Source organism: Pseudomonas pisciculturae, assembly GCF_015461805.1.
In the GTDB taxonomy this organism is placed as follows: domain Bacteria; phylum Pseudomonadota; class Gammaproteobacteria; order Pseudomonadales; family Pseudomonadaceae; genus Aquipseudomonas; species Aquipseudomonas pisciculturae.
This window is the reverse complement of the sequence record NZ_JACVZE010000004.1, coordinates 454743-570085: the sequence shown is the minus strand read 5'-3', so window position 1 is coordinate 570085 and position 115343 is coordinate 454743. Positions and strand designations below refer to the sequence as shown.

Sequence of the window (115343 nt, the reverse complement as noted above, 5' to 3'; positions counted from 1 at the left end):
GCATAACCGATGGCGGTGTACATGGCGGAACCTCGCAAAAACAATAACAAGAGAGGCGGCGCATTCTCCGCGCCGAGCCCTGATGCGGCCATGGCGATTGCTCCGAGTCTCATGCCTATTCGTCCGGCAGTGCCCTGAGTTTGGGTTTTTGTGCCGCCAGACCTGCGATGATGTTGTCATCCCTTTTTCGCGAAGTTTTTTGCCATGTTGTTGACCCGCCATCTCGACGCCAACGCCACGCTGGTGTCCTTGATCGAGGGGCTCACGCCCTGCGACGGTTTCTCGCCCACTCATCTGCCCGGGGTGAAGGTGTTGCGCGCCAGTTGCGATGTGGCGCGCGGGCCGCAGATCTACGAGCCAAGCCTGATGTTCGTGGCCCAGGGCAGCAAACTCGCCTACCTGGGCCCGCGTACGCTGGAGTACGGCGCCGGGCATTACCTGATCCAGGCGATGCCGGTGCCGTTTGAGTGCGAGACCTTTGCCATGGCGCCGGATGCGCCGCTCTACGGTGTAACGGTGGGTATCGACCGTGTGGTGCTGGGGGAATTGGTGATGGCCATGGGCATACAGGCCGGGCCGCCACCGACGGCGCAGACGTTGGAGTCGATGAGTTCGGTGGTGCTCGATGACGCGATGCGCGGTTGCGTCGAGCGGTTGTTGCAGTGCCTGCACGATCCGCTGGAAAGCCGGATCATGGGCCCGGCGCGGGTGCGTGAATTATTGTTCTGCGCGCTGCGCGGGCCGCAGGCGGATGTGTTGCGCGCCTTGGTGGAACAGCAAGGGCAGTTCTCGCGGATCGCCACGTCGTTGAGTCACCTGCATGCCCATTACGCCGAGCCGTTGAATATCGAGACGCTGGCCGGATATGCACATATGAGCGCGTCGACGTTCCATGAACATTTCAAACGCTGCACGTTGTTGTCGCCGGTGCAGTATCTGAAGCGGTTGCGGTTGTTGAAGGCCCAGCAGTTGCTGTTGGTGGAGGGCGTAGGTGTAGCGCAGGCGGCGCACAGTGTGGGGTATCAGAGTACGTCGCAGTTCAGTCGCGAGTACAAACGCTACTTTGAGCGCAGCCCCGGTGAAGAGCGGGTTGCATAATCATTCCAGGCAAAACACAGATCAAAATGTGGGAGGGGGCTTGCTCCCGATAGCGGTGGGTCAGCCAATATATTTGCAGCTGACACACCGCCATCGGGAGCAAGCCCCCTCCCACAGTTGATTGGTGGTGGCCATAAAAAAGGCTCCCATTTGGGAGCCTTTTTTTGTTCAAGCAGCTGGCTTACATATTCGGGTAAGTCGGCCCACCCGCGCCTTCCGGCGTGACCCACGTGATGTTCTGCGAAGGGTCCTTGATGTCACAGGTCTTGCAGTGCACGCAGTTCTGGGCGTTGATCTGGAAGCGCTTCTCGCCGTCTTCCTTAGTGATCACTTCATACACGCCAGCCGGGCAATAACGCTGCGCCGGTTCATCGTAGAGCGGCAGGTTGGTGCCGATCGGGATGCTTGGGTCTTTGAGCTTCAAGTGGCACGGCTGTTCTTCTTCATGGTTGGTGCTGGAGAGGAACACCGAGCTCAGCTTGTCGAAGCTCAGCTTGCCGTCGGGTTTTGGGTAATCGATCTTCTTGCTGTCCGTGGCGAGCTTCAAGCAGGCGTAGTCCGGCTTGGTGTCGTGCAAGGTGAACGGCATCTTGCCGCCCAGGATATTCTGGTCGAACCAGTTGAAGCCGGCGCCGATGATCGGGCCGAACTTGTGCATCGCCGGGCCGAAGTTGCGGGTGGCGAACAGTTCTTCGTAGAGCCAGCTCGATTTGAAGCTGTCGACGTAAGCAGTCAGTTCATCACCGCCTTCGGACTCGGCAAACAGACGGTCGGCCACGGCGTCGGCGGCGAGCATGCCGGACTTCATCGCGGTGTGGCTGCCCTTGATCTTGGCGAAGTTCAGGGTGCCGAGGTCGCAACCGATCAGCGCGCCACCGTTGAAGACCATCTTCGGCAGCGAGTTCAGGCCGCCTTTGCAGATGGCGCGGGCGCCGTAGCTGATGCGCTTGCCGCCTTCGAGGTACTGGGCCAGAACCGGGTGATGCTTGAGGCGCTGGAATTCATCGAACGGCGACAGGAAGGTGTTGCTGTAGGACAGGTCGACGATCAGGCCCACGACAACCTGGTTGTTTTCCAGGTGGTAGAGGAACGAGCCGCCAGTGTTCTCGGCGCTCATGATGTCCAGCGGCCAACCGGCGGTGTGCACCACCAGGCCTGGTTGATGCTTGGCCGGGTCGATTTCCCAGATTTCCTTGAGGCCGATGCCGTAGTGCTGGGCGTCGGCGTCGCTGTCCAGGTTGAAGCGCTGGATCAGTTGCTTGCCGATGTGGCCACGGCAACCTTCGGCGAACAGCGTGTACTTGCCGCGCAGTTCCATGCCTGGGGTGTACACGCCTTCTTTAGGGTTGCCTTCGCGGTCGACGCCGAGATCACCGGTGATAATCCCGCGCACCACGCCGTTCTCGTCGAACAGTGCTTCCTGGGCGGCGAAGCCTGGGTAGACTTCCACGCCGAGGTTCTCGGCCTGTTGGGCGAGCCAGCGGCACAGGTTGCCCAGGGAGATAATGTAGTTGCCTTCGTTGTGCATGGTCTTGGGCACAAAGAAGTCTGGAACCTTGGTGGAGGCTTCGGGGCTGCGCAGTACATAGATGTCATCGCGCACCACGGGGGTGTTGAGCGGGGCGCCGAGTTCTTTCCAGTTTGGGAACAACTCGTTCAGGGCGCGGGGTTCAAAAACCGCACCGGAGAGGATGTGCGCACCGACTTCGGAGCCTTTCTCGACCACGCAGACGCTGATTTCCTTACCGGCTTCGGCGGCCTTCTGCTTCAGTCGGCAGGCGGCAGACAGGCCCGCCGGGCCAGCGCCGACGATGACCACGTCGAATTCCATGTATTCGCGTTCCACAGGTTATCTCCTACTCAAGGCTCAACAGGCTTTTTTTCTAATGGGGTGGAGGTTTGGTGTCGTCTGGCGCCAAGGCCCGACCCACCTTTCTCTCTAGGTGGCGCATTATATATAGACCACTGTCAGCGTCCAATACAAACGTTTGTTTGAATTGCCCGCAGGCTAGGTAAATCAAAGCAACGCGGCTTATGACTGGCTATTTTGCCGTATTGACCAGAATAGGCGTTCCGGTCAATATACGGTCGGTTTTGCGCTTACCGTAGGCAGACAGCAGGTTTCAAGAGCACGTCCAAAAGCAAGACAGGTGACGCGCGCCACAACTCGGGCGCGCAGTTTACACGCTGCGATAAAGAATGACCTCTCAGTCACCACTGACGAATGGTCGTCATTTCCCGTGAGCAAGGTCGCCGCCTGCGTTTTTGGAGGTGCCCTTGTGTGCCGATGAGCATCAACCGCCAGGTTCGCCTAGGCGACTTTCTTTTCACCGGAGAGTAACGAGGAATCCATGAAGGTTCTTGTAGCTGTCAAACGCGTTGTCGATTACAACGTGAAAGTTCGCGTCAAGGCGGACAATTCCGGCGTCGATCTTGCTAACGTCAAGATGTCGATGAACCCTTTCTGTGAAATCGCTGTGGAAGAAGCCGTACGCCTGAAAGAGAAAGGCGTGGCAACTGAAATCGTCGTGGTTTCCATCGGCCCTACCACTGCCCAAGAGCAGCTGCGTACCGCCCTGGCCCTGGGCGCCGACCGCGCCATCCTGGTCGAGTCCGCCGAAGACCTGACCTCCCTGGCTGTGGCCAAGCTGCTCAAGGCTGTTGTCGACAAGGAACAGCCTCAGCTGGTGATCCTGGGCAAACAAGCCATCGACAGCGACAACAACCAGACGGGCCAGATGCTGGCTGCACTGACCGGTTACGGCCAGGGCACCTTCGCCTCCAAAGTTGAAGTGAGCGGCGACAGCGTAGCTGTCACCCGTGAAATCGACGGCGGCGCACAGACCGTTTCGTTGAAACTGCCGGCCATCGTCACCACCGACCTGCGTTTGAACGAGCCGCGCTACGCGTCCCTGCCAAACATCATGAAAGCCAAGAAGAAGCCTCTCGAAGTGCTGACCCCTGACGCTTTGGGCGTTTCCACCGCCTCCACCAACAAGACTGTAAAAGTTGAAGCACCGGCTGCACGCAGCGCGGGCATCAAGGTCAAGTCGGTGGCTGAACTGGTCGAGAAACTGAAAAACGAAGCGAAGGTGATCTGATCATGGCTATCCTCGTAATCGCCGAACACGACAACAAGGTTGTGGCCCCGGCCACCCTGAACACCGTGGCGGCTGCTGCCAAAATCGGTGGCGATATTCACGTGCTGGTAGCAGGTCAAGGCGCTGGCGCTGTAGCCGAAGCCGCTGCGAAAATCGCTGGCGTGAGCAAAGTACTGCTGGCCGATAACGCCGCGTACGCTCACCAACTGCCGGAAAACGTTGCGCCGCTGATCGCTGAGCTGGGTGCCGGCTACAGCCACATCCTGGCTGCCGCCACGTCCAACGGCAAAAACATCCTGCCACGCGTTGCCGCGCAGCTGGACGTTGACCAGATCTCCGAGATCGTTTCGGTTGAAAGCGCTGACACCTTCAAGCGCCCGATCTACGCCGGTAACGCCATTGCCACCGTGCAATCGACTGCCTCGGTAAAAGTCATCACCGTGCGTGCCACCGGTTTCGACCCGGTTGCCGCTGAAGGTGGTTCGGCTGCCGTTGAAGCTGTTGCAGCCGCTCACGACGCTGGCACGTCCAGCTTTGTTGGCGAAGAGCTGGCCAAGTCGGACCGCCCTGAGCTGACCGCTGCCAAGATCGTCGTTTCCGGCGGCCGTGGCATGCAGAACGGTGACAACTTCAAGCACCTGTACGCCCTGGCTGACAAGCTGGGCGCTGCGGTCGGCGCTTCCCGGGCGGCTGTCGACGCAGGTTTCGTACCCAACGACATGCAGGTCGGCCAGACCGGTAAAATCGTTGCGCCACAGCTGTACATCGCGGTCGGTATCTCCGGCGCGATCCAGCACTTGGCCGGTATGAAAGACTCCAAAGTGATCGTTGCGATCAACAAGGACGAAGAAGCACCGATCTTCCAGGTGGCCGATTACGGCCTGGTGGCGGACTTGTTCGAAGCCGTACCTGAGTTGGAGAAGCTGGTCTAATCCAGCCGCTTCACTTATAAAGAGCCCGGTCCTTGTGACCGGGTTTTTTTTGAGCCCTCTTTTTAAAAACCGGAGAGCTTCCCCATGGAATTGCGCCGCTGGACTGTACTGCTGGGCCTCACGTTGCTGCCAAGCCTGACGCTGGCCGCGGGCAAATGCGAGCGCCTGGTGATCACCGGCAGCCCGGACGCACCGCCTTTGCTCTGGCGCGACCCGCAAGACCCCACGCACCTGATCGGCGCCACCGCCGATGTGTTGCAACAAGTGGGCAAGGAGCTGGGCCTGAAAGTCGACTTGCTCTACGGCGGCAAGCGCTCCCTGGCCCTGGACGAAGTGCGCAGCGGGCGCATGGACATCCTCGCTGATGCACCGCTGAACCTGGGTGAGCTGGAAACCCTCGACTACATCCACCCGGCATTGGTACAGACCGATTACCTGGTGTGGACACGCAAGGACTCGGCGCTGGCCTACACCACGGCCGCCGACCTGCATGGCCATAAGGGCGCAGTCTCGGAACGTGCGCGCTTGAGTGCTGGTTTCGAGACCTTCGCCGGTCAGCAACTGAGCTTGCAACGCCTGCCGTCACTGACGCCGGCGTTCCAGAAACTGCTGCTGGGGGAAGTGGACTACGTGCTCGCCGGGCGATACTCCGGCATGGCCATGGCGCAAACCCTGGGCATGAGCAATGACCTGCTTGCACGGGAAGTGCCCATTGATCAACCGGGCCTGTACCTGGCGATTTCCCACAACTCCGCCTGCAATGACCCGTGGCTGCGCGGACAGCTGGCTAAAAAGATGACAGAATTGCCCACCTCCGGTGTGACGCAAGCCGCATTGCAGCGCAATCTGGAACGCTGGAAAGCGCAGTTGCAACAACCCGTCGGCACCCCAGCAAAGTAAGGATTTTCAGTGACTATTCGACCTCTTTTCGCGGCCCTCGCCGTTGTCGCTTTGGCGGGATGTGCCACCGATCCTGCGCCGAATGAACAAATGCGCCTCACCCAGCAAGCCTTGGAGCAAGCCAGCGCCGTGGGGGCAAATGCGGATGAATCGCCTGAGTTGAAAATGGCCGAGGCCAAATTCGCCCGCGCCAAGGGCAGCATGGCTGATGAGTCCTATAAGAACGCCCGCATGCGCGCCGAACAAGCCGAGCTCGACGCGCGCCTGGCTGAAGCCCAAGTGCTGACCCGCAAAAGCCAGGAACAACTCAACGTGCTCAACACCCGCATCACCCGCCTGCGCAAGCAACTTCAGTTGGGGGAAGCCCAATGAGCCCGTTTGTCCGTGGTCTGGGCTGTGCAATCGTGCTGGGTAGCGCGGCGTTGGGCGGTTGCGCCAGCCAGCAAACCAGTGAGCAGGCATTGCAGCAGGCCGGCAACGACTTCCAGAAGGTCAAGGAAGACGCCAATGTGCTGCGCTTTGCGCCCAAGGACGTGATTCGCGCCGGTGAATCCCTGGCCCGCGCCGACCGGCTGTCCACCTACTGGGGCAGTGGCAATGACGTGGCCCATTACGCTTACCTGAGCCAGCGCTACAGTGCGATTGCCCGTGAACACACTGAGCAAGCGCTGAATGCCGAACGCGGCACCAAGCTCGAACTGGAACGCCAACGCCTGCAACTGGCGCTGCGTGAGAGTAAGTTGAGCAGCGTTCAACAACAGGGCAAGTGGTTGGAAGAGCAGATCGCCAGCCTGACCACCACCCAGACCGATCGCGGCTTGGTGATGACCTTGGGCGATGTGTTGTTCGACACCGGTGAAGCCGAGCTGAAAAACTCGGCCAACCGCACCGTGCTGAAAATCGTACAGTTCCTGCAACTGAACCCCAAGCGCGTGGTGCGCATTGAGGGTTATGCCGACAATACTGGCGGTGAGCGCGAAAACGTCAAACTGTCCCGTGATCGTGCGCAATCGGTGGCGGATGTACTGGTGGACCTGGGGATCGATGAAAAGCGTATTCAGGTTGAAGGGTATGGCGACCAGTACCCGGTGGAAGCCAATGCTTCCGAGCGGGGCAGGGCGCAGAATCGTCGGGTAGAGATCGTCTTCTCTGACGAGAAGGGCCAACTGGGCGCCGCTCGCTAAAAGCCTGGCGCCGGTCAAAATGTGGGAGGGGGCTTGCCCCCGATATCGGTGGGTCAGCTACAGATGTGCTGACTGATACACCGCTATCGGGGGCAAGCCCCCTCCCACATTTGTAGTGTGTGTCTCTCAAATTCTGTTCATCACCCCTACAGTTTTTACTGTCACTCCCGCCCGCGCTCGACTATTGTGGCAACTGTCCCCGTACACTTCTAAACTGTGCCGGTATGTTTCACACAAAAATAAAATACCCGTGAAATCGAGTGCTGCGTCATGACCAATCTGTTGCTTTACCAACGTATCGCCCAGCAACTGGCTGAAGATATCCGGCGCGGTGTCTATCAACCGGGCGAGCGCGTGCCTTCGGTGCGCAAGATGAGCTCGCAGCTCAATGTGAGCCATGCCACGGTATTGCAGGCCTATGCCAACCTCGAAGACCAGGGGCTGATCCGGGCGCGGCCGCAGTCTGGCTACTACGTGCACCAGACGCCTGCACTCACGGCGCCGACGCCGGATATCGCGCGAGTAGAGCGCCCAGGGTTGGTCACCCGCAGCAGCATCATCCAGCAGGTATTGGTCGAATCGCGCCGCGAAGGCGTTTTCCCGTTGGGCGCCGCCGTGCCGAGTGTGGATTACTTGCCGGTGCGGGCACTGCATCAGCAGTTGGCCAAGGTCACGCGCTTCCAAAGCCCGCGGGCATTCAGCTACATGTTCAGCCCCGGTTTCGAGCCGTTGCGCCGCCAGGTGGCGATCCGCATGCGTGACGCGGGGGTGGTGGTCGACCCTTCCGAAGTGGTCATCACCCACGGTTGCGTCGACGCGTTGCAGATGTCGCTGCGGGTGCTGACCCGTCCTGGCGACCTGATTGCCGCTGAATCGCCGACCTATTATGGCTTGCTGCAACTGGCGGATTTGCTCGGCCTGAAAGTCATCGAAATCCCCAGCGACCCCGCCTCCGGCATGAGCCTGGAAGCCTTGCAACTGGCGGCTAACCAATGGTCGATCAAGGCGCTGGTACTGACCACGCGCCTGAGCAACCCTTTGGGCGGCACCATGCCCGAGGAGCGCCAGAAACAGCTGCTGCGCCTCGCGTCGGACTTCGACATCCAGATTGTCGAGGACGATATCTACGGCGAGCTGATGTTTGAAGTCGGCCGCACCAAGGCCCTCAAGGCTTATGACCGCCTGGACCGGGTCATCTATTGCTCAAGCTTCTCCAAGACCCTATCCCCGGGTGTGCGCATTGGTTGGATGATTGCCGGCAAGTACCAGCAGGAAATCCAGCGCTTGCAGATGTTCAGCACCCATTCGGCATGCAGCGTTACCCAGATGGGCGTCGCGGCCTACCTGGAAAACGGCGGCTACGACCGGCATCTGCGCTATATCCGCCAGGAATACCGCAAGAACCTCAACGCTTTTCAACTGGCGGTACAGCAGTATTTCCCCGAGGGCACCCAGATGACCCGTCCGAGTGGCGGCTTCATCCTGTGGGTCAGTTTGCCGGGGCGGGTCAATACCCAGGAACTGCACGTGCGTGCCCTTCAACAGGGCATCAGCATTGCGCCAGGGCTGATCTTCAGCAACACCGAGCAGTTCAACCACTGTATTCGCCTTAACTGCGGCACGCCCTGGAACCGTGAGGCAGAGCGGGCGCTGATGACATTGGGGATGCTGGCCAGCCAGTTGTGCCAGGAAACGGCCGCGGGCTTTTAAGCGTGGCATTTGGGATAACTCCGATAGCTGGCTAATCACCGCGCTTGTCATGCCGCGCACAACAAGCGAGCATATGGCCCTCTGCCGTTAATGCTGTAGGCGATATGATTTCTATTGTTCGCGCTGTTTTAGTGATTGGCCTGTTGAGCCTGTGTAACGTCGGCGCCGCGCTGGCGGCAACGCCTGTGACGGGCGCCAAGCCCGCCGCCAGCAGCGAGCAGACCAGCCCCGCGAACAAAACCACCCCAGCCAAGAAAGCCCCCGTCGCCAAGAAAAAATCAGCGGCCGTGAAGAAGCGCGCAACCAGCAAAGCCTCCCGTGAAGTCGCCCAGACCCAACTGCCACCCGCACAGTTGGACCTGTCTTTGCCCTCGGACATGGTCAGGCACTTGCAACCCCTGGGCACGGTGCCCAAACCCAAGAGCGTGCCCTTGTTGCCGCAGATGTTTGGCGAGAAGCCCACCGACAACAGTGCGTTTCAGATCAACGGCCGTTTGCTCAGCAATGAGATGAAGCTGCAACTGCGCAATGAAGAACGGCGGGATGTGGAAGGCGCGGCGCTGGAATTCGAGTTCAAGCAGTAAACTTTTCCCACAAACGTGACGTCGCTCTTTGACCATGTGTCGGAGACTGGTCGGTCATATTTGTTTTCTGCGAAAAACCCCTGTTAGACCATTTTAAAACGGCTGTTTAAGGGCGTACTCTAGCCCGGCCATCCCTATTGAGTCGTCGAGGACCTGCTGGTCATGAATTGCCGTGAAGGCTGTGGCGCCTGCTGCATCGCCCCCTCCATCAGTTCGCCCTTACCGGGAATGCCCCACGGCAAACCCGCGGGTGAGCGCTGCCTGCACCTGTCAGCCGAACAGTTGTGCCAGCTGTTTGGTCAACCGGAGCGCCCGGCGGTGTGCAGTGATTTCAAGGCGGATATCGACGTCTGCGGCACTGATCAGGCCGATGCGATCCGCTTGATCGGCTGGTGGGAACAGATGACGGCGGCTTGATGGGCTTTACTATTGGAACTTCAACAATAAGGAATACAACAATGGGTTCGCTGAAACGAATGGCTGTGTTGTGCGGTTTTACGGTGTTGTTTGCTGCCACTGCCCAGGCCGAGGATTGGCAGGTCGCCAAGGATGAAGACGGCATCAAGGTCTCCCTGAGCGAAGTGGCCGGCTCCAAGTACAAGGCGTATCGCGGCGTGACCATCATCAAGGCGCCGGTTGCCAGGATCCAGGCCCTTCAGGAAGACGTGGCCGGTGCATGCTCTTGGATTCACGAGTGCAAGTCCCAGAAACTCGTCGACAAAAAGGGCGACGAGGCGTGGACCTACACCCAGTTCAAGGCGCCGTTCCCGGTGACCGATCGTGACTCCTATATCCATGTCACCACTACCAAGAATGCCGATGGCAGCGTCACCCGCACATTGCAGGGTGTGCCGACCTATAAGCCTGAAGAAAAAGGCTACGTGCGGGTCGCTCAGGTTGAAGGTTTCTGGAAGCTGGTGCCCAAGGGCGACAACCTCACCGAAGTCACTTACCAGGTGCACACCGAGCCTGGCGGCAGCGTGCCGTCGTGGTTGGCCAACAAGTTTGTGGTGGACGCGCCGTTCAACACCTTGAAAGCCCTCAAGGATCACGCTGAAAAGTAAGTGCAACTGATCAGGTGCCTCAGGCCTTGAGTGGAACGTTTCGCGAACCCTCAAGGTCCAGATAGAGGTAAGCCCACACACGGGTTTTATCGAGGAGGCACCGATGCAAACGTGGCAAATTACCTTCGTTGATGATCATGGCGAAAAAGCCGTGGAACAGGTGACCTGCGATCAAAAGCCCAGCCTCGAAGACGCTGCGCATATGATCCGCAACAAACTGGTGCCTGTTGCCGCCGAACTCGACCTCAATGACCTTGAGGGCCGCAAGCCCGAGCCTACGGTCAAGATCCTCAAAGACCAAAACAGTATTCAAATCCTCGACATCTCGCCTGCCGTTTGAACATTCTCTGTCAGCCTGTAAAAGCGCCTCTGGTGGAGGTGAAAGCTTCGCGCTACTCTGCAATCGAGATCAGCGAATGAATCGCTAAGGTCTGGTCTTGTCAGCTACATGCTTGTCTCCCGGCGGTGAATTGCTCGCCGCAGTTCCCGCGCTGTTACAGCGCGGGGTCCGGGACGCACGGAAAGTCTATCCATCGGTTAGAGGAGCACTTTTCATGAGCACAGCCTATCAAGAAGACATCAGCACCAATGTACTGCGCCGCATGAAAGAAGGCGGTTTCGACTTCTCACGTTTCCACCCCATTGAGTTCTACGCCATTTTCCCGGATGAGGAGCGGGCGCGTAGGGCTGCGGGTGAGTTTCGTGGGGAATCCCTGAACGCCCAGGTCAGCGCGCGCGACGATGGCGCCTGGTACCTGGAACTGAGCAAAATCATGTTCGCCACCTACGACGGCATAGGAGACTTCGAGCAAGACTTTGGGGCGGTGGTCGAGCCGCTGGGCGGGATCATCGAAGGTTGGGGCGTCAAGCAGGAGGTGCGTGGTTTACCCATGTAGCCGTATGAGAACCACAGCGTATCGGCTGACCTTTGGGTCGGCCGATTTTGTTTGTGCTGTGGGAAAAATATTCTGAACTTGCGCGCTATTTTTTAGCACCAAAAAAAAGCCACCCGACGAGGGTGGCCTAAAGGGAAGAGCATTGCGCTGAAGGAGCAGTTCAGCCGATGAGCGCGATTATCCGCAGGCTCGGCCGGGCAGTGAAATCAACTCTGGCTATGCTGTTGATAGTCAAAGCCCGCTTTACGATGAAGCGTGCGACAGGACAGCGGGCATTCTGCGCACCAGGACGGTGCGATTGGTTTTCCGTGGTTATTTAACTCACTGATTTTTAAGTGTTTATGCCGCTGGCACGGGCCTTGCGATGGTTCTAGCGCCCGGGTGACAAGGAGTTCGGCATGATCCGCACTTATTACGACGAAATGTACGATGGGGCAGGGCAGGTCCGCCCCCATTACCGCGAGTTCGCCCGCTGGTTGGCCGAAACCCCGCCTGAACTGCTGGCTCAGCGTCGGCGTGAAGCCGATTTGCTGTTTCACCGCGCCGGAATCACGTTCACCCTGTACGGCGACGAGCAGGGCACCGAGCGGTTGATTCCCTTCGACACCATCCCGCGCAGCATTCCGGCCAGCGAGTGGCGGGTTGTCGAACGAGGCTGCATTCAACGGGTCAAGGCACTGAACATGTTTCTCGCCGACCTGTATCACGAACAGCGCATCATCAAGGCCGGGATCATTCCCGCCGAGCAGGTGCTGGCCAACGAGCAATACCAGTTGGCGATGCAGGGCCTGAATTTGCATCGCGACCTGTATTCCCACGTCTCCGGCGTCGACCTCGTACGCGATGGCGATGGCACCTACTACGTGCTGGAAGACAATCTTCGTACGCCGAGCGGCGTGAGCTACATGCTCGAAGACCGCAAGATGATGATGCGCTTGTTCCCCGAACTGTTCGCCGCCCAGCGCATCGCACCGATCGACCACTACCCCAACCTGCTGCTCGATACCCTCAAAAGCTCCAGCCCTTTGGATAACCCCAGCGTGGTGGTGCTGACCCCTGGCCGCTTCAACAGCGCGTTCTTTGAACATGCCTTCCTCGCCCGGGAAATGGGCGTGGAGTTGGTGGAAGGCGCCGACCTGTTCGTGCGCGACGACCGCGTGTTCATGCGTACCACCGACGGCCCCAAGGCTGTGGACGTGATCTACCGCCGCCTCGACGATGCGTTCCTCGACCCGCTGGCCTTCAACCCAGACTCCATGCTCGGCGTGCCCGGCCTGCTCGCCGCCTATCGCTGCGGCAACGTGGTGTTGGCCAACGCCATCGGCACGGGGGTAGCGGATGACAAGTCGGTGTACCCATTCGTCACCGAGATGATCCGTTTTTACCTGGATGAGGAGCCGATTCTGAAGAACGTTCCCACCTTCCAGTGCCGCAAGCCTGACGAACTGTCCCACGTACTGGCCAACCTGCCGGACCTGGTGGTGAAGGAGACCCAAGGCTCCGGCGGCTACGGCATGCTCGTGGGCCCGGCGTCCACGGTGGCAGAAATCGAAGCCTTCCGTGCCCGTATCAAGGCCAAGCCCCACGCGTATATCGCCCAGCCGACCCTGTGTTTGTCCACCTGCCCGACCTTTGTCGAAAACGGCATCGCACCGCGCCATATCGACCTGCGCCCGTTCGTGTTGTCCGGCAAGGAAACCCGCGTGGTGCCTGGCGGTTTGACCCGTGTGGCGCTGCGCGAGGGCTCGTTGGTGGTCAACTCGTCCCAGGGCGGCGGCACCAAAGACACCTGGGTGGTAGAGGACTGAATGCCATGTTGAGTAGAACTGCCTCGGATTTGTACTGGATGTCGCGCTACCTGGAACGCGCAGAAAACCTCGCGCGTATGCTCGATGTCAGTTATTCGCTGTCGTTGATGCCCCAGGACGGGCGTGGCGATGGCCTGCACGAACTGGCCATGCCGCTGTTGATCACCGGCACCCTGGATGATTACCTCGAACGCCATGGCGAATTGCACGCCGAACGCTTGCTGCACTTTTTTGCCCTGGACGCAGCCAACCCGGCCAGTATCTACAGCTGCCTCGGTGCGGCGCGGGCCAGTGCCCATGCGGTGCGTGGGCGGATTACCGCCGACATGTGGGAAAACATCAACGCCACCTGGCTGGATATTCGCGATATCGCCCAGCAGGGCCTTAGCCGTTACGGCATGAGCCGGTTCTGTGAGTGGGTCAAGGAGCGCTCCCATCTGTTTCGCGGCGCCACCTACGGCACCATCATGCGCAACGATGCGTTTCGGTTTATTCGCCTGGGCACCTTTATCGAGCGCGCCGATAACACCCTGCGGTTGTTGGACGCCCGCTACGAAATGGCCGGCGACCGTGCCGAAGCCGTCACCGATGGCACGGCCCACGCCTACTATCAGTGGAGCGCCTTGTTGCGTGCGCTGTCGTCGTTCGAGGCCTACACCGAGATTTATCGCGATGCGCCCGGCGCCCGGCAAGTCGCCGAGTTGCTGCTGCTGCGCGCCGATGTGCCGCGCTCGCTGCGGGCCTGCAGTGAAGAAATCGATCAGATTCTCTCTAGCCTGCCTGGCCTAAACGGCCGGCCGGCCCAGCGCCTGGCCGCCGAGATGGATGCGCGCCTGCGCTTTACCGCGATCGATGAAATTCTCGAGGAAGGCCTGCACGCCTGGCTGACCGACTTTATCCCCTTGGTGCGCCAGTTGGGCGACGCCATCTACAGTTCCTACCTGGAGGCCGCATGAGACTCTCCATCAGCCACGAAACCACCTACCACTACGACGACCAGGTGCGCGCCAGCATTCAGTACCTGCGCCTCACGCCCCACGACAGCGAGCGTCAGCATGTACTCAGTTGGCAGCTTGACCTGCCTCGCCCGGTACGCGCGCAGGTGGACCCGTTCGGCAACATCCTGCATGTGCTGACCATGGACGAACCCCACGACGCCATCATCATTGGCGCCCGCGGCCAGGTGGATATCGATGAGCTGCGCGAGGCCGAACATGAGACTCAGTCGGCCTTCCCGTTTTTGCGCAGTACGCGCCTGACCGAGCCCGACGAGGCCCTGCGTCGGTTTGCCCTGGAGCACTGCCATCAACGTCGCGACCGTACGGCCTTGATCGACCTGATGCACGCGCTTAACCAAGCGATGGTCTACACCCCCGGCGCTACCGAAGTCGATACCAGCGCCATTGAGGCCTTCGCCGGGGGGGCGGGCGTGTGCCAGGACCACACCCACGCGTTCCTGGCCTGCGCCCGCAGCCTGGGGGTTGCGGCGCGGTATGTGTCGGGTTATCTGTACAGCGAAGACAGCGAGCACCTGGCCAGCCATGCGTGGGCCGAAGCTTGGCTGGACGGCGCCTGGTACAGCTTTGATGTCACCAACCAACTGGCACGCCCGGAGCGGCATTTGAAACTGGCGGTGGGTTTGGATTATCTGGATGCCTGCCCGGTGCGGGGCATGCGCCGTGGCGGCGGGCATGAGCAGATGCATGCCAAGGTGTTTGTGGCGCCGACGCCGGTTATTTCCGTGCAGCAGCAATAAGCTAATGTGGGAGGGGGCTTGCTCCCGATAGCGGTGTGTCAGATACAGGTTTGCAAGCTGATACTCCGCTATCGGGAGCAAGCCCCCTCCCACATTAGATCTGCGCACACCTCAGGGTTGTGGTTTACGCCCGGCCATATGCTTCAAATACCCCACCAACATATCCAGCTCATTGTCCGGTAAAACGCTGGCCTCAAACGCCGGCATCTTCGCCTGTGGCCAATGCCGCAAACTCTGCGGATCGCGGATATAACGCTTGAGGAAATCCCCGCCGAAATACTCGGTGGGGTTATAAGGAATATTCAAGTCCGGCCCCACCTGTGCATCCCCCGCACCATTAAGGCGATGGCACGCCAGGCAGTTCTTCTGAAACAGCGCAAAGCCTTGGTTGATCGGGTCATTCGCCGCCAGTTTCGAGTCGGGCAACAGTGCCGGAAAACGCTCGGCCACCGTCTTTAACTGCTTGATCCCGGACATCTGGAAGGGCCACTGCTCCGGGCTGATCGGCCCGGCTTGCGGGTTGGTCCACACCAGGTAAAACGGCCCGGCACTCGCTTTGCCCTCGGCCAGCGCTGGCCACGGGTGCGCCGGGTCTTCCACCGCCAGCCAGGCGCGGGCGCCGGTTTTTTGCAGCAAGGGAGCGGCCGTGAGTTCGGCGGCGAACCCATCCAGGGCAACGGCTTGCAGGTGGCTCTCTGGGGCAAGGCCCGGTAGGAGGGTGGCCAGTGGCACTGCGCGATAGGTCATGGTGCGCTTGTAGGAGACGTCATCAACGATCTGCACGGTTTGCGCATCCGGATGCGCGAGCAACTCGGCGGTCTGCCAGGTCTTGCGGACATGGTCCAGTTCGACGGTGAGTGGCGCCGCACAAACCGGCAGGGTGATCAGTAGCGCGAGCAGGGCGGGGATCGATTTCAAGAAGACAGCCCGATGCAAAATGGCGATGGGGTCACGATACCGCAAAACTACGCGCAAAAAGCACGCGCAAAAAGACAGCCCCTGCAGGACCGCTATGCGCAATGTCCCGGCAGGTGCTGCCAAAAGCTGCAGTCCTGATGCTGTGAGAGCACGGAATGTGAGGGTTGAGGGGTCACCCAATAACCTTGGTTAAGTTGGGTAAGATCAGAATCAGTGTGGTGGCGAAGAGAATAAGTCCCGCCTGACGAACTTTCGTATGCTTGAACATGGCTGACTGCCTTTTGTTGTTATTCCTGAGCGTCAAATGCGTGCCGGTCAATTTCAGTATCGCGATGTGACGTGACACTTTTCTTACGGTTGCTCCAGCAAAACCCGGCAGCAACTTCCTACTGATTCAACCTTAGAGCCCTCGTTCTTCGTGGCTTAGATCCATTTCATATCAGCTAATCAATATTCGCGCTAAAAAAGGCATGAGGCCTAACGCCATCTTGGCGCCAGCCCCTTGGCTAGACAGCTAAAACGATTAATCCGTCAGCGCCATCGAGTGCCTACCGTTCGTCCGAGCGAGGGGGTCAAAAGCAATGAGCGTATCCGTCATTGAAACCGTGTCAATCGGGCCTAAGGTAAGGGCACACACCCACAGCGGTTCGAGGACATCATGACCCAAGCGTTGATCTTTGATGCGATACGCACGCCCCGCGGCAAAGGCAAAGCCGACGGCGCCTTGCACAGCGTCAAGCCGGTAAACCTGGTGGCCGGGCTGCTTACCGCGCTGGCCAGGCGCAGCGACCTCGACACCCAGCAAGTGGATGACATCGTGCTTGGCTGCGTCACCCCCGTGGGCGACCAGGGCGCCGATATCGCCAAGACCGCAGCGCTCGTGGCGGACTGGGACGTCAGCGTCGCCGGCGTGCAGGTCAACCGCTTCTGCGCCTCAGGCCTGGAGGCCGTCAACCTCGGCGCGATGAAAGTGCGTTCCGGTTTTGAAGACCTGGTGGTGGTGGGTGGCGTCGAGTCCATGTCCCGCGTGCCCATGGGCAGCGACGGCGGCGCCTGGGTACTCGACCCGCAAACCAACCTGCACAGCCACTTCACGCCCCAGGGCATCGGTGCAGACCTGATCGCCACGCTCGAAGGCTTCACCCGTGAGGACGTAGACAGGTTCGCCCTACAGTCCCAGCAGAAAGCAGCCAGGGCCCGTGACGACGGTTCCTTCAACAAATCGCTGATCGCGGTGCAGGACCAGAACGGTATTGTGCTGCTCGACCACGACGAATTTATTCGCGGTGATTCCACGCTGGAAGGCCTGGGTAAGCTCAAGCCCAGCTTTGAAATGATGGGGCAAATGGGCTTCGATGCGACCGCGTTGCGGGTGTATAGCTATGTGGAGCGCATCCACCATGTGCACACGCCAGGCAACAGTTCCGGGATTGTCGACGGTGCGGCGCTGATGTTGATCGGCTCAGAGGCCAAGGGCCGCGAATTGGGCCTGCAACCGCGGGCGCGCATTGTGGCCACGGCGGTGACCAGCACCGACCCCACCATCATGCTCACCGGCCCCGGGCCGGCGACGCGCAAGGCCCTGGTCAAGGCCGGCCTGCGGGTGGAGGACATCGACCTGTTTGAAGTCAACGAAGCGTTTGCTTCTGTAGTCCTTAAATTCATCAAGGACATGGGCATCGACGCCGGCCGGGTCAACGTCAACGGCGGTTCCATCGCCATGGGCCACCCGTTGGGCGCTACCGGCTGCGCCATCCTCGGCACCCTGCTCGATGAGCTGGAGGCGCGTCAGCAGCGCTACGGCCTGGCCACCCTATGTGTGGGCGGTGGGATGGGTATCGCCACGATTATTGAACGCCTCTGAGCCCAAGGAATTTGTCATGACCCAAGCCATTCGTTACGAAAAAGGCCAGGACCAGATCGTCGTGCTGACCCTCGACATGCCCGGCCAGAGCGCCAATACCATGAACGGCGTTTACCGCGAAGCCATGGCCGCCACGGTTGCGCGCCTGGAGGCGGAGAGGGACAGCATTACCGGTGTGGTGATCACCTCGGCTAAAAAGACGTTTTTCGCCGGCGGCGACCTCAATGAGCTGATCAAGGTCGACCAGGCCCATGCCAAGGCTTTCTACGACAGCGTTCTGGTATTGAAGGCGCAGTTGCGTCGCCTGGAAACCCTCGGCAAACCCGTGGTGGCCGCCATCAACGGCGCGGCCTTGGGCGGCGGCTGGGAGATTTGCCTGGCCTGTCATTATCGGGTGGCGCTGGGCGATACCGCAGTGCAGCTCGGCCTGCCGGAAGTGACCCTGGGCCTGCTGCCGGGTGGCGGCGGGGTGGTGCGCATGGTGCGTCTGCTGGGGCTGGAAAAGGCGTTGCCGTACTTGCTGGAAGGCAAAAAAATCCGCCCTCAACAGGCGTTGCAGGCCGGGCTGATCGACGCGTTGGCGACCAACCGCGATGAGCTGCTGGCTAAATCCCGTGCCTGGATTCTGGCCAATCCCGAGGCCAGGCAGCCTTGGGACAACAAGGGTTATTCGATCCCTGGCGGTACGCCTTCCAGCCCGAAAGTCGCGCAGATGCTCGCCATCGCTCCGTCGATCTTGCGTAGCAAAACCAATGGCTGTTTCCCCGCCCCGGAAAAAATCCTCTGCGCGGCCGTCGAAGGCGCCCAGGTGGATTTCGACACGGCGCACCTGATCGAGACCCGATACTTCACTGAGTTGGTGACGGGGCAGGTGGCGAAAAACATGATCGGCACCTTCTGGTTCCAGCTCAATGAAATCAACGCCGGCAGCTCGCGCCCGCAGGGCTTCGCGCCCTATTTCACCCGCAAGGTCGGCGTGCTGGGCGCCGGCATGATGGGGGCGGGGATCGCCTACGTCAGCGCCTTTGCGGGTATCGAAGTGGTGCTCAAGGACATCAATCTGGCGGCCGCCGAGAAGGGCAAGGCCCATTCGATGACGCTGCTGGAGAAAAAGGTCAGCCGGGGGCAATTGGCCGCCGAACAGCGGGAAACCATCCTGGCGCGGATTCACCCTACGGCGTCCGACGCCGACCTGGCCGGTTGCGACCTGATCATCGAAGCCGTGTTTGAAGACCGCGAGCTCAAGGCCAAGGTGTCGGCCGCAGCACATCTCGTGGTCGGCGCCGATGCGGTGATCGCGTCCAACACCTCAACCCTGCCCATCAGCGGGCTGGCCAAGGCAGTGCCGGATGCCACCAAATTTATTGGGCTGCATTTCTTCAGCCCGGTGGACAAGATGCCGCTGGTGGAGATCATCAAGGGTGCGCAGACGTCAGACGAAACCCTGGCACGAGGTTTTGACTTCGTACTGCAAATCAGGAAAACCCCGATTGTGGTCAACGACAGTCGCGGCTTCTTCACGTCGCGGGTGTTTGGCACATTCACCAACGAAGGCATCGCGATGCTCGGCGAAGGCGTGGCGGCGGCCATGATCGAGACCGAAGCGCGCAAGGCCGGCATGCCGGTGGGCCCGTTGGCGGTGTCGGACGAGGTGTCCCTCAGCCTCATGAGTCATATCCGACAGCAAACGGCGAAGGATCTACAAGCGCAAGGGAAGGCGCTGGCGAACCATCCGGCGACAGCGGTGATCGATCTGTTGGTGAACGAGTACAAGCGCACCGGCAAGGCGGCGGGCGGTGGTTTTTACGAGTATCCCGTTGGCGGTCAAAAGCACCTGTGGCCTGAACTGAAAAGCCGTTTTGAACGACCTGATCAACGTATTTCGCCACAGGATGTGCGCGATCGTCTGCTGTTTATCCAGGCCATCGAAACCGTGCGGTGCGTGGAGGAGGGCGTGCTGATGTCCACGGCCGATGCCAACGTGGGCTCGATCTTCGGCATCGGCTTTGCCGCATGGAGTGGCGGCGCGTTGCAGTTTATCAACCAGTACGGTTTGAATGACTTCATTGCCCGTGCTCGTTACCTGTCGGAGCAGTATGGCGAGCGGTTCACGCCGCCGGCGTTGTTGCTGGAAAAAGCCGCGCAAGGTGCTAGTTTCTAGCGAATAGGCGAACTGGCAGGGCTTGCCTTGGAGGGGTGTTTCAAGGCAGGCTCTGGGGTGTGCATTATTCCCTTCACCGTGTCAGGTATTTTTTATGTCGCTACGCGTCTGTATCCTGGAAACCGATATCCTGCGTCCAGGCTTGATCGATCAATACCAAGGCTACGGGCAGATGTTCAAGCGCCTGTTCTCCAAGCAGCCGATTCCCGCCGAGTTTGTGGTGTACAACGTGGTGCAGGGTGAATACCCGTCGGACGATGAAGTGTTTGACGCCTATCTGGTGACGGGCAGCAAGGCCGACTCCTTCGGCACAGATCCGTGGATCCAGACCCTCAAGACCTACCTGCTCGAACGTTATGAACGTGGCGATAAATTGCTGGGCATCTGCTTCGGCCATCAGTTGCTCGCGCTGCTGCTGGGCGGTAAGGCCGAGCGCGCCGGCCAGGGTTGGGGCATGGGCATCCACGACTACACGCTCGACGCCAAGGCACCCTGGATGAGCCCGGAAGTGGACGAGCTGACACTATTGATCAGCCACCAGGACCAGGTCACCACACTGCCGAACAACGCCACGGTCATCGCCTCCAGTGCGTTTTGCCCTTTTGCCGCGTACCACATCGGCGACCAGGTGCTGTGCTTCCAGGGCCACCCGGAATTTATCCAGGACTACTCCCGCGAATTGCTCGAGATTCTTCAGACAACCCTGGGGGAAAAGATCTACACCAACGGCGTCGCCAGCCTGGAACGCGACCACCACGGCGTCACCGTGGCGGAATGGATGATGCGTTTTGTAGCGCACAAGCCCGATGCTGCCGCCTAAAGCCAGCCCGAGCGCTTGAAGCTGGCCCACAGGCTGGTGCAACCCACCGCGATAAACCCGAGCACTGCAAAATAGCCGTAGTGCCATTGCAGCTCGGGCATATTCTGGAAGTTCATCCCATAAATCCCCGCCACCGCCGTGGGGAACGCCAGAATCGCCGCCCACGCGGCGAACTTGCGCTGCACCACGCTTTGGCGCGACGCCTCCAGCAGCACACCGATCTCGATGGTCTGGCTGGCGATATCGCGCAAGGTGGTGAGGTCTTCCATCTGCCGCGTGACGTGAATCTGCACATCGCGGAAATACGGGCGCATGTTCTTGTCGATAAACGGGAAGCTCAGCTTCTGCAACTCTTGGCTGATCTCTACCATCGGCGCCACATGACGCTTGAGTCGCAGCACATCGCGACGCAGGCCGTGGATCTTCTGGATATCACGCTCGCTCAGCGAACTGCACAGCACGTTACGCTCCAGCTCATCGATCTCGGCATGGATGGCTTCGCTCACCGGCTGGTAGTTTTCGGTGACGAAATCCAGCAGCGCATAGAGTACGAAATCTTCCCCATGCTCCAGCAACAACGGCCGCGCCTCACAGCGCTGGCGCACAAAGCCGTACGACGCCGAGTGACCATTGCGCGCTGTGATGATGTAGCCGTTACCGGCAAAGATATGGGTCTCGATAAACTCCAGCTTGCCGTTCTCGCGCACCGGTGAGTAGGTGACGATAAACAGCGCATCGCCGAAGGTTTCAAGCTTGGGGCGGCTGTGTTTTTCCAGGGCGTCTTCGATGGCCAGCTCGTGCAGGTTGAACTGGCGTTGCAGATTGGACAGCTCCTGGGCACTGGGCTCTTCGAGGCCGATCCACACAAAGTGGCCGGGTTTGGCGGCCCAGGCCGCGCCTTCATCTAGGGTAATGTCCGAGACTTTCTTACCGGCGCTGTAGACAGCTGCCGCAACAACTCTACCCATGGTGCTGATCACTTCTTATTGGGAGGACAGATGTTGGGCAGCTTAGCCTGAATGACGTTCCCTCGTAGCCACCACTTGTTGTGGCGAGCGAGCTTAATGTGGTGAGCGAGCTTGCTCGCGCTGGGGTGCGAAGCGCCCCCAATCGATATCAGCCCACCCGCAACGCCCGATCCATCTCAGCAATACAAGCCTCCATCTGCACCTGACAAGCCTGCATCAACCCCGGAACGTCATCCGCCGTCATACCAGCCGTAGGAATCGGCGCCAACGAACGTATGAGCACATCCCCACTGTTCCAACGATTGAGCCGCATATGCGTGACGTAATTACTCACACACACCTGCACGATAGGCACCCCGGCCGCAATCGCCATATGGAACGCGCCCTTCTTGAACGCCAGCAAGCCCTTGCCCAAATTGCGCGTGCCTTCTGGAAACACCCAAATCGACGTGTCCTCATGCTGCAACGTGTGGGTGGTGGTCAGCATCGCCTTACGCGCCTTGTGCGCATTACCGCGATCGATCAACACATTGCCCGCCAGCCAGAACAACTGGCCGAACAACGGCACCCATTTCAGGCTCTTCTTGGCGATACACACCGTACGGTGGGGCACCACATTGCCGAACACAAACAGGTCATAGTTGGACTGATGGTTGGCGATGACCACACAGGTGCCGGGCTTGTTGCGCAGCGAGTCGACGTCGGTTTTAACGTTGAGCCCCAGGATGCGCATGGCCGGCAAGGCGTAAAGACGGGCACACAGGCGGCTGTTGTCCGGGTTGAATGGCCGGCAGATGCCAATCAACACACCCAGCACGCCAGCGATCATAAAGTGCAGGCCCATCAACAACATACGCAACAGAAAAAGCATCGACACGGCCTATCGAGACAAAAGGTCGCGCAGTGTACGGTCGTACACTGTATTCGGCAATTACCCCGGTAGAGTTCGGAGATAGGCGATGTTTAAGCACATGTTTCAACATATGGCGACATCGCCCGGCTAGAGCGGCTAAAGAAGTATCAGATCTGTTTGTAAGAAAAAGCCCGACACTGGGTCGGGCTTTGATCGCGCATCTGTAGGGGTTAACCCAGAATATGACCCTGATCCTGAATGATCGCGTCATCCAAAGCGTCCAGCAGCGCCTGACGCACTTTCAGCTTGGTGTGCTTGTGGGCGTTCATATTGATCTTCTTCAACTGCCGCGCCGCTTCCAGCGCTGCCGCGTGCAACTCCTCCGGTGCCACGACCTTATCGAGGAACCCCGCCTGCAACGCGCCTTGCGGGTCAAACATCTCGGCATTGATCACCGAACGATGAAACGCCGACTTGCGCAGACGGTCTCGTGCCAGCTCGATCCCGGCGTGGTGCATGGTCATGCCAATCGCCACTTCGTTCAGGCCAATGCTGAACGGGCCCTCGACCCCAATCCGATAATCCGCCGACAACAGCAGAAAGGCGCCCTTGGCTACGGCATGCCCAGGGCAGGCCACAATTACCGGGAACGGGTGCGACAACAAACGACGCGCCAGCGTAGAGCCGGAAGTCACCAGGCCGATTGCTTCTTTAGGCCCGGCCGTCATCACCTTCAAATCATAACCACCCGACAAAATCCCCGGCGTGCCGGTGATCACCACCACCGCGCGGTCTTTCTCAGCCTGGTCCAGCGCTTCATTAAAGGCACTGACCACCGCCGGAGAAATGGCGTTCACCTTGCCGTTGCTCAGGGTCAGGGTCGCGATACCGTCTTCGAGGTGGTAAGCAATCAACTCACTCATGACGCGGTTCCTTGTAGGGCTTGTTATAGAAGGGCATGCACAAACGTTACCCACCACGCCCGTCCCGGTAAAGCGCCGTGACTGACTGCCCAGTCAGGCTTTTCCCTGACGGCGCACGCTGCACCGCGTAGGGCAGGGCGCAACAGCCGCTCCAGAGGTGTACTGCACATGCCTGAGAATGGCAGAAACACCGCCCCTTGCCGGGCGTATTCCGGCATATCCCGCTAACCGCATGAAAATTCTGAAAAAAACCTTTGCCATCGGAAAGGCTTTCGACTACATTAGCGCGCCTCGACAGACTGAACTTGTTTGACGAGATACGGTGAAGTGTCCGAGTGGCTTAAGGAGCACGCCTGGAAAGTGTGTATACAAGAAATTGTATCGAGAGTTCGAATCTCTCCTTCACCGCCACATTAAGTAAACACAAACCCCTGATTTTCCTAGAGAAAGTCGGGGGTTTGTGGTTTTTGGAGGTTGAAAAAAGGGTTATATGGGACTGATATGGGACTGGCGCCCTTTTTGGGGACATAAGACTCAGGACAGCTCTCCTTCGCTGAAACGCGAACTTGGATCGTAATCTGTTTGGATGAGTGGGCTAGGCTTTCCGCAGCACTAATCAGGGACGACCGCCATGCTAGATAACTCAGATGCAAAGATCGCGGCTGCAGACGCTCTGACATTGCTCCTGCACAACTCGGTGCGGCGATTGAAGAGATAACTAAGTGGCTCTCAGAAAATGGCCGGGAGAATGTTGCGATTAACGCAGCAGCAGCTATGGGAACTTTGGACACCAATGCTGAAGCTATTACAGCTGCGATTATGCGTCTACGGTCGTCCTAGCGAATCACTTCAGGCTCTGCGGGCGCCAATACCTGGCGCATAAATGAGGGATGTACTTTGAGAAAAGCTTACGCGGCAATAATTTTAGCGTGCATCGTTTACTTCGTTGGCGGCTGGATTGCCACCAGATTCGGCGTTGTGACTAAAGACGACTATTTTGCATACGCTGGTATCGTAGGGGGGCTTGCATCGGTAGCAGGACTCTTGGCCCTTACGCGTCCCGCAATTACTCAAGCGGACCTCAAAAGTGTAGAAATTGAAACACTGAAGTCGATGGCGGTAACAGCGGAGCAGCTTGATAAGCTTCAGTCAGCTCGCGCCCAAACCGTACAAGAAATCGACGACTTAGCGCTCAAAAAGAAAGCTATGGAGCTCCTCGTCAAAAAAGCTAGCCTTGCGTTGTTTTTAAAGGAGCAGTATTCGCACCACGAGCGCCAGGTACTTGAGGAAATTGCTAAAAACGATAACTTGCGCATTGCGTTACTAAATGCATCAGAAAGCGCTGAGAAGGTTCGAGCATTGGATGAGGAAATTTCTGTCGACCCAAATGTGGGCCAGTTGCGCGAAATTATCAGAACAGCTTCACGTCGCGAGCCGACTTTTGAGGAAGTACTCGAGAATCTGCCAACAGTACCAAGAGCGCTATTCATAATATTCAATTCTCTCAATCGAAGCTTTGCCGACGTATTCCGCATCTTTTGGAAAAGTCTCTAACCCCTTTGTTCAGTCCCGGGATGTCGTGCTAAGGCGTTTCCAGAATAGGCCGCCCTTATCCTGTATTTGGCCTCTTTGAATCGTCCTGGTTCAGTAGCCGTGTTTAAGTGATTGCTTGTGGGATATATCGGCCTGTTGCAAACGACCGCAATGAGTTGGCAACGTGTGATCGTGACTACAATGAGCCACAACCCACAAGGAGCATCACATATGAGTTTTGAAGGTATTGTGCAAATCGCCCAGGAAAATAACCCGGCCGCTGTCAACCGCGCATTGCAAACCGGTTGGGAGCTTCTGTCGGTCAATGCGCTGGGTGAGGGCCTGGTCTACACCATCGGCCGCCGTGCGCCGAAGGCCGCCGCGCCAGAGGGCGAGTATGTCGACGGCATATGGAAGCCAGCCGCTAGCGAGTAACGCCGCTTATGTTCAAAAGGCCCCTACACTCAATCCAGGTGTGGGGGCCTTTTTATGGGCATGTAAACCACAATCCCCGAGTCTGGCGTTCGAATCTCTCCTTCACCGCCATATTCGATGTAGACAAGACCCCTGGTTTCGAAAGAAGTCAGGGTTTTTTTCATTTATGGAATACAAAAGCTCCGCTCCTGAAATGATTCCCCAACAGATGGATGCCATCCGTACGCAGACCGCCCAATAAAAAACACCGAGCAACGCCCGGTGTTTTTCTCAACGCATAACGCCTTACTGCGCAGTTTTCAGCTTAACCACATCACCCGAAATCTTGGTGGTGTAACCGCTCAGCACCCATGCCCAAAACCATTTTTCCTGGATCTGAGTGTTGATCAGCGCATCGCCGCCTTTGGCTTTGATGGCTTCATCCTGGGCGCGTACGAAACGGCTGTTTTGGCCGATCGGGATAATGCCGAACAGCATGATGCCGGTGGCGCTGGCTTCGCTGTGACCCAGCACGGTGTATTGGCTGCTGTCGTATTGCGGGGATTTGATGGCGGTGCCGGTGCAGCCTGCGAGGGTGAAACCGAGGACGGCTGCTGCAACCACTTTACTGACGTACTTCACTGTAAAACTCCATGGGCTAAACCCCGAGATTCAATTCTCGGGGCTGCACTTTAATCGCTCTTGTAACAGATTGAAAACAATCTGCCCCTCAAGCCTGCACGTACACCCAAGCGGTCAAGCCTGACGCCAACCCCACCGCCACGCGTTTGTAGTCCGAGACTTCATACGCGTCCGCCGCCGCCAACTCGGCCTCGGTAATCTGGAACACCATCCCCTCGACCCTGGCGCGTGGCTCGGTTGTCGGGGCGACGATGGGGTGGTGGGTCTTGCCGCTGCTCGCCAGCACGTGTGGGTCGGTGATTTCTACCCAGCTTTGCGAATAGCCCAGCATGGCGTCGTGCTGGCCGGTCAGTTCTCTGCCGAAGTTGGCCAGTTGTACGGATTTGTCCTGCAATGTGCCGTAGGAAAATAGCAGCACCGTGGATTCGTTGGGGCGTGTCATTTGTGGTCCTAAAAGGTTAAGCCAGTAAGTCTTCGTAGAATGCGCCGTAGGGCTTGGTCGGGTGGGCGATCTGGATTTCGAGAATCCACAAGCCTTCATTCGGGTAATGCTCGAAGTCGCCCAGGTCGCCGCCACGATGAATGGCGTGGGGGAAGTCGCTGACGCGGTGGCCCTTGATGTCCAGGTTCAATTGCCAGCCCATGGCTTGGGCTTGTTCTTCGGCGTAGCGGTAAAGCTCCAGGCCGACGACTTGGTCGTTTTTCCAGCGAGCTTGCACAAGGTCGAAGAGTGTTTTGGCAGCGTTGGCGCAGGCGATCATTTGCGGATCGGTGCCGGTGCTGAAGGTGGCGCCGGCGTCGCCTTCGTGGCCTTGCCAGACGGCGCCCATGTCGATGAAGAAGATGTCGTTGTCGCCCAGCACTGGGTCGCCGTCGGAGCGTTGTTTGAATGTCTTGAGGGTGTTGGCACCGAAGCGCACCAGCAACGGGTGCCAGATGCGTTGCATATCGAGTTCGGCGAGGACGTGTTTGCCCAATTCGCGGGCTTCGGATTCGAGCATGCCGGGGCGGATGCGCTGGGAGAGGGCTTCGATGGCTTTCCAGGTCATGGCCTGGGCGTAACGCATGGATTCAAGGCTGTAGGCCGCACCTACGGCTTCTTTGGGTTGTGCACTCATCAACGTGTCCTCAGCTTAATTAGCGTTATACGTTTAACTATATAGCGCTGAGATGGCGCAGCAAAAGCTCAAATTGAGCGGCTACGCCGTATCAAGCGCACATACACCGCAACGTTGATCACCACCACAACAGCCCCCAGCACCAGCTGAATATTCGGCGTCAGCCCCGCCGGGTAGATCAGCGTGAGGATGTAGTGCTCGATAAACCCGCCGCCATAGCCGTCTTGCCCCGCGAGATGGCGAAACAGGTTTTCCCAGCGGGTGAGCGGGCAGGGCAGGTGCAGTAGTTCGACGGCAATGCCCCAGGCCACCGCTGGCAGATGCAGCCACATCACGCGGGGCCATTTGAGCGCGAGCAACCCGCCGAACAATACGAACAGGATGAAGCTTAAGTGAAACAGCACCAAGCTGTCGGCGGCTAGACGGTAGAGCATCGCGGGCACTTCGAAAGGGCGGGTGCACAGTCTAAAGGGTTGCCTGTGGGTGAGGGCGGCCGTTATTGTGCTGAATCCTTTTAGTCCTTCCCCCCAAGGATCTGTTTTGATGAACGCACCGCGTACCGCCGGCCCGATCAAGGCCGTGATTTTCGATATGGACGGTTTGTTGCTGGATACGGAAGGTATCTACACCGAAGTCACACAGATCATCGCAGAACGCTACGGCCGTACCTACGACTGGGGGATCAAGCAGCACATCATCGGTCGCGGTGCCCAAGACCTGGCTGACTACGTGGTGAAGGCGCTGGACCTGCCGATCACGCCCGCCGAGTTCCTGAAGATCCGCGAACCCCTTATGAGTGAGCGTTTCCCCACGGCCCTGGGCATGCCCGGCGCCGAGGCGTTGGTGCGGCACTTGAAGGCGCACAATATTCCGATTGCCGTGGGCACTAGTTCGTCGCGCAATTCGTTTGGCCACAAGACTACGTTGCACCGCGAGTGGTTCAGCCTGTTCAACACCATCGTCACGGCTGACGACCCGGAAGTCGGCGCCGCCAAGCCTGCGCCGGATATCTTCCTCACCGCTGCCCGACGTCTGGGCGTGGCGCCTGAGGATTGCCTGGTGTTCGAGGATTCACCCTTTGGTGTAACGGCTGCGAAGGCGGCCAATATGACGGCCATCGCGGTGCCCGATGAAGCCATGGCCGACAGCAAGTATCACCATGCTGATCAGATCATCCGCAAACTCGCGGAGTTTGATTTGGTGGCTTATGGCTTGCCGCCAATGCGCTGAATAAATATGGTCAAAATGTAGGAGGGGGCTTGCCCCCGATAGCGGTGTATCAGTCAGCCTATTGGTTGCTGACCTACCGCCATCGGGGGCAAGCCCCCTCCCACATTTGTTTCTAAGTGTGCCTGGAATCCTAGGCGCTGAAGCCACCGTCGATGGTCAAGCTGGCACCGGTGATGTACCCGGCCTCTGGGCCTGCCAGATAGGCAACGAAGCTGGCAATCTCCTCCACATGCCCATACCGCCCCACCGCCATCAACCCAATCAAGCTCTCCGCAAAATCACTGTTCGCCGGGTTCATATCGGTGTCCACCGGCCCAGGTTGCACGTTGTTGATGGTGATGCCTTTAGGCCCCAGGTCGCGCGCCAAACCTTTGGTCAAACCCACCAGCGCTGCCTTGCTCATCGCATATGGGCCACCGCCGCCAAAGGGCATGCGCTCGGCGTTGGTGCTGCCGATATTGATCACCCGGCCGCCATCACCCATATGCTTGGCGGCTTCCTGAGTCGCGATAAACACGCTGCGCACGTTGATGGCCAGGGTCTGGTCGAAGTCTTCCAGTTTGAAGTCTTCCAGCGGTGCGATGGCCAGTACGCCGGCGTTGTTCACCAGGATGTCCAGGCGCCCAAAGGCTTCGACGGTGGCGTTGACGGCGTTGCGAATCGCGTCTGCACTGGCGCTGTCGGCGTGGATCGCCAGGGCCTTGCCGCCTTCGCTGATCACGCTGTTCTGTAATTCTTCAGCCTTGGCGGCCGAACTCACGTAGGTAAAGGCCACTGCTGCGCCCTGTGCCGCGAGGCGCTTGACGATGGCGGCGCCGATACCGCGGGAACCGCCTTGAATCAAGGCGACTTTGCCGCTGAGGTTTTGTGTGGTCATGTCGATCTCCTAGCTGTTCAAGGCGGGATGCCTTGTTGTTGGAACCGAGTATCGACCTCACCGGCCCCTCCCGGTAGACCGTGATTGCTATAGTCTGTGTAAACCAAAAGTTTAGAGTGGGACGGTATGGAAAGCTTTGGCAGTATCGAATGCTTTGTGCGCAGCGCCGAAGGCGGCAGTTTTGCCGAGGCGGCGCGGCACCTGAGTCTCACACCGGCAGCGGTGGGTAAAAGCGTCGCCAAGCTCGAAGCGCGCCTGGGTGTACGCCTGTTCCAGCGTAGTACGCGGCGTCTCACCCTGACTGAAGCGGGCAAGCTGTTCCTCGACGAAGTCAGTGGCAGTCTCACTACCATCCAAAATGCCGTGGCCAACCTGGCCAGCGCCGAAGGCCGGCCTGTGGGCACGCTCAAGGTCAGCATGGGCACGGTGTTTGGCAATCGCTACGTGGTGCCGCTGATAGGCGAGTTTATGCGGCGTTTCCCGGACATCAGCCCGGACTGGCATTTTGATAACCGTCAGGTGGACCTGATTGGCCAAGGCTTCGATGCCGCCATCGGCGGCGGTTTCGAGTTGCCCCAAGGCGTGGTGGCGCGCAAGTTGACGCCAGCCCACCGAGTTCTGGTGGCATCAAAGGGTTACCTGGCGCAGCGCCCGCCGGTGTCTGAGCCTGAAGATTTGTCGCGCTGCCACGGCATTCTTATCCGTTCTCCGCAGACCGGGCGCGTGCGGTCCTGGCAATTGACCAGCCGCGAACGTGAACACCGCCCATTGGTACTCAAACCCAGCATGACCATGAGCGACTCCGAAGCCGCCTGCTGCGCCAGCGCCCAGGGTTTGGGGATTGCGTTGGTGAGCATGCCGATGGCTGTGCCGTTTCTGCACAGCGGTGCGGTGGTGCGGGTGTTGCCGGATTGGTATGTCGACGATGGCAATATTTCCATTTACTACGCCGAACACAAATTGCTGCCCGGCAAGACCCGGGCGTTTGTGGATTTCATCATTGAACAGTTTGCCGAACAGCAATTGGGGCGGCGGTTCAGTGCCATCTAAAACTGAACACGGCTCAAAATGTGGGAGGGGGCTTGCCCCCGATGGCGATATATCAGTCAGCCTATCTGGTACTGACACACCGCTATCGGGAGCAAGTCGAATCGTCGCACCGCCCCTCCCACATTGGATTTTCAGCGGCCGAACTGCCCTGGCCAGCCAATGACCTTCTTCGGCCTTGGTGTCGCATAAGTCCTGATCTTCGATGTCGACAACCCCAACCGCACCAACGACTCAGCAATCGTCACCGCCGCCGTCACCCCATCCACCACCGGCACGCCGGTACGCTGGCGAATCTGCTCGTCCAGCCCGGCCATGCCGCCGCAGCCCAGGCAGATCACTTCAGCCTTGTCTTCGCTGATGGCCAGTTCCGCCTGGCGCACGATGGCTTCCATGGCGGCCAACGGGTTTTCTTCCAGCTCCAACACGGCCATGCCGCTGGCTCGCACCGAGGCGCAGCGCTGGTAGAGGCCGGCGAGTTTCAGGCGGTCTTCGATCAGCGGCACGGTACGGTCCAGGGTGGTGACCACCGAATAGGCGTGGCCGAGGAACATCGCGGTGCTGGCGGCGGCTTCGGTGATGTCCACCACCGGCACGTTCAACAGTTCCTGTAGGCCTTCGCGACCGTGCTCGCCGTAGCCTGCCTGGATCACCGCGTCGAACGGCTGGTCATAGGCCATCACCCGGTCCATCACTGCGATGGCCGCCAGGTAGCTTTCAAAATTGCCCTCCACCGACTCTGCGCCGAAGTAAGGCGTGAGCCCGACAATCTCGGTGCCCGGCGCCGCCACGGCCCGCGCCTGCTGGGCGATTGTGTCGGTGATGGATTCGGTGGTGTTGACGTTGACCACGAGGATTCGCATGGAAAGTCCTTATTAATGACTGACGTTATCGACGGCAATGCTTTCGCCACTGACATCGGCGTAGAACGGCTGGCGCTTGGCGATCAGCAGGTACAGCAGCCCTGCAATACCGGCGCCAAACATCCAGGAAAACGGCGAGACGCTGGCAAAGCCGGGCAACAGTGCCAGGAGAATGGCGATCACGGCCGCAGGAATAAATGCCGCCACTGCGCGCAAATTGACCCCGCGGCTGTAGTAATAAACCCCGTTTGGGTCTTCGCTATACAGTTGCAGCACGTCCACCCGGCTTTTACGGATCAGCCAGTAATCGACCATGATCACCCCGTACAACGGCCCCAGCAGCGCGCCCAGGCCGGAGAGGAAATACACGATCACCAGCGGGCTGTTGTAGAGGTTCCAAGGCAGGATCAGCACGGCAACCGTGGCGCTGATCAACCCGGCGCGGCGAAAGTTCAGGTACTTGGGCGCCAGGTTGCTCAGCACAAAGGCGGGTGCGACGAAGTTGGCCATGATGTTCACCGCCACGGTGACGATCAGGAACGCCAGGCAACCCAGCACCAGGAAGAAGGTATTCGGGATGGCGGCGATGATTTCGGTCGGGCTTTCAATCACCCGGCCGTTGAGCTGGAACTGCCCGCCGCACAGCAGCACGGTAATGGCGGCAAACACCAGGATATTCACCGGCAGGCCCCAAAAGTTACCCACTTGGATTGTCTTACGGCACGGCGAGGAGCGGGCGAAGTCGCAGAAGTTGAGGATCAACGTGCCGTAGATCGCCAGCCACAGCGCGCCACCGGCAAAGATATTGCGCCACATCTCACCGCCACTCAGCGGTTCGCGAATCGACCACGCGATGTTGCCGCCGGTTTGGAAGTACATCCAGCCGGCCAATGAAGCCACCGTCAGCAAAATCACCGGCCCGGCGAAGCCTTCGTAGCGGCGCACCATCTCCATGCCATAGGCCAGGATCACCAGTTGCACCAGCCAGATCGCCACGAAACACGCCCAGCCCAGGGACGACAGGCCGAGGATCGAATCGTGGTCGTATTCGGCAAAGCCCGGATGAATCGCCGTCAGCAACACGCGGAAAACCACCGAGGCCAGGTAGGTCTGAATACCAAACCAGGCAATCGCAATCACCGCACGGATCAGCGCCGGAATCTGCGCACCGTGGATGCCGAAACTGATGCGGCTCATCACCGGGAATGGCACACCGGTCTTCTGCCCCATATAACCCGACAGGTTCATAAAGAAATACACCAGCGCCGCGCCAATACCCAGTGACAACAGAATCTGCCAGCCACCCAGGCCCAAGGCATATAAGCCGATGGCAAAGGAGTAGTTAGCGATGTTGTGCACGTCATTGGTCCACAGCGCGAAGATGCTGTAACGCCCCCAGCGTCGGCCTTCGACCTTGGTAGGCGCAAGATCCTTGTTGTGCAGGCGCGGGCTGAGCACCAACGGGCCTGGCCCGGTTGCGTCGGGGTTCAGGGCGGAGGGCAGTTCCAGTGCGATGTTATTCGAGAGGCTTGTACGCATTCCGGCAGGCTCCAGCACATCTGCGAGCAAGCCGCGGATGGCAAAGTGTATGTAGGTTTTGTATTTATTGTATACAAAGCGCTTTTCACCTTAAGCCACATGCGTGCCAGTTTTTGATCTATGAAAACTGTGGGTAATTTCGTTTTTATAGGTTGGTTTAGTAACTTACTGAATTTGAAGAAATATAAATTGACCAGTTGAACAGGTATTTATTTTTCAGTAGGAACTAGGCGATTCACAAAGGTGAAAATCAAAAGGGGAGAGGTGTTACGCAATGGTGCAGTCGAAGAGAAATTGCACACATAAATGGCACCGATGGTTACATGTATGTGTACATATTTAATGAGCAATGCAAAAACAAATGTGGGAGCGGGCTTGCTCGCGAAAGCGGTGTGCCAGTGATGAATACATCAACTGATACACCGCTATCGCAGGCAAGCCAGCTCCCACACAAACCGCGCCCGACATGTCTATCGCATCAGCTTCACGCCTTGCTGATGATATTCCCCGCATGCAGCCCACATTCCTTCTGCGTGGCCTCTTCCCACCACCAGCGACCCTCGCGCTCATGCTGGTTCGGCAACACCGGCCGTGTGCAAGGCTCGCAGCCGATGCTGATAAAACCACGCTCATGCAGGCTGTTGTACGGCAGCTCCAGCATGCGGATATAGCCCCAGATTTCCTCGCTGGTCATCTGTGCCAATGGGTTGAATTTGTAAAGGGTGCGTTCCGGCGTAGAGAAGGCACTATCAATCTCCAAGGCCGCCACCTGGCTGCGGGTGCCGGGGCTCTGGTCGCGGCGCTGGCCGGTGGCCCAGGCGCTCACGCCAGACAGTTTGCGGCGCAAGGGTTCGATCTTGCGCACGCCACAGCATTCGCCGTGGCCGTCCTTGTAGAAGCTGAACAGGCCCTTTTCCTTGACGAAAGGTTCCAGCTTGGTCTGGTCCGGCGAGATCAATTCGATGTCGATCTTGTAGAACTCGCGCACCTGCTCGATAAACCGATAGGTTTCCGGGTGCAGCCGGCCAGTGTCGAGGCTGAACACTTTGACGTTCTTGTTCAGCTTCCAGGCCATGTCCACCAGCACCACGTCCTCGGCGCCACTGAAGGAAATCCACAGGTCATCACCGAACTGGCTGAACGCCAGCTTGAGAATGTCCTGGGCAGACTTGTTGGCATAGGTCGCGGCGAGTTCAACGACGTCGAAAGCTTGGTTCATCAGGACGGTTCCTACAAGGTCAGTGGCGCTGAGCGCTCTATAGGGGAGCGATGGTATCAAAATCCGCTCTGCGTTGCGGCGGCGAGCTTGAATCGCTAGAGTTCGGCAGTCCTTTTGCTCGCTCAACTAACAACATCTAATGGGAGTGTCTTGTGGAAATTGCCTGTCTCGACCTGGAAGGGGTGCTGGTTCCGGAAATCTGGATCGCCTTCGCCGAAAAAACCGGTATTGAATCCCTGCGGGCCACCACGCGGGACATTCCCGACTACGACGTGCTGATGAAGCAACGCCTGCGCATCCTCGACGAACACGGGCTCAAGCTCGGCGACATCCAAGAGGTGATCGCCACCCTCAAGCCGCTGGACGGCGCCATCGAATTCGTCAACTGGCTGCGCGAGCGCTTCCAGGTGGTGATCCTGTCCGACACGTTCTACGAGTTTTCCCAGCCGCTGATGCGCCAACTGGGTTTCCCTACGCTGCTGTGCCACCGGCTTATCACCGACGACAATGACCGTGTAGTGAGTTACCAACTGCGCCAGAAAGACCCCAAGCGTCAGTCGGTACTGGCGTTCAAGAGCCTGTACTACCGCGTGATCGCCGCCGGCGATTCCTACAACGACACCACCATGCTGGGCGAAGCCGACCGTGGGATTTTGTTCCATGCGCCGGAGAATGTGATTCGCGAGTTCCCGCAGTTTCCGGCGGTGCATACGTTTGAGGCGTTGAAGCAGGAATTTATCAAGGCGTCGAATCGGGCGTTGAGCCTGTAAGCCTTTCAGCGCGGCTGGTGGCCTTATCGCAGGCAAGCCAGCTCCCACTTTTGACCGAGTACATCCTTTGGAATGCGGTCAAATGTGGGAGCGGGCTTGCTCGCGAAGAGGTCCGCCCAGTCACTACAAACCTTCCAGTGTCTGCAGCAACACCCGCACCTTCGTCAGCGACTCCTGATACTCCGCCTCCCACTGCGAGTCCGCGACAATCCCGCCGCCGCCCCAGCAGCACACCTGCCCATCCTTGACCAGCAAGCTGCGGATGGCGATGGAACTGTCCATCTCGCCGCGCACATCCAGATAGACCAATGAGCCGCAGTACAGCCCGCGCCGGGTCGGTTCCAGTTCGTCGATGATCTGCATGGCGCGGATCTTCGGGGCGCCGGTGATGGAGCCGCCGGGGAAGCTGCCGGCGATCAGGTCGAGGGCGTCTTTGTCGTCGGCCAGTTCACCGATCACGCTGCTCACCAGATGGTGCACGTTGGGGTAGCTTTCGAGGCTGAACAGCTCCGGCACACTCACCGAGCCGGTGCGGCAGGTGCGGCCGAGGTCGTTGCGCAGCAGGTCGACGATCATCAGGTTTTCAGCGCGGTCCTTGGGGCTGGCCAGCAGTTCGGCGGCGTTGGCGGCGTCTTCTGCGGGTGTTAAACCACGGGGGCGGGTGCCTTTGATCGGGCGGGTTTCGACATGGCGCTCGCTGATGCGCACGAAACGCTCTGGTGACAGGCTCAGTACCGCGCCGTCATCCGGCAGGCTCTGGAATCCGGAAAACGGCGTGGGGCACGCTTCGCGCAACGCGCAATAGGCCACCCATGGGTCACCGAGACAGGGCGCACGAAAGCGCTGGGCAAAGTTGACCTGGTAGCAGTCGCCGGCCTGGATATAGTCCTGGATGCGCACAATGGCCTGGCGATAAGCCTCGGCGGTGAGGTCCGGGGCCATAGGGCCTTGGAGTTTGAAGGTGGCAGGCGTGTCGAGCATCTGCGCGCTGAACAACCCAATCAGGCGTTGGCGCTCGCTATCGACACATGCCGGATGGAAGACAAGCTGGCTGGTCTGCGCCTGGTGATCGCTGATCAGCGCCCAGGCGTATAGCCCAAAGCGTGCATCCGGCAGGTGCAGGTCGTCGGCGGCCAAGGTGGGCATCTGCTCCAAATGCCGGCCGAAGTCGTAGCTCAGGTAGCCGATCAAGCCGCCGGCGAAGGGCAGTTCATAACCAGCCGGCAAATTCGCCTCACCCATCTGCGTGAGGTTTTGCCGCAGGCGTTGCAGGAAGTCGCTGCCGCTTTCGTCAGGCGATACCGTCAAGGTTTCCAGAGGCCAGGCACTGAGCAGGTCATAACGCCCACGCTCGGCCACCGGGCGGCCGCTGTCCAGCAGCACCGCGCCGGGTGCATGGCGAATCGCCGCGAAATACTCGGCGGGGTTGGCCCGGTAGGGCAGTGGGTGTACGGAGCAGGTTGACATGCGCGGGATGGATCAGCCGTTGGCTTGGGGGAGGGGATTGTAATCCGCTGAAGGGTTTGGTCCTAGGGGCAGCTGGAATGTGGGCACATTCTGATGGGAGGGTGTTTTTACGAATGCTATCGCAGGCAAGCCAGCTCCCACAGTTGACCGAGTACATCCTTTGGAATGCAGTCAACTGTGGGAGCTGGCTTGCCTGCGATGCAGCCGACGCGGTGTTCAGCCTTCCACAGGCGGAATATGCCCAAACATCTCCTGCACGAACTTCACCCGCTCTTCCGGGGTTTCGGTCACGCCAGCCGCTTTCAACTCTTCAAGCCGCGCTTCCACCGCATGGGTGCGCAAGGTCAGCCCGCAGTCATTGGCAATCTGGATATTCAGCCCCGGCCGCGCATTCAGCTCCAGGATCAATGGGCCTTTCTCTTGGTCGAGCACCATGTCCACACCGATATACCCCAGGCCACACAGCTCATAGCAGCCCGCCGCGAGTTTCATGAAACCGTCCCAGTTGGGCAGTTGCACGCCATCCACCGCATTGGTGGTGTCGGGGTGTTTGGTGATGATGTTGTTCAGCCAGGTGCCGCGCAGGGTCAGGCCAGTGGCCAGGTCGACCCCAACGCCAATCGCGCCCTGGTGCAGGTTGGCCTTGCCGCCGGACTGGCGCGTCGGCAGGCGCAACATGGCCATCACCGGGTAGCCCATCAACACAATGATGCGAATGTCCGGCACGCCTTCGTAGCTGATGCTCTTGAAAATTTGGTCGGGCACCACGCGGTACTCGATCAGCGCACGGTCGCGGTGGCCGCCCAGGGAATACAGGCCGGTGAGGATGCTGGAGATCTGATGCTCGATCTCTTCATGGCTGATGATCTTGCCGGACACCGTGCGATAGCGCCCCTCAAACCGGTCTGCTACTACCAGGATGCCGTCACCGCCCGCACCCTGGGCCGGTTTGATCACGAAGTCGCTGCGCCCACCGATGATCTCGTCGAGTTTGTCGATTTCCTTCTCGGTGGAGATCACCCCGTACATTTGCGGCACATGGATGCCGGCGGCGATGGCCCGCTCCTTGGTGATGATCTTGTCATCCACGATCGGGTACAGGCTGCGCTTGTTGTACTTGAGCACGTAGTCGGCATTACGCCGGTTGATGCCCATGATCCCTCGCGCTTCGAGGGCCTTCCAGGTCTTCCAGAAACCGAACATTACTTATCAGCCTTCAAGAACGCCTTGAAACGCACCAGCTCGGTCAGGCGGTAACCGCGATAACGACCCATGGCCAGCATGAAACCCACCAGAATCAGCAGGATCGCCGGGAAGGTAAACACGAAGTACACCAACTCCGGCACGCTCATGATCAGGTGCGCCAGGGAGGCGGCAAACAGCGTACCAATCGCCACTTTCAACGCATGGTTGGCGCCGCGTTCTTCCCAGGTGATCGACAGGCGTTCGATGGTCATGGTCAGGATCACCATCGGGAACAGCGCCACCGACAAGCCGCGCTCCAGGCCCAGCTTATGGCTGAACAGGCTGATGGCCGCGATCAGCACCACCACGAAGGTCAGCACCACCGACAACCTCGGCAACATCTGCAACTTCAAGTGCTCCAGGTACGACCTGAGGGACAGCCCCAACGCCGTAATAATCGTAAACAACACAATCCCGAAGCCCAATTGCGTCTCGCGGAACGCCAGCGCGATCAGCACCGGGGTGAACGTGCCCAGCGTTTGCAGGCCAATCAGGTTGCGCAGGATCAAAATCACCAGCACGCCAATCGGGATCATCACCATGATCATGAAGGTCTGCTGGGTTTGCAGCGGCAGGCCATACAGCGAGTATTCGAGGAAGTTGGCGTCGGTGTTCTCGTCCGTCAGCTTGGCCAGGCGGATCGCGTTCATTTCACTGTTGTTCAGGCTGAACGTCACCATGGCTTTCTTACCGCCATCGACGGTGATCAGGTTTTCGTCGCCGGTCCACCACAGCAGGCGGTCGCTGGGCAGGCCTTGCTCGCCGGTTTCCGGGTTGAAGTACAGCCAGTCATTACCATTGAAGCTGCGCAGCCACAGTTCCGGGGTTTGCGGCTGGTCGGCCACCAGGCGGATGGTGTGGACTTTTTCCACCGGCACATGGGCGATGGACAGCAGCAATTCGACGATCTTGGCTTTGTGCGGCGTGGACGGGTCGCCCGCCAGCAACAGCTTCACATTGTCGTCGTTGAGGTTATTCGTGCGCTTGATGGCTTCGGTGATAAAGGTTTCGACGTCAGCCGAGTGCTGGCGGATCGGCGCCAGCAGGGCTTCGGCGGCGATTTTTTCCGGGCCTTCCACGGCGATGCTGTCGCGGAAGGTAGGGCCCTTGACCTTGACCTTTTCACCGCTGTAACGCTTGGTCAGCACCAGGCGGTAATACAGGGTCTGGTTGCCCGTGGCGCGCCGCGCTGACCAGGTGACCTTGCGGTTGCCATCGATGCGGTTGACGCTCACCCCGTAGTTGTTCGAGATAAAGCTCTCGTTGAGGCTCACAAAGTCGCGGCTCAGCGGCGGCACGAACATCTGGATCTTCACCGGGTCTTTCGGGTTGGCGACGAACTCGACCTTGGCGTCGATGTTCCACAGGTCGTCGGTGGCGTCCTCGGTGACGGGGATCCCCAGCACGAAAATCTGATAGGCGGTGACCGAAATACCCAGCACCACCAGGATGGCGATCAGGATTTTCAGGTGCAGGGTAAGAGAGCGCATTCGGTTTACTCGGCGGTATGAGCGTCGGCGGCACAGGCAGGTTTGCCTGCTGCGTATTTAAGGCTAGGGTCGACCAGCGCATCAAAGCGTTTTAATGCTTCGGAGCCGATCAGCAGCGGGTATTGGAATGCGCTGCGGTCAGTCAAGTTCACTTCGATGCTGCGTAAAGCGGTGCCCATGCAGATATCCAGCGCGATGACTGGGCGGGCGGTGTAGTTCTTGTCCTCATCGGGGTCGTAGTCACCGGCGCGGCGTTTGATCTTGCTGACGCGGGCCAGGGGGCGTTCGATGGGGTGGGAATGGGCGGTGTCGATGGCGAGGTAGAAGCGCACCCAGGACTCGCCGTTGCGCTTGAAACGCTTGATATCACGGGCGCTGAGGGAGGCGGTCTTGGCGCCGGTGTCCAGTTTGGCGGCGACTTCCAGGTTGATACCGGCCAGTTGGGCGTATTCGTTGAGGCCATACACGGTCTTCTCGGCGGCAACGCCGAGGCCTGGTGTCAGCAGTAGGCAAAACAATAGAAGGAAGGGCTTAAGTCTCATAGATCCCGAGGCGGTGCAGTGCGATGTTCAATTCAAGGCGACTGGCATTGCTGCGCAAACTCCCTCGTACGCCGTTTCATCCAATGATGTCAGGCAAAAGCGGCGGGCATTCTAACATGATGCTTTTTTGGCGCCAGCGCTGGCAGGCGGCCATGCCCCTATAGAGTGCAGAAGGGGTTATTAGACGATTGTCGACAATATGTATTTATTCTTTGACTGTCAGGCGCTAATTGGCTAGTTTTTGCGGCATTGCTTTTAAAGGTGTCGACAATATGCTGGATCAATCGGAAGCCCCGGTGGCGACGTCGGACGAATCCCAGACAATGTCGGAGAACGTCTTCCGGCGTATCCAGGCCGCCATCGTCAAGGGCGAAATCGCCCCCGGCAGCAAGATCTCCGAGCCCGAACTGGCGCGCACCTATGGCATCAGCCGTGGCCCGCTGCGCGAGGCGATCCACCGCCTGGAAGGCCAGCGCCTGCTGGTGCGCATTCCCCATGTGGGCGCGCGCGTGGTGTCGTTGAGCCACGCCGAGCTGATCGAACTCTATGAAATCCGTGAATCCCTCGAAGGCATGGCTTGTCGCCTGGCCGCCGAGCGCATGACCGATGCCGAAATCGAAGAACTGCGCCAAGTACTGCACACCCACGAGCGCGACGAAGCCTTTCAGGCCGGCCTCGGTTACTACCAGCAGGAAGGCGACTTCGATTTTCATTACCGGATAATTCAAGGCGCCGGTAACCGCACCCTGACCCAAATGCTGTGCGGCGAGTTGTACCAGTTGGTGCGCATGTACCGCATCCAGTTTTCTGCCACACCCAATCGTCCACGCCAGGCCTTTGCCGAGCATCACCGTATTTTGGATGCGATTGCCGATCGCGACGGTGAACTGGCCGAACTGCTGATGCGCCGCCATATCGGCGCGTCCAAACGCAACATTGCCCGTCACTTCCCTGGCGGTGCTACTGATAGAGGTGAGTCATGAGTTCTAACAATAAAAGCACACCCGGCCAGCGCTTCCGTGACGCGGTTGCCAGCGAGCACCCTTTGCAGGTGGTCGGCGCGATCAATGCCAACCATGCGCTGCTGGCCAAGCGCGCCGGGTTCAAGGCGATCTACCTGTCGGGTGGCGGGGTAGCGGCTGGTTCGCTGGGCGTGCCGGACCTGGGCATCACCGGCCTGGATGACGTGCTCACCGACGTACGCCGCATCACCGACGTCTGCGACTTGCCGCTGCTGGTGGATGTCGACACCGGCTTCGGCTCCTCGGCCTTCAACGTGGCGCGCACCGTGCGCTCGATGATCAAGTTCGGCGCCGCCGCCATTCATATCGAAGACCAGGTCGGCGCCAAGCGCTGCGGTCATCGCCCGAACAAAGAAATCGTGTCCCAGCAGGAAATGGTCGACCGCATCAAGGCCGCCGTGGACGCGCGCACCGATGACAGCTTCGTGATCATGGCGCGCACCGACGCCCTGGCTGTGGAAGGGTTGGAGTCGGCCCTGGAACGTGCCGCGGCCTGCATCGAAGCCGGCGCTGACATGGTGTTCCCCGAAGCCATCACCGAGCTTGAGATGTACAAGCTCTTTGCATCCAAGGTGAAGGCGCCGATCCTGGCCAATATCACCGAATTCGGCGCCACGCCGCTGTACACCACCGAACAATTGAAATCGGCCGATGTTTCCATCGTGCTGTACCCGCTCTCGGCGTTCCGCGCCATGAACAAGGCCGCCGAAAACGTCTACACCGCGATCCGTCGCGATGGCACCCAGCAGAACGTGATCGACACCATGCAAACGCGCATGGAGCTTTACGATCGCATCGACTACCACACCTTCGAGCAGAAGCTCGACGCGCTGTTCGCAGCCAAGAAGTAAAGAACAGCCTCCCTAATAAATTCAAGATTGGAGAACCGACATGGCTGAAGCAAAAGTACTGAGTGGTGCCGGCCTGCGTGGCCAGGTGGCCGGGCAAACCGCACTGTCCACCGTGGGCCAGGCCGGTGCCGGCCTGACCTACCGCGGTTACGACGTGCGCGAACTGGCCGCCGATGCGCAGTTTGAAGAAGTCGCCTACCTGCTGCTGTACGGCGAGCTGCCGACCCAGGCCGAGCTGGCTGCCTACAGCAAAAAGCTGAGTCAACTGCGCGACCTGCCGCAAGCGCTGAAAGAAGTGCTCGAACGCATCCCCGCCGACGCCCACCCGATGGACGTGATGCGCACCGGCTGTTCGTTTCTCGGCAACATCGAGCCCGAGAAAGACTTCAGCGTGCAGCGCGATGTCACCGATCGTCTGCTCGCCGCGTTTCCGGCGATCATGTGCTACTGGTACCGCTTCAGCCACGACGGCAAACGCATCGACTGCGTGACCGACGAGCCCTCCATCGGTGGGCATTTCCTGCACCTGTTGCACGGTAAAAAGCCGAGCGAGCTGCATGAAAAAGTCATGAACGTGTCGCTGATCCTCTACGCGGAGCACGAGTTCAACGCGTCGACCTTTACCGCCCGTGTGTGTGCTTCGACCCTGTCCGACCTGTACTCCTGCGTCACCGCCGCCATCGGCTCCCTGCGCGGCCCGCTGCACGGTGGTGCCAACGAAGCGGCAATGGAGATGATCGAGAAGTTCTCGTCCGCCGAGGACGCCGTGGACGGCACTCTCGGCATGCTGGCGCGCAAGGACAAGATCATGGGCTTCGGTCACGCGATCTACAAAGACAACGACCCGCGCAACGAAGTGATCAAGGGCTGGGCGAAAAAACTCGCCGATGAGGTCGGTGACAAGGTGTTGTTCCCGGTCTCTGAAGCTATCGACAAGACCATGTGGGAGCAAAAGAAACTGTTCCCCAACGCCGATTTCTACCATGCCTCGGCCTACCACTTCATGGGCATCCCGACCAAGTTGTTCACCCCGATCTTCGTGTGCTCGCGCCTGACTGGCTGGGCTGCGCATGTGTTCGAGCAGCGGGCCAACAACCGCATAATCCGTCCAAGCGCCGAGTACACCGGCGTAGAGCAGCGCAAGTTCGTGCCAATCGAACGTCGCTGAGTAAGAAGGCCGACGATCCCGAAGTGGAAACCGGATCAAATGTGGGAGGGGGCTTGCTCCCGATAGCGGTGGTTCAGTGCCAGTTGCACCAACTGACAGACTGCTATCGGGAGCAAGCCCCCTCCCACATTAGTCCTCATTCCAATTCTGGATCTGCATCGGTTCTTCCTTTTGCAACTACCGTGACCGAGTCCTGACGATGAACACTGAATTTCGCAAACCGCTCCCCGGCAGCCGCCTGGATTTCTTCGACGCCCGTGCGGCTGTCGAGGCGATTACCCCCGGTGCCTACGCCACCTTGCCCTACACCTCCCGCGTGCTCGCCGAAAACCTGGTGCGTCGCTGCGACCCGGCCACGCTCAATGCGTCCTTGAGCCAATTGATCGAACGCAGGCGCGACCTCGACTTCCCTTGGTTCCCGGCCCGTGTGGTGTGCCATGACATCCTCGGCCAGACCGCCCTGGTCGACCTGGCCGGCCTGCGCGATGCCATCGCCCTGCAAGGCGGCGACCCGGCGCAGGTCAACCCGGTGGTGCCGACCCAACTGATCGTCGACCACTCCCTGGCCGTCGAAGCCGGCGGTTCCGACCCGCAGGCGTTCGAAAAAAACCGCGCCATCGAAGACCGTCGCAACGAAGACCGCTTCCACTTTATCGAGTGGACCAAAAAGGCCTTCAAGAACGTCGACGTGATCCCTCCGGGCAACGGCATCATGCACCAGATCAACCTGGAGAAAATGTCCCCGGTGATCCAGGTGCGCGAGGGCGTAGCCTTCCCGGACACCTGCGTGGGCACCGACAGCCACACGCCCCATGTGGACGCCTTGGGCGTGATCGCCATCGGCGTTGGCGGCCTCGAAGCCGAGAGCGTGATGCTCGGCCGAGCCTCGTGGATGCGCCTGCCGGAAAGCGTCGGCGTGGAGCTCACGGGCAAGCTGCAACCGGGCATCACCGCCACCGATATGGTGCTGGCGCTGACCGAGTTTTTGCGTAAGCAGAAAGTGGTCGGTGCGTGGCTGGAGTTCTTTGGCGAGGGTGCCTCAAACCTCACCCTCGGCGACCGCGCCACCATCTCCAACATGGCCCCGGAATACGGCGCCACCGCGGCGATGTTCTACATCGACCCGCAAACTATCGCCTATCTGAAACTCACCGGCCGTGACGACGAGCAAGTCACCCTGGTGGAGCAATACGCTCGCCACACCGGGCTGTGGGCCGATGATTTGAAAGGCGCGCAATACGAGCGCGGCCTCACCTTCGACCTGTCCGGCGTCGTGCGCAACATGGCCGGCCCCAGCAACCCTCACGCCCGCGTTGCAACCAGCGACCTGGCGGCCAAAGGTATCAGCGGCCAGTGGGACGAAGTGCCTGGCCAAATGCCCGATGGCGCAGTGATCATCGCCGCCATCACCAGTTGCACCAACACCAGCAACCCGCGCAACGTGATTGCTGCCGGCCTCTTGGCGCGCAATGCGAACAAGCTGGGGCTGGCGCGTAAACCGTGGGTCAAATCCTCGTTGGCACCGGGTTCGAAAACCGTGGCGATGTACCTTGATGAAGCTGGCTTGACCACTGAGTTGGAGCAATTGGGTTTCGGCGTCGTGGCCTTCGCGTGCACCACGTGCAACGGCATGTCTGGCGCGCTCGACCCGGTGATCCAGCAAGAAATCATCGACCGCGACCTGTACGCCACCGCCGTGCTCTCGGGCAACCGCAACTTCGACGGGCGCATTCACCCGTACGCCAAGCAAGCGTTCCTCGCGTCGCCGCCGCTGGTGGTGGCTTACGCGATTGCCGGCACCATCCGTTTCGACATCGAAAAAGACGTGCTGGGCCTGGACGCCAACGGTAAGGAAATCCGCCTGCAAGACATCTGGCCAAGCGATGAAGAAATCGACGCGGTGGTGAAGGCTTCGGTCAAGCCGGAGCAGTTCCGCAAGGTGTACATCCCGATGTTTGCGATCCACGAAGACACCGGCCCGAAAGTCGCGCCGCTGTATGACTGGCGCCCGCAAAGCACCTACATCCGTCGCCCGCCGTATTGGGAAGGCGCGTTGGCCGGGGCTCGTCCGCTCAAGGGCATGCGCCCGCTGGCGGTGCTGCCAGACAACATCACCACCGATCACCTGTCGCCGTCCAACGCGATCATGCTCGACAGCGCCGCCGGTGAGTACCTGGCGAAAATGGGCCTGCCGGAAGTCGACTTCAACTCCTATGCCACGCACCGGGGCGATCACCTGACTGCGCAGCGCGCGACCTTTGCCAACCCGAAACTGTTCAATGAAATGGTGCTGGAAAACGGCAAGGTCAAACAGGGTTCCCTGGCGCGTATCGAGCCTGAAGGCCAGGTCACGCGGATGTGGGAAGCCATCGAAACCTATATGGAGCGCAAGCAGCCGCTGATCATCATCGCCGGCGCCGATTACGGCCAAGGCTCCTCCCGCGACTGGGCCGCCAAGGGCGTGCGCCTGGCCGGTGTGGAAGCGATTGCCGCCGAAGGGTTCGAGCGTATCCACCGCACCAACCTGGTGGGCATGGGCGTGTTGCCGCTGGAGTTCTTGCCGGGCACCGACCGCAACACCTTGCAGATCGATGGCAGCGAAACCTATGACGTGGTCGGTGCGCGCACCCCACGTGCCACGCTGACCTTGGTGATCAACCGCAAGAATGGCGAACGTGTCGAAGTGCCGGTGACCTGCCGCCTGGACACCGCCGAAGAAGTGTCGATCTACGAGGCGGGCGGCGTGTTGCAGCGGTTTGCCCAAGACTTCCTGGAATCGGCGGCGACCGCCTGAAGAGGATCACCATGGCACATATAGCGCAAATCAAGATTCCCGCCACCTATATGCGTGGCGGCACCAGCAAGGGCGTGTTTTTCAGCCTCACGGACCTGCCCGAAGCAGCGCAGGTGCCGGGTGCTGCACGCGACGCCCTGTTGCTGCGGGTGATCGGCAGCCCCGACCCCTACGACAAGCAGATCGACGGCATGGGCGGCGCCACGTCGAGCACCAGTAAAACCGTGATCCTGGCCAAAAGCACCCGCTTTGATCACGACGTGGACTATCTATTTGGCCAGGTCTCCATCGACAAACCGTTTGTGGATTGGAGCGGCAACTGCGGCAACCTGTCGGCGGCGGTGGGTTCGTTCGCCATCAGCGCGGGCTTGGTCGACCCGGCCCGTGTACCCCGCAACGGCGTGGCCGTGGTGCGGGTGTGGCAGGCCAATATCGGCAAGACCATCATCGCCCACGTGCCGATCACCGACGGCGCGGTGCAGGAAACCGGCGACTTCGAACTGGACGGCGTGACCTTCCCGGCGGCCGAAGTGCAGTTGGAATTCATGGACCCGGCGGCGGAAGAAGAGGGCGGTGGTGGCTCGATGTTCCCCACCGGCAACCTTATCGACGATCTGGAAGTGCCCGGTGTCGGCACGTTCAAGGCCACGTTGATCAACGCCGGCATCCCGACGATCTTCATCAACGCCGAAGACCTCGGCTACACCGGCACCGAGCTGCAAGGTGCGATCAACAGCGACCCCAAAGCCCTGGCAATGTTCGAAACCGTACGGGCCTACGGCGCGCTGCGCATGGGCCTGATCAAGCACCTGGACGAAGCCGCCCAGCGCCAGCACACACCCAAGGTGGCGTTTGTGGCCAAGCCTGCGGATTACGTGGCGTCGAGCGGCAAGGTGATCAAGGCCGGTGACGTGGATTTGCTGGTGCGTGCGCTGTCGATGGGCAAGTTGCATCACGCCATGATGGGCACGGCGGCGGTGGCGATTGGCACGGCGGCGGCGATTTCCGGGACGTTGGTGAATCTTGCGGCCGGTGGTGTGGAGCGTAATGCGGTGCGGTTCGGGCACCCGTCTGGCACGTTGCGCGTGGGGGCTGAAGCTACCCAAGTGAACGGTGAGTGGGTGGTGAAGAAGGCCATTATGAGCCGCAGCGCGCGGGTGTTGATGGAGGGTTTCGTACGCGTCCCCGGCGACGCTTTCTAAAGGTCACCATCTATCCAATGTGGGAGGGGGCTTGCCCCCGATAGCGGTGTATCAGTAACAAATGCATTCACTGGCCCACTGCCATCGGGGGCAAGCCCGCTCCCACAGGGGATCTCTATTCCAAGGCAGGCATTGAAGACCTGTCACCTAAAACCGTGAGCCCGAGGATTACCCCAACCCATTTTTTGGAGCACTGCCATGAGCGCCAACGTCGACCAGAACAACCGCCCCGACTACGACCAGGTGTTGCAGGACATCGCCGACTACGTCCTCAGCTACCGCATCGAGTCCCGGGATGCGCTGGATACCGCCCGCAACTGCCTGATGGACACGTTGGGCTGCGGCCTGCTGGCCCTGCGTTTTCCCGAGTGCACCAAGCACCTGGGGCCGATTGTCGAGGGCACGGTGGTGCCGTTCGGTGCGCGGGTGCCGGGCACTTCGTACCGCCTCGACCCCGTCAAAGCCGCCTGGGACATCGGCTGCATCGTGCGCTGGCTCGACTACAACGACACCTGGCTCGCCGCCGAATGGGGCCACCCTTCGGATAACCTCGGTGGCATCCTGGCCGTGGCCGACCACCTTTCGCAAAAACGCGTGGCCAATGGCGACGCGCCGCTGACCGTGCGTGCGGTGCTCGAAGCCATGATCATGGCCCACGAAATCCAGGGCGTGATTGCCCTCGAAAATTCCTTCAATCGCGTCGGCCTCGACCATGTGTTGCTGGTGAAAGTCGCCTCCACGGCCGTCACCGCCAAGCTGATGGGCGCCAATCGTGAGCAGTTGCTCGCAGCCTTGTCCCATGCCTTTGTCGATGGCCAGGCATTGCGCACGTATCGGCATGCGCCGAATGCCGGCTCGCGCAAATCGTGGGCGGCGGGGGATGCGACGAGCCGAGGCGTGCGCCTGGCGGATATCGCCCTGCGCGGCGAGATGGGCATCCCTGGGGTCTTGAGTGCGCCGCAATGGGGTTTTTATGACGTGCTGTTTAGCCACACCAACAACGACCTGGCGCTCAAGCCCGAGGGCAAGCGCGGGTTCAGCTTGCCCCAGCCGTACGGCACTTACGTGATGGAAAACGTGCTGTTCAAGATCAGCTTCCCCGCCGAGTTCCATGCGCAAACGGCGTGCGAAGCCGCAGTGACCTTGCACCCACAGGTGAAGGATCGCCTTCACGACATCGAGCGCATCGTGATTACCACGCACGAGTCGGCGATTCGCATCATCTCCAAGGTCGGCCCATTGGCCAACGCCGCCGACCGCGACCATTGCCTGCAATACATGACCGCCGTGCCCCTGGCATTCGGCAATTTGGTGGCCGAGCAGTACGAGGATGAGTTCCACGCGGCGCACCCGATCATCGATGAGTTGCGCAACAAAATGGTGATCGTCGAAGACCCGCGTTACAGCCGCGAATACCTTGAAGCCGATAAACGCTCCATCGCCAACGCGGTGCAGGTGTTCTTCAAGGATGGCACCCGCACCGAGCCGGTGGCGGTGGAGTACCCGATCGGCCATCGCCGCCGCCGTGTAGACGGTATTCCATTGCTGGAAGACAAGTTCAAGGCCAACCTGGCCACGCGGTTTACGGCGCAGCGCAGTGGGGAGATTTTTGCGTTGTGTACAGACCAGGCGCGTCTAGAGGCCACGCCTGTCCAGCGCTTCATGGATCTGCTCGTGATCTGACAGACAACTCGGTCAATGTGGGAGCTGGCTTGCCTGCGATAGCATCACCTCGGTTTGCCTGAAACACCGAGGCGTCTGCATCGCAGGCAAGCCAGCTCCCACAGTTGACCGAGCAAGATTCGAGGGTTATTCAAACCGCAAGATTACCCGGCGGTTGTGCTTGCTCTTCTTTTCGATTTTCTCGCAAAACACCCGGCCGATTTCCTCGGTGTTGAGCACATGGGTGCCCCCGCACGGTTGGATATCGATCCCGGTTATTTCAATCACTCGTACCGAACCGTGGACTACCGGTGGCGCCACTGCCTGGGTGCGGGTGATCTGCAGCAGGGTGGCGTACTCGGTGGCGGGCATCGACAGTGTCTTGACCGGGTGTGCCTGCTCGATCAAGGCGTTGAGGTCGCGGGTAATGCTGTCCTTGTCGAGGGTCATTTCCGGCAGGTCGAAATCCAGCCGGCCTTTGTCCGCACTGATGCTGCAACCGGTCACCGGTGCATCAATGATCGAGCACAGCAGGTGCAGGCAGGTGTGCATCTTCATGTGCTGGTAGCGCCGCTCCCAATCCAGGCCCGCGTCCACTTGAACCCCGACGGTCAACTGCGCGGGGCAGTGTTCAATCTGGTGCCAGATGATCGAACGCAGCAGCGGGTCGCGTACCGTGCCGGTCACCTCTACACGTGTCCCGTCCGCCAGGGTGAAGTGCCCCGTGTCTCCCGGCTGCCCGCCGCCAGTGGGGTAGAACAACGTGTGTTCCAGGGCGACGCCGTGTTCGCTGACGGCAATCACCCGGGCGCTGAAGGCGTTCTGGTAGGGCGCGCTGTCGAACAGCGCCAGGGTTTCCATGGTGTGCACAGACATGTTCAACCTCCGACGATCAGTGGGCTGGCTTGCAACAGGGTACGCACCATTGCACTCAAGCCAGGGGGGGAAAGCAGGGTGATTTCAAACTCCGGGCCACACACCTTCAGGTTCAGCGGCAGGCGCGGCAGGTGGTTGCCAGACTCGACACGGTGCAGGCGAAATTGCAGGTGGTGACGCTCTTTCGCCGTGGGTTCGAGCATCAGCCCCGGCAAGGGGTGGAAGTCGGCGTCGAGCACTGTGACCTTGTGGCTGGCATTGATCTGGCCGACCACGTGCAAACGCTCATCCAGGGCAAAGGCGCCGAGGTAGTTGCTGTGGTCTGACTCATCGTTTTTTTGCAACTGAACCTGGTTCACCACCTTGACCTTGGTGCCGGCGGGCACGTCCTGGGTGATCACGCAGGAGGGGCTGATAAACACGTTATCGCCGATCAACACATAGCCCAGCACGCGCGCGCCGGAGCCGACCTCGACTTTATTGCCCAGGCGCGGGTGGCGCTTGCCATCGGGGTTGTTGGCAATGCCACGGGCGCCCAGGGTGACGCCGCAGAGGATGTAGCAGTCGTTGCCGATCTCGCAGGTTTCACCGATCACCGTGCCGTAGCCGTGGTCGAGCACAAAGCGCCGGCCAATGCGCGCCGCCGGGTGGATCTCGGCACCAGAGAGGATCTTGCCCTGGTTGCTCAGCTTGAGCGCCATGCGCGAAAACACGCCGTTGGTTTGGTCGGGGAAATTCCACACCAAGTGCGCGAGCCGGTAAAACAGAACGGCTTTGAATGAGGCGTAAGACTCCAAAATCAACTCGCCCCGCCCACGGGACGCCGGGTCGCGGTAGGCGTAGGCGATCAGGTCTTCGGCCACCGCCTGGGCAGCGTTCTGGATCAAGGGCGCGAGGTGCGGTTCCAACTGCTTCATCTGTGCGGGTGTAAGGGTCTTGATGAGGTGGGTGAGCAACTCATCGTGCAACTGTTGCATGTCGATAAAACCGCCCATGGAGGCACCCCCGCATTCTGGTTGGTTGGAAAACCGGTTATTCGAAACTGGGCAGGTAGCTGTCGGCATTGTCGTAGACCATGGTCAACACCACCGTTTCGGGCGGCAGTTCGGGGGCGAGCTTGGCGATGGCCACCATGTTGGCGGCAGAAGACAGGCCAAGGCTGATGGCGTCGGTGCGCATGATGCGTTTCATCATGTCGATGCAGGCCTGGCGCGAGACCTTGAGCATGCCGTCGATGATTTCCAGGTTGAGGATGCTGGGGATCAAGCCGATCGACAGGCCCTGGATATGGTGCGGCGCATGCTGGTTTTTCAGCAGGTCGCACTCCTCGGGTTCTACGCCCATGACGCGCACGGCGGGCCAGGTGGCTTTCAGGGTTTCACCGATGCCGGTGATATGCCCACCGGTGCCGATGCCGCTGACAAAATAGTCCACGCGACGATCACCAAAGGCGCGGATGATTTCCTGTGCGGTGGTGTCGCGGTGAGTCTGCGGGTTGGCGCCGTTGCGTTGCTGGTTAAGCATCACGTAGCTGGGGTTTTCCAGTTGCAGCTCCATGCACTTTTCGCCGTGGGAGTTGTTGCCGCGGCGGCTGTCGGACAGCACCACCTTGGCTCCGTACAGGCGCAGCAGTTTCTGTTTTTCAGGGCTGTAGTTGTCGGGGATCACCAGCACCACCTTGTAGCCCAGCACATTGCCGGCCATCACCAGGCCAATGCCGGTGTTACCGCCGCTGGGTTCGATGATGGTTTGGCCAGAATCGCGGATCAGCACGCCCCGGCGCTCGGCGTCGAGGATCATGCCCAGGGCGATGCGCGCCTTGTGGCTACCGCCGGGGTTGAGGGATTCCAGCTTGGCGTAGACCTCGATGCCGAGGTCTTCGGAAAACTGTGCCAGGCGCACGATCGGTGTCTCGCCGATGACGTCGAGGATAGAGTTATGCAGCATCAGTCAGCCCCCGGCTCAGTACAACGGCATGTCGGGTTCGACGTCGCGCACCCAATGCTTCATGCCGCCCTGAAGTACTTTGGTGTTGGCGAAGCCTGCCGCCAACAAGGTGCTGGCAGCCTGCTCGGCGCGGGTGCCGGCGTAGCAGATCAGGTAGTGGGTGTTGTCTCGGCTGAGGCTGTCGAGTTGCCCGTCCAGTTCGGCCAGTGGGATGTGGACCACGCCGGGTAGCTTGCACACCTCCAGTTCGCTGGCGTCGCGCACGTCCAGCAGCACGTCGGCGCTGCGCGGGTGTTCGAGCAATTGTTTGAGTACGCGAGGCTTGATGTAGCGCTCTTCAGCCAGTGACGGTTTGCCGGGCACTGCGTCGGCACACACGGTGGGGGCCAGGCTTTCGCTGCTGCGCAGTTCGGAACAGCACGGGCAGTCGGCGCGGCGCTTGAAGCGGATCTCGCTGAACTTCATCGCCAGCGCATCGAAGCGCATCAGCCTGCCGGTCAACGGCTCGCCAATGCCGATCAGCAGCTTGATTGCCTCGGTGGCCTGGATCATCCCAACCACACCGGGCAGCACGCCGATCACGCCGCCAGCGCTGCAATTGGGGGCCAGTTCGGCGGGCGGTGGCGAGGGGAACAGGCAGCGGTAGCACGGCCCACCTTTGTAGTTGAGCACGCTGATTTGCCCGTCGAAGCGGTAGATGGCGCCGTACACCAAGGGTTTGCCGAGTTGCACGCAAGCGTCGTTGACCAGGTAGCGGGTGTCGAAATTGTCGGTGCCATCGATGACCAGGTCGTAGGCACCCACCAACGCCAGGGCATTGTCGGCGTTCAGGGCGGTGTTGTGGGCGTTGATCTGGATATGAGGGTTGAGGTCTTGCAGGCGCTGCTTGGCGGATTCCACCTTGGGCATGCCCAGCGTGCTGTTGCCGTGGACGATCTGGCGTTGCAGGTTGCTGCTTTCCACCACGTCGAAGTCCACCAACCCAAGTGTGCCGATGCCGGCCGCCGCGAGGTACAGGCTGATGGGCGAGCCCAGGCCGCCGGTGCCGATGATCAGTACCTTGGCGTTCTTGAGGTTCAACTGGCCTTCGCGACCGACGCCGGGCAGGGTGATGTGGCGTACGTAGCGTTGTACTTCTTCATTGCTCAGGGCTTGGGCATCGATGCCGCCGGAAGTGGCCAGCAGCACTTCGATTTTGGCCTTTTCCGGCAACGTGTCGTCGGCGTCGATCAACGCTTCTTCGGCCGTAAACAGGAAATGTTCCTTGAGTTGGTTGTTTGTCTCGTGGAACAGATGTGGGCGCAACTGCGGATGGCTGCTGCACAGGTTTTCAATGACTTCGCGCAATGTCGATCCGGTGCCCTCAAGGGTCGATTCCGGCAGCTTGGCCACGCGAACCAGAATGTCGGGGAAAGAGACAGCGTTCATGGACAACTCCGTGTGCAGGTCGTTGAAAGGTTGAAGGGCGAAATGCTTGCCATCCCAGGCAAACAGCTTGGAACCCAGGGCCTGGCCCTGACGAACGTCGACCACCAGGTAACTCACCGGGTAGATCGGTTCGCCCATGAACAGCGCCTTGTCTGTGTCTTCGTCGCTGAAGTAGGCACCGACATCCGGGTGGGAGTGATAGATCACCACCACCGGGTTGTCGCTGCGAAACGCTTTGTTCATCAGCAGGGTGTCGGCCACCGAGAACGTGTAGCCGTTGGCCGCGCTGCGCGGGTACATCTCGGGGTTCTTGCGGTGCAGCTCATTCTGGATGTTGCTGCCCAGGTACACGCTGCCGTCAGCGAAGACAAAACCACAACATTCCTCGGGGTAGCTGCGGCTGGCGTGGGCGTAGATCTGTTCCAGGGCTTTTGGGCGGAGGACTTCCATGTTTCTCTCGCAGAGGTGAAGGGTCAATTTTTCTTCGCCAGGAGTTTTTCAACCGGCAACTTGGTAATCGCAAAGCCGGCCAGCAGGATGGCCGAATACAGCATCAGGTCGCGGGACAGCGACAGGCCTTCGTACCAGGCGCCGATGATCACCGCGAACACCGGGAAGATGATGAACACAAACGACAGGATGATTGGGCTCAAGCGCTTGAGCAGCATGAAATACACGATAAACCCGCCCACCGAGGCCACCAGCCCCAGGTAGAACAGCGCGCCCCACGAGCGCACGGTGATGTCTTCGAAGGTGGGCGTTTCAAACCACAGGCCGGCAACAAACAGCATCATCCCGGCAATGCCGATGGGCAGGGTGTTGTAGGTGATCACGCTGATGGCGCTGCCTTTTTGCTTGGTAATGACGTAGCACAGGGCATGCATGATCGCGGCGGTCAGAATGGCCAGCACGCCGAAGAACTCGGCATGGTCCAGGTGCAGCCCCTGGCTCTTGATGATCATGTAAAGGCTGCCGAAGCCGATCCCGATGCCGACCACCTGGGAAAAGTAGATGCGTTCGCGCAGGAACAGCGCAGAGAAAATAAGGATGAACACCGGCATGCAACTGAAGAGCAGGGCGGTGAGCCCGGACGAAACATGCATCTCGCCGTAATTGAGCAAGTAGTAGGGAACGCTGAAGTAGGACAAGGTCACGAAGACGAAGAACCAGCGGCTTTCACGGGGAAACAGGATAGGTTCGCGGCGCACCATGGCAAAACACAAGAACAGCGGGAAGGCGATCAAAAAGCGCAGGCCGGCGGAAGTCAGCGGCGGCACGCTCTCCACGGCGATCTTGATGCCCAGCCAGGTAGTGCCCCAACTGAGGCACACGATCAGGAACATCACACTGGTGATCAGCCCGGCCAGCCACTGCTTTTGGGTTTTGGTCTTGGCGGTGTTTTCGAGAACGGCGGACATTGGCATCGTTTATTGCTTCCCTGGGCCGAAATTGAACTCTATATTGAGCTTGTAATGAGTTGTAAAAATCGGCGATTGAACCCGTAAAAGCACACTATTAGGGCTAAAGATGGCTGTCAAAACAAATATTGACATGGTGTCAATTATGCGTGAGGGGTTGTCCAACGGGCAGGGCGTGAAGTACAAGCGCCTGTCCGATGTCATGGAACGGGGCATCCTCGAAGGCTTGATTGAACCGGGAAGAAAACTACCGCCCCATCGGGTGCTTTCTGACAACCTGGGTGTGACTATCGGCACCATCAGCCGGGCCTACGGCGAACTGGAACGCCTGGGGTTGGTGGTGGCGCGGGTAGGCGACGGGACTTTCGTACGCAAGCGTGGGATGGAGCGCCAGCGCGACGAAGGCTTTCGCAACGTCAGCGAGGAACCGCGCCAATATTTCGATATGAGCCGCAACATGCATATCCCAGGGCAGGAAACGACGTTTTTAGCCCAGAGTTTCCAAACCCTGTCGACCAATGCCAAGTTTCTGCAGGACATCAGCGCCTACACCCCGGACGCCGGGCTGCCGCGCTACCGCGAAGCGGGCGCGCAGTGGTTGGTGCAGCGCGATTTTCACCCGATCCCGGAGCAGGTCATCTGCGTGAATGGCGGCCAGCATGGCCTGCTCTGCGCAATGATGGCGTTGCTGCGGGCTGGCGATACGGTGGTGACCGAGCAACTGACCTACCCGGGTTTGATCACCGCCGCGCGGATGCTTGGCATCCGATTGATCGGCCTGGAGATGGACGAAGAAGGCGTTCTGCCGAGCGCGCTGGATGAAGTCTGTCGTAACCACCGGGTTTCAGCGTTGTATTGCACGCCGACCATCCAGAACCCGACGACTGCGGTGTTGTCGATCCCGCGCAGGGAGACGCTGGCCAAAGTCTGCCGCGAGCACAACCTGCTGATCCTCGAAGATGAGGCCCACGGCGTATTGGTCGAAGACCGGCCGCCGCCCCTCAGTTATTTCGCTCCCGAGCGTACGATTTTGATCAGCAGCTTGAGCAAGGCCGTTTCCGCCGGGCTGCGTGTGGGCTACGTACATGCGCCGCCAGCACTGGTCAGCCGCATCTCGGCGGCGTTGCGATCAACCTGTTGGATGGCGACCCCGGTGACGCTGGAACTGGCCACCCAGTGGATCGAAAACGGTACGGCGGAGTACTTGTTGCGCCAGCAAATCAATGAGATCAGCCGGCGTAAAGCCTTGGTGGGCGACCTGTTGAGCGGCCTGCAATACCGCACCCACCTCAACAGCCCGCATTTCTGGATTGAAGTGCCAGAGCCGTGGCGTGCGTCGGAAATCGAGGCAGAACTCAAGCAGAACAACTACCTGATCGCCACCGCCGAAGCGTTTGCGGTGGGGCAGACGGCGGTGCCGCAGTTTATTCGGGCGAGCATCTGTAATACGTCGGGGGATGATCAGTTGTTGCGGGCGGGGTTTGATGCGTTGGCGACGGCGTTGGGGCAGGGTGGGGGCAGGTTTCAGTTGTAGGCAGGTTTACCGCGTTATCGTTCATCGGGGGCAAGCCCCCTCCCACCCTTGACCGAGTTCCAACTCTGGAATGCAGTCAACTGTGGGAGGGGGCTTGCCCCCGATGGCGCCCGCCCGGACAACACAGTTACTTGAACCTACGCTCCACACCCTTTTCCACCAAAATCTTCGCCGAAATCTCTTCCACCGAGAAATGCGTGGAATTGATATGCGCAATATTCTCGCGACGGAACAAATTTTCTACTTCGCGCACTTCGAACTCGCACTGGGCATAGCTGGAGTAACGGCTATTGGGCTTGCGCTCATTGCGGATCGCAGTCAGCCGATCCGGGTCGATGGTCAGGCCGAACAGCTTGTGGGAATGGGCGCGCAGCGCGGCCGGAAGCGTCAGGTGCTCCATGTCATCTTCGGTCAGCGGGTAGTTGGCCGCGCGAATACCAAATTGCATGGCCATGTACAGACAGGTAGGCGTCTTGCCGCAGCGCGACACGCCCACCAGGATCAGGTCGGCCTTGTCGTAGTAGTGGGTACGGGCGCCGTCGTCATTGTCGAGGGCAAAGTTCACCGCCTCGATACGCTCCATATAGTTGGAGTTGTGGCCAATGGAATGGGACTTTCCTACCGAGTACGAGGAGTGTTCACTCAGCTCTTGTTCCAGTGGCGCCAGGAACGTGGAGAAGATGTCGATCATGAAACCATTCGAAGTTGCGAGGATCTCACGGATGTCTTGATTGACGATGGTGTCGAAAATGATCGGCCGAAAACCGTCTTTTTCAGCCGCCAGATTGATTTGTTGTACCATGGCCCGCGCTTTATCCACGCTGTCGATATAGGGCCGCGTGAATTTGGCGAAGGTAATGTTTTCGAACTGCGCGAGCAGGCTTTGGCCCAATGTTTCGGCTGTAATGCCGGTGCCGTCGGAGATAAAGAAAGCAGATCGTTTCATTTGAGCCCTGGGCCTTAAGCTGATGGCGAATCTTGGATATGATAGGCGCGATTTTGCCGTCCCGCAGTGGGCCGCATTCTCACTTATTTTCCAGGTCCAGGCCACAAGCGCCGGCGTTTGCTCCTACTGAGCAGCCGGCGTCCTGAGCTTTTCCAACACAGTTAGTGGAGAGATCACCTTGGTAGAGTACGTAGTTTCCCTCGATAAGCTCGGCGTCCATGATGTAGAGCACGTGGGGGGCAAGAACGCATCCCTCGGCGAGATGATCAGTAATCTTGCAGGCGCTGGTGTCTCGGTGCCCGGTGGTTTCGCCACCACGGCCCAGGCTTACCGCGATTTCCTCGAACTGAGCGGCCTCAACGCTCAGATCCACGCCGCGCTGGACGCACTGGACGTCGATGACGTCAACGCCCTGGCCAAGACCGGCAGCCAGATCCGCCAATGGATCATGGACGCCGAGTTCCCCGAGAAGCTCAACGAAGAAATTCGCGTGGCCTTCGCTGCCCTGTCAGCCGGTAACCCGGACATGGCCGTTGCCGTGCGCTCCTCGGCCACCGCCGAAGACTTGCCGGACGCCTCCTTCGCCGGCCAGCAAGAGACCTTCCTGAACATCCGCGGCGTTGAAAACGTGATCCGCGCCGCCAAGGAAGTCTTCGCGTCGCTGTTCAACGATCGCGCTATTTCCTACCGCGTACACCAAGGTTTCGACCACAAGCTGGTGGCCTTGTCCGCCGGTGTGCAGCGCATGGTGCGTTCGGAAACCGGCACCGCCGGCGTGATGTTCACCCTCGATACCGAATCGGGCTTCCGTGACGTGGTGTTTATCACCGGCGCCTACGGCCTGGGTGAAACCGTCGTACAAGGCGCGGTCAACCCCGACGAATTCTACGTACACAAGGGCACCCTCGAAGCTGGCCGCCCGGCCATCCTGCGCCGTAACCTGGGCAGCAAGGCCATCAAGATGATCTACGGCGACGAGGCCAAGGCCGGTCGCTCGGTTAAAACCGTTGATGTCGACAAGGCCGAGCGTGCGCGCTTCTGCCTGACCGACGCTGAAGTCAGCGAACTGGCCAAGCAAGCGATGATCATCGAAAAGCACTACAAGTGCCCGATGGACATCGAGTGGGCCAAAGACGGCGACGACGGCAAGCTGTATATCGTGCAGGCCCGTCCGGAAACCGTGAAGAGCCGCACTTCGGCCAACGTCATGGAACGCTACCTGCTGAAAGAAACAGGCACCGTGCTGGTGGAAGGTCGCGCCATTGGCCAGCGCATCGGCGCCGGCAAGGTCCGCATTATCAAAGACGTGTCCGAAATGGACAAAGTCCAGCCGGGTGACGTGCTGGTCTCCGACATGACCGACCCGGACTGGGAACCGGTGATGAAGCGTGCCAGCGCCATTGTCACCAACCGTGGCGGGCGTACCTGCCACGCGGCGATCATCGCGCGTGAGCTGGGTATTCCAGCGGTCGTGGGTTGCGGCAACGCCACCCAGCTGTTGAAAGACGGCCAGGGCGTGACTGTTTCCTGCGCCGAAGGCGATACCGGCTTCATCTTCGAAGGTGAACTGGGCTTCGACATCAAGCAAAACTCCATCGACGCGATGCCCGACCTGCCGTTCAAGATCATGATGAACGTCGGCAACCCGGACCGCGCCTTCGACTTCGCGCAACTGCCGAACGCCGGTGTGGGCCTGGCCCGCCTGGAGTTCATCATCAACCGTATGATCGGCGTGCACCCCAAGGCCCTGTTGAACTACGACGGCCTGCCGCTGGACATCAAAGAGAGCGTCGACAAGCGCATCGCCGGCTACAACGACCCGGTGGGCTTCTACGTCGAGAAGCTGGTGGAAGGCATCAGCACCCTGGCGGCGGCGTTCTACCCGAAAAAGGTCATCGTGCGCCTGTCGGACTTCAAGTCCAACGAGTACGCCAACCTGATCGGCGGCAAGCTCTACGAGCCGGAAGAAGAAAACCCGATGCTGGGCTTCCGTGGTGCTTCGCGTTACATCAGCGAAGCGTTCCGTGACTGCTTCGAGCTCGAATGCCGTGCCCTCAAGCGCGTGCGTAACGAGATGGGCCTGGATAACGTCGAGATCATGGTGCCGTTCGTGCGCACCCTGGGCGAAGCGAGCCAGGTCATCGACCTGCTGGCGGAAAACGGCCTGTCCCGTGGCGAAAACGGCCTGCGCGTTATCATGATGTGCGAGTTGCCGTCCAATGCCATCCTGGCCGAGGAATTCCTGGAATTCTTCGACGGTTTCTCCATCGGCTCCAACGACCTGACCCAGCTGACCCTGGGCCTGGACCGCGACTCCGGGATCATCGCGCACCTGTTCGACGAGCGTAACCCTGCGGTCAAGAAGCTGCTGTCCAATGCCATCCAGGCCTGTAACAAGGCTGGCAAGTACATCGGCATCTGCGGCCAAGGCCCTTCCGATCACCCTGACCTGGCCCGCTGGCTGATGGAACAGGGCATCGAAAGCGTTTCGCTGAACCCCGATTCCGTGTTGGAAACGTGGTTCTTCCTGGCGGAAGGCCAAGCGCCCGCCTAAGCTCGCTACGTCTAAAGTGCCGGTCACCTGTTGAGGGTGCCCGGCATTCTTATCTGTACAGGGCGGAACTCCCTTTGGACGCCGCCCTTTTTTGTGCAAGAGCATTATGCAAAGCAGCAGCAACCTATTTCCCGTCGCCTTGATCAGTGCTGAACGTCGAGGCGACCTGAGTGAAGACGTGTACCGCCTCAAGCCCGGTAACAGCCCCGACGGTACCGTCGAGTTGGCGGTTACCCGCTTGGGCCTGGCCGATGCCCCGGAAAATCGGGGCGTCCCGGTTATTTTGTTGCATGGCAGTTTTTCCAATCGACGCTTTTGGTATTCGCCGAAAGGCGTCGGCTTGGGTGCCTACCTGGCGCGCCAGGGCTTCGATGTGTGGATTCCTGAAATGCGCGGTCACGGTCTCTCCAAGCGCAATCATGGCTACGCCAAAAACCGTGTTTCCGATTACGCCCGCTACGATTTGCCGGCCATTGGTGCGTTTGTGCGTGAGCAAAGTACGCAGATCCCCCACTGGGTCGGCCACTCACTGGGCGGTATCAGCTTGGCGGCAGCCCTTGGCGGGCAACACCTGGGCGCACCGGCAGTGGCGTCGGTGGCACTGTTCGGTTGTCAGGTCAGCCGTACCCACTGGCCGTTGAAACTGCCGCCTGTGGAGTGGACGGGCCGTTTGCTGCTGAAACGCTTTGGCGAGGTTTCCGGCTCACGCCTCAAGCGTGGCCCGGAAGACGAACCGGCCGGCGTGCTGATCGAAGCCATGCGTTGGAATGGCCTGTTTGGCCGCTTCGGCGAGGGTAAAAACGATTGGTGGAAGGGGTTGGCTGGGGTCGACGTACCGCTGCTGGCGGTGAGTGCGGCGGGTGATCATCAAGACCCGGACTGGGCTTGTCGCAAGTTGTTTGAGCAAGTCGGCTCAGAACATCGTCAATACCTGTGCCTGGGGCGCCGACAGGGTTTCAGCGGGGATTTCGGGCATGTGGAAATGCTGGTGAGCAAACCTGCCCAGGCAGAGGTTTGGCCGCTGGTGGAGCGATGGTTGAAAGATCCGCTCTTGCCTTTGTTCGAGATCCCGGCCACAACGGTGGCTGCGGTTTGACGCAGGGCTCTGGCATGGGCGTTTCGCTCTTGGCAGGTTGCGGCTAAGATATGACGCGCTAAACGCTTCTGGTCATATTCAGTCGCGCAGTCGCTATTGCGTTACGGCTAAGCGAGTGGGATCTTCCCTACCTGCTTTTACCGGTACTTCCTTGAAAGACACTTCTTTGAACGAAAGGAATTTTTCGATGAACCATTACGTGACCCCCGACCTGTGCGACGCCTACCCGGACCTGGTTCAGGTGCTCGAACCGATGTTCAGCAACTTCGGCGGCCGAGACTCCTTTGGCGGTGAGATTGTCACCATCAAGTGCTTCGAGGATAACTCGCTGGTCAAGGCGCAAGCCGACCAGCCAGGCGCGGGCAAGGTGCTGGTGGTCGACGGTGGTGGTTCCCTGCGCCGCGCGCTGCTGGGCGACATGATCGCCGAGAAAGCTGCGAAAAACGGCTGGGAAGGGCTGGTGATCTACGGTTGCATCCGTGATGTCGACGTTATCGCCCAGACCGACCTCGGGGTACAGGCCCTGGCCAGTCACCCGATGAAGACCGACAAGCGCGGCATCGGTGACCTGAACGTGGCGGTGACCTTTGCGGGCGTGACGTTCCGCCCAGGTGAATACATCTACGCCGACAACAACGGCGTGATTGTCTCGCCCAGCCCGCTGAAAATGCCTGAATAAAACCGTAATAATCGACAGGGGTGAGGATGTTCGAGGAAGAAAACGCGCAATGGGGGCTGGTGCATGCCCTGGTGCTGGACGGTAAAGGCGGTGCGCGTTCCATTGCCCGGACTGAGCTCGACGACTTGCAATTGCAGCCCCAGGAAAGCCTGTGGCTGCACTGGGATCGCAGCCATCCGCAAACCCAGACCTGGTTGCGCAAATCCAGTGGCTTGAGCGAGTTCGCGTGTGACCTGCTGCTGGAAGAGAACACCCGCCCCCGCCTGTTGCCGTTGCCGGACTCGGAACTGCTGCTGTTTTTGCGAGGTATTAACCTCAATCCGGGCGCCGAGCCGGAAGACATGGTTTCGGTGCGCATCTTTGCCGCGGCCAGCCGCGTGATCTCTCTGCGTTTGCGCCCACTGCGTGCCACCGATGAGCTGTTGGTGCAGCTGGCGGATGGCAAAGGTCCTAAAACCGCGTCAGAACTTATCCTTTATATGGCGCAGTACCTGACCAATAAAGTGCAGGATTTGGTCACTGACCTGTCTGAAATCGTCGATACCGAAGAAGAAAAAATCGATACCGACGAACGGTATACGCCGGAGCATGGCAGCGTCCTGCAGATCCGTCGGCGAGCGGCCGGGCTCAAGCGATTCCTTGCGCCGCAACGGGATATTTTTGCCCAGCTTACGCGGATCAAATTGCCGTGGTTCTGCGACGATGATGCTGACTATTGGAATGAATTGAACAACAGCCTGACCCGCTACCTGGAAGAGCTTGAATTGACCCGGGAGCGCGTGGGGCTTGTGCTTGAGGCCGAAGACCGGCGCTTGAGCGTACGTATGAACCGCACCATGTACCGCTTCGGGATCATCACGGGGATCTTCCTGCCGATGAGCTTTCTCACCGGCTTGTTGGGTATCAATGTGGGCGGCATTCCGTTCTCCGCCAGCCCTTACGGATTTGTGATTGCCTGCCTGTTGATGGTCTCGGTTGCACTGGGGCAATGGTGGCTGTTTCGTCGATTACGTTGGGTTTGAGCTGAATATGAGCTGAACGTAAGAAGGGGCCCATGTGACCCCAGGAATTTAACCCTCGTCTTTTAAAACACTTGCGAGAGGTCTTTATGCACGATCCGTTCGAACAGTCTTTGCGTGACATGCTCAATGCTTCGCCCTCCAACCGGGATGACGATGCATGTCTTGGCCGCGTGTTGAAAACCGCCAACCGTCAGGTAGGGGCGGGCGATCTGTTCGGTCTGCTCGGGCGCTGGGTACCCGCGTTGATGATGGCCCTGAACAACGGTTCGGCCCATGTCTCCCCGGTATCCCGTCGTAAACCTCTTGCTCGTACTGCTGATAAGGCTGATTGAATATGGAACTTGATCTCTGGACCCAGAGCCTGGTCACCGCGATGACCGCATTGTGGACCAAGGTGGCGAACTTCATTCCCAACCTGTTTGGGGCCTTGGTGTTGGTGCTGCTGGGCTTTGTCGTGGCCAAGCTGCTCGACACCCTGCTGTCCAAATTGCTCGCCAAACTGGGCCTTGACCGCCTGATGGCAGGCACCGGCCTGACCAAGCTGCTGGGGCGTGCCGGCCTGCAAGTGCCGATCTCAACGTTGATCGGCAAGATCGTTTATTGGTTCGTTTTGCTGATTTTTCTGGTTTCTGCGGCTCAATCCCTTGGACTTGAGCGAGTTTCAGCTACGCTCGACATGCTGGCACTGTATTTGCCGAAAGTATTTGGTGGCGCGCTGGTACTGCTGGTAGGCGTTTTGCTGGCACAACTGGCCAATGGGCTGGTGCGCGGCGCCGCTGAAGGCGTGGGGTTGGACTATGCCGCCGGCCTTGGGCGAATTGCCCAAGGGCTGGTGATCATCATCAGTATTTCGGTCGCGATCAGCCAGTTGGAGGTCAAGACTGACCTGCTCAACCACGTGATTGTGATCGTTTTGATTACCGTTGGTCTGGCCGTTGCGCTGGCCATGGGGTTGGGAAGCCGGGAAATTGCCGGTCAGATTCTTGCGGGAATCTATGTGCGAGAGCTGTATCAGGTTGGGCAACAGGTGCGTGTAGGCGAGGTCGAAGGGCAAATCGAGGAGATCGGCACGGTCAAGACGACGGTGCTGACCGATGACGGCGACCTGGTGTCGTTGTCCAATCGGATTCTCCTGGAGCAGCAGGTCAGTAGCCGCTAACCCGGCAAACCCTGCTAATGTACGCCGCCGCAAACCCGGCTGACCGGGTTGTGGCGGACATTGACCTGACTGTCGGCACGACTTGTTTTGAATAAAGCCCAAACGCTGTCCACGCGCTATGACCCCCGTGAGCTCTCTGATGAGGAGTTGGTCGCGCGCTCGCACACGGAGCTGTTTCACGTAACACGCGCGTACGAAGAATTGATGCGCAGATATCAACGCACTCTGTTCAACGTTTGTTCAAGGTATTTAGGGAACGATAGAGATGCGGATGATGTCTGTCAGGAAGTGATGCTTAAGGTGTTGTATGGCCTGAAGAACTTCGAGGGTAAATCGAAGTTCAAGACATGGCTATATAGCATCACGTACAACGAGTGCATCACGCAGTATCGTAAGGAACGGCGAAAGCGTCGCTTGATGGACGCTTTGAGTCTGGACCCCCTTGAGGAAGCGTCTGAAGAAAAGACGCCGGCACCCGAGGAGAAGGGCGGACTCGATCGCTGGTTGGTGTATGTGAACCCGATTGACCGGGAAATTCTGGTGCTGCGATTTGTCGCAGAGCTCGAGTTCCAGGAAATCGCTGACATCATGCACATGGGTTTGAGTGCTACAAAAATGCGTTACAAACGTGCTCTAGATAAATTACGTGAGAAATTTGCGGGCGAGACTGAAACTTAGTGCGTGGCAAATATCTCTTACGTGTAGGCAAGTTCTGTTAGACTTGTCGCCGAGTTGTCCCCCGGTTTGTGGGACTGCTTTACAATCACCAGATGGGGATTTAACGGATGAAACTGAAAAACACCTTGGGCTTGGCCATTGGTTCTCTTATTGCCGCTACTTCTTTCGGCGTTCTGGCACAAGGCCAAGGCGCAGTTGAAGGCGAGCTGTTCTACAAGAAGCAGTACAACGATAGCGTCAAGCACATCGAAGACGGCTTCAACCCAGGCGCTCGCATTGGTTACTTCCTGACCGACGACCTGTCGCTGAACCTGTCCTACGACAAAACCAACCACACCCGTTCGAACGACGGTACTGGTAACCAGAAGATCAAAGGCGATACCGGCAGCCTGGTTGCCCAGTATCACTTCGGTCAAGCTGGCGTAGACAGCCTGCGTCCATACGTAGAAGGCGGTTTCGGCCACCAGAGCCGTGGCAACGTCAAAGCTGACGGCCACAGCGGTCGCGACCAGACTACCTTCGCTACCGTTGGTACTGGCGTGAAGTACTACTTCACCAACAACCTGTACGCTCGTGCCGGTGTTGAAGCTGACTACGGTCTGGACAACGGCAAGTGGGATTACTCCGCACTGGTCGGCCTGGGTGTGAACTTCGGCGGCAACGCTGGCGCAGCTGCTCCAGCTCCTACCCCAGCACCAGCTCCAGAGCCAACTCCAGAGCCAGAAGCTCCAGTTGCTCAGGTTGTTCGTGTTGAGCTGGACGTTAAGTTCGACTTCGACAAGTCCGTTGTTAAGCCTAACAGCTACGGCGACGTGAAAAACCTGGCCGACTTCATGGCTCAGTACCCAGCTACCAACGTAGAAGTTGCTGGTCACACTGACTCCGTAGGTCCAGACGCTTACAACCAGAAGCTGTCCCAGCGTCGTGCTGACGCTGTTAAGCAAGTACTGGTTAAAGACGGCGTTGCTCCTAGCCGTGTAACTGCAGTAGGTTACGGCGAATCCCGCCCAGTTGCTGACAACGCAACTGAAGCTGGTCGTGCTGTTAACCGTCGCGTAGAAGCGTCGGTTGAAGCTCAAGCTCAGTAATTACTGAGTGGTAGAAAAAAGCCCAGCTTAGGCTGGGCTTTTTTTCGCCTGCTATTTGCCTCAGGCGCTGGCGGCTGCTGCGATGAACGTGCTCTGTTCGGCGCCAGCAACACGGCCGATTATCAGGATTGCCGGGCTCTTCAGTGCAAATGCCTGCGCATCCTCATAGAGGCACGACAGCACGCTGCGACATTCCCTCTGCTGGGGCAGCGATGCGTTTTCAATCATCGCCACCGGCATATCCGCCGCCATCCCACCCGCCAGCAATTGCCGACGAATTTCGTCCAGTTTCGCCACGCCCATGTAAACCACCAAGGTCGTGCCGCCCTCAGCCAGAGCGCGCCAGTTCAGACTACTGTCATCCTGGGTGTGGGCCGTAACCAGCGTTACGCCCCGACTGACGCCGCGCAGGGTCAACGGCACCGCGCAATTGGTCGCGCCCGCCAGGCCCGCCGTGATCCCGTTGACCAACTCCACCTCGATGCCGCGCTCACGCAGCCACACCGCCTCTTCACCACCCCGGCCAAAAATGCACGGGTCACCGCCCTTAAGTCGTACTACGCATTTACCTTGGCGCGCGTATCGCAGCATCAGGCGATGGATAAAGTCCTGGGGCGTCGATCGGCAGCCCCCGCGTTTACCTACCGTAATCACGCGGGCATTGGTGCAATGTTCCAGCACCGCCGGGTTGACCAGATCATCGATCAGCACCACAGCAGCTTCGTGCAGGGCGCGTACAGCTTTCAGGGTCAACAGTTCGGGGTCACCGGGCCCTGCGCCTACCAGCCAGACTTTTGCGTTCATGGGTTTATCCTCGTCTAGGGATGACGTCAGCTGTGAAAAAGTCAGCTGTGAAAAAGGGAATACAGCAACACCAGATTGATCAGCATCGACACCAGCCCCAAAGTGCGCCAGACCTTCAAGGGTTCTCGCTCCAGCAAGGGCTTGGGGCGGATGCTCAGTTCCTGCCGGTCTGCCTGTTCCAGTACCAACAGCCATTCTTCGGCGGTTTCATAACGTTGCGCCGGTAATGCCGCGACCGCGCGTTCAAGGCTGAGGGGCAACCAATCCGGCAGGTCTGGGCGATAACGGCTGGCGCTGACAGGCTGGGTAAACCGGGGCCGTTGGAAGGCCTCGATTTCACCGTAGGGGTAATGCCCGGTCAGCAGGTAATAGAGGGTGACGCCTACGCTGTATAAATCCTGTTGGGCCGTGGGATGCTCGCCGCTGAACGCCTCGGGGGCGATAAAACTCGGGGTGCCCGGCAGTGCATGGGCGCGATCTTCCGAGAGCCCTGGGCAATAGGCCAAACCGAAATCCAGTACGCGCAGTTCACCATCGTCCCCCAGCAGCAGGTTTTCCGGCTTGATATCGCGGTGCAGGATCTGCCGTCGATGCAACAGGCCTACTGCTCGCAGCAGCCTTTCGGCAATTGACTGCCATTGCGCCAGGGGCAGCGGGCCCTGACGCTTGAACAGTTCTGCGAGGGTCTGGCCGGAATATTCGCGCATCACGTAGTACAAATGCTGACGCCCGCTGGCGGCGTGAACTTCAGGAAACGCCCGCCCTGCAACCCGCCGCAGAAACCACTCTTCCGACAGCAAGGCCTGGCCGGCGTCATTGTCATCGTCATGGGTCAACGGTAGGGTTTTCAGCAGCCAGGCTTGCTGCTGGGCATCGCGTACCCGATACAGCAATGACTGTCGGCTCTGCGCCAATACGGTTTCGACCTGCCATCCTTCAAACTGTTGGCCGGCCTTCAAGGTGGGCGGCAGTGGCCATTGTTGTAACTGCACCAGTGCATCGCCGAGGGTGGCCGCGCCAAGGGCGTCGACGCGCACCAGCAGGGCGCTGGCATTGTCCTGGCTACCCGCCAGGTGCGCCGCGTTCACCAAGGTGGTGACTGCCAGATTCAGGTCCGCTTGCTCCCGCAGGATCGCGCTGATGCTGTGATCACCCAAGGTTGCCCAGACGCCATCGCTGAGCAGCAGGAAGCACTCACCGGCACGCAACTGGCCGTCGAGAAAGTCCACGACCAAGTGTTGATCCAGCCCAAGGGCGCGTTTGAGCACATGCTGCATGCCCGGTTGCTCCCACACGTGATCTTCACTGATGCGTTGCAACTCGCCGTCCAGCCAGCGATACGCCCGGCAATCGCCGACATGGGCCAGGGTAAAGCGCTGGCCGCGCAATACCAGGGCACTGAGGGTGGTGAGCAACGGCTGGCCACCGCCATTGGCCTGCAGCCAGCGATTCTGCGCCAGCAGCAAACGCTCCAGGGCCTGGGCCACGCTCCAGGTCTGCGGCGTGGCGTAATAGTCCAGCGCCAGGGCCTGCAAGGTCGAACGCGCTGCCAGCCCACCGTCGGCGCATTGGCTGACACCATCCGCCATGGCGCACAGGTAACCTTTGCTCGCGGCCAGTTCGGCTACGGGCGTTACCACCCGCAGCGCGTCCTGGTTTTCTGCCCGCGGGCCGATGGCGCTGGCTTGGGCGATGCTCAGTTGCAGGCTCATCAGACCCGCGCAGCCGTCACGGCAGCCGAGCCCCAGGTGGTTCTCCAGCGACGCTTCACGCCGTGCAGGCCAAACCAGGCCAGTACGCCTAAGCTTGCGAACAACCACAGGGCCAACTGATAGCTGCCGGTGCTTTGCTTGATCGCACCCATGCCCGCCGCCAAGGCGAAACCACCGATGCCACCGGCCATGCCGATCAGCCCGGTCATCACGCCGATTTCACGGCGGAATCGTTGTGGCACCAGTTGGAACACTGCGCCGTTGCCTGCGCCGAGACCCAGCATGGTGCAGATGAAAAGTGCCAGTGCCGCGTAGGAGCTTGGCAGGTTGAACCCCACCGCCGCGATGCAGATCGCTGCCACGCTGTACATGCCCAGCAGGGTACGAATCCCGCCGAATCGGTCTGCCAGTGCTCCACCCAGTGGGCGCATCAGGCTGCCGCCGAACACGCACGCGGCGGTGTAGTAGCCAGCAGTGACCGGGCTCAGGCCGTACTGGTCGTTGAAGTAGCCGGGCAGGGCGCTGGCCAGGCCAATAAAGCCGCCGAAGGTCACGCTGTAGAAGAACATGAACCACCAGCTGTCGCGGTCGCCCAAAGCCTTGAAGTAGTCGGCCATGGACTTGGCTTTCGGCCGCTCAGGCGCATTACGCGCCAGCCAGGCAAACACGATCAGGGTGAGGATCAGTGGGATCAGCGCAAAGCCAAACACATTGCTCCAGCCAAATGCGGCTGCCAACACCGGTGCCAACAACGCAGCAAACACGGTGCCGGAGTTGCCGGCGCCGGCGATGCCCATCGCCTTGCCCTGGTGTTCAGCGGGGTACCACTGGGATGCGAGGGGCAGGGCAACCGCAAATGAAGCGCCGGCCATGCCCAGGAACACGCCCAGCAACAGGGCTTGTTCGTAGCTGTGGATGCCCAGCTTCCACGCGCCGAACAACGCCACGATCACAATGACCTGGCCGATCAGCCCGGCAGTCTTGGGCGACAGCTTGTCGGCCAGCATGCCCATCAGGAAACGCAGCACCGCGCCGGCCAGGATCGGCGTCGCCACCATCAGGCCACGCTGTTGGGTGGTCAGGTGCAGGTCGGCGGCGATTTGGATCGCCAGCGGGCCCAGCAGGTACCAGACCATGAAGCTCAGGTCGAAATACAGGAACGCGGCAAACAGGGTCGGGGTGTGCCCGGATTTCCAGAAGCTTGATTTCATCACGCACCTCAACGGTTGGGAGTCTTGTAAGAAGGCCTGGTGATGGAACAGCCGGTTACGGCCGCCCCACCGATCCCGTGCTATCGGGACCAAAACAAAAAAACGCCGCCACCTGGTTCGCGTGGGCAAACCGGGTGTGCGACGTCTTTGTCGTGTGTGGGGCAACCGCCGTTGGTTACCTGTAAATATTCTTTAGCAAGAGCTGAGCCACATCAGCCAAGCAGCTCGCTCATGGCGATGATCTGCTCCGCCACCTGGATCAGTTTCTGCTGGCGGCTCATGGCTTGGCGGCGCATCAGCGTGTAGGCCTCTTCTTCATTGCAGTGCTTCATTTTCATCAGCATGCCCTTGGCCAGCTCGATGCGCTTGCGTTCGGCCAGTTGCTGATCGCGTGCCTGCAGCTCGGCGCGCAAGGCCTGGTCGCTTTCGAAGCGGGCCATGGCCACATCGAGGATCGGTTGCAGGCGCTGGGCCTGGATGCCTTCGACAATGTAGGCGCTGACGCCGGACTTGATGGCCTGGCGCATCACATTCGGGTCGTGCTCATCGGTAAACATTACAATCGGCCGGGGTTGATCGCGGCTCACCAGCACCACTTGTTCCATCACATCGCGGCCGGGTGACTCGGTATCGATCAAGATCACGTCCGGGCGCACCGTTTCGACGCGTGCGGGCAGGTCGATGATCAGGCCAGACTCATCGATCACCTCGAACCCGGCCTCGATCAGCGCCGTTCTGAGGCGACCGACCTTGCGGGGTGTGTCGTTGATCAGCAGGATTCGCAACATAACGTCCTCCTGTCAGCGCAAGGCTTGGCGGCTGGCGTGGTCGGCCAGGGCATGCAGGCGGAAGCTGCGGGCGTAGGCTGCCGGGTCGGAGCCGTCCCAGATTTTTCCGTCGATCAACTGGCTGCTGCGCATGTCTTTGGCGGTGGCCGTAACGCCCATTGCTTGCGCTGCCTGGCGATAAAGCGCGAGTTGTTGTACCTGGCGGGCAACGCCGAGGTAGTCGGGGTCTTCGCGCAACAAGCCCCAGCGGCGGAATTGGGTCATGAACCACATGCCATCGCAGAGATAAGGCAGGTTCACCTCGCCATTGGCAAAAAATCGAAGGGCGTGGGGGTCTTGCCACTGGTTGCCCAGGCCATCGTCGTAGTCGCCCAACAACCGTGGTTCGATGCAGTCGAGTGGGGCGTCAAGGTACTCGCGGCCGCTGAGCAATTGTGCGGTTGACCGGCGGTTTTCGGTGCTTTCTTCTATAAAGCGGCTGGCCTCCAGGATTGCCATCACCAGTACACGGGCTGTGTTCGGGTATTGATCGACGAAGGCCTGAGTGCAGCCGAGAACCTTTTCCGGATGATTCGGCCAGATCGCCTGGGTGGTCGCCAGGGTAAAGCCCTGATTTTGTTTTACCGCGCTGGCACACCAGGGTTCGCCGACACAAAAGCCATCGATGCGTCCGGCTTGCAGGTGCGCGACCATTTGCGGAGGCGGCACCACCACGCTGTCCACATCCTGTAACGGATGAATACCCTGGCTCGCCAGCCAGTAATACAGCCACATGGCGTGGGTGCCCGTGGGAAAGGTCTGGGCGAAGGTCAGTTTTGTACGGCTTTGGTGCACGTGGCGGTCCAGTGCTTCAGGAGTGGTCACGCCTTGCTGTTGCAGGCCACGGGACAGGTTGATGCTCTGGCCGTTCTGGTTGAGCCCCATCAGCACCGCCATGTCGGTGGGCGCCACGCCGCCGATGCCCAAGTGCACGGCATAGATCAGCCCGTACAGGCTGTGGGCGGCGTCGAGTTCGCCGCTGACCAGTTTGTCCCGCAGGTTGGCCCATGAAGACTGGCGTTTGAGGTTTAACGTCAAACCATAAGGTTGGGCGAAGCCCTGGGTGGCGGCCACCACCAGTGAGGCGCAATCGGTCAAGGCCATGAAGCCAAGGTCGAGGCTGCTCTTCTCCGGGGCATCACTGCCGTTGACCCAAGCCAGTGGATCGTTTATCGGGCTGTTGCCGGCCGAATCGTTCATCAACACCTACCTTTTCCTGCAAAAAAAGCGCCGTTCCCTCAGATGGCAGTGCAAGCCATTGCGGGTAACGACGCCTTTGTCTGTAAGCGCGCTCCGTCGTTGGCGCGGGCTCTTGTAGGGAGTTCATAGCAAGGCACATGCCATGGGCCGATGAGCGCGGCGGGCCGTCAACTTTCCATCAAGATTGAAACCGGGCAGCCTTTCAGTATGGCCGCTTCTTAATGCCAGGCTGCCCAGGAATCTCTACGGTGTACGCTGTCTTTCCCTCCACGATTTTCCGCTTCCGGTGGCTGCTTATGGCGCTGCTACTGGGAGGTGCGCCCGCCTGGGGTGAGGTTTATCGGGCGCAGGATGAAAGCCTGCATACCGTCTTTACGGCGCTGTCGATTCCACTGGGGTTGCCCATCGTGGTCAGTCGAACGGTGGCGCTTACGCGTTTCAGTGGGGTATTGGATCTCGATGCCCCGCAACAGGCCTTGCAGGCCGTTGTTTCCCAGCATGACTTGATCGAGTACAGCGATGGGCAGGCGATGTACGTCTATGACGCCAACGAGGCCAAGAGCTCGGCAGTGGCGTTGCGGCATATCTCAGTCGAGCGGTTTCGTGGCCTCATGCGTCGCTCGGGGCTCGATGAGTCACGCTACCCTCTGCGCGAGGCTGGTGGGCGGACGTTTTATGTGTCTGGCCCGCCGAATTACGTCGACCAGGTGTTGCGCCTGGCCCAACTGATGGACCGCCAGCGCGCAGCACTGCGGGTGGGCACCCAGGCTTTTGGGGTGGTGCAGGTGCTCAATACCCATGTGGCGGACCGTCAGTACACCATGGGCGACGGCCCGGTCACAGTGCCGGGCATGGCTTCGATGATCGAAACCCTCTTGGCAGGTGAACAAAAAGGCCCGCTTGCTGACAAGAGCCTTGCGCTCATTGCGTACCCGGACACCAACAGCCTGCTGATCAAGGGCCGCCCGGAGCAGGTGAAGATCATTGAGCGATTGGTGGCTGAGCTGGACATGCCCAAGCGGCCGGTCGAGGTCTCGTTGTGGCTGGTAGACATTGAGCGCCGTGAGTTGAAGGCGCTTGGCCTTGAATGGGACAGCGAAACCAAGGCCACAACCACGCGAATCATGGAGCCTCTGGAAGATAATCGCATGATGGCGCAGATCGCTGTGCTGGAGCGTCGCCGGCGCGCGAGGGTTGTCACGTTGCCAGCGATCCTCACCCAGGAAAATGTGCCGGCGCTGTTCCAGGACAACCACACCTTTTATCTGCCGGGCCCTGGAGAAGCTCCCGCCGACTGGAAGCCTGTGCAATACGGCGCCCGTGTCAGCGTGCTGCCACGCTTTACCGAGGGGCACCAGATCGAGATGCTTTTGGCTATTGAGGACGGCCGCCAGGTAGCCGAAGCAGGCCGCCGCGCTAAACCAACAGCGGTGGGCCGGGTTGGCCTCAGCAGTGTGGTGCGTGTGCCACAGGGAAAGCGGTTATGGCTGGGGGCGTTCCAACGGGAAGCGCGCTTGGGGCGCAGTGCAGCAACTGGCGGGTCAGCCGAGGTCCGTTTGTTTGTCATTCAGGCTCGGGCAGTGGGTGACGAGTTGAAGACCACGGCCGGGGGGATCGGGCCACCACCGTTGACTGCGGCGCAGTACGAGCGGGTGCAACGCGCGTTTATGCGGCCGGGTCACTCTGATTCTCCGTGATTAAGGCGTTAACCCATGCATCTGGAAATTCTGCTTCAGGAACAACTGGTCAGCCGCAAGCGCCTTGCCGCCTTTGCGCCAGGCAAGGTATTGCCATTGGCGCCTGATGTTATTCATTGCGTGGAAGTGAGGGTCAATGGCCAGTTATGTGCCTTGGGCGAGTTGGTGCAGTTGGAGGACCGGTTGGGGGTTGAATTGCACGAGGTTTATCAGGCGTGGGGGCCCGGCGGGGTTGCATAGAGAAATATCTTACGGGGCAGTTCCGAAGCGCACTGGATCTATGGGCTTTTTCCTAGGGAGGGTGCCAGGTCGAGTCTCTATAGTCCCGGCGTTAGCACTGGAAAGAAGGGCTTAAATGTCAGTAGTTGGACGCAGAGGTGGTTATGGCCGTCGTGAATGATGGGGGGACGGCGACTTCTCTGATCTTCTCCCGTTGGACCCTTCACCCGGAGGGTCGTCTGATCGGTGATGACTCGGATGTTCAATTACCGCCCAAGGAGTGGCAAGTCCTGCGGCTGCTGCTGCTCTCCGGCGGAGCGTTGATGACCAAGGACCGATTGCTGGAAATGGCTTGGCCCCAGGGAGAGGTGGCCGAGGAGTCATTGACCCGTTGCATATATTCCCTGCGTAAATACCTTGGGGCTGACAAAGTGTTCATCAAGACAATCTACGGAAGGGGGTACCGTTTTACCTGTGCGGTGAGGGTCGAGTGGCAAGGGGCAGGTGCCAATGACTGCGTGGAGCAGGTGTGTTCGGCTTGTGGCCAGGCCCGCCGTGGGTAGGCGCTGGTACAAATATCTATTGTTCGGGTTACTGATGGGCGGCAACCAGGCGCATGCCTATTGTTGGGCCGAGGTCGGCAGCCAGTTCGATATTGAGCCGGAGTTGCTGCAGGCAATCGCTGCCGTGGAGTCTGGGTACCGCGCGGATGCGATGAACCTCGCCAACCGTAACGGCACCCGGGACATCGGCCTGATGCAAATTAACAGTATCCATCTGCCTCGCTTGTCACAATTGGGCATTACCGAGGAACGTCTTTTGGCTGAGCCCTGCCTGTCGGTGGAGGTGGGAGCCTCGATTCTTGCCGAATTCATCCAGCGCTTTGGCTACAACTGGACGGCCATCGGCGCCTACAATGCGGGGTCGGGTGCCGGGCCTGAGCGTGAGGCATTGCGCATGCAGTACGCGCAGAAGATATGGGCGCGTTATGAGGAGCTGGTGTCGCAGCGCTATTGATGATTGGGCGTCACGCCTCGCACGCAACCCGCTACCCCGGCTATAATCGCCGCCACCTTTCGCCGCCACCGAGTCTAGCCCGCCCATGTATACCCTGGCCCGCCAGCTGTTGTTCAAACTCTCCCCGGAAACTTCCCACGATCTGTCCCTGGACCTGATCGGTGCCGGTGGCCGCCTGGGGCTCAATGGCCTGGTCTGCAAGGCACCGGCAAAAATGCCGGTGTCTGTGATGGGGCTGGAGTTTCCCAACCCGGTCGGGTTGGCGGCGGGCCTGGACAAGAACGGTGCGGCCATCGACGGCTTCGCGCAATTGGGTTTCGGTTTTGTCGAAATCGGCACCGTGACCCCGCGCCCGCAGCCGGGTAACCCCAAGCCGCGTATTTTCCGCTTGCCTGAAGCCGAGGCAATCATCAACCGCATGGGCTTCAACAACCTGGGCGTCGATCATTTGCTGTCGCGGGTTGAGGCGGCCAAGTACAAGGGCATCCTGGGGATCAATATCGGCAAGAACTTCGATACCCCGGTCGAGCGTGCGGTGGATGACTACCTGATCTGCCTGGACAAGGTCTACGCCCACGCCAGCTACGTGACCGTCAATGTCAGCTCGCCCAACACCCCTGGCTTGCGCAGCCTGCAGTTCGGTGATTCCCTCAAGCAATTGCTCGAAGCCTTGCGCCAGCGCCAGGAAGACCTGGCCGTGCGCCATGGCAAACGTGTACCGCTGGCGATCAAGATCGCCCCAGACATGAGCGACGAAGAAACAGTACTGGTGGCTCAGGCGTTGTTGGATTCGGGCATGGACGCGGTGATTGCCACCAACACCACTCTCAGTCGTGTTGGCGTTGAAGGCCTGGCCCATGGTGACGAAGCAGGTGGCCTGTCGGGTGCCCCAGTGCGCGAGCAGAGCACTCACATCGTCAAGGTATTGGCCGCTGAGTTGGCCGGGCGTTTGCCGATCATCGCCGCAGGCGGTATCACCGAGGGCAAGCACGCGGCCGAGAAAATCGCCGCGGGCGCCAGCCTGGTGCAGCTGTACTCCGGTTTTATCTACAAGGGCCCGGCGCTGATTCGCCAGTCGGTGGATGCAATCGCAGCATTGCGCTGATGCTTTAAGGTGGGAGGGGGCTTGCCCCCGATGGCGGTGTGTCAGTCAACAGATTCATTGGCTGATCCACTGCAATCGGGGGCAAGCCCCCTCCCACATTAAAAAGGGCTCCATAAAGGAGCCCCCTGGGCCGAAGCCCGCCGCCCGGATAGGACGTGCGTGGTTAAGTCGTTAAATCTTCAACAGTGGTATGTCGGAATTAAGTGCCCTGATTAGCCGACGGCGTGAAGTTCGTTGAGTCTGTGGATTCCCGCAGTGCCAGTCATACCGTCCCAGTTGTCGCCGCGTCCTTCTCGCCAGCCGTTGATCCAGGCTTGGCGTACCGACGGTAGAGTAAATGGGCAAAGCTCACGGGATTTGCCATGAACGCCATATTGATATCCGCGTAAAAATGCTCTTTCCAACGGATCACGCTTAAGTCTTCTCATAGGGTGTTTCCCTCACTTGTTGACTGTCTTGATATCCTTCGGCCTCGTCTGAGGCCGGGCAGAGTTTTTCTGCCGTTGGTGGGCTCGCTGCCGGCGTGGCGAGCCGATGTGTCGGCGTCGTTACGGCGCCAACCTGTGTTGAGTTCTAACCAATAGGTCACATGGATTCAATGATCGTTTTGTCATAAGCACGTAACGATAACGATGCTATAGCCATAAGCTGGGATGGCTTTTCGCCCCATTTATGGGGCAAAGCCAGCTATGATGCACCCTGCGATGGAGGCGGGTTTAATCCTTTAGTGAGAATGCCCGCTCGTTGCAGTCGGTTATTATTCGACGAAGGGTCGGAATATTTCCTTTTGTTGCACCACATTATTGATCTGCCCCGTCAATCAAGGCCTGCGGGCCCGGCAGGCGGGGTGGGACGGCACATTCGTGCCACGCGAGTACTCTTCAAGAAAAGTGCTTGATTGAAAACCGAACCGGCGATGCGTTGCCCGTTCATTTATTGCTGAAAAGCCTGGAATGCCCCATGTCGGACCGTTTTGAACTCTTCCTCACTTGCCCCAAAGGCCTCGAAGGCCTGCTGATCGAGGAAGCCGTCGGGCTTGGCCTTGAGGAAGCCCGCGAGCATACCTCGGCCGTGCGCGGCATGGCCGACATGGAAACCGCCTACCGTCTGTGCCTTTGGTCACGCCTGGCCAACCGCGTGCTGCTGGTGCTCAAGCGCTTCCCGATGAAGGACGCCGAAGACCTCTACCACGGCGTGCTGGATATCGAATGGGCCGACCACATGGTCCCGGACGGCACCCTCGCCGTCGAATTCAGCGGTCATGGCTCGGGCATCGACAACACCCACTTCGGCGCGCTGAAGGTCAAGGATGCGATTGTCGACAAGCTGCGCACCCCGACTGGCGAACGCCCATCCATCGACAAGATCAACCCGGACCTGCGCATTCACCTGCGCCTGGACCGTGGCGAAGCCATCCTCTCCCTCGACCTGTCTGGCCACAGCCTGCACCAGCGCGGCTATCGCCTGCAGCAGGGCGCGGCGCCGTTGAAGGAAAACCTGGCGGCCGCGATCCTGATTCGCGCCGGCTGGCCTCGTATCGCTGCCGAAGGCGGCGCGCTGACTGACCCGATGTGCGGCGTGGGTACCTTCCTGGTGGAGGGCGCGATGATCGCCGCCGACATGGCGCCCAACCTGAATCGTGAACTGTGGGGCTTCACCACCTGGCTCGGCCATGTGCCGGCGCTGTGGAAGAAACTGCACACTGAGGCGAGCGAACGCGCCGCCATTGGCATGAACAAGCCGCCGTTGTGGGTGCGTGGCTATGAAGCCGACCCGCGTCTGATCCAACCCGCACGCAACAACATCGAGCGTGCCGGCCTGAGCCACTGGATCAAGGTCTACCAAGGCGAAGTCGGTACCTTCGAGCCACGCCCGGACCAGAACCAGAAAGGCCTGGTCATCTGCAACCCGCCATACGGCGAGCGTTTGGGTGACGAAGCCAGCCTGTTGTACCTCTACCAGAACCTCGGCGAGCGTTTGCGCCAGGCATGCATGGGCTGGGAAGCGGCGGTGTTCACCGGCGCGCCGGACCTGGGCAAGCGCATGGGCATCCGCAGCCACAAACAGTATTCGTTCTGGAACGGCGCGCTGCCGTGCAAATTGCTGCTGATCAAGGTCAACCCGGATCAGTTCGTTACCGGCGAGCGCCGCACGCCTGAGCAACGCCAGGCCGAACGTGAGCAGGCTGCTTACGATCAAGCCCCGGTCGAGCCGCAAGAGCGCCAGTACAACAAGAACGGCAACCCGATCAAGCCAGCCCCGGCGCCTGTCGTCGAGCAGGCGCGCTTGAGCGAAGGCGGGCAGATGTTCGCCAACCGCCTGCAAAAGAACCTCAAGCTGCTGGGCAAGTGGGCCAAGCGCGAAGGCGTGGATTGCTACCGTGTGTACGATGCCGATATGCCGGAGTACTCCATGGCTATCGACCTGTACCACGATTGGGTGCACGTGCAGGAATACGCCGCGCCTAAGTCCATCGACCCGGAAAAAGCCTCCGCACGCATGTTCGATGCCCTCGCTGCGATTCCCCAGGCGCTGAACATCGACAAGAGCCGCGTGGTGGTCAAGCGCCGCGAGCGTCAGAGCGGCACCAAGCAGTACGAGCGCCAGAGCGCCCAGGGCAAGTTCACTGAAGTCAGCGAAGGCGGCGTGAAGCTGCTGGTCAACCTCACCGACTACCTGGACACCGGCCTGTTCCTGGACCACCGTCCGATGCGCATGCGCATCCAGAAAGAAGCCGCCGGCAAGCGCTTCCTCAACCTGTATTGCTACACCGCCACCGCGAGTGTTCACGCAGCCAAGGGTGGCGCGCGCAGCACTACCAGCGTCGACCTGTCCAAGACTTACCTGGATTGGGCGCGTCGCAACTTCTCGCTCAACGGTTTCTCCGACAAGAACCGCCTGGAGCAGGGTGACGTGATGGCTTGGTTGGAGGCCAGCCGCGATGAATTCGACCTGATCTTCATCGACCCGCCGACCTTCTCCAACTCCAAGCGCATGGAAGGCATCTTCGACGTGCAGCGTGACCACGTGCAATTGCTGGACCTGGCCATGGCCCGCCTGGCACCGGGCGGCGTGCTGTACTTCTCGAACAACTTCCGCAAGTTTGTGCTGGAAGACAACCTCAGCGAACGTTACGCGGTCGAGGAAATCAGCGACAAGACCCTCGACCCGGATTTTGCGCGCAATGCCAAGATCCACCGGGCGTGGAAAATCACCGCGCGCTGATCGCCGTTTTTCGGTACAAGCGAGCTTGTTGTGGCGAGGGAGCTTGCTCCCGCTGGACTGCATAGCGGTCCCCAGCTATTGGGGGCGCTCCGCACCCCAGCGGGAGCAAGCTCCCTCGCCACAGATGCCTGTCCCAATTCCAGCTTTTGCTGGTCAAATACTGGGTCGGTCGCTATAACTTAAGGCCTAGCCAAAGTGACACCCCCCGCACGCTGGCGTTGTGAGTGTTGCCTATGCCGTTGCAAGCCGTTCGCCCGAAAATCCTAGGCTTTATCAGTGAGCAGGCGTCGGCTTGGCTGGTGGCATTGGTGGTGTTATTGGCAGGGTGTGCGCTCACGGCAATCATCGCCTGGGCGGCCTCCGATCTCTATTCCCAGCAGGTGCGCCAGCGCTTTCAGCTGCTGGTCAACGAACGTTATACCCGCCTGCAGGAACGCTTCGAGGACCAGGAGCAACGCCTGAATGCCCTGCGGCGGTTCTTCGTAAATTCCGATGATGTGTCTCGTGAAGAATTCGACGGTTTCGCCGAGCCTTTGCTGTTGCGCACTCGTGCTTATTCCTGGGCGCCGCGGGTGTTTCGCGAGCAGCGCATGGCGTTTGAGCAGGACGTGTCGCGCCAGCGCGGCACGCCGTATGCCATCCGTGAATTGAATGCCGCCGGCGAGCTGGCGCCCGCGTCCGAGCGCGATGAGTATGTGCCGGTGCTGTTTACCCAGACCCAGAGCCTGTTGGGCGCGCCCCTGGGTTTCGACCTGCTGGCCCAGCCACTGCGGCGCGTGACCCTTGAACGGGCGCAAAAGACCGGCAACTTGGCGGTGTCGCAGCCCATGCAACTGGTGGGTGTGGAGCCAGCCTATGCCACCGGGGTTTTGCTGATAGCGCCGGTGAGTCACCAGCCCACTGCCGGGCAATCCCAGAACGAGCCCTACGGTTACGTGATGGCGGTGATCAGCATGCGCCAACTGGTGGCCGACGGGTTGCCCAAGCCGGATCGCGACAATCTGGTGATGGAGATCGTCGACACCTCCGACCTGCAAAAGCGCGTGCTCTACGAATCTGGCAATGCCGTAGGCAGCAGCGATCTCATTGCTGCACGCCGCCTGAGCCTGGGGGATCACGTCTATGTGCTGAGCCTGCGCGCCAGCCAGGTATTTGACCAAGTTAACCATTCGGCCCTGGCCACGATTCTGATTATGGGCGGCCTGCTCAGCCTGCTGCTGAGTGCCTTGCTCTATGTGCTGGTCAGCCAACGCCAGCGCGCGTTAAAAATGGTGGAGCAACGCACCGTGCAACTGCGCTTGCGTGAACACGAGCTGCGTGGCGCCCACGGTCAGTTACGCAGTGTGCTGAACGCCGCCACGCAGGTTGCGATCATTGCCACTGACCTGCGCGGTGTCATCAACACCTTCAACGCCGGAGCCGAGCAGATGCTTGGGTTCAAGGCCGAGCAGGTCGTAGGTAAAGTGACACTCGAAAGCTTGCACACGGCGCAGGAGTTGGAGGCGCGTTCTGCCAGCCTGAGTGTGGCCCTGGGCAAACGCATCCCGGCAAGCCAGGCCATGCTAGTGGATAGCCCCGACACTCTGCACGAAGCCCATGAGTGGTGTCTCGTACGCCAGGACGGCAGCCAGTTAACGGTGAATATGCTGGCCACGGTGCTGCTGGATGATCACGGTTTGTGGGTCGGCCACCTGGCGATTTACCTGGATGTCACCGAACAAAAACGTGCCTACGAGGCACTGGCCGCACGGGACAGGCTGCTGAAAAAACTCAGCGCCCATGTGCCCGGCGGGATCTTCCAGTTCACCCTCGAACCCCAGGACAACTGGCGGTTTATCTATGCCAGCGACGGCATGCGCGACATCTATGAAATCGAGCCCGGCGTGTTGCAACAGGATGCGAGGAAGGCCTTCGAGCGCATCCATCCGTTGGACCTGGAGAGGGTGCGTGCCTCTATTCGTCTGTCGGCATTGCAGTTGAGCCATTGGCGCGAAGAGTATCGCGTACAGCTGCCGCAGCGAGGCCTGCGCTGGATTCGCGGCGAGGCCACCCCGGAAGAATTACCGGGCGGCGGTACGTTGTGGCATGGCTACGTATCGGACATTTCCGATCTCAAGCGGGTGGAGGAAGAGTTGCGGGCGCTGTCGATCACCGACTCTCTCACCGGCATTCATAACCGCCGCTATTTCCAGGACCGCCTCAAGGCCGAGATGGTGCGCCTCAACCGCACATCGGGGGCGTTGTCGCTGATCATGCTGGATATCGATCACTTCAAGCGCATCAACGATCAATATGGTCACGCCGTGGGTGACAGCGTTTTACAGGAGGTGTGCAAGCGCATCAGCCAGCGCCTGCGTCGCACCGATGTGTTCTGTCGATTGGGCGGTGAGGAGTTCATGGTGCTTTGCCCTAACACCGACGGCGAACAGTCCTACAGCCTGGCGATGGAGTTGTGGCAGTCGTTGCGCGATGCGCCGATGGCGCCCGTTGGCATCGTCACCGCCAGCTTTGGTGTGGCCAGCTGGCGGGTGGGTGAAGGGATCGATGGGCTGCTGTTGCGGGCGGATTCGGCCGTGTATGTGGCCAAGCAGGCCGGCCGGGATCGCGTAGAGGCTGAGCGGGTGCAGGCTTGATGGCTTGCACGGAACCCAATGTGGGGCTTGTGTGGGAGGGGGCTTGCTCCCGATAGCGGTGTATCAGTCGACTTATATGCAACTGAACCACCGCCATCGGGAGCAAGCCCCCTCCCACAAGGGACCGCGTTACGCCTAGAGCACCGGGGCAGCAGCCGCAATTTTCGGCTGGCGATACAGGTCCAGCAACACCTGATCCAACACCGACGATGCCCCCCACGGCTTCGGATCATTCAGAATCGCCACCACTGCCCAGGTATTACCGTTGTTATCGCGGCTGAACCCTGAGATGGCGCGCACGGTGTTCAAGGTGCCGGTCTTGACGTGGGCCTCACCGCGCATGGCCGTGGTCTTCAGGCGTTTACGCATGGTGCCGTCGGTGCCGGCAATGGGCATAGAACTGATGAATTCCGCCGCGTAGGGGCTTTTCCAGGCGGCTTGCAGCATCGCCGCCATTTCACGGGCGCTGACCCGCTCGGCACGGGACAGCCCGGAACCGTTCTCCATCACCAGATGCGGTGCGGTGATGCCTTTCTTCGCCAGCCACTGGCGCACTACGCGTTGCGCGGCCTTGGCATCATCACCGTCGGCATCGTTGCGAAACTGCGCGCCCAAGCTGAGGAACAACTGCTGGGCCATGGTGTTGTTACTGTACTTGTTGATGTCGCGGATGATTTCCGCCAGGTCCGGCGAGAACGCTCGGGCCAGCACCTTGGCATCCTTGGGTACTGGTGCCTGGATATCACGGCCCTGGATGGTACCGCCCAGTTCCTGCCAGATCGCCCGCACAGCGCCGGCGGTGTAGGTGGCGTGGTCCAGCAGCGACAGATACGTCTGCGAGCTGCAGCCCTCGGCCAGCTGGCCACTGACCGTCACGGTCACGCTGCCGTCGGCGGCGGTGACCGGGTTGTAGCGCACATCCCCCGTGCACTGCTTGGCGTTGGAGACCTTGACCTGGTTGTCGATGCGGATGCTCGCAATCGGCGGCTCCACCGACACCAGTACTCGGCCAGAATCGTTGCGGGTCACGAAGCGCAAGGCCTTGAGGTTGACCAGCAAGGCATCGGGCTTGACCAGGAACGGTTTGTTTTCGTCGTTGCCGTCATCGTTGAATTCGGGCAATTGCGGCGGGTTGAAGAAGCCACGGTCCAGCACCAGGTCGCCGGTGACTTGTTGCACGCCATTGGCGCGCAGGTCGCGCATCAACAGCCAGAGTTTTTCCATGTTCAGCTTGGGGTCGCCGCCGCCCTTGAGGTACAGGTTGCCATGCAACACGCCACCGCTGAGGGTGCCGTCGGTGTAGAACTCGGTTTTCCACTGGTGGTTGGGGCCGAGCATTTCCAGGGCCGCGTAGGTGGTGACCAGTTTCATGGTGGAGGCCGGGTTCACCGAAACATCAGCGTTGAACACGGTAGGAGTGCCCGGGCCGTTCAGGGGAATCATTACCAAAGACAATGCGGTGTTTTGCAGCTTGGCCTTGGACAGTGCCTGCTGAACATTCGGTGGCAAGGTGTTATTGACGGGGGCGGCGGTAGCGGAGAAAGCCAGTGGCAAAATAAGACCGGCGAGTAGCACTGAACGTAAAGAGTTGATCATAAGGAATAAGACCCTGCTGCTGAGGAGGGTGAAAAAGGCGAGGGGTATGTAAGAAAATCCCTCATTAGTCATGAAAGTGTCGGCATTATGCCCCAAGGTGGGGCCACTTGTAGCTGAACGATAGCGGGTATTCAGCGTTTTTTTTGCCCGCATTGTGCCGCCCGTCCCAGAGAGTCGGGCAATCGCTTCCTTAAACTGCTAAAGTGCCGCCCGTTATTACTTATGAGGATTGTTCCAATGGCGACTAACCGTTCCCAGCGTCTGCGCAAAAAACTGTGCGTTGATGAATTTCAAGAGCTGGGTTTCGAACTGAACCTGGACTTCAACGAAGGCCTGAGTGAAGAAGCTATCGACGCTTTCCTCGAAGCATTCATCAAAGAAGCCATGGAAGCCAACGGCCTTGGCTATGTTGGCGGCGATGACTTCGGTCTGGTTTGCCTGCAGAAGCGCGGCTCGGTTTCCGAAGAGCAACGTGCTGCTGTTGAAGCTTGGCTGAAAACCCGTTCCGAGCTGACCAAGGCTGAAGTCAGCCCGTTGCTGGACGTGTGGTATCCAGAAAAGCCGATCAACGCGGCTAAGTGATACTGAAAAAAACGGCGACCTGAGGGTCGCCGTTTTTTTATGCCTTGCGCCAATTCAGAATTAGCAGCGTCAACACCCCCGCCACAATTCCCCAAAACGCCGACCCGATGGAAAACAGCGTCAAGCCTGACGCCGTGACCATAAAGGTTATCAGCGCCGCTTCCCGTTCCTTCGGCTCATTCATGGCGATGCTCAAGCCATTGATGATCGAGCCAAACAACGCCAACGCCGCAATCGACAGCACCAGTTCCTTGGGCAAGGCTGCGAACAGTGCCGCCAACGTGGCGCCGAACACCCCGGCAATCCCGTAGAACACCCCGCACCACACCGCTGCCGTGTAACGCTTGTTGCGATCCTCATGGGCATGGGGCCCGGTGCAGATCGCCGCGCTGATTGCTGCCAGGTTGATGCCGTGGGAACCGAAGGGTGATAGCACCAGCGAGGCCAGGCCCGTGGCGGTAATCAAAGGCGAGGCCGGTACGTTGTAGCCATCAGCACGCAAAACCGCGACCCCCGGCATGTTCTGCGCGGTCATCGCCACCACGAACAGCGGGATGCCGATGCTGATGGTCGCCGCCAGCGAGAAGTGCGGGGTGGTCCACACCGGCGTCGCCACTTCCAGGTGAAAACCGCTGAAGTCCAGCAGCCCCATCAGCCCGGACAAGACCGTGCCGATCACCAGCGCGGCCAGCACCGCATAACGCGGCGACAGGCGCTTGATGATCAGGTAGGTGAAGAACATTCCCAGTACCAGGCCGGTGCGGTGCTGGGCGGCGACGAAGATCTCGCTGCCGATCTTGAACAAAATTCCGGCCAGCAATGCCGCCGCCAGTGACGCCGGTATGCGTTTGACCAGTTTTTCGAAGCTGCCGGTCAGCCCGCAGATCGTCACCAGCACCGCGCAGGTGATGTAGGCGCCGATGGCTTCGCCGTAACTCACGCCGCCCAGGCTGGTGATCAGCAGCGCCGCGCCGGGTGTGGACCAGGCAATGGTGATCGGCGTGCGATAGCGCAGTGACAGGCCGATGCTGCACACCGCCATGCCGATGGAGATCGCCCAGATCCACGAAGAAATCTGCGCGGTGGTCAAGCCGGCGGCCTGCCCGGCCTGGAACATCAGCACCAGGGAGCTGGTGTAGCCGGTCATCATGGCGATGAAACCGGCGACGATGGCCGATGCAGAGGTGTCGGCCAGCGGGCGCAGGGGCGCTTGGGTGGCGTCGGGCATAGAAAGGTGTTCCTTTAACCAGAGAAGTTGCGGATTCAAGCCTAAACTCAAACGTAACCACTCATTGCAATACAGCCGAAGCCGTAAACAGCCGTACAGTGTGTTGGCGCAATCGGTTGTGTACAATGTGCCCTGTTTTTAGGTGATACTTGCCAGCAACCTGTTGTTGCCGTATTACCGTTATTTCGCCGCCGTTCTCCCGACCCGAGTGCCCATGAACGAACAGTTGCAACCTCTCAAGAAAACACCGCGAGCTGGCAAGGCCGGTCGCAGCGGCACCCAGGACGATATCGTCTACGCGCATATCTTCGAGGCCATTCTCGAACAACGCCTGGCACCCGGTACCAAATTGAGTGAAGAGGCACTGGGCGAAATCTTCGGTGTGAGCCGCACCATCATCCGCCGTGCGCTCTCGCGCCTGGCCCATGAAGGCGTGGTGCTGCTGCGGCCCAATCGCGGCGCAGTGGTTGCCAGCCCAAGTGTCGAAGAAGCCCGCCAGGTGTTTATGGCGCGGCGTCTGGTGGAGCGGGCGATTACTGAATTGGCCGTGCAGCACGCCACAGCCGAGCAACTGGCCGAGTTGCGCCAGATGGTCAACGACGAGCGCGACAGCTTCTCCCGTGGCGACCGCGGTGCGGGTATCCGCCTCTCCGGCGAATTCCACCTCAAGCTGGCCGAAGCGGCCAAGAATGCGCCGCTGATCAGCTTCCAGCGCAGCCTGGTATCCCAGACCTCATTGATCATCGCCCAGTACGAAAGCGGTAACCGCTCGCACTGCTCGTACGATGAACACACCCAGTTGATCGACGCGATCGAAGCGCGAGACGCGGTGTTGGCGGTGGATTTGATGATGCATCACATGGATCACATCGACAGCAAGCTCAACCTCGATGAAGAGAGCGCGTCGGATGATTTGCATGCGGTGTTTTCGCATTTGTTGCAGACCAAGAAGCCAGGGCGTTCGTCGATCAAGCTGTAGTTTCCCTGGCTTAATGGGGACCAAAAATGTGGGAGGGGGCTTGCCCCCGATTGCAGAGTGTCAGTCACTGAATGAGTAGACTGATACACCGCTATCGGGGGCAAGCCCCCACCCACATTTGATTTTCAGTGATTTTAAGATCAGCGCTGGTGCACCAGATTGCCCGCCGCATACGTCTGCAACACCGTCCGATCATCCCCCAGCGTCATCAGCACAAACAACGTCTCGGCAATGTTATTGGCCTGCTTCAGGCGATAGCTCAACAACGGCGTAGCGTTGTAATCCAATACCAAAAAGTCTGCATCGGTGCCCGGTTGCAACGTACCGATCTTGTCTTCCAACCGCAGCGCCCGCGCACCGCCCAATGTGGCGAGATACAGCGATTTGAACGGGCTCAAACGCGCACCCTGCAATTGCATGACCTTGTAGGCTTCATTTAAAGTTTGCAGCAGCGAGAAGCTGGTGCCGCCGCCCACGTCAGTGCCCAGGCCCACATTCAATTTGTGTTTTTCCGCCATGGGCAGGTTGAACAAGCCGCTGCCGAGGAAGAAGTTCGACGTCGGGCAGAACGCCACCGCCGAGCCGGTTTCTGCCAGCCGTGCGCACTCGTCATCGCACAGGTGCACGCCGTGGGCAAACACCGAGCGTTCGCCCAGTAGTTTGTAGTGGTCGTACACGTCCAGGTAGCCTTTTCGCTCGGGGAACAGCTCCTTCACCCATTCGACTTCCTGCTTGTTCTCACTGATGTGCGTCTGCATGTACAGGTCGGGGTATTCCCCCAGCAGTTGCCCGGCCAGGGCCAATTGTTCCGGCGTGCTCGTCGGCGCAAAGCGCGGCGTGACCGCGTAGTGCAGGCGGCCCTTGCCGTGCCAGCGTTCGATCAGCGCTTTGCTCTCCTGGTAGCCGGTTTCGGCGGTGTCGGTGAGGTAGTCCGGTGCGTTGCGGTCCATCATCACTTTGCCGGCAATCATGCGCAGGTCGAGCTTCTCGGCGGCCTCGAAGAATGAATTCACCGACTGCGGGTGCACACTGCCAAACACCAGCGCAGTGGTGGTGCCGTTGCGCAGCAGCTCCTTGATGAAAATATCCGCGACTTCCTCGGCGTGGGCCTTGTCGGCGAATTGGCTTTCACACGGGAAGGTGTAGGTGTTGAGCCAATCCAGCAACTGCTCGCCATAAGCGCCGACCATGCCGGTTTGCGGGAGGTGAATGTGGGTGTCGATCAGGCCGGGGGTGATCAGTGCGTCCTGGTAGTGGGTGATGTCGATATCGGCCGGCAGGGTCGGCAGCAACTCGCCGGCATGGCCGACCGCGCTGATCAGACCGTTCTCAATCACAAGCAGGCCATCTTCGAAATATTCGTAGGACGCTTCAATGCCTACTTCGGCAGGGTCGGCGATGCTGTGCAAAATGGCGGCACGGTAAGCTTTGCGAGTCAAAGACATGGTCATCTCAATTCAAATGGCTTGGCTGCGACGTGACGCCGGCAGCAGTTTGGCAATGGGTTCGGCGCTGGCGGTGTGCTGGCCGAAGTTCGCGTTATAGGTGGCGATGATTTCGCCGGCGATGGAGATAGCGATCTCTACCGGCAATTTGCCCTTCACCTCGGTGAGGCCCATGGGGCAGCGCATACGTTGCAGTTGGGCGGCGTCGAAGCCGCGATCACGCAGGCGGTGTTCGAACTTGACGCGTTTGGTCTTCGAGCCGATCAGGCCGAAGTAGGTAAAGTCGTTGCGTTTGAGCAGGGCCGCGGTGAGCTCCAGGTCGAGCGCGTGATTGTGGGTCATGACGATGCAGTAACTGCCCACTGGCAGGTCGGCAATTTCATCTACCGGCTCTTCGCTGACGATTTTACGCACGCCTTGGGGGATATGTTCTGGAAACTCCTGTTCACGAGAATCTATCCAGCGTACCCGGCACGGCAGGCTTGCCAGGAGCGGCACCAACGCACGGCCGACATGGCCGGCGCCGAATACCGCGATCTGCGCCTGCACCTGGCCCATGGGTTCGAACAGCAACACGGTTACGCCGCCGCAGCACTGGCCCAAGCTGGCGCCCAGGCTGAAGCGTTCCAGGTGGGTGTTCTGCTGTCCACGCACGAGCATGTCACGGGCGAGCTGCATCGCTTTGTATTCCAAGTGGCCGCCGCCGATGGTGTCGAAGGTTTGGGCGGCGCTGATGACCATCTTGGAGCCGGCATTGCGCGGGGTTGAGCCGAGTTCTTCGATGATGGTGACGAGCACGCAGGGTTCGCCGCTGGTTTGCAGGTGGGCGAGGGCGCTGAGCCAGTTGTTCATAGTCACCTCTTGTGGTGTCTGTGAGGCCGCTATCGGGGGCAAGCCCCCTCCCACATTTGAATGTATTCACAGATAGAAATATGTGAACCCAATCCAGTGTGGGAGGGGGCTTGCCCCCGATGGCAGCGCCTCGGTCTAAAGCGAAGCCATCTCGGTTTCAGTTTCCACAGGCGAAGCCGCCGTCAACTGCCGCATCTGCTCACAGCCCCACAACACCCGCTCCGGCGTGGCAGGCGCATCGATCTTGGGCTGATGGCGATAGTCACCCAAACTAGCCACCGCATCCTTGATCGCACACCACGAGGCAATCCCGAGCATGAACGGCGGTTCACCCACCGCCTTGGAGTGGAACACGGTGTCTTCCGGGTTCTTGCGGTTCTCAACCAACTTCACCCGCAGGTCCAGCGGCATATCCGCAACGGCCGGGATCTTGTAGCTCGCCGGGCCGTTGGTCATCAGCTTGCCTTTGTTGTTCCACACCAGCTCTTCCATGGTCAGCCAGCCCATGCCTTGGATAAACCCGCCTTCCACCTGGCCAATGTCGATGGCCGGGTTCAGCGAGGCGCCCACGTCGTGGAGAATGTCGGTGCGCAGCATCTTGTATTCGCCGGTGAGGGTGTCGACGATCACTTCGCAGCAGGCCGCGCCGAAGGCAAAGTAGTAGAACGGTCGGCCACGGGACTGGCTGCGGTCGTAGAAGATTTTCGGAGTCTTATAAAACCCCGTACTCGACAGCGACACCTGGGCGAAATACGCCTGCTGGATCAACGCCTCAAATGTCAGGATCTGATCACGCACGCGCACATGGCCGTTGTGAAATTCCACATCCGCTTCGCTCACGTCGAACTTGCGCGCAGCGAATTCCACCAGGCGCAGCTTGATGGTTTCGGCGGCGTTCTGCGCAGCCTTGCCGTTCAGGTCGGCACCACTTGAAGCCGCAGTCGGCGAAGTGTTGGGCACCTTGTCGGTGTTGGTCGCAGTGATCTGTACGCGGTCAATATCCACCTGGAACACTTCGGCCACCACCTGCGCGACCTTGGTGTTCAAGCCCTGGCCCATCTCGGTGCCGCCGTGGTTCAGGTGGATGCTGCCGTCGGTGTAGATATGAATCAGCGCACCGGCCTGGTTGAGAAAGCTCGCCGTGAACGAAATGCCGAACTTTACCGGGGTCAGCGCCAAGCCTTTTTTCAGGATCGGACTGTGGGCGTTGTACAGGCGGATCGCTTCGCGGCGCTCGGCGTATTGGCTGCTGGCCTCAAGCTCGGCGGTCATCTCTTCGAGCATGTTGTGCTCGACGGTCTGGTAGTAGTGGGTGACGTTACGCTCGGTCTTGCCGTAGTAGTTGGCTTTGCGCACCGCCAATGGGTCCAGCGCCAGATGGCGGGCGATGGCGTCCATCACTTCCTCGATGGCGACCATGCCTTGCGGGCCACCGAAGCCGCGATAGGCGGTGTTGGAGGCGGTGTTGGTCTTGCAGCGATGGCCGTTGACCGTGGCGTCGCCCAGGTAATACGAGTTGTCGGAGTGGAACATGGCGCGGTCGACAATCGAGTTGGACAGGTCTGGCGAACAGCCGCAGTTACCCGCCAGGTCCAGGTTGATGCCGTGCAGGCGGCCGCTGTCGTCAAAGCCCACGTCGTATTCGATATAGAAGGGGTGACGCTTGCCGGTCATCAGCATGTCTTCCACTCGCGGCAGGCGCATCTTGGTCGGCTGGCCGGTGAGGCGCGCTACCACGGCGCACAGGCAGGCGGGGCTGGCGGCCTGGGTTTCCTTGCCGCCAAAACCGCCGCCCATGCGGCGCATGTCGACGACGATTTTATTCATCGACACGTCCAGCACTTCGGCCACCAGTTTCTGCACTTCGGTGGGGTTTTGCGTGGAGCAGTAGACGATCATGCCGCCGTCTTCGGTGGGCATCACCGAAGATATCTGGGTTTCGAGGTAGAAGTGTTCCTGGCCGCCGATATGCAGGGTGCCCTGGATACGGTTTTTCGCGCTCGCCAATGCGCCTGCCGAATCACCGCGTTGGTGAGTGTGGCTGTCCAGTACGAAGTGCTTCTTGCGAAACGCCTCGACCACATCCAGCACCGGTTCAAGGTCTTCGTATTCGATCACGGCGGCCATCGCCGCCTTGCGTGCGGTTTCCAGGTCGCGAGCGGCCACGGCAAGCACGACTTGCCCCACAAACTGCACGGTGTCGATCGCCAGCAACGGATCGCCGGGCATCAACGGGCCGATGTCTTTCAGGCCTGGTACGTCTTCGTGTGTGATCGCGATGCGCACCCCATCAAAGGCGTAGCAAGGCGCGGTGTCGATGCTGATAATCCGGGCGTGAGCACGGTCGGACATGCGCGCATACAGGTGCAGTTGATTAGGGAATTCCAGACGGTCATCGATGTACTGCGCCTCGCCCGACACATGCTTGGCGGCGCTGTCATGCTTGACGCTGCGGCCGACGCCCGAGGTGAGGTCCTGGGAGAACAGCTCGGCGAGTTCGGCCTGGGTTTTAACGACGGCGTGATGGTTAGACATATGCGGTCACCCGAGTCTCGATGTGCGGCGTTTGCAGCTCGATAAAGTATTTGCGCAGCAGGTTCTGGGCGCTGAGCAGGCGGTATTCCTTGCTGGCGCGGAAGTCTGATAGCGGGGTGAAATCCTCGGCCAGGGCGGCGCAGGCTTTTTCTACGGTGGCGGCGTTCCAGGTGGCGCCGACCAGCACGGCTTCGCAGCTTTTTGCGCGTTTTGGCGTTGCGGCCATGCCACCGAAGGCCACGCGGGCGTCGCTGATCACACCGTTGTCGATCTTCAAGTTGAAGGCGGCGCACACCGCAGAAATATCATCGTCCAGGCGTTTGGACACCTTATAGGCGCGGAACAGTTTATGGCCCTTGGGCACGATGATTTTTTCGATGAACTCGCTGTCCTGGCGCGCAGTGACGCGGTAGTCGATGAAGTAGTCTTCAAGCGCCAATGTGCGTCGCACGTCGCCCTTGCACAGCACGATCTGCGCACCGAGGGCGATCAACAGCGGTGGTGAGTCACCAATCGGCGAGGCGTTGCCGATATTGCCGCCGAGCGTGCCTTGGTTGCGGATCTGCAGCGAGGCGAAGCGGTGCAGCAAGTCGCCGAAGTCAGGGTATTCGTGGTGCAGCGCGGTGTAGCAGTCGGAGAGGGCGGTGGCGGCGCCGATTTCGAGGCGGTCGTTGAAGTCGTCGACGCGTTTCATTTCTTCAATGTTGCCGACGTAGATCATCACTGGCAGCGTGCGGTGGAACTGAGTCACTTCCAGCGCCAGGTCGGTGCCGCCGGCCAGCAAACGGGCTTGCGGATAGGCATCGTAAAGGTCGGCGAGGTCGGCGACGGTCAGCGGCACCAGGCAGCGTTTGTCGCCACTGTTGAGCTCGCCGGTTTGGGTGGGTGCGATGGCCTTGAGACGCGCGATGGTCTCGGCCTGGCGACTGTCGAATTGATCTGGCGGCTTGTTGCAGCAGGCCTGTTCGGCGGCGGCGAGGATCGGGCGATAACCTGTGCAGCGGCACAGGTTGCCGGCCAGGGCTTCGTGAGCTTTTTGGCTGTCAGGGGCATCGCTGTTCTTTTGCAGGGCAAACAACGACATCACAAACCCGGGTGTGCAAAAGCCGCATTGCGAGCCGTGGCACTCGACCATGGCCTGTTGCACGCTGTGCAGTTGGCCTTGATGCTTGAGGTCTTCGACGCTGATCAGCTGTTTGCCGTGTAGGGAGGAGACAAAGGTCAGGCACGAATTGAGGCTGCGGTAACGAATCTGCTCGGCGCCTTGGGCATCGGTTTGCAGTTCGCCGACGACCACGGTGCACGCACCACAATCGCCGCTGGCGCAGCCTTCTTTGGTGCCGGACTTGCCCAAATGTTCGCGCAGATAGTTGAGCACGGTGAGGTTGGGGTCCAGGGCGTGCTCGCTACGGAGTTCCTGGTTAAGTAAAAACTGGATCACGGAAGGCCTCGCAGACTCATTATTGTTGTTAACCGCTTTGCGCCGAATCTAGTCATGTCTGACTTTTCGGTCAACGATTTTCTGACCAGAAGGTCAAGAAATTGCGATCACAACCTTTTCAATTATGGTCCAGACTTCTGAAACCGTCGTTTTTGCGCGCTTGTGCGCCTCAACCGTTGCTTATTTCATGCCAAATTCGCGGCTGTGGGCGTAGCGCCATCAGCGGGCCAATGCGCTACACTGCCGCGCTTGTACCGATAGAAGATTTTGAAGGGAAAACATGACGTTCAAGGCGCCGGACAGTCTCGCCGAGCAAATCGCTCACCACCTCGCCGAACGTATCATTCGCGGCGATCTCAAGCCTGGAGAGCGGATCCAGGAGCAAAAGGTCACGCTGGCGCTCAATGTCAGCCGTGGTTCCGTGCGCGAAGCCTTGCTGATCCTTGAACGCCGCCACCTGATCGCGATCCTGCCGCGCCGTGGCGCCCATGTCACCGAGCTCACCGCGCACAAGGTGCAGAGCCTGTGCACGCTGATGGGCGAGCTGTATATCCTGCTGGGCAATGCGGTTGCCGAAGGCTGGCAGACCCAGGCCGACATGGCGCCGTTCGTGCAAATCCAGCAGCGTCTGGTCACCAACTTCGAGCGCCAGGACATCCGCGCCTTCGTCGAAGAGTGCTTCAACGTCATGCGCGCGGCGTACCCCTTCGCCAACAACCCGTATTTGCAAGAAACCGTCGAGAACCTGCAGCCGGCGATGAACCGCGCCTACTACCTGGCCCTGGATCAACGCAAGGCCTCCATGAGCGAATACCTGGCGCTGTTCGAGCAACTGCTCGCCGCCGTACTCGCCCGTGACCTGCCGCAGATCCGCCTGGTGCTGTCCAATTACGGCCAGCGCAGTTGCGAACTGGTTATCGCTGCGTTGGCGGACGCCTAAGCGTGCGGCTCAAGTGCATCAAACTGGCGGGGTTCAAATCCTTCGTCGACCCGACCACGGTGAACTTCCCCAGTAACATGGCGGCGGTGGTCGGGCCCAACGGTTGCGGCAAGTCGAACATCATCGACGCCGTACGCTGGGTGATGGGCGAGAGCTCGGCAAAAAACCTGCGTGGCGAGTCGATGACCGACGTCATCTTCAACGGCTCCACCAGCCGTAAACCCGTGAGCCAGGCCAGCATCGAACTGGTGTTCGATAACTCCGACGGCACCTTGATTGGCGAATATGCGGCCTACGCCGAAATTTCCATCCGCCGCAAAGTGACCCGCGACAGCCAGAACAGCTACTTCCTCAACGGCACCAAGTGTCGCCGTCGAGACATCACCGATATTTTCCTCGGCACAGGCCTGGGGCCGCGCAGCTACTCGATCATCGAGCAGGGCATGATCTCCAAGCTGATCGAAGCCAAGCCCGAAGACCTGCGTAACTTTATCGAAGAAGCGGCCGGCATCTCCAAGTACAAGGAGCGCCGTCGCGAGACCGAAAATCGCATCCGCCGCACCCACGAAAACCTTGCCCGCCTCACTGACCTGCGCGAAGAGCTGGAGCGCCAATTGGAGCGCCTGCACCGCCAGGCCCAGGCCGCCGAGAAGTATCAGGAATACAAGGGCGAAGAGCGCCAGCTCAAGGCACAGCTGTCGGCCCTGCGTTGGCAGGCGCTGAACGATCAGGTCGGCCAGCGTGAAGCGATTATCGGCACCCAGGAAATCAGCTTTGAAGCCCTGGTAGCCGAGCAGCGCAATGCCGACGCCAGCATCGAACGCCTGCGTGACGGGCACCATGATTTATCCGAACGCTTCAATCTGGTGCAGGGCCGCTTCTATTCGGTGGGCGGTGATATTGCCCGCGTGGAGCAGAGCATCCAGCACGGCCAGCAGCGCCTGCGCCAGTTACAGGACGACCTGAAAGAAGCCGAGCGTGCGCGCCTGGAGACTGAATCCCACCTGGGCCATGACCGCACCTTGCTGCTCACCCTTGGCGAAGAGCTGGACATGCTCACCCCCGAGCAGGAAGTCACCAGCGCCGCTGCCGAAGAAGCCGCCGCCGCCCTGGAAGAATCCGAAAGCACCATGCACGGCTGGCAGGAGCAGTGGGACACCTTCAACCTGCAATCCGCCGAGCCGCGCCGCCAGGCCGAAGTGCAGCAGTCGCGCATCCAGCAACTGGAAACCAGCATGGAGCGTTTGGCCGAGCGCCAGCGTCGTTTGCAGGAAGAGCGTGTGTTGCTTGCCGCCGACCCCGAAGACGCGGCGATCATGGAGCTGAGCGAGCAACTGGCCGAAAGCGAAATGACGCTGGAAGAGCTGGAAGCCAGCGAAGAACAACAAGTGGAGCGCCTGGAGCAACTGCGTCAGCAACTGCAACAGGCGACCCAGGCGCAACAACAGGCCCAGGGTGATTTGCAGCGTTTGAACGGGCGCTTGGCGTCCCTTGAAGCCTTGCAGCAAGCCGCGCTGGACCCCGGCACCGGCACCGCCGAATGGCTGCGCGACCAACACCTGGCCGAGCGCCCACGATTGGCCGAAGGCCTTAAAGTGGAAGCCGGATGGGAACTGGCGGTGGAAACCGTGCTGGGCGCCGACCTGCAAGCCGTGTTGGTGGATGACTTTGGCGGCTTTGACCTGGCCAGCTTTGCCCAAGGCGATCTGCGTTTGCTCAGCCCTGCGGCGGATGGCAAGCGCGTGCCGGGCAGTTTGTTGGATAAAGTCGAGGCGGCCATTGATCTGTCGCCGTGGCTGGGGCAGGTCAAACCGGTTGAATCGCTTGAGCAAGCCTTGGCCCAACGTGGCCAGCTGGGCGCCGGCGAAAGCTTGATCAGCCGCGACGGCTACTGGGTCGGCCGGCACTTTTTGCGGGTACGCCGCGCGAGCGAAGCCGAAAGCGGTGTATTGGCCCGCGGCCAGGAAATCGTCAACCTGATCGCCGAGCGCGAAGAACGCGAAGCAACGCTTGAAAGTCTTGAAACCCAACTGCAAACCCTGCGCGCCACCCAGCGCCAGCAGGAGAGCGGCCGCGAACACCTGCGCCGCCTGTTGCAGGACGAAGCGCGCCAGCAAGGCGAGCTCAAAGCCCAGCTCTCCGCAAGCAAAGCCAAGGCCGAGCAACTGACCCTGCGCCGCACGCGCCTCGACGAAGAAGTCGCCGAGATGGGTGAGCAACGCGCCCTTGAGCACGAACAGATCGGTGAGGCGCGCCTGCACTTGCAGGAAGCCCTCGACAGCATGGCCCTCGACACCGAGCAGCGCGAACTGCTGCTGGCCCAGCGCGACAGCCTGCGCGAACGCCTCGACCGCGTGCGCCAGGAAGCCCGCCAGCACAAGGATCATGCGCACCAATTGGCGGTGCGCCTTGGCTCGCTCAGGGCCCAGCATGCGTCCACCGCTCAGGCCCTTGAGCGTTTGGAGATGCAATCCGAACGCCTGACTGAAAAGCGCGAGCAACTAAGCCTCAACCTAGAAGAGGGCGAAGCGCCGCTGGAAGAATTGCGCCTCAAGCTCGAAGAGTTGCTCGACAAGCGCATGACCGTCGACGAAGAACTCAAGACCGCGCAAATCGCCCTGGAAGACGCCGACCGCGAACTGCGCGATGCCGAAAAACGTCGCACCCAGGCCGAGCAGCAATCGCAGTTGATTCGCGGCCAACTCGAACAACAGCGCATGGAATGGCAAGCCCTGACCGTGCGCCGCAAGACCCTGCAAGACCAGTTGCTCGAAGACGGCTACGACCTGCACGGCGTGCTCAATACGCTCACCGCCCAGGCCAACGAAAAAGACGCCGAAGAAGAACTTGAACGTATTGCTGCACGTATCCAACGGCTTGGTGCGATCAACCTCGCGGCCATCGATGAATACCAGCAGCAGTCCGAGCGTAAACGTTATCTGGATGCCCAGAACGCCGACTTGGTGGAAGCCCTGGACACCCTCGAAAACGTCATCCGCAAGATCGACAAGGAAACCCGCAACCGCTTCAAAGATACCTTTGATCAGATTAATAGCGGTTTACAGGCGTTATTCCCGAAAGTTTTCGGCGGTGGCAGCGCTTACTTGGAACTGACGGGCGAAGATCTACTCGATACAGGGGTAACGATCATGGCGCGGCCTCCGGGCAAGAAGAACAGCACCATCCATTTGTTGTCCGGCGGCGAAAAAGCCCTGACTGCATTGGCCCTGGTATTTGCCATCTTCAAGTTGAACCCGGCGCCGTTCTGTATGCTCGATGAAGTTGACGCCCCGCTGGATGACGCTAACGTTGGGCGCTATGCACGCTTGGTTAAAGAGATGTCCCAGACCGTGCAGTTCATCTATATCACCCACAACAAGATCGCCATGGAAATGGCTGATCAGCTGATGGGTGTGACGATGCACGAACCAGGTTGTTCGCGATTGGTGGCGGTGGATGTCGAAGAAGCGATGGCAATGGTGGAGTCTTGAGCCGTGCTATAGCAGAATTTTTTACAGCACGATGTAAGGTGATTTACCCGCTTGGCGAAAGTGGCAAATGGACATATTTGTTCAAGGCATTTTGACAGACGGTGTAAAGTTATCTTTGGTCGTGCTAGTTTAATGTCAAATTTTCGTGTGCGTGGGCAAAACGTCAGTCAGAACATAGAGTTGGCGCCACGTTTTAAAGCGGTTTGCACGGTGCTAAACCCCTTATTTTTCAGCATTTTTTAATAGAGGCACGGGATTACATGGAAATCGGTCTGCGCGAGTGGCTGATCGTCATCGGCATCATTGTCATTGCCGGTATTCTTTTTGATGGCTGGCGCCGCATGCGCGGTGGCAAGGGCAAGCTCAAATTCCGTCTGGACCGCAACCTGTCCAACTTGCCTGACGACGACGGCGGCGCCGAGCTGCTGGGGCCGCCCCGTGTGTTGGATACCCACAAAGAACCTCAACTGGACGAGCACGACCTGCCGTCGATGAGCGCGCCGCTGCGTGAAGCCCGCGAGCCGTCGTCCAAGCGTGGCAAGCGCGCCAGTTCGGCCGTCGCCGAGCCGCATCAGGGCGACCTGAACCTCGACGTTGATGAAGGCCCGAGCTTCAGCAGTCGCGACAATGACTTCCCGGATGAAAACGTCGGCAAGAACGCGCCACGCCAATCGGTGGCTGATCAGCCGGCTGCCGAAGAAGTGCTGGTGATCAGCGTGATCTGCCGCGACGCCGCCGGCTTCAAGGGCCCGGCGCTGTTGCAGAACATCCTCGAAAGCGGCCTGCGCTTTGGCGAGATGGATATCTTCCATCGCCACGAAAGCATGGCCGGCAACGGCGAAGTGCTGTTCTCCATGGCCAATGCGGTCAAGCCGGGCACCTTCGACCTGGACGATATCGACCTGTTCAGCACCCCGGCGGTGAGCTTCTTCCTCGGTTTGCCAGGCCCTCGTCACCCCAAACAAGCGTTCGACGTGATGGTGGCCGCAGCCCGCAAGCTGTCCCAAGAGCTCAATGGCGAACTGAAGGACGACCAACGCAGCGTCCTCACCGCCCAGACCATCGAACACTACCGTCAGCGCATCGTCGAGTTCGAGCGTCGCGCCCTGACACAGAAACGCTGAGGTTCGATCTTAAGCGTTGTCTGTAGAATCCGTGCACTAACATATTGAGCAGCTTCGGCTGCTCTTTTGCTTTATGAGAGAACACCCATGACCGCCGCCCACACCCGCATTCTCGAACTGCGCGCTGAACTGGATCAGCACAACTACCGTTACCACGTCCTCGATGAACCGAGCATTCCGGACGCTGAGTACGACCGGTTGTTCCACGAGCTCAAGGCCCTTGAGGCCGAGCATCCGGACCTGGTAACGCGCGATTCACCGACGCAGCGGGTCGGCAGTGCGGCGTTGTCGGCGTTTACTCAGGTCAAGCATGAAGTGCCGATGCTCAGCCTCGGTAATGCGTTTGATGAAACCACCATGCTGGAGTTTGATCGACGGGTCACCGAAGGTCTCGACCTGCCGGCGGGTGACCTGTTTGGCGGCGGCGCAGTGGTGGAATACAGCTGCGAACCCAAGCTGGACGGCCTGGCGGTCAGCCTGTTGTACCAGGATGGCGAATTGGTACGTGGCGCCACTCGTGGCGACGGCACCACCGGCGAAGACATCAGCGTCAACGTGCGCACAGTGCGCAATATCCCACTGAAACTGCACGGCAGCGGTTGGCCGGCGACTCTGGAAGTGCGCGGTGAAGTGTTTATGTCCAAGGCCGGTTTCGAGCGCTTGAACGCCTCGCAACTGGAAGTCGGCGGCAAGACCTTCGCCAACCCGCGCAACGCCGCCGCAGGCAGCCTGCGCCAACTGGATTCAAAGATCACTGCCAGCCGCCCGCTGGAGTTCTGCTGCTATGGCGTGACCACCGATATCAGCGACACCCACATCGGCAACCTGCAACAGCTGCAAAAATGGGGCATGCCCATCAGCCACGAGCTGAAACTGGCCAAGGGTATTCAGGATTGCCTGGAGTACTACCGCGATATCGGCGAGCGACGTAACAGCCTGCCGTATGAAATCGATGGCGTAGTGTTCAAGGTCAACAGCATTGCCTCCCAGCGCGAACTGGGCTTTCGCGCCCGCGAACCGCGTTGGGCCATCGCGCATAAATTCCCGGCCCTTGAAGAGCTGACCGAACTGCTGGATGTGGAGTTCCAGGTCGGGCGCACCGGCGCGGTTACTCCGGTAGCGCGCTTGAAACCGGTCAAGGTCGCAGGTGTCACCGTCTCCAACGCCACCTTGCATAACATGGACGAAGTGGCGCGCCTTGGCGTAATGATCGGAGACACTGTGATCATCCGTCGTGCCGGTGACGTGATTCCGCAGGTGGTGTCGGTGGTGCTCGAACGCCGCCCCGAAAACGCCCGTGCCGTGCCGATTCCCGAAAGCTGCCCGGTGTGCGGCTCCCACGTGGAGCGAACCCAACTGGTCAAGCGCAGCAAGGGCAAGGAAACCGTCAGCGAAGGCGCGGTGTACCGCTGCGTCGGGCGCCTGGCCTGTGGTGCGCAGCTTAAGCAGGCGATCATTCATTTCGTCTCGCGGCGGGCCATGGACATCGACGGCCTGGGCGACAAGACCATCGAGCAACTGGTGGATGAAAAACTCATCGGCTCGCCGGCAGACCTCTACAAGCTCAAGTACGAGCAGATCATCGACCTGGAAGGCTTTGCCGATATCTCCAGCAAAAAGCTGATCACCGCTATCGAAAACAGCAAGACGCCGACCTTGGCACGCTTCATCTACGCCTTGGGCATCCCGGACGTGGGCGAGGAGACCGCCAAGGTGCTGGCGCGCTCCCTGGCGTCCCTGGAGCGAGTGCAGAAGGCCTTGCCGGAAGTGCTGACGTACTTGCCCGACGTGGGCCTGGAAGTCGCGCATGAGATTCACAGCTTCTTTGAAGACAGTCATAACCAGGATGTAATCGGTGCGCTGCTGTCACCAGAGGAATGCGGCCTGCAATTACAGGATCAGGGCGACCTGAGCGCCGAGTTCGCGGCCAGCACGACCCTGGGTGGCTTGCTCGACAAACTGCACGTGCCGAGCGTCGGCCCCGGTGCGGCGCAAAAACTGGCGGACAAATTTGGTTCGCTCGAAGGCGTAATCAAGGCCGACTGGCTGGATATGCGTCAGGCATTGCCCGAAAAGCAGGCCAAGGCCGTGCGCGAGTTTTTCGATAACGCCGATAACGCCAATCGTGCCCTGGCCATTGAGCAGCAGCTCAAGGATTTTGGCATGCACTGGGAGAGCGAAAAGAAAGTCGTCGAAGGCTTGCCCGAAGCGGGGCACACCTGGGTGCTCACCGGCTCCCTGGAGCTGATGAGCCGCGACGTGGCCAAGGACAAACTCGAAAGCCTGGGCGCCAAGGTAGCGGGCTCGGTTTCGGCCAAGACTCACTGTGTAGTCGCTGGACCAGGCGCCGGCTCCAAGCTGGCAAAAGCCACTGAACTGGGCCTCAAGGTGCTGGATGAAGAAGCTTTTGTCGCCTTCCTGGCCAAACACAACATCACCGTCTGACAGCGCGACGGTCAGTGAGCAAGGGCTGTTGTGGCGAGGGAGCTTGCTCCCGCTGGGCTGCGCAGCAGCCCCTTTGAGGAAAGTGGAACGATCTCAAGCGGAAAATGATCTAGTCTCAGTCACCCAGGGAGAGATCGCCATGTTCCGCTACTTCGAGCAACTCAGTTCGCGTATCGCTGCACCGTTCATGGCGCCATCGCGCAATAGCAAGGTGTGGCAATGCCGTTGCGGCCAGCCCCTGTTCTTTCGCAACAGCCAGTGCCTGGCGTGCCAGGCACTGCTGGGCTACCAACCTCAGCAAAGCCGGTTGGCGTCCTTGCAACCCGGCCCCGTAGAAGGCACCTGGCTGCAAGACGATAACCTTGACGCCGGCGCCTTCCGCCGCTGTGCCAACCTCGATACCCCGGCGGCCTGCAACTGGCTGATCCCCGCCCACAGCACCGCGCCGCTGTGCGTGGCCTGCAGCCTGAACCGCACCATCCCCGACCTGTCGATTCCGGAAAACCCTGAACGCTGGCGCAAAGTCGAGATCGCCAAGCGCCGCCTGGTGGCGCAACTGATCAGCCTCGGCCTGCAAGTGGTACCCAAGACCGTCGATGAAGAGACCGGGCTGGCCTTTGACTTCGTCGGCATCGACCTGGAAGGCAATGCGCCCATGACCGGCCACGCCAACGGCCTGATCACCCTCGATATCAAGGAAGCCGACGACGCCCACCGCGAAAAAGTCCGCGTACAAATGCGCGAGCCGTATCGCACCCTGCTTGGGCATTTTCGCCACGAAGTCGGCCACTACTACTGGGACCGCCTCATCGCCAACACCCACTGGCAGGAGCCCTTTCGCAACCTGTTCGGCGACGAACGCGCCAGTTACGCCGACGCGCTGGACCAGCACTACCAGAACGGCCCACGCCCTGATTGGCAACAAACCTGCGTCAGTGCCTACGCCACCATGCACCCCTGGGAAGACTGGGCCGAAACCTGGGCTCACTACCTGCACATGATGGATGCTGTCGACACCGCGTTAGGCTTTGGCATGAGCGCCCGCGAGATGGACCTGGATTACCAGCCTTTCCCGCTCACCACCCTATACGACCCTGAGCATCCGGGCGGCGCGGCGTTCCTGTCATTCGTCAATGCGTGGATCGAACTGGCGGGCATGCTCAATGAATTGTCGCGCAGCATGGGCCAGCCGGATTTTTATCCCTTTGTGCTGCCGCCGGCGGTGATTGCCAAGCTGCACTTTATTCACCTGGTGATCCAGGAAGAGGGCGGCAGGGCGGATGAGGTCTTGCAGGCCCAATGATTGCTTTAATGTGGGAGGGGGCTTGCTCCCGATTGCAGTGTGTCCGTCACACAATGGTTGACTGACACACTGCAATCGGGAGCAAGCCCCCTCCCACATTGGATAGCGGTGATGTCGGGTTCTACGGCAAGTGCTTGAACCCCTTTGATTTTTAATCCAGTACCAACGGTTGTAACTTCCGATCAGATCGGTACAATGGCCCCGCTTGCCGAGAGGCAGGCGTCGTTATGGTGACCCCATCGGTCCCCCCGCAACGATTACCCGTGAACCTGGTCAGAGCCGGAAGGCAGCAGCCACAGCGGGAACATTGTGTGCCGGGGTGTGGCTGGTGGGGTTGCCTCCATAACGCTCTCCTTGCAACACCCTTCAAAATCCATATTTTATAAATGCTTTGCTGGCAACCACTGCCCGCGAATCGATTTGTGCCGCCTGCTGAACGGCATTACGGCCCGTAAAGCAGAAATTTCGGTGTAATCATTTGTTTATTCCCACACCCATGCGTGGTTGGTCGCCTAATTAGTGATCTCTGGCAGGGCGACGACGCTCGTAATTCCCTTGACCTAGACAGCGTATAAGGTCGACTTCTATCTCTCCCACCACAAAAACTAAAAAAAACTTACCGATTCTTGTCTTTGTTTGTTTTTTTTTGATTTTTTTTTGAAAAATGTCAGATTCGCAGTAGCATAGTGCTATCACCTGCGTGCTGGCCTTCGATGCCTATGCTTCGCAGATAAGTACTCATGGTTCTAAGGTCTCATCTTCCGAATAGCTTCGTTTTAGGCGTAACGGATGATGTGGTAACGATATGCAGGGAGAGCTCGATGTCTGGCTGCGAAAAAATTGAAAACGTTAAGCGTTCTGCTGAAAAAGGTGAGTTAGTTGTAGTCGTAGGTACTGGGGTTAGCCTAGCTCTTACTTCTGGAAAGTATCCTCATCTTTCGTGGTCGGGATTAATTAAAAGTGGCTTCGATTACGCTCTGGAAAAAGGACGTATTGATGAGCCTCAAAGACAGCGTTTTTCGTCACAGCTGGAGTCACCTGATGTAGATGAGTTATTGAGTGCTGCAGAGTTCATGGGGAAAAAGATGGACTCTCCGTCTGGAGACCTTTATAAGCGCTGGATGTACAGTCTCTTCGATGAAGTTAATGCTGACTCAAACCAAATGTATGAGGCTGTTCGCGCTATTGCTGCGCTGAACATTCCAATAGCTACACTCAATTATGATACTTTGGTTGAAGATGTTTCTGGGTTGCGTTCAATTTCTGTTAGCGATTTAAGAAGCACAACGAACTGGATGCGTGGAACCGAAAAGGGTGTGTTGCATTTACATGGATCATGGAAAGATCCTGAATCGTGTGTGCTTGGTATAAGGGATTATGAAAAAACCATCGGTAGTGAGACTCGGGATCTGTTTCAGCGATCTTTGGGTGTATTCAAACGGCTACTTTTCATTGGTTGTGGTGATACCTTCTCGGATCCGAATTTCTCAGTCCTAATACATTGGCTGCGTAGTAATATGGGGGCCACAGCACTTCAGCATTATGCGCTAGTATCGAACGATCAGTGTCCGAAGCGTAATAAAGATTTATCATGGCATGGGTTTGTTGAGCCGATTGGGTTTGGTGATAACCGCAGTGAGCTGCCTTCTTTTATAATTAAGTTGGTGTCTGAAGTTAAAGGCGGGGTTCATGTTGTTCCAAGAGTAAGGAAGACTAGATCCGATTCTGAAAAGCATGAAAGTCTTCTAAAGGTTTATCGCGATTTTTTATTAAAAGATTGCGGGGAGATGGCAATTGAGGGTATTCGCGCAGATATGGAGACTGCAAGAAAACGGTTTGACTTAGAGCAGTTATTTGTCCCTCTTGATCTAACTGCCTGCCCTCCATATATTCCACTAGATGATGTAGAGCGTGAAAAAAAGCTCGCGTTGTGGGAAGAAAAAAACAAAAAACCGAAATCGTTTGGAGAGGTTTTTCGTCGCTCGCGTGGCTTGGCTTTACTAGCCCTGCCGGGGGGCGGGAAGACTCTTTTGTTAAAGCGTTTAGCCGTTGCCTACTGTAGCGAAGAGAGGCGGTCGCGAAGCAGTGACTTATTGCCTGACGAAGAACTTATGCCCGTTTTAATTAGGTGCCGTGAATGGCGCGACCACATTACGCTCCCAATTGCTACGCTATTAAAGAAGTTGGGAGATATCACAGGGCACTCGTCACTATCGGGGTTAGGTAAAGCTCTAATTCCACTGTTGAAAGATGGTCGGGTATTGCTTTTGGTAGATGGATTGGATGAGATTCACGATAATGGGGATCGAACTGCTTTTGTTGAGAATTTAAAGCGTTTTTTAGATTCATATCCTAAAATAAGGGTTGTTATCACAAGTCGTGAGGCAGGGTTTTCTTTAGTTGCTCCGTGTTTGATGGAGTGCTGTGAGCTATGGCGAGTAGCTCCATTAAGTAGGCAAGCCATTACGTTGTTGTGTGAACATTGGCACCGGCTAATGGTAGTAAATATGCAAGTCGCTATGAAAGAAGCAGCTGCTTTGAGTGAGCAGTTGACAAAGACGGTTTCACTTAGGAGGCTGGCCGAAAACCCATTGCTTCTAACTATGCTACTGGTGGTGAAACACGGAGCAGGTCGCTTACCTCCGGATAGGGTGAGTTTGTATGGTAGGGCCGTCGAACTACTTTTAGATACTTGGAATATTAAAGGGCATGAGGCACTAAATATAAAAGAGGCCGTTCCTCAGTTGTCCTATGTCGCTCTTGAGTTGATGCGTTCTGGTCAGCAAACAGCTACTGAAAAAGAGCTTCTGATTTTGCTGGAAAAGGCTAGGGATAATGTGCCGCAGATTAAGCGCTATGCTCGAGATACACCTTACGATTTTTTAAAGAGGGTGGAGCTACGTTCCAGTTTATTGCTTGAGGCCGGTCATCAGGTTGAAAACGGAAATGCTGTGCCTTTTTATCAATTCAGGCATCTTACTTTTCAAGAATATTTAGCGGCAATTGCAATATCAGAAGGTAATTATGAGGGGTTTGATAGTCGCTCTACGATTTTGAAGCCTCTGTCTAATAAACTGGCTGTGGATGAGTGGAAAGAAGTAATACCTATGGCTGCTGTTTTGGCGGGAAAGCAAGCAGAGCCTTTGGTTGCCGCTCTTGTTAAGCGGAGTTTGGCGTTGAAGAAAAAACACTCAGAGGATAGGGTTTTTCCAGGAAAGGTAGAATGGTTGTCCGGTAGGACGCTCCCTAGCGATATTTCTAGATTGGTTCAGAGTCTTGCTGAAGAGGCTGAAGCCGAGTCTGATACAATAACGAAAGCTTTGAATGTCATTGTGTACTTTGCGAGAGGGTGCAGAAGTGGTAATGATTGGCGCGCACTTTCCTGTGGCCCTTATGGTGAAGAGTTACTGCATCAAGCTTGGTTGTTATATCGAAATATGGATTGGCCTGACCAAACATGGGTGCGAAATAGTTATGCAAGCTTAGCTGCATTCAGAAAGCCTGCTACTTATTGGTTAAGTGCAGCAGGGCAAAAAGAGATGATGGATATGGTTAATGATCCGTCACCAGAGAAAACGTGTTTAGGCTTAATGACATACGTGGGTTTGCTGTGGAATCAACACGTTATTCCTACAAAAGTGTCATCGAAATTTTTACCGGTGTTTGAGGCGAAATTTAAGCATCAAGTTTATGCTGTAAAAAATATCGCTGTTTGGTCATGGGGACTAAGCCGTTTTAGGTCTTCGAAACTAACTAAACCTACCTTGGAAGTACTGGATGATCTGCTAAAAATATGGCTACTTGAGGGGACGTCTTCGGAGCGAAGTATTTGTGGTATGGCATTCGCTACTTGTGAGGATATAGGTCGCTATGAATGGAGGCCTTCACTGCCCTCGGAAGCTATAGAGTTACTGCGTAATATGACTGTCGACGAGTGGTCTACTGAGTCGTCGTATTTTGGTAGAATATTTATAGCTTTTCATTCTGGTGTTGTTTGGTCAGATGAAGAATTGGTGGCGAAGATCACTGCTGAAAATGGAATGTTTCTACGTGATGATGCGGGCCGTCATTGGAAAGCTGTTAAGAAAATATTAGAGCAAATTGAACCGTACGGGGTTGATTTTCTGAAGGATGTTAAGCCGAAAGCGAGAGGTCGGCGTGTATCACGCGTGCCCAAATGAGAGTATAAATGTAATCTAACAGCGCCATTTTATCTTTCTGAATAAACTCCATTAACATTTTTAATTTATAGCTGCTCCCCGGTGCTCGGGGAGTAGTTTCACTCAGCTATTTGAATGTGAATGTCCTTTCTATACCTGTCGAATTTGATTGGCTATTTTAAGTTGTCCGTAAAATACCTTAATGTTGTAGAGGGCTGGTTGTTGAAGTTCCTAATTTCCTAAGATTTTTACAATCTTGAGTTCCCTGAGCGAGTTGTTAATATTATAGATGTGGAGCTTTCGTCAATTCTGGAAGCCGAGAGCTGGCTGAGTCGGATGTTCAACGGGTTCAGCAATGATGGGTTGTAATTGCCACAGAACGTAATTGTCTTAATATGCGTCTGACTATTGAGTTTGGTCCCTGCCATTTAAAAACTGTTACCTATGTGCGTAAACTGATTTGTAACACATGTGTGAGTCATACCAGCAGCATTCGGTACCATTAGTGGTTGCATTTTTTAAAGCTTTAAACGGTGACCCCATCGGTCCCTCCCGCAACGATTACCCGTGAACCTGGTCAGAGCCGGAAGGCAGCAGCCACAGCGGGAACATTGTGTGCCGGGGTGTGGCTGGTGGGGTTGCCTCCATAACGCTCTCCTTGCAACCCCCTTCAAAATCCAAATTTTATAGACGTTTTGCTGGCAATCACTGCCCGCGAATCGATTTGTGCTGTGCGCTTAACGGCATTACGGCCGGTAAAGCGGAAAGGCTTCGATCAGCGGCGGTATCTCCTGGCCTACTTTTTCGGCGCTGTCCGACGGATCATTCGGTTTTGGAATATTCCTGGCGAAGTGAAAGATGATGGTCTGGCCGGTGGCGCCGTCCTTGTAATACTTGAAATAGCTGATCTCCGAGAATTGCCCGTCTTTGCGCAGTGAGTTGGGAAAAAACATCATCGCGTAATCGACCCCGGTTCTGTTGTCTGTCAGCAGCATTGCCGGCAGGTTCGGGTTTTCTTGCTGGTGAAGCGCGATTGCGCGTTTGCCGATGTCGAGGGGCTTGAGGTGGTTCATCTCGCGAGGGACTACGGTGAAATCGACCATTTCAGTCCAGGCATCAACGCTTTCTTCTGCGGGGAAGTACTCCCACAGGCCTGGCTTCTGGAATTTCAGCACGAACGTCTTGCCCGCGAACTGCACCGACTTTGTTTCCGCAATCGAGGGGCTCGACGGGGTGGCGACGTTGGCGCGCGGCATGGCGCAGCCGCCAAGTAGAAGCAGGGCAGACAAAACTAGCAGTGTGGCTTTCATTTCAATCCTTGAATGGGTGCGTCAGGGGCATTTTGCGCGACTGACAGTAGCGCAAGACGTCTCCCAATACTCCGTTTAAATGCAAATGCCTGGGCCTGTGCGGGTTCTTTCACAACTTTTAATCTCGCCGCTTTACAAGCCAAAATCGCCTTGTTAGTTTCCGCTCGCCACTTGTTTCAAAATATGACGGTGGTGCAAAACTGATATTGAAGTGCTATCACTTCTTTAACTAACAAGGATGTCTGTGATGAAAAGCCTGCAAGGGTTGCCCCGTCTTATCAGTGCGTCGGTAGGCGCGCCCGGAAAAGCCCGCAACTTGCCCGCCGATGTTCAGTGCATCCAGTATCTATTCAATTTGATCGTCCCCAAGCTGGGTTTTCCTTTGGTGGAAAACGGCAAGTGCGACGGCCAGTTGGTGCAGTGCATCAGCCAATATCAGTTCCGTCATCTCAAGTACGCCCACCCCGATGGCGTGATCGATCCCACCGGCCGCACCTTCAACAGCTTGATCGAAGAAGCCGTGAAAGTGCCGGTACAGTCATTCCCGAGCATGCGTATCCCAAGTTTCCTGAATGTGTTCGCCACGAACCAGGGCGATGCAGTGCAGGCCACGGTCAATGTGTACTTGGACCGCATGCGCGCCATGATCGAGGCCGAGCGGCGTAACCGGCAATTGATGCTACAGGCCACGTGCGACGGCGGCATGACCCTCAGCGAGACCGACTTCCAGAACGCTGCCACGCAGTTGGGCAGTGGCATTTCGGTGAATATCATCAAGGCCTTCGCCACCGTCGAATCCGGCGGGCGTTCGGGCTTCGGGCCGGCCAAGTTGCCGGTGATCGCCTTCGAAGGGCACCTGTTTCGCAAGTACACCAAGCACATCTACGACCAGGCCCACCCGCTGCTGTCTTACCCCTACAAGAAAAAGGCCGGGCCGCAGTGGCAAGCCAATAACAAGGACCAAACCAAAGCTTGGGAAACCATGGCCACGGCATTTGCCCTAGACCAGGAAGCTGCATTGATGTCGGCGTCCTGGGGCATGTTTCAGATCATGGGTTTTAACTTCGCGTCGTGCGGTTACAAGACCGTGTTTGAGTTTTCGGCGGCATTAAAAGTCAATGCGGGCAACCAACTAAAGGCGTTTCTCGGCTTTTGCAGCAAGAGCCCGGCGTTGATGAAAGCCATGAAGGCTAAAGATTTTACCGGCATGGCGCGTAACTATAACGGCGAGGACTACGGCAACTATGACGTCCTTATGCAAAAGGCCTACGAAAAACTTGAAGGGAAAAAATAAGATGATCCGTTTTCTGGCAGTGGGTGTGTTGTCGTTGTTTAGCGTAGTGCCTGCGTTTGCCGGGTCCAGCGCATTGCATTCGGGCAAGTACGAAGGGCTGATGCTGGCGGTGACGCCGGATCAAAAGGTTGAGGGTTTCTACTCCGAATCCATGGGCGAGGGCGTTACCCGCAGTTGCGCGTTCTTCTTGCAAGGCAAGCCCGGCGCGCTGACCACTTGGCTCGATGATGCCTATCCCGGCAGCGTGGCGCCTTCGTCCGATGGCGTGACCTTGACTGTGGAGCAGGGCCGTCAGCATCCCGGTTGCATCAATGTGTTGATGCCGGAGATCGCTACCGGCCTGGACCTGACCCAGACCGCCAACAAAAAATGGATCGGCTTGGTCACGGTGTCTGCGGACAAGGCCTACCTGCTGAAAACCCCAACTGCCAAGGCCTCCAAGCGCCCTTATATCGTCAAGGACGATGTGGTCGGCGTACTGGCCTTCAAGAATGGCTGGGCCCAGGTCGAGTTCATCAACGCCGATGACCGCTCGTTCACCGGCTGGATCAGCCAGGATCAATACCGTCGCCTGGCAGCGCCCAAAGGCTAAGCCACGCCACCTGCAATCACTTAAAGTCGGCTGTCTTACCGGCGGCCGACTCGCGTAGGATGCGCCTCCCGTAGACATGGAGGTCCCGCATGCGTTTTTCGTCCCTCGTTCTATTGTCCGCACTGGTGCTGGGTTTGCCCGGCTGCGTGATGATCCCCTATCAAAGCCCCGAAGACCGGGCTCGCATCGAACACGATCTGGGCGTTGCGCCGGCCGATATCATCGGCATCACCGAAACCAACTGGTGCCCCTATACCTATGGGCTGGCAGAGATTTGTACCGCCACTCAGGGGTTGGGTGTGCTGACCAAGCAGGGGTTTATTCTCAGCCTCTATCAGAACAAAACCTACGTGCCGGTTAGAACCCTGAAAGTCGATGAGGTGATGTGCGCGAAGGTGACGGAGGGTCGTGACAAGCCCGAAATCTTCTATGTGTTCACCAAAAGCGACGCCTTCATGCTGGCGCCCATCACGCCGGGTGGTCAGATGAATATCCCAATGAAATTGAAGATCTTCGATTACCTGACCGGCAAGCAGCAGAAGGTGTTCACGGGTGTCGAGGGCTCTTTTGTGAAGCTCACCGGTCGCAAGGTCACGCGCTATGTCACAAGGCCCGGTTATACGCCGGGGATGGCGAATGTGGATGAGTTCGCCATCGTCAACCCGTGCCCCGGCGCAGAATTGAACCCATAAAAAAACGCCGCAACGGGCTTGGCCCGTTGCGGCGTTTTCATGGGGATGGGTTTAAGCCTTGTTGCGATTGAACAACTTGCGGATCACCGCGAACAGCGCCACGACGCCGATCACCAGAAACTTCTTCGCCGCCAGCAGGAAGATACCGATCTTGGCAAACAGCCCGGCCTTGGCCGCGATCCCGCCGGCGACCAGTGCTGCCAAGCCGTAGGTGGCCAGCTTGTCGGTTTTCGGATTGAAGTCGGTGTACAGGTTGCCGTCGGTGAAGTTGGTAAAGGCCAGTACCTTGGGCAGTTCCTGCTTGATAGTGGGCAGGTCGGCCATGGCGGCAACGGCGTTGAGTTCCAGCACACCTTCACGCCCCAGCACACGAATGCTGTAGTTGAGGGTGTTCTGCTCGGCATCGTCGGCTTTCAGCTCGCGGGCCCAGTACATCTTGTGGGTGGTGTCGTCGTAGTGCGGCGGCTCGGCCCAGCCCAACAGGTGCAGGCCGGCGTAGCCTTGTTTCTGACGCTCTGCGTTGTCGGCTTCGTCTTCTTCCTGCATTTGCTTGAGCAGGTCGGCGTAGTCGATTTTTGCCGCGTCCTCGTCAGAAATGTGGCCGTCGGCCTTGTAGCTGACGATCACGCCCCATCCGCGTTCTGACAATGGGCTGACAGCTTTCGGCACGATCATGCCCAGGGTCTTGAAGCCCGGCGGGTTGCCCCAGCCGTCGGTCAGCAGGCGCTCGGTGTCGGCAGGGTCGAGGTAATAGAACTCGTCGTTGAGCTTGAGGGTGGCAATGCCACTGGGCAGGGTAACGGTGCCGGTCTTTTGCTTGAGCGAAGCGAGGAAGTTCTCAGCGGTTTCGGCAGGCGCGCTTTCTTCGACGGGGGCGGGTGGCTTGGCAGCAAAAGCGGGCGCAACAGGCAGGCTCAGGGCGGCCGCCACCATTAGCAGGCGGAAGTAATTCATGGTAGTCCCTTACATTTTGAATTAATTGCGCGGAAGGATACATGAAACAAGATGTTGCTGGTTAGCCGAAAGTCTCTCGCAGCAAGCCGGCAAACGCATCACGGGCGAGGTGGCGTTGTGTGTCTTTGTGCCAAAACAATAGGTTGTCCACCGCCTGCAACTCCTCAAACCGATAGGATGACAATTGAGTGGCCTGCTCATAGCGCGCCAGGATGCCCTCTGGCGCCAACGCCACGCCGATCCCCGCACTCACGCAACCAATAATCGTGCCCCAACTGGCATAGCTGGCAATGCCGGGCTTGAAGTCGTGTGGCTTGACCCAGTTTTCCAGCGCTGCGCGGTAAGGGCAGCCGGGCGGCCACACCAGCAGGGTGCGGCCAGCCAGGTCGGCGGCGCTGCGGATCGGTTCGCTGGAAGCGCTGGCGATCAGCACCAGCCGTTCGCTGTAGACCACGCTGTGTTCGAGCTTGGCGCGTTTGCCGCCAGACGCCACCAGCGCCACGTCCAGGCGGTGGTGTTGCAAGTCATCGAGCAACTGGCCCCAGGCGCCGGTCACCAGTTCGAGGCTGACGTGCGGGTAGCGTCGGTGATATTCCGCCAGCAAGGGCGGCAGCCGCCCGCTGGCGCTGGACTCCACCGCACCGATGCGCAACGTGCCACGGGGGATGGCGTTGGCATCGACGGCGCGTTTGGATTCATCCACAAGCGCCAGTATGCGCTCGCAGTACTCCAGAAAGATCTCACCGGCGGCACTGATGGCCAGCCCACGCCCTGCGCGGATAAACAGCGGGGTGCCCAACTCGTTTTCCAGTTGCTTGATGCGCGTGGTGATATTGGACGGTACGCAATGCAGTTGCACGGCAGCCTGGGCCACGCTGCCGGTTTGCGCCACGGCTCGCACCATTTTCAGTTGGGCCAGTTCCATTGTTCAGTTCCAGTGATTTCAGAAGTCAGAAACGGTTAATTGTCCTAGGCCTTGCCCGGCTCAAGACTGACGGTATTCCTTCTCCGTTTCTGGATACCGTCGATGAATCCTCCGTCACCCGTGAAGCTTACGCTAGTCATTGCCAGCGTCATCCTCTGTTGGGCCTATTCGCCAATTGGCGTACACATGGGGCTGCACAGCTACAGCCCAGGACAGTTGGCGCTGCTGCGGTTCTTGATTGCGTCGGTGTTTATGGCTGGGGTGGCGTTGGTGATGGGGATCGGCCGACCGAACCTGCGGGATTTGCCATGGCTACTGGTGCTGGGTTTTTTCGGGGTGTTCCTGCACCACACCAGCCTCAACTACGGGCAGCAATTCGTTACGGCGGCGGCCTCCAGCGTACTGGCGCAGTCGGCGCCGCTGTTCAGCGTGCTGATCGCGTTTTTTTGCTTGAACGAGCGGGTCAGCGCCTGGCGCTGGGGCTGTGTGCTGCTGGGGTTGCTCGGTGTGCTGGTGGTGATCTGGGGCGATCATGGCCTGGGCGATATTGACCCCCGCGGCTTGCTGATCCTGCTGGCGGCGGTGGCGTGGAGCGTGTATTTCGCCATCCAGAAACGCTACGCCCATCGCTACAGCCCGTTGACCATGGCGTGCTACATGGTGTGGGCGGGCACCTTGATGCTCCTGGTGAACCTGCCGGGCCTGCCCGCCGCCGTGATACAGGCGCCGTTGGCCCAGAACCTGGCGGTGCTGGTGCTGGGCATCTTCCCGAGTGCCCTGGCCTACCTGGCCTGGGGTTATGTGTTGAAACATGTCGACGTCAGCCGGGCGTCGGTGGCGATGTACCTGATCCCGCCAGTGGCGATGCTGATGGCGGCGACCTTGCTCGGTGAGCCTATTGCCTTGCAGGTCGTGATGGGCGGGGTGATCGTACTGGCCAGTGTGGCGGCAGTCAGTCTGGAGAAACACTGGATGCGCTCTCTCCGGTGTACAGCTTGATAATGTCGTCAATCTCGCCAGACATCTTCATCCGCAACAGCGTGCGCAAAATGCGCTGCACCGGCACATTTGGGTCGTTGCGTACGGTACAGCCCAGGCTCTGTTCATCGATTACGGCGATTTTATGCAGGCGTCGACCGGGCGGCAGGTGCTGGTTGAACCGCTCCAGGATCCATTCATTGGTGACCGCGTACTTGAAGCGCCCAGCCACCAACTTGTGCAGCACCTGTTCTTCACTGCGCGCGTCGTCGCGGGTGAGCTGGCCGCTGGCAAACAATGGTTCTAGGGTGGCGTAGCGGTAGTTGAGCACGGTGCCAATCAACTGCGGCGCCAGTGTGTCGACCTGCACCGCTTGCGTCGGGACGTGGGTGGCAACCAGCAGGTTGCGCTGCACCCACAGCGGTATGCTCCACGTGTAGTCGCCGGACATGTTGTCGACCCAGGCCTGGGCGACATAGCAACGCACATCAATGTCGCCGTGCTCCATGGCCGCTGCGATGCGCGCACGGGCCAGTACGTGGAACTCGGCCGGGTGCCCGACCTGGGTAGCCAGGCTCGACATCAGGTCATACAGGATGCCTTGGGTGGGCTGGCCGTTGTCCAGTTGCACCATGGGCATCGCCCAACTGTCGGAAACCGAAAAACGCAGCGGTGCGGGTGCCGCCAGGCTTGCCGTGGTGATTATCCATAAAGCGCCCAGGACTACGCGCATACACTCTCCGGGTTCAGGCCTTTTCAAGGCCAGTGCGATGAGCTTAGTCAGATTAGGCGAGCGTGCCGGATGCAATTTCCCCCTTGCTCCGCTAGCATTACCGGCTTCTGTTTCCCAGTTGCGACGGTTTTCGATGAGTTATCAGGTTCTTGCACGTAAATGGCGTCCGCGCTCGTTCCGCGAAATGGTCGGCCAGACCCATGTGCTCAAGGCTCTGATCAATGCCTTGGACAGCCAGCGGCTGCACCACGCCTACCTGTTCACCGGTACCCGTGGGGTGGGCAAGACCACCATTGCGCGCATCATCGCCAAATGCCTGAACTGTGAAACCGGTATCACTTCCACGCCTTGCGGCACCTGCTCGGTGTGCCGGGAAATCGACGAAGGCCGCTTCGTCGACCTGATCGAGATCGACGCCGCGAGCCGCACCAAGGTCGAAGACACCCGCGAGTTGCTCGACAACGTGCAGTACGCGCCAAGCCGTGGCCGCTTCAAGGTCTACCTGATCGACGAAGTGCACATGCTGTCCAGCCACTCCTTCAACGCCCTGTTGAAAACCCTGGAAGAGCCGCCGCCCTACGTCAAATTCATCCTGGCCACCACCGACCCGCAGAAACTTCCTGCAACCATTCTGTCGCGATGCCTGCAGTTCTCCCTGAAAAACATGACCCCCGAGCGCGTGGTCGAGCATTTGACCCACGTGCTGGGCGTCGAGAACGTACCGTTCGAAGACGACGCGCTGTGGCTGCTCGGTCGTGCCGCCGATGGGTCGATGCGTGATGCCATGAGCCTCACCGACCAGGCCATCGCCTTTGGTGAAGGCAAGGTCATGGCCGCCGATGTGCGCGCCATGCTTGGCACCCTCGACCACGGCCAGGTCTTCGATGTGCTACACGCGCTGATCGAGGGCGACGCCAAGGCGTTGCTAGAAGCCGTGCGCCACCTGTCGGAGCAAGGCCCGGACTGGAACGGCGTGCTCTCGGAAATTCTCAACGTGCTGCACCGCGTGGCCATCGCCCAGGCGCTGCCTGAAGGGGTCGACAACGGTCATGGTGACCGCGACCGCGTGTTGGCTCTGGCCCAGGCGCTGCCGGCCGAAGATGTGCAGTTCTACTACCAGATGGGCCTGATCGGCCGCAGGGACTTGCCCCTGGCACCGGACCCGCGTGGCGGTTTTGAAATGGTCCTGCTGCGGATGCTGGCGTTCCGGCCAGCCGACTCGGCAGACGCGCCGAGACAGCCGCTAAAGCCAGTGGGGATCAGCCAGGCCACAGTTGATTCCGCCAAATCCGTGGCTGGCGCGGCGGTCGTCGCGCCAGTAGTTGCTGCGCCTGTTCAGGCTCCTGAGCCTGCGCCTGTAGTCGAGGTAAAACCGGAACCGGTTGGCGAGCCTGAGCCTGTTGTCGATCTGCCGTGGAATGACCCGGTAGAAGCCGAGGCTGAGGCCGAAGTCGAGCTGCAACCCGCCGTAGAGCCTGTGTTGGAAACCATCGGCGAGCAGCCAGAATTGACGCCGATGCCTGCGCCAACCCCAGACAGCGTCGTGCCCGCCGCGCCGGAGTGGGTTTCTGCGCCCGTGCCCGAACCGACCGTCGCCCAGGTTGAAGCAGCCGTTCCCGCTATCGACGATGACGAGCCGCCGCTGGACGAAGACTACATCGAGCCGGACATGGATTCGGCCTATAGCTACCTGGACGACCTGGCCAGCGAGCACACTGCCGAGCCGGCCCCCGAGCCCGAGGCCGAACCCGCTGCGGCGCCGGCCACCGGTCTTGCCCTGCAATGGCTGGAGTTGTTCCCGAAACTGCCGATCTCGGGCATGACCGGCAGCATCGCCGCCAACTGCACCCTGATCTCCATCGACGGCGACCACTGGCTGTTGCACCTGGACCCGGCCCACAGCGCCCTGTTCAACGCCACCCAGCAACGTCGCCTCAACGATGCCCTGAACCAGTACCATGAGCGCACGCTGACCATCGCCATCGAGTTGATCAAGCCCGAGCAGGAAACCCCCGCCCAGGCCGCGACCCGCCGACGTATCAACCGCCAGCGCGAAGCTGAAGACTCGATCCATGGCGACCCGCTTATCCAACAAATGATGCAACAGTTCGGTGCGGTCGTCCGTCACGATACTATTGAACCTGTCGAAGCCCCGGTGCCCCAGGCGTCCTGACACCGGGCTACTTACTTGATCCACGTACTTTGAGGTAATTCCCCATGATGAAAGGTGGCATGGCCGGCCTGATGAAGCAGGCGCAGCAGATGCAGGAAAAAATGGCCAAGATGCAGGAAGAACTGGCCAACGCCGAAGTCACCGGTAAAGCCGGTGGCGATATGGTCAGCGTGGTCATGACCGGTCGTCACGACATCAAGCGCGTGAGCATCGACCCAAGCGTACTGCCAGGTGTGGGCGAAGATGACCTGGAAATGCTCGAAGCGCTGTTCGCCGCGGCCGTCAACGATGCCGTGCGCAAGATCGAAGCCAACAGCCAGGAAAAAATGGGCGGCGTGACCGCTGGCATGCAACTGCCGCCGGGCATGAAGCTGCCGTTCTGATTGGTGAGCGTTAGCTATGCTCCAATGCCAGGCCCAGTGCCTGGCATTTTTGTATGTGCTGATCCAATAGAACCCTGGCACCCCAAATAGGGTCTGCACCCTATACCGATGGATTCGATAAAGGAGCCCCTGATGCCTCAACAACCGATTTTGAACCAGCGCATTGTCCTGGTCTCACGCCCCCAAGGTGCGCCAACCCCGGAAAACTTCCGCCTGGAGCGTATCAACCTGCCGGAGTTGGCAGACGGCCAGGTGTTGCTCAAGACCCTGTACCTGTCCCTCGACCCCTATATGCGCGGACGCATGAGCGATGCACCGTCCTACGCAGCGCCTGTGGAAATCGACGACGTGATGACCGGCGGGGCTGTAAGCCGTATCGAGCAATCGCGTAATCCCAAGTTCGAAGTCGGTGACTTGGTGGTCGGTTCGACGGGCTGGCAGAGCCACAGTATTTCCGATGGCAGCAACCTGATGCCGGTACCCAAGGGCCTGGCCAGCCCGTCCATGGCGGTCGGTGTGCTGGGTATGCCGGGGATGACCGCCTACATGGGCCTGATGGACATCGGCCAGCCAAAGGCCGGGGAAACCCTGGTGGTGGCAGCGGCGTCTGGCGCGGTGGGCTCGGTGGTGGGGCAGGTGGCCAAACTCAAGGGCCTGCGCGTCGTGGGTATCGCGGGCGGCGCCGACAAGTGCCGCTATGTCGTGGACGAGCTGGGTTTTGATGCCTGTATCGACCACAAGAGCGATGACTTTGCCGATGAATTGGCCCAGGCCTGCTTTAAGGGCGTGGACATCTACTTCGAAAACGTCGGCGGCAAGGTGTTCGACGCGGTGGTGCCGCTGCTCAACCCCAAGGCGCGTATTCCGCTGTGCGGGCT

At 59.2% G+C, this 115343-nt stretch carries 100 protein-coding genes, 1 tRNA gene, 2 other RNA genes and 1 pseudogene (2 of these 104 cut by a window edge); 64 read left to right on the top strand and 40 right to left on the bottom strand.

What is annotated here, in order from left to right; genetic code table 11:
* Positions 1–23: the beginning of an NAD(P)-dependent alcohol dehydrogenase gene (locus tag ICY20_RS14515; RefSeq protein WP_194937784.1), read on the bottom strand. 1030 nt of this gene lie to the left of the window's left edge; only the first 23 of its 1053 coding nucleotides appear in the window; its start codon is at positions 21–23; its stop codon lies beyond the left edge, outside the window.
* A gap of 181 nt (positions 24–204) precedes the next feature.
* Here ICY20_RS14515 and ICY20_RS14510 point away from each other — a divergent pair, with 181 nt between their 5' ends.
* Positions 205–1098 (top strand): AraC family transcriptional regulator, encoded by an 894-nt coding sequence (locus tag ICY20_RS14510; protein WP_194937783.1) that lies wholly within the window; start codon positions 205–207, stop codon positions 1096–1098.
* A gap of 181 nt (positions 1099–1279) precedes the next feature.
* On the opposite strand, the gene ICY20_RS14505 is transcribed toward ICY20_RS14510, so the two are convergent.
* Positions 1280–2944 carry an electron transfer flavoprotein-ubiquinone oxidoreductase gene (locus tag ICY20_RS14505; RefSeq protein ID WP_194937782.1) on the bottom strand — a complete coding sequence of 555 codons (1665 nt, stop codon included), beginning with the start codon at positions 2942–2944 and terminating at the stop codon, positions 1280–1282.
* Between the two features lie 505 nt (positions 2945–3449).
* Here ICY20_RS14505 and ICY20_RS14500 point away from each other — a divergent pair.
* The 14 genes from ICY20_RS14500 to ICY20_RS14435 all read left to right on the top strand — a co-directional run bounded on the left by ICY20_RS14500 (position 3450) and on the right by ICY20_RS14435 (position 15033).
* Positions 3450–4199: an electron transfer flavoprotein subunit beta/FixA family protein gene (locus ICY20_RS14500; protein WP_032887429.1), complete on the top strand. Its 750-nt coding sequence runs from the start codon at positions 3450–3452 to the stop codon at positions 4197–4199.
* A gap of 2 nt (positions 4200–4201) precedes the next feature.
* The gene (locus ICY20_RS14495; protein WP_159961460.1) at positions 4202–5131 is read left to right on the top strand and encodes an electron transfer flavoprotein subunit alpha/FixB family protein; all 930 of its coding nucleotides are present in this window, start codon (positions 4202–4204) and stop codon (positions 5129–5131) included.
* A gap of 84 nt (positions 5132–5215) precedes the next feature.
* A complete protein-coding gene (locus ICY20_RS14490) occupies positions 5216–6031 on the top strand; it encodes a substrate-binding periplasmic protein (protein ID WP_159961462.1) in 816 nt (271 codons plus the stop codon).
* A 9-nt stretch (positions 6032–6040) separates the two neighbouring features.
* A complete protein-coding gene (locus ICY20_RS14485; RefSeq protein WP_194937781.1) occupies positions 6041–6403 on the top strand; it encodes a DUF4398 domain-containing protein in 363 nt (120 codons plus the stop codon).
* A complete protein-coding gene (locus ICY20_RS14480) occupies positions 6400–7215 on the top strand; it encodes an OmpA family protein (protein ID WP_194937780.1) in 816 nt (271 codons plus the stop codon). The genes ICY20_RS14485 and ICY20_RS14480 overlap by 4 nt, the downstream gene beginning before the upstream one ends.
* 270 nt (positions 7216–7485) lie before the next feature.
* The gene (locus tag ICY20_RS14475) at positions 7486–8925 is read left to right on the top strand and encodes an aminotransferase-like domain-containing protein (protein WP_017739249.1); all 1440 of its coding nucleotides are present in this window, start codon (positions 7486–7488) and stop codon (positions 8923–8925) included.
* Between the two features lie 104 nt (positions 8926–9029).
* Positions 9030–9509: a translation initiation factor 2 gene (locus ICY20_RS14470; protein WP_159958565.1), complete on the top strand. Its 480-nt coding sequence runs from the start codon at positions 9030–9032 to the stop codon at positions 9507–9509.
* 162 nt (positions 9510–9671) lie between these two features.
* A complete protein-coding gene (locus tag ICY20_RS14465; protein ID WP_159958563.1) occupies positions 9672–9926 on the top strand; it encodes a YkgJ family cysteine cluster protein in 255 nt (84 codons plus the stop codon).
* Positions 9927–9967: 41 nt separating this feature from the next.
* A complete protein-coding gene (locus ICY20_RS14460) occupies positions 9968–10573 on the top strand; it encodes an START domain-containing protein (protein ID WP_194937779.1) in 606 nt (201 codons plus the stop codon).
* Between the two features lie 103 nt (positions 10574–10676).
* Entirely contained in the window at positions 10677–10913 is a 237-nt protein-coding gene (locus tag ICY20_RS14455) for a hypothetical protein (RefSeq protein ID WP_159958559.1), read from the top strand.
* Between the two features lie 214 nt (positions 10914–11127).
* Entirely contained in the window at positions 11128–11469 is a 342-nt protein-coding gene (locus ICY20_RS14450) for a ribonuclease E inhibitor RraB (protein ID WP_025854181.1), read from the top strand.
* 398 nt (positions 11470–11867) lie between these two features.
* Positions 11868–13277: a circularly permuted type 2 ATP-grasp protein gene (locus ICY20_RS14445; protein WP_159958557.1), complete on the top strand. Its 1410-nt coding sequence runs from the start codon at positions 11868–11870 to the stop codon at positions 13275–13277.
* A 5-nt stretch (positions 13278–13282) separates the two neighbouring features.
* On the top strand, positions 13283–14233 hold the full coding sequence (locus ICY20_RS14440; RefSeq protein WP_159958555.1) for an alpha-E domain-containing protein: 951 nt from the start codon (positions 13283–13285) through the stop codon (positions 14231–14233).
* Positions 14230–15033, top strand: coding sequence for a transglutaminase family protein (locus ICY20_RS14435; RefSeq protein WP_194937778.1), 804 nt, complete (start codon positions 14230–14232; stop codon positions 15031–15033). The genes ICY20_RS14440 and ICY20_RS14435 overlap by 4 nt, the downstream gene beginning before the upstream one ends.
* A gap of 111 nt (positions 15034–15144) precedes the next feature.
* Here ICY20_RS14435 and ICY20_RS14430 read toward each other — a convergent pair whose 3' ends face one another.
* A complete protein-coding gene (locus ICY20_RS14430; RefSeq protein WP_194937777.1) occupies positions 15145–15951 on the bottom strand; it encodes a c-type cytochrome in 807 nt (268 codons plus the stop codon).
* 658 nt (positions 15952–16609) lie between these two features.
* Here ICY20_RS14430 and ICY20_RS14425 point away from each other — a divergent pair.
* The 3 genes from ICY20_RS14425 (at position 16610) to ICY20_RS14415 (ending at position 20796) form a co-directional block, all read left to right on the top strand.
* Positions 16610–17815, top strand: coding sequence for an acetyl-CoA C-acetyltransferase (locus tag ICY20_RS14425; protein WP_194937776.1), 1206 nt, complete (start codon positions 16610–16612; stop codon positions 17813–17815).
* Between the two features lie 16 nt (positions 17816–17831).
* A complete protein-coding gene (locus ICY20_RS14420; RefSeq protein ID WP_194937775.1) occupies positions 17832–19976 on the top strand; it encodes a 3-hydroxyacyl-CoA dehydrogenase NAD-binding domain-containing protein in 2145 nt (714 codons plus the stop codon).
* A gap of 94 nt (positions 19977–20070) precedes the next feature.
* Positions 20071–20796 carry an amidotransferase gene (locus ICY20_RS14415; protein WP_194937774.1) on the top strand — a complete coding sequence of 242 codons (726 nt, stop codon included), beginning with the start codon at positions 20071–20073 and terminating at the stop codon, positions 20794–20796.
* Here ICY20_RS14415 and ICY20_RS14410 read toward each other — a convergent pair.
* The 3 genes from ICY20_RS14410 to ICY20_RS14400 all read right to left on the bottom strand — a co-directional run bounded on the left by ICY20_RS14410 (position 20793) and on the right by ICY20_RS14400 (position 23540).
* A complete protein-coding gene (locus ICY20_RS14410) occupies positions 20793–21764 on the bottom strand; it encodes a magnesium and cobalt transport protein CorA (RefSeq protein WP_159958543.1) in 972 nt (323 codons plus the stop codon). The genes ICY20_RS14415 and ICY20_RS14410 overlap by 4 nt on opposite strands.
* Positions 21765–21912: 148 nt before the next feature.
* Entirely contained in the window at positions 21913–22635 is a 723-nt protein-coding gene (locus ICY20_RS14405; protein WP_194937773.1) for a 1-acylglycerol-3-phosphate O-acyltransferase, read from the bottom strand.
* Positions 22636–22847: 212 nt separating this feature from the next.
* Positions 22848–23540 carry a crotonase/enoyl-CoA hydratase family protein gene (locus ICY20_RS14400; protein ID WP_159958539.1) on the bottom strand — a complete coding sequence of 231 codons (693 nt, stop codon included), beginning with the start codon at positions 23538–23540 and terminating at the stop codon, positions 22848–22850.
* A 321-nt stretch (positions 23541–23861) separates the two neighbouring features.
* Here ICY20_RS14400 and ICY20_RS14395 point away from each other — a divergent pair.
* The 4 genes and pseudogenes from ICY20_RS14395 to ICY20_RS14385 all read left to right on the top strand — a co-directional run bounded on the left by ICY20_RS14395 (position 23862) and on the right by ICY20_RS14385 (position 25508).
* A tRNA-Ser gene (locus ICY20_RS14395) sits at positions 23862–23951 on the top strand.
* 220 nt (positions 23952–24171) lie between these two features.
* Positions 24172–24380 (top strand): annotated as a pseudogene (locus tag ICY20_RS28155) (hypothetical protein).
* Between the two features lie 57 nt (positions 24381–24437).
* The gene (locus ICY20_RS14390; RefSeq protein WP_194937772.1) at positions 24438–25094 is read left to right on the top strand and encodes a hypothetical protein; all 657 of its coding nucleotides are present in this window, start codon (positions 24438–24440) and stop codon (positions 25092–25094) included.
* Positions 25095–25304: 210 nt separating this feature from the next.
* Positions 25305–25508, top strand: coding sequence for a hypothetical protein (locus tag ICY20_RS14385; RefSeq protein ID WP_194937811.1), 204 nt, complete (start codon positions 25305–25307; stop codon positions 25506–25508).
* Between the two features lie 285 nt (positions 25509–25793).
* Here the strand turns inward: ICY20_RS14385 and ICY20_RS14380 are convergent, their stop codons facing one another.
* The 4 genes from ICY20_RS14380 to ICY20_RS14365 all read right to left on the bottom strand — a co-directional run bounded on the left by ICY20_RS14380 (position 25794) and on the right by ICY20_RS14365 (position 27681).
* On the bottom strand, positions 25794–26129 hold the full coding sequence (locus tag ICY20_RS14380; RefSeq protein WP_159958526.1) for a hypothetical protein: 336 nt from the start codon (positions 26127–26129) through the stop codon (positions 25794–25796).
* An 88-nt stretch (positions 26130–26217) separates the two neighbouring features.
* Positions 26218–26571, bottom strand: coding sequence for a gamma-glutamylcyclotransferase family protein (locus ICY20_RS14375; protein ID WP_159958524.1), 354 nt, complete (start codon positions 26569–26571; stop codon positions 26218–26220).
* A gap of 16 nt (positions 26572–26587) precedes the next feature.
* Positions 26588–27247 (bottom strand): M24 family metallopeptidase, encoded by a 660-nt coding sequence (locus tag ICY20_RS14370; protein ID WP_159958522.1) that lies wholly within the window; start codon positions 27245–27247, stop codon positions 26588–26590.
* 68 nt (positions 27248–27315) lie between these two features.
* Positions 27316–27681 carry a DUF2784 domain-containing protein gene (locus ICY20_RS14365; protein WP_159958520.1) on the bottom strand — a complete coding sequence of 122 codons (366 nt, stop codon included), beginning with the start codon at positions 27679–27681 and terminating at the stop codon, positions 27316–27318.
* A 109-nt stretch (positions 27682–27790) separates the two neighbouring features.
* Between ICY20_RS14365 and ICY20_RS14360 the strand changes: the two genes are divergently transcribed.
* Positions 27791–28477 (top strand): HAD-IA family hydrolase, encoded by a 687-nt coding sequence (locus ICY20_RS14360; RefSeq protein ID WP_194937771.1) that lies wholly within the window; start codon positions 27791–27793, stop codon positions 28475–28477.
* 130 nt (positions 28478–28607) lie between these two features.
* Here ICY20_RS14360 and ICY20_RS14355 read toward each other — a convergent pair whose 3' ends face one another.
* Positions 28608–29354, bottom strand: coding sequence for a 3-oxoacyl-ACP reductase family protein (locus tag ICY20_RS14355; protein WP_122485701.1), 747 nt, complete (start codon positions 29352–29354; stop codon positions 28608–28610).
* A gap of 126 nt (positions 29355–29480) precedes the next feature.
* On the opposite strand from ICY20_RS14355, the gene ICY20_RS14350 reads away from it, so the two are divergent.
* Positions 29481–30404, top strand: coding sequence for a LysR family transcriptional regulator (locus tag ICY20_RS14350; protein ID WP_159958516.1), 924 nt, complete (start codon positions 29481–29483; stop codon positions 30402–30404).
* Between the two features lie 131 nt (positions 30405–30535).
* On the opposite strand, the gene ICY20_RS14345 is transcribed toward ICY20_RS14350, so the two are convergent.
* From ICY20_RS14345 to ICY20_RS14335, 3 genes are all read right to left on the bottom strand, one after another.
* Positions 30536–31264, bottom strand: a complete 729-nt coding sequence (locus tag ICY20_RS14345; protein WP_194937770.1) for an aspartate/glutamate racemase family protein — start codon at positions 31262–31264, stop codon at positions 30536–30538.
* Positions 31265–31276: 12 nt separating this feature from the next.
* A complete protein-coding gene (locus tag ICY20_RS14340; protein WP_159958512.1) occupies positions 31277–32803 on the bottom strand; it encodes an NCS1 family nucleobase:cation symporter-1 in 1527 nt (508 codons plus the stop codon).
* A gap of 484 nt (positions 32804–33287) precedes the next feature.
* Entirely contained in the window at positions 33288–34022 is a 735-nt protein-coding gene (locus ICY20_RS14335; RefSeq protein ID WP_159958510.1) for a phosphoadenylyl-sulfate reductase, read from the bottom strand.
* 152 nt (positions 34023–34174) lie between these two features.
* On the opposite strand from ICY20_RS14335, the gene thrH reads away from it, so the two are divergent.
* Positions 34175–34792, top strand: coding sequence for a bifunctional phosphoserine phosphatase/homoserine phosphotransferase ThrH (thrH, locus tag ICY20_RS14330; protein ID WP_159958508.1), 618 nt, complete (start codon positions 34175–34177; stop codon positions 34790–34792).
* Between the two features lie 123 nt (positions 34793–34915).
* Here the strand turns inward: thrH and pabB are convergent, their stop codons facing one another.
* The 4 genes from pabB to rloA form a co-directional block, all read right to left on the bottom strand.
* Positions 34916–36259, bottom strand: a complete 1344-nt coding sequence (pabB, locus tag ICY20_RS14325) for an aminodeoxychorismate synthase component I (protein ID WP_194937769.1) — start codon at positions 36257–36259, stop codon at positions 34916–34918.
* A 216-nt stretch (positions 36260–36475) separates the two neighbouring features.
* Positions 36476–37462 (bottom strand): alpha-L-glutamate ligase-like protein, encoded by a 987-nt coding sequence (locus ICY20_RS14320; RefSeq protein ID WP_090400363.1) that lies wholly within the window; start codon positions 37460–37462, stop codon positions 36476–36478.
* Entirely contained in the window at positions 37462–38994 is a 1533-nt protein-coding gene (rloB, locus tag ICY20_RS14315; protein WP_159958504.1) for an osmotic stress tolerance membrane protein RloB, read from the bottom strand. Before rloB ends, ICY20_RS14320 begins: the two co-directional genes overlap by 1 nt.
* Before the next feature lie 5 nt (positions 38995–38999).
* A complete protein-coding gene (rloA, locus tag ICY20_RS14310; protein WP_122485711.1) occupies positions 39000–39536 on the bottom strand; it encodes a retropepsin-like aspartic peptidase RloA in 537 nt (178 codons plus the stop codon).
* 272 nt (positions 39537–39808) lie between these two features.
* Between rloA and ICY20_RS14305 the strand changes: the two genes are divergently transcribed.
* The 6 genes from ICY20_RS14305 (at position 39809) to prpD (ending at position 48256) form a co-directional block, all read left to right on the top strand.
* The gene (locus ICY20_RS14305) at positions 39809–40519 is read left to right on the top strand and encodes a GntR family transcriptional regulator (protein ID WP_407692622.1); all 711 of its coding nucleotides are present in this window, start codon (positions 39809–39811) and stop codon (positions 40517–40519) included.
* Entirely contained in the window at positions 40516–41409 is an 894-nt protein-coding gene (prpB, locus tag ICY20_RS14300) for a methylisocitrate lyase (protein ID WP_122485713.1), read from the top strand. Before ICY20_RS14305 ends, prpB begins: the two co-directional genes overlap by 4 nt.
* Before the next feature lie 40 nt (positions 41410–41449).
* Positions 41450–42577: a bifunctional 2-methylcitrate synthase/citrate synthase gene (prpC, locus tag ICY20_RS14295; protein ID WP_194937768.1), complete on the top strand. Its 1128-nt coding sequence runs from the start codon at positions 41450–41452 to the stop codon at positions 42575–42577.
* A 199-nt stretch (positions 42578–42776) separates the two neighbouring features.
* Positions 42777–45371: a Fe/S-dependent 2-methylisocitrate dehydratase AcnD gene (gene acnD / locus ICY20_RS14290; protein ID WP_194937767.1), complete on the top strand. Its 2595-nt coding sequence runs from the start codon at positions 42777–42779 to the stop codon at positions 45369–45371.
* Positions 45372–45382: 11 nt separating this feature from the next.
* Entirely contained in the window at positions 45383–46573 is a 1191-nt protein-coding gene (prpF, locus tag ICY20_RS14285) for a 2-methylaconitate cis-trans isomerase PrpF (RefSeq protein WP_194937766.1), read from the top strand.
* Between the two features lie 198 nt (positions 46574–46771).
* Positions 46772–48256 (top strand): 2-methylcitrate dehydratase, encoded by a 1485-nt coding sequence (gene prpD, locus ICY20_RS14280; RefSeq protein WP_159958486.1) that lies wholly within the window; start codon positions 46772–46774, stop codon positions 48254–48256.
* A gap of 126 nt (positions 48257–48382) precedes the next feature.
* Here prpD and ICY20_RS14275 read toward each other — a convergent pair whose 3' ends face one another.
* Genes ICY20_RS14275 through ICY20_RS14255 form a run of 5 tightly spaced genes read right to left on the bottom strand, consistent with a single transcriptional unit; the run spans position 48383 to position 53853 of the window.
* Positions 48383–49111 (bottom strand): alanyl-tRNA editing protein, encoded by a 729-nt coding sequence (locus ICY20_RS14275; RefSeq protein ID WP_159958484.1) that lies wholly within the window; start codon positions 49109–49111, stop codon positions 48383–48385.
* 2 nt (positions 49112–49113) lie between these two features.
* Positions 49114–50106, bottom strand: a complete 993-nt coding sequence (locus ICY20_RS14270) for a serine O-acetyltransferase (RefSeq protein WP_194937765.1) — start codon at positions 50104–50106, stop codon at positions 49114–49116.
* 37 nt (positions 50107–50143) lie between these two features.
* Positions 50144–51058 (bottom strand): PLP-dependent cysteine synthase family protein, encoded by a 915-nt coding sequence (locus ICY20_RS14265; protein WP_159958480.1) that lies wholly within the window; start codon positions 51056–51058, stop codon positions 50144–50146.
* Between the two features lie 15 nt (positions 51059–51073).
* The gene (moeB, locus tag ICY20_RS14260) at positions 51074–52936 is read right to left on the bottom strand and encodes a molybdopterin-synthase adenylyltransferase MoeB (protein ID WP_159958478.1); all 1863 of its coding nucleotides are present in this window, start codon (positions 52934–52936) and stop codon (positions 51074–51076) included.
* Between the two features lie 23 nt (positions 52937–52959).
* Complete coding sequence (locus ICY20_RS14255) at positions 52960–53853, bottom strand: DMT family transporter (protein WP_194937809.1); 894 nt, start codon at positions 53851–53853, stop codon at positions 52960–52962.
* A gap of 160 nt (positions 53854–54013) precedes the next feature.
* Here ICY20_RS14255 and ICY20_RS14250 point away from each other — a divergent pair, with 160 nt between their 5' ends.
* Positions 54014–55438, top strand: a complete 1425-nt coding sequence (locus ICY20_RS14250; protein ID WP_159958474.1) for an aminotransferase-like domain-containing protein — start codon at positions 54014–54016, stop codon at positions 55436–55438.
* Positions 55439–55565: 127 nt separating this feature from the next.
* On the opposite strand, the gene ppsR is transcribed toward ICY20_RS14250, so the two are convergent.
* On the bottom strand, positions 55566–56384 hold the full coding sequence (gene ppsR, locus ICY20_RS14245) for a posphoenolpyruvate synthetase regulatory kinase/phosphorylase PpsR (protein WP_003193298.1): 819 nt from the start codon (positions 56382–56384) through the stop codon (positions 55566–55568).
* Positions 56385–56562: 178 nt separating this feature from the next.
* Here ppsR and ppsA point away from each other — a divergent pair, with 178 nt between their 5' ends.
* The 8 genes from ppsA to ICY20_RS14205 all read left to right on the top strand — a co-directional run bounded on the left by ppsA (position 56563) and on the right by ICY20_RS14205 (position 64660).
* A complete protein-coding gene (gene ppsA / locus ICY20_RS14240; RefSeq protein ID WP_159958472.1) occupies positions 56563–58938 on the top strand; it encodes a phosphoenolpyruvate synthase in 2376 nt (791 codons plus the stop codon).
* A gap of 106 nt (positions 58939–59044) precedes the next feature.
* Positions 59045–60034, top strand: coding sequence for an alpha/beta fold hydrolase (locus ICY20_RS14235; RefSeq protein ID WP_194937764.1), 990 nt, complete (start codon positions 59045–59047; stop codon positions 60032–60034).
* A gap of 187 nt (positions 60035–60221) precedes the next feature.
* The gene (gene rraA / locus ICY20_RS14230; RefSeq protein ID WP_159958468.1) at positions 60222–60713 is read left to right on the top strand and encodes a ribonuclease E activity regulator RraA; all 492 of its coding nucleotides are present in this window, start codon (positions 60222–60224) and stop codon (positions 60711–60713) included.
* A gap of 26 nt (positions 60714–60739) precedes the next feature.
* Complete coding sequence (locus tag ICY20_RS14225; protein WP_159958466.1) at positions 60740–61735, top strand: zinc transporter ZntB; 996 nt, start codon at positions 60740–60742, stop codon at positions 61733–61735.
* A gap of 86 nt (positions 61736–61821) precedes the next feature.
* The gene (locus tag ICY20_RS14220; RefSeq protein ID WP_025854229.1) at positions 61822–62067 is read left to right on the top strand and encodes a hypothetical protein; all 246 of its coding nucleotides are present in this window, start codon (positions 61822–61824) and stop codon (positions 62065–62067) included.
* Between the two features lie 2 nt (positions 62068–62069).
* Positions 62070–62894, top strand: coding sequence for a mechanosensitive ion channel family protein (locus tag ICY20_RS14215; RefSeq protein WP_003175519.1), 825 nt, complete (start codon positions 62070–62072; stop codon positions 62892–62894).
* Between the two features lie 87 nt (positions 62895–62981).
* Positions 62982–63572 (top strand): RNA polymerase sigma factor SigX, encoded by a 591-nt coding sequence (gene sigX / locus ICY20_RS14210; RefSeq protein WP_122485727.1) that lies wholly within the window; start codon positions 62982–62984, stop codon positions 63570–63572.
* A gap of 107 nt (positions 63573–63679) precedes the next feature.
* On the top strand, positions 63680–64660 hold the full coding sequence (locus ICY20_RS14205; protein ID WP_124526652.1) for an OmpA family protein: 981 nt from the start codon (positions 63680–63682) through the stop codon (positions 64658–64660).
* Positions 64661–64720: 60 nt separating this feature from the next.
* Here ICY20_RS14205 and cobA read toward each other — a convergent pair whose 3' ends face one another.
* From cobA to ICY20_RS14180, 5 genes are all read right to left on the bottom strand, one after another.
* The gene (gene cobA / locus ICY20_RS14200) at positions 64721–65464 is read right to left on the bottom strand and encodes a uroporphyrinogen-III C-methyltransferase (protein ID WP_159958464.1); all 744 of its coding nucleotides are present in this window, start codon (positions 65462–65464) and stop codon (positions 64721–64723) included.
* A gap of 41 nt (positions 65465–65505) precedes the next feature.
* Positions 65506–67176: a bifunctional protein-serine/threonine kinase/phosphatase gene (locus ICY20_RS14195; RefSeq protein ID WP_194937763.1), complete on the bottom strand. Its 1671-nt coding sequence runs from the start codon at positions 67174–67176 to the stop codon at positions 65506–65508.
* Complete coding sequence (locus ICY20_RS14190) at positions 67176–68387, bottom strand: nitrate/nitrite transporter (RefSeq protein WP_159958460.1); 1212 nt, start codon at positions 68385–68387, stop codon at positions 67176–67178. Before ICY20_RS14190 ends, ICY20_RS14195 begins: the two co-directional genes overlap by 1 nt.
* A 212-nt stretch (positions 68388–68599) precedes the next feature.
* Positions 68600–69175, bottom strand: coding sequence for an ANTAR domain-containing response regulator (locus ICY20_RS14185; RefSeq protein WP_122512800.1), 576 nt, complete (start codon positions 69173–69175; stop codon positions 68600–68602).
* A 12-nt stretch (positions 69176–69187) separates the two neighbouring features.
* The gene (locus tag ICY20_RS14180) at positions 69188–70414 is read right to left on the bottom strand and encodes a CmpA/NrtA family ABC transporter substrate-binding protein (protein WP_194937762.1); all 1227 of its coding nucleotides are present in this window, start codon (positions 70412–70414) and stop codon (positions 69188–69190) included.
* Positions 70415–70710: 296 nt separating this feature from the next.
* On the opposite strand from ICY20_RS14180, the gene sctC reads away from it, so the two are divergent.
* From sctC to ICY20_RS14155, 5 genes are all read left to right on the top strand, one after another.
* Positions 70711–72111, top strand: coding sequence for a type III secretion system outer membrane ring subunit SctC (sctC, locus tag ICY20_RS14175; RefSeq protein WP_228758418.1), 1401 nt, complete (start codon positions 70711–70713; stop codon positions 72109–72111).
* 15 nt (positions 72112–72126) lie between these two features.
* Entirely contained in the window at positions 72127–72351 is a 225-nt protein-coding gene (locus ICY20_RS14170; RefSeq protein WP_159958454.1) for a FliM/FliN family flagellar motor switch protein, read from the top strand.
* Between the two features lie 143 nt (positions 72352–72494).
* On the top strand, positions 72495–72893 hold the full coding sequence (locus ICY20_RS14165) for a winged helix-turn-helix domain-containing protein (RefSeq protein ID WP_194937760.1): 399 nt from the start codon (positions 72495–72497) through the stop codon (positions 72891–72893).
* A 34-nt stretch (positions 72894–72927) separates the two neighbouring features.
* Positions 72928–73347: a transglycosylase SLT domain-containing protein gene (locus ICY20_RS14160; protein ID WP_228758417.1), complete on the top strand. Its 420-nt coding sequence runs from the start codon at positions 72928–72930 to the stop codon at positions 73345–73347.
* Between the two features lie 85 nt (positions 73348–73432).
* Positions 73433–74452, top strand: coding sequence for a quinone-dependent dihydroorotate dehydrogenase (locus ICY20_RS14155; protein ID WP_194937759.1), 1020 nt, complete (start codon positions 73433–73435; stop codon positions 74450–74452).
* A 212-nt stretch (positions 74453–74664) separates the two neighbouring features.
* Here ICY20_RS14155 and rmf read toward each other — a convergent pair whose 3' ends face one another.
* Complete coding sequence (gene rmf, locus ICY20_RS14150) at positions 74665–74880, bottom strand: ribosome modulation factor (RefSeq protein WP_002553055.1); 216 nt, start codon at positions 74878–74880, stop codon at positions 74665–74667.
* 532 nt (positions 74881–75412) lie between these two features.
* Between rmf and rlmKL the strand changes: the two genes are divergently transcribed.
* Both rlmKL and ICY20_RS14140 read left to right on the top strand, forming a co-directional pair.
* A complete protein-coding gene (rlmKL, locus tag ICY20_RS14145) occupies positions 75413–77677 on the top strand; it encodes a bifunctional 23S rRNA (guanine(2069)-N(7))-methyltransferase RlmK/23S rRNA (guanine(2445)-N(2))-methyltransferase RlmL (RefSeq protein ID WP_159958446.1) in 2265 nt (754 codons plus the stop codon).
* A 233-nt stretch (positions 77678–77910) separates the two neighbouring features.
* On the top strand, positions 77911–80310 hold the full coding sequence (locus tag ICY20_RS14140; RefSeq protein ID WP_194937758.1) for a sensor domain-containing diguanylate cyclase: 2400 nt from the start codon (positions 77911–77913) through the stop codon (positions 80308–80310).
* Positions 80311–80445: 135 nt separating this feature from the next.
* Here ICY20_RS14140 and dacB read toward each other — a convergent pair whose 3' ends face one another.
* A complete protein-coding gene (dacB, locus tag ICY20_RS14135; RefSeq protein ID WP_194937757.1) occupies positions 80446–81906 on the bottom strand; it encodes a D-alanyl-D-alanine carboxypeptidase/D-alanyl-D-alanine endopeptidase in 1461 nt (486 codons plus the stop codon).
* Positions 81907–82143: 237 nt separating this feature from the next.
* On the opposite strand from dacB, the gene ICY20_RS14130 reads away from it, so the two are divergent.
* The gene (locus ICY20_RS14130; protein WP_016979277.1) at positions 82144–82488 is read left to right on the top strand and encodes a YggL family protein; all 345 of its coding nucleotides are present in this window, start codon (positions 82144–82146) and stop codon (positions 82486–82488) included.
* A gap of 37 nt (positions 82489–82525) precedes the next feature.
* Here the strand turns inward: ICY20_RS14130 and ICY20_RS14125 are convergent, their stop codons facing one another.
* Positions 82526–83716, bottom strand: a complete 1191-nt coding sequence (locus ICY20_RS14125; RefSeq protein WP_194937756.1) for a benzoate/H(+) symporter BenE family transporter — start codon at positions 83714–83716, stop codon at positions 82526–82528.
* A gap of 214 nt (positions 83717–83930) precedes the next feature.
* Here ICY20_RS14125 and ICY20_RS14120 point away from each other — a divergent pair, with 214 nt between their 5' ends.
* On the top strand, positions 83931–84695 hold the full coding sequence (locus tag ICY20_RS14120; RefSeq protein ID WP_135288557.1) for a GntR family transcriptional regulator: 765 nt from the start codon (positions 83931–83933) through the stop codon (positions 84693–84695).
* 140 nt (positions 84696–84835) lie between these two features.
* Here ICY20_RS14120 and guaD read toward each other — a convergent pair whose 3' ends face one another.
* From guaD to xdhA, 4 genes are all read right to left on the bottom strand, one after another.
* A complete protein-coding gene (gene guaD, locus ICY20_RS14115) occupies positions 84836–86140 on the bottom strand; it encodes a guanine deaminase (RefSeq protein ID WP_159958438.1) in 1305 nt (434 codons plus the stop codon).
* Between the two features lie 12 nt (positions 86141–86152).
* Positions 86153–86992, bottom strand: coding sequence for a xanthine dehydrogenase accessory protein XdhC (gene xdhC / locus ICY20_RS14110; protein ID WP_159958436.1), 840 nt, complete (start codon positions 86990–86992; stop codon positions 86153–86155).
* 135 nt (positions 86993–87127) lie between these two features.
* Positions 87128–89527, bottom strand: coding sequence for a xanthine dehydrogenase molybdopterin binding subunit (gene xdhB, locus ICY20_RS14105; RefSeq protein ID WP_194937755.1), 2400 nt, complete (start codon positions 89525–89527; stop codon positions 87128–87130).
* Positions 89520–90968: a xanthine dehydrogenase small subunit gene (gene xdhA, locus ICY20_RS14100; protein WP_194937754.1), complete on the bottom strand. Its 1449-nt coding sequence runs from the start codon at positions 90966–90968 to the stop codon at positions 89520–89522. Before xdhA ends, xdhB begins: the two co-directional genes overlap by 8 nt.
* Before the next feature lie 280 nt (positions 90969–91248).
* On the opposite strand from xdhA, the gene ICY20_RS14095 reads away from it, so the two are divergent.
* From ICY20_RS14095 to ffs (ICY20_RS14060), 8 genes are all read left to right on the top strand, one after another.
* Positions 91249–91908 (top strand): GntR family transcriptional regulator, encoded by a 660-nt coding sequence (locus ICY20_RS14095; protein ID WP_159958430.1) that lies wholly within the window; start codon positions 91249–91251, stop codon positions 91906–91908.
* Positions 91909–91910: 2 nt separating this feature from the next.
* Positions 91911–95399: a chromosome segregation protein SMC gene (gene smc, locus ICY20_RS14090; RefSeq protein ID WP_194937753.1), complete on the top strand. Its 3489-nt coding sequence runs from the start codon at positions 91911–91913 to the stop codon at positions 95397–95399.
* Between the two features lie 260 nt (positions 95400–95659).
* Complete coding sequence (gene zipA / locus ICY20_RS14085; protein ID WP_159958426.1) at positions 95660–96523, top strand: cell division protein ZipA; 864 nt, start codon at positions 95660–95662, stop codon at positions 96521–96523.
* An 87-nt stretch (positions 96524–96610) separates the two neighbouring features.
* A complete protein-coding gene (ligA, locus tag ICY20_RS14080; protein ID WP_194937752.1) occupies positions 96611–98968 on the top strand; it encodes an NAD-dependent DNA ligase LigA in 2358 nt (785 codons plus the stop codon).
* A 139-nt stretch (positions 98969–99107) separates the two neighbouring features.
* On the top strand, positions 99108–100271 hold the full coding sequence (locus ICY20_RS14075; RefSeq protein WP_194937751.1) for a zinc-binding metallopeptidase family protein: 1164 nt from the start codon (positions 99108–99110) through the stop codon (positions 100269–100271).
* A gap of 237 nt (positions 100272–100508) precedes the next feature.
* Positions 100509–100605: signal recognition particle sRNA small type (gene ffs, locus ICY20_RS14070), an RNA gene on the top strand.
* 487 nt (positions 100606–101092) lie between these two features.
* On the top strand, positions 101093–104452 hold the full coding sequence (locus ICY20_RS14065) for an SIR2 family protein (RefSeq protein ID WP_194937750.1): 3360 nt from the start codon (positions 101093–101095) through the stop codon (positions 104450–104452).
* 519 nt (positions 104453–104971) lie between these two features.
* Positions 104972–105069, top strand: an RNA gene (gene ffs / locus ICY20_RS14060) — signal recognition particle sRNA small type.
* A gap of 108 nt (positions 105070–105177) precedes the next feature.
* Here the strand turns inward: ffs (ICY20_RS14060) and ICY20_RS14055 are convergent.
* Positions 105178–105741 carry a hypothetical protein gene (locus ICY20_RS14055; RefSeq protein ID WP_194937749.1) on the bottom strand — a complete coding sequence of 188 codons (564 nt, stop codon included), beginning with the start codon at positions 105739–105741 and terminating at the stop codon, positions 105178–105180.
* Positions 105742–105988: 247 nt separating this feature from the next.
* Between ICY20_RS14055 and ICY20_RS14050 the strand changes: the two genes are divergently transcribed.
* The 3 genes from ICY20_RS14050 (at position 105989) to ICY20_RS14040 (ending at position 108319) form a co-directional block, all read left to right on the top strand.
* The gene (locus tag ICY20_RS14050) at positions 105989–107035 is read left to right on the top strand and encodes an N-acetylmuramidase family protein (RefSeq protein WP_194937748.1); all 1047 of its coding nucleotides are present in this window, start codon (positions 105989–105991) and stop codon (positions 107033–107035) included.
* 1 nt (position 107036) lies between these two features.
* Positions 107037–107627, top strand: coding sequence for a hypothetical protein (locus ICY20_RS14045; protein WP_194937747.1), 591 nt, complete (start codon positions 107037–107039; stop codon positions 107625–107627).
* Positions 107628–107716: 89 nt separating this feature from the next.
* Positions 107717–108319: a hypothetical protein gene (locus ICY20_RS14040; RefSeq protein WP_194937746.1), complete on the top strand. Its 603-nt coding sequence runs from the start codon at positions 107717–107719 to the stop codon at positions 108317–108319.
* A 51-nt stretch (positions 108320–108370) separates the two neighbouring features.
* Here ICY20_RS14040 and ICY20_RS14035 read toward each other — a convergent pair whose 3' ends face one another.
* Positions 108371–109273, bottom strand: a complete 903-nt coding sequence (locus tag ICY20_RS14035; protein ID WP_194937745.1) for a DUF2167 domain-containing protein — start codon at positions 109271–109273, stop codon at positions 108371–108373.
* A gap of 61 nt (positions 109274–109334) precedes the next feature.
* Positions 109335–110198 carry a LysR family transcriptional regulator gene (locus ICY20_RS14030; protein ID WP_159958410.1) on the bottom strand — a complete coding sequence of 288 codons (864 nt, stop codon included), beginning with the start codon at positions 110196–110198 and terminating at the stop codon, positions 109335–109337.
* 102 nt (positions 110199–110300) lie between these two features.
* On the opposite strand from ICY20_RS14030, the gene ICY20_RS14025 reads away from it, so the two are divergent.
* On the top strand, positions 110301–111197 hold the full coding sequence (locus ICY20_RS14025) for a DMT family transporter (RefSeq protein WP_194937744.1): 897 nt from the start codon (positions 110301–110303) through the stop codon (positions 111195–111197).
* Here the strand turns inward: ICY20_RS14025 and ICY20_RS14020 are convergent.
* Positions 111151–111909, bottom strand: a complete 759-nt coding sequence (locus ICY20_RS14020) for a substrate-binding periplasmic protein (RefSeq protein ID WP_159958406.1) — start codon at positions 111907–111909, stop codon at positions 111151–111153. The two genes, ICY20_RS14025 and ICY20_RS14020, sit on opposite strands and share 47 nt — an antisense overlap.
* A gap of 133 nt (positions 111910–112042) precedes the next feature.
* Here ICY20_RS14020 and dnaX point away from each other — a divergent pair, with 133 nt between their 5' ends.
* From dnaX to ICY20_RS14005, 3 genes are all read left to right on the top strand, one after another.
* Positions 112043–114082 carry a DNA polymerase III subunit gamma/tau gene (gene dnaX, locus ICY20_RS14015; RefSeq protein WP_194937743.1) on the top strand — a complete coding sequence of 680 codons (2040 nt, stop codon included), beginning with the start codon at positions 112043–112045 and terminating at the stop codon, positions 114080–114082.
* Positions 114083–114126: 44 nt separating this feature from the next.
* Positions 114127–114465 (top strand): YbaB/EbfC family nucleoid-associated protein, encoded by a 339-nt coding sequence (locus ICY20_RS14010; protein ID WP_003175481.1) that lies wholly within the window; start codon positions 114127–114129, stop codon positions 114463–114465.
* Between the two features lie 132 nt (positions 114466–114597).
* On the top strand, positions 114598–115343 hold the 5' portion of the coding sequence (locus ICY20_RS14005; protein WP_194937742.1) for an NADP-dependent oxidoreductase. It continues 289 nt past the right edge of the window; 746 of the gene's 1035 nt are visible here — the first part of the coding sequence; its start codon is at positions 114598–114600; the stop codon falls past the right edge of the window.

What these genes read in the sequence shown, in the direction of transcription:
- ICY20_RS14340 (WP_159958512.1), bottom strand. Translation starts at nt 32,803, where the DNA reads ATGCGTACAAGCCTCTCGAATAACATCGCACTGGAACTGCCCTCCGCC.
- ICY20_RS14410 (WP_159958543.1), bottom strand. Translation starts at nt 21,764, where the DNA reads ATGGGTAGAGTTGTTGCGGCAGCTGTCTACAGCGCCGGTAAGAAAGTC.
- ICY20_RS14020 (WP_159958406.1), bottom strand. Translation starts at nt 111,909, where the DNA reads ATGCGCGTAGTCCTGGGCGCTTTATGGATAATCACCACGGCAAGCCTG.
- ICY20_RS14275 (WP_159958484.1), bottom strand. Translation starts at nt 49,111, where the DNA reads ATGTCTGTGCACACCATGGAAACCCTGGCGCTGTTCGACAGCGCGCCC.
- ICY20_RS14055 (WP_194937749.1), bottom strand. Translation starts at nt 105,741, where the DNA reads ATGAAAGCCACACTGCTAGTTTTGTCTGCCCTGCTTCTACTTGGCGGC.
- ICY20_RS14455 (WP_159958559.1), top strand. Translation starts at nt 10,677, where the DNA reads ATGCAAACGTGGCAAATTACCTTCGTTGATGATCATGGCGAAAAAGCC.
- ICY20_RS14170 (WP_159958454.1), top strand. Translation starts at nt 72,127, where the DNA reads ATGCATCTGGAAATTCTGCTTCAGGAACAACTGGTCAGCCGCAAGCGC.
- ICY20_RS14010 (WP_003175481.1), top strand. Translation starts at nt 114,127, where the DNA reads ATGATGAAAGGTGGCATGGCCGGCCTGATGAAGCAGGCGCAGCAGATG.
- ICY20_RS14030 (WP_159958410.1), bottom strand. Translation starts at nt 110,198, where the DNA reads ATGGAACTGGCCCAACTGAAAATGGTGCGAGCCGTGGCGCAAACCGGC.
- ICY20_RS14075 (WP_194937751.1), top strand. Translation starts at nt 99,108, where the DNA reads ATGTTCCGCTACTTCGAGCAACTCAGTTCGCGTATCGCTGCACCGTTC.
- prpC (WP_194937768.1), top strand. Translation starts at nt 41,450, where the DNA reads ATGGCTGAAGCAAAAGTACTGAGTGGTGCCGGCCTGCGTGGCCAGGTG.
- ICY20_RS14440 (WP_159958555.1), top strand. Translation starts at nt 13,283, where the DNA reads ATGTTGAGTAGAACTGCCTCGGATTTGTACTGGATGTCGCGCTACCTG.
- ICY20_RS14370 (WP_159958522.1), bottom strand. Translation starts at nt 27,247, where the DNA reads ATGAGTGCACAACCCAAAGAAGCCGTAGGTGCGGCCTACAGCCTTGAA.
- ICY20_RS14415 (WP_194937774.1), top strand. Translation starts at nt 20,071, where the DNA reads ATGTCGCTACGCGTCTGTATCCTGGAAACCGATATCCTGCGTCCAGGC.
- ICY20_RS14500 (WP_032887429.1), top strand. Translation starts at nt 3,450, where the DNA reads ATGAAGGTTCTTGTAGCTGTCAAACGCGTTGTCGATTACAACGTGAAA.
- ICY20_RS14425 (WP_194937776.1), top strand. Translation starts at nt 16,610, where the DNA reads ATGACCCAAGCGTTGATCTTTGATGCGATACGCACGCCCCGCGGCAAA.
- ICY20_RS14480 (WP_194937780.1), top strand. Translation starts at nt 6,400, where the DNA reads ATGAGCCCGTTTGTCCGTGGTCTGGGCTGTGCAATCGTGCTGGGTAGC.
- ICY20_RS14355 (WP_122485701.1), bottom strand. Translation starts at nt 29,354, where the DNA reads ATGACCACACAAAACCTCAGCGGCAAAGTCGCCTTGATTCAAGGCGGT.
- ICY20_RS14250 (WP_159958474.1), top strand. Translation starts at nt 54,014, where the DNA reads ATGGCTGTCAAAACAAATATTGACATGGTGTCAATTATGCGTGAGGGG.
- ICY20_RS14345 (WP_194937770.1), bottom strand. Translation starts at nt 31,264, where the DNA reads ATGCGAATCCTCGTGGTCAACGTCAACACCACCGAATCCATCACCGAC.
- ICY20_RS14470 (WP_159958565.1), top strand. Translation starts at nt 9,030, where the DNA reads ATGATTTCTATTGTTCGCGCTGTTTTAGTGATTGGCCTGTTGAGCCTG.
- ICY20_RS14460 (WP_194937779.1), top strand. Translation starts at nt 9,968, where the DNA reads ATGGGTTCGCTGAAACGAATGGCTGTGTTGTGCGGTTTTACGGTGTTG.
- ICY20_RS14375 (WP_159958524.1), bottom strand. Translation starts at nt 26,571, where the DNA reads ATGACACGCCCCAACGAATCCACGGTGCTGCTATTTTCCTACGGCACA.
- ICY20_RS14130 (WP_016979277.1), top strand. Translation starts at nt 82,144, where the DNA reads ATGGCGACTAACCGTTCCCAGCGTCTGCGCAAAAAACTGTGCGTTGAT.
- ICY20_RS14350 (WP_159958516.1), top strand. Translation starts at nt 29,481, where the DNA reads ATGGAAAGCTTTGGCAGTATCGAATGCTTTGTGCGCAGCGCCGAAGGC.
- ICY20_RS14320 (WP_090400363.1), bottom strand. Translation starts at nt 37,462, where the DNA reads ATGTTCGGTTTCTGGAAGACCTGGAAGGCCCTCGAAGCGCGAGGGATC.
- ICY20_RS14045 (WP_194937747.1), top strand. Translation starts at nt 107,037, where the DNA reads ATGATCCGTTTTCTGGCAGTGGGTGTGTTGTCGTTGTTTAGCGTAGTG.
- ICY20_RS14160 (WP_228758417.1), top strand. Translation starts at nt 72,928, where the DNA reads ATGGGCGGCAACCAGGCGCATGCCTATTGTTGGGCCGAGGTCGGCAGC.
- ICY20_RS14065 (WP_194937750.1), top strand. Translation starts at nt 101,093, where the DNA reads ATGTCTGGCTGCGAAAAAATTGAAAACGTTAAGCGTTCTGCTGAAAAA.
- ICY20_RS14465 (WP_159958563.1), top strand. Translation starts at nt 9,672, where the DNA reads ATGAATTGCCGTGAAGGCTGTGGCGCCTGCTGCATCGCCCCCTCCATC.
- pabB (WP_194937769.1), bottom strand. Translation starts at nt 36,259, where the DNA reads ATGTCAACCTGCTCCGTACACCCACTGCCCTACCGGGCCAACCCCGCC.
- ICY20_RS14180 (WP_194937762.1), bottom strand. Translation starts at nt 70,414, where the DNA reads ATGAACGATTCGGCCGGCAACAGCCCGATAAACGATCCACTGGCTTGG.
- ICY20_RS14205 (WP_124526652.1), top strand. Translation starts at nt 63,680, where the DNA reads ATGAAACTGAAAAACACCTTGGGCTTGGCCATTGGTTCTCTTATTGCC.
- ICY20_RS14095 (WP_159958430.1), top strand. Translation starts at nt 91,249, where the DNA reads ATGACGTTCAAGGCGCCGGACAGTCTCGCCGAGCAAATCGCTCACCAC.
- ICY20_RS14475 (WP_017739249.1), top strand. Translation starts at nt 7,486, where the DNA reads ATGACCAATCTGTTGCTTTACCAACGTATCGCCCAGCAACTGGCTGAA.
- sctC (WP_228758418.1), top strand. Translation starts at nt 70,711, where the DNA reads ATGGCGCTGCTACTGGGAGGTGCGCCCGCCTGGGGTGAGGTTTATCGG.
- ppsR (WP_003193298.1), bottom strand. Translation starts at nt 56,384, where the DNA reads ATGAAACGATCTGCTTTCTTTATCTCCGACGGCACCGGCATTACAGCC.
- guaD (WP_159958438.1), bottom strand. Translation starts at nt 86,140, where the DNA reads ATGTCTTTGACTCGCAAAGCTTACCGTGCCGCCATTTTGCACAGCATC.
- ICY20_RS14040 (WP_194937746.1), top strand. Translation starts at nt 107,717, where the DNA reads ATGCGTTTTTCGTCCCTCGTTCTATTGTCCGCACTGGTGCTGGGTTTG.
- xdhC (WP_159958436.1), bottom strand. Translation starts at nt 86,992, where the DNA reads ATGAACAACTGGCTCAGCGCCCTCGCCCACCTGCAAACCAGCGGCGAA.
- prpD (WP_159958486.1), top strand. Translation starts at nt 46,772, where the DNA reads ATGAGCGCCAACGTCGACCAGAACAACCGCCCCGACTACGACCAGGTG.
- ICY20_RS14445 (WP_159958557.1), top strand. Translation starts at nt 11,868, where the DNA reads ATGATCCGCACTTATTACGACGAAATGTACGATGGGGCAGGGCAGGTC.
- ICY20_RS14510 (WP_194937783.1), top strand. Translation starts at nt 205, where the DNA reads ATGTTGTTGACCCGCCATCTCGACGCCAACGCCACGCTGGTGTCCTTG.
- moeB (WP_159958478.1), bottom strand. Translation starts at nt 52,936, where the DNA reads ATGGAAGTCCTCCGCCCAAAAGCCCTGGAACAGATCTACGCCCACGCC.
- prpB (WP_122485713.1), top strand. Translation starts at nt 40,516, where the DNA reads ATGAGTTCTAACAATAAAAGCACACCCGGCCAGCGCTTCCGTGACGCG.
- ICY20_RS14385 (WP_194937811.1), top strand. Translation starts at nt 25,305, where the DNA reads ATGAGTTTTGAAGGTATTGTGCAAATCGCCCAGGAAAATAACCCGGCC.
- ICY20_RS14125 (WP_194937756.1), bottom strand. Translation starts at nt 83,716, where the DNA reads ATGCCCGACGCCACCCAAGCGCCCCTGCGCCCGCTGGCCGACACCTCT.
- ICY20_RS14305 (WP_407692622.1), top strand. Translation starts at nt 39,809, where the DNA reads ATGCTGGATCAATCGGAAGCCCCGGTGGCGACGTCGGACGAATCCCAG.
- ICY20_RS14235 (WP_194937764.1), top strand. Translation starts at nt 59,045, where the DNA reads ATGCAAAGCAGCAGCAACCTATTTCCCGTCGCCTTGATCAGTGCTGAA.
- ICY20_RS14405 (WP_194937773.1), bottom strand. Translation starts at nt 22,635, where the DNA reads ATGCTTTTTCTGTTGCGTATGTTGTTGATGGGCCTGCACTTTATGATC.
- ICY20_RS14400 (WP_159958539.1), bottom strand. Translation starts at nt 23,540, where the DNA reads ATGAGTGAGTTGATTGCTTACCACCTCGAAGACGGTATCGCGACCCTG.
- ICY20_RS14215 (WP_003175519.1), top strand. Translation starts at nt 62,070, where the DNA reads ATGGAACTTGATCTCTGGACCCAGAGCCTGGTCACCGCGATGACCGCA.
- ICY20_RS14195 (WP_194937763.1), bottom strand. Translation starts at nt 67,176, where the DNA reads ATGAGCCTGCAACTGAGCATCGCCCAAGCCAGCGCCATCGGCCCGCGG.
- zipA (WP_159958426.1), top strand. Translation starts at nt 95,660, where the DNA reads ATGGAAATCGGTCTGCGCGAGTGGCTGATCGTCATCGGCATCATTGTC.
- ICY20_RS14490 (WP_159961462.1), top strand. Translation starts at nt 5,216, where the DNA reads ATGGAATTGCGCCGCTGGACTGTACTGCTGGGCCTCACGTTGCTGCCA.
- ICY20_RS14335 (WP_159958510.1), bottom strand. Translation starts at nt 34,022, where the DNA reads ATGAACCAAGCTTTCGACGTCGTTGAACTCGCCGCGACCTATGCCAAC.
- ICY20_RS14225 (WP_159958466.1), top strand. Translation starts at nt 60,740, where the DNA reads ATGTTCGAGGAAGAAAACGCGCAATGGGGGCTGGTGCATGCCCTGGTG.
- rlmKL (WP_159958446.1), top strand. Translation starts at nt 75,413, where the DNA reads ATGTCGGACCGTTTTGAACTCTTCCTCACTTGCCCCAAAGGCCTCGAA.
- ICY20_RS14155 (WP_194937759.1), top strand. Translation starts at nt 73,433, where the DNA reads ATGTATACCCTGGCCCGCCAGCTGTTGTTCAAACTCTCCCCGGAAACT.
- prpF (WP_194937766.1), top strand. Translation starts at nt 45,383, where the DNA reads ATGGCACATATAGCGCAAATCAAGATTCCCGCCACCTATATGCGTGGC.
- ICY20_RS14265 (WP_159958480.1), bottom strand. Translation starts at nt 51,058, where the DNA reads ATGCTGCATAACTCTATCCTCGACGTCATCGGCGAGACACCGATCGTG.
- dnaX (WP_194937743.1), top strand. Translation starts at nt 112,043, where the DNA reads ATGAGTTATCAGGTTCTTGCACGTAAATGGCGTCCGCGCTCGTTCCGC.
- dacB (WP_194937757.1), bottom strand. Translation starts at nt 81,906, where the DNA reads ATGATCAACTCTTTACGTTCAGTGCTACTCGCCGGTCTTATTTTGCCA.
- rloB (WP_159958504.1), bottom strand. Translation starts at nt 38,994, where the DNA reads ATGCGCTCTCTTACCCTGCACCTGAAAATCCTGATCGCCATCCTGGTG.
- ICY20_RS14185 (WP_122512800.1), bottom strand. Translation starts at nt 69,175, where the DNA reads ATGTTGCGAATCCTGCTGATCAACGACACACCCCGCAAGGTCGGTCGC.
- ICY20_RS14360 (WP_194937771.1), top strand. Translation starts at nt 27,791, where the DNA reads ATGAACGCACCGCGTACCGCCGGCCCGATCAAGGCCGTGATTTTCGAT.
- ICY20_RS14165 (WP_194937760.1), top strand. Translation starts at nt 72,495, where the DNA reads ATGGCCGTCGTGAATGATGGGGGGACGGCGACTTCTCTGATCTTCTCC.
- ICY20_RS14220 (WP_025854229.1), top strand. Translation starts at nt 61,822, where the DNA reads ATGCACGATCCGTTCGAACAGTCTTTGCGTGACATGCTCAATGCTTCG.
- ICY20_RS14050 (WP_194937748.1), top strand. Translation starts at nt 105,989, where the DNA reads ATGAAAAGCCTGCAAGGGTTGCCCCGTCTTATCAGTGCGTCGGTAGGC.
- ICY20_RS14140 (WP_194937758.1), top strand. Translation starts at nt 77,911, where the DNA reads ATGCCGTTGCAAGCCGTTCGCCCGAAAATCCTAGGCTTTATCAGTGAG.
- ICY20_RS14190 (WP_159958460.1), bottom strand. Translation starts at nt 68,387, where the DNA reads ATGAAATCAAGCTTCTGGAAATCCGGGCACACCCCGACCCTGTTTGCC.
- ICY20_RS14025 (WP_194937744.1), top strand. Translation starts at nt 110,301, where the DNA reads ATGAATCCTCCGTCACCCGTGAAGCTTACGCTAGTCATTGCCAGCGTC.
- ICY20_RS14365 (WP_159958520.1), bottom strand. Translation starts at nt 27,681, where the DNA reads ATGCTCTACCGTCTAGCCGCCGACAGCTTGGTGCTGTTTCACTTAAGC.
- ICY20_RS14420 (WP_194937775.1), top strand. Translation starts at nt 17,832, where the DNA reads ATGACCCAAGCCATTCGTTACGAAAAAGGCCAGGACCAGATCGTCGTG.
- rmf (WP_002553055.1), bottom strand. Translation starts at nt 74,880, where the DNA reads ATGAGAAGACTTAAGCGTGATCCGTTGGAAAGAGCATTTTTACGCGGA.
- acnD (WP_194937767.1), top strand. Translation starts at nt 42,777, where the DNA reads ATGAACACTGAATTTCGCAAACCGCTCCCCGGCAGCCGCCTGGATTTC.
- ICY20_RS14450 (WP_025854181.1), top strand. Translation starts at nt 11,128, where the DNA reads ATGAGCACAGCCTATCAAGAAGACATCAGCACCAATGTACTGCGCCGC.
- ICY20_RS14035 (WP_194937745.1), bottom strand. Translation starts at nt 109,273, where the DNA reads ATGAATTACTTCCGCCTGCTAATGGTGGCGGCCGCCCTGAGCCTGCCT.
- cobA (WP_159958464.1), bottom strand. Translation starts at nt 65,464, where the DNA reads ATGAACGCAAAAGTCTGGCTGGTAGGCGCAGGGCCCGGTGACCCCGAA.
- ICY20_RS14435 (WP_194937778.1), top strand. Translation starts at nt 14,230, where the DNA reads ATGAGACTCTCCATCAGCCACGAAACCACCTACCACTACGACGACCAG.
- rraA (WP_159958468.1), top strand. Translation starts at nt 60,222, where the DNA reads ATGAACCATTACGTGACCCCCGACCTGTGCGACGCCTACCCGGACCTG.
- ICY20_RS14270 (WP_194937765.1), bottom strand. Translation starts at nt 50,106, where the DNA reads ATGGGCGGTTTTATCGACATGCAACAGTTGCACGATGAGTTGCTCACC.
- ICY20_RS14495 (WP_159961460.1), top strand. Translation starts at nt 4,202, where the DNA reads ATGGCTATCCTCGTAATCGCCGAACACGACAACAAGGTTGTGGCCCCG.
- ICY20_RS14120 (WP_135288557.1), top strand. Translation starts at nt 83,931, where the DNA reads ATGAACGAACAGTTGCAACCTCTCAAGAAAACACCGCGAGCTGGCAAG.
- ligA (WP_194937752.1), top strand. Translation starts at nt 96,611, where the DNA reads ATGACCGCCGCCCACACCCGCATTCTCGAACTGCGCGCTGAACTGGAT.
- rloA (WP_122485711.1), bottom strand. Translation starts at nt 39,536, where the DNA reads ATGAGACTTAAGCCCTTCCTTCTATTGTTTTGCCTACTGCTGACACCA.
- xdhB (WP_194937755.1), bottom strand. Translation starts at nt 89,527, where the DNA reads ATGTCTAACCATCACGCCGTCGTTAAAACCCAGGCCGAACTCGCCGAG.